The sequence below is a fragment of the Rhizobium oryzihabitans genome (assembly GCF_010669145.1).
Classification (GTDB): Bacteria; Pseudomonadota; Alphaproteobacteria; order Rhizobiales; family Rhizobiaceae; genus Agrobacterium; species Agrobacterium oryzihabitans.
The window spans coordinates 1-113,346 of the sequence record NZ_CP048637.1 but is presented as its reverse complement, the minus strand read 5'-3'; the positions used below and the strand labels follow the sequence as shown (position 1 = coordinate 113,346).

Genomic DNA, 113,346 nt, shown 5'->3' with positions numbered 1-113,346 from the left:
CCAACGAAAACTCACCGACGAGTTTGCATTGGAAGCAGTAAATGCAACGGCGCGTAGCCGGTATATCGGACATAATGCACTCCTAATGGCGTCTAAAAGTAACGCGGTGATCGAACAAGGGGTGAGACGGCCGGCCGGCTTCTAGGCCAATTAGCTGATGCGCACCCAATTCGTTGAGTGGGGGTGCCCTTCAGCGTTCACGTCTCGCCGGGTCCCTGGAAAATCAGAGTGATACCCTCGACAGGATAAAGGCTCTGAAACCGGCAATGGGCTCGACACCAGTCGGCCGCGACCGGGGACAGCCAGGAAATCATTTGCACGATATTTCCATAGTGTTTTGGCAGATCCCAATAAAGCACCGTCTCGTGATGGGCGAGGCGGTTTCTCAGTGTACGGATCGGACTAAGCGATCTGGTGAAGTCCTTGCGACGAAGCCCCTTACCGTCCTCGCGCTTTGCGATGCTCTTCAGTGTCTGCTGCCAGAGTGTCTCGTATTCTTTGCCGAGCATGGCCGTCCAGAACCCGAAGGTGAGCGACGCGACGATCCGCGCAGGGGTGTGGTCCTTCCCCTTGTCGGTGAGGTCGTCGCGGGCTCTGGCCAACATGTCAGCCTGGGTGGCGTTCAACTGGTGCTGTTGCATGTCGAACCACATATCGCCATAGATCTCGGTCATGACCTGGTGGATGCGATTGCGCAGCGCGACCTCCAGCATGTGCAGGGCGAGGTGAAGGCTCTCGCTCAACAAGGCATTGAGGGTGTAGAGGGAGACAGCCCTGTTGCGGTCTCCACCGGCCCATCCCAGATATGTACCGAACCTGTCGGCCGACAGGGTCTCCTCTATGCCGGGGTAGGGTATGGTCTCGTCCATGCTCATGGTGCTCATCTTGAAGTCACAGGGGTTGATTTATCCCCCACCCCCGTCTATATCTTGCTTCGTAAACCCCGGTACCGTCTCTGCCTTAGGCATGCGGCCGGGGTAATCTATTTCTTGGCCGACCCTACTGTTCCTTGGGTCGCTTGCCCTTCGGTGTCTCCACCCGCTTCCTCTCCGCCAGCCTCTTTTTCTTTTCCATGTCAAAGTCCGGCTCCAGGTCCTTGATCTTCTGGATCAGGCCGTCGAGGTGGTAGGTGTTCGCTCCCCAGTCACCTGCAGAGGTCTTATGCTGTACCCGCTGGATCAGGCCGGCCGTTTCCAGCGCCTTCATGTTAGTCTTGATGGAGGTGGGCTTGATGCCAATGCGGTCTGCCAACTGCTGCTTGGTAGGGAAGGGGGGACGATCCGGAGACCAGAAGAGATCGAGCAGGTGGATCAGCAGGCAGAACTGCGTGCTGTTGATGCCAAGGCGGTGCTGCGAGCGGATGAGAATGGTCGGGATCGCGGCGTAGCCGTGACTTTTTACCTTCTTGCCCCAAATTCTCTCGAAGCTGCTTGGGGCAGGACCATCAGGCTTGGTCGGGAAGGCGACGACAGTATTGTCTTGGGTGGTCATAGGAACTCTCGCAAAATTGAACATAGCGAGAATGTGAGGGAAGAAACCGCGTGCTTCAATAGGCGCGACCAAACGGGGTAGGCTATAATTCTACCGCACCTGCCTAACCGTGTTTCGTCTACCTGGCTTATAGCACTGAGAGATTACGCTGTTTAGTGATAATGTTTTGATCCCCACCTGGGTCAGATCGATCGCCTACCGTGGGGCGATGGTCTAGCCCACCTCTCAGGTTTTATTCCAGAAGATGCCGCACTGGCCAAATTCTAGCAAGCTTCCGGCTCCGCCACCAGCGCAATTAAAGGCGAAACGACACCTTCAGCAGAGCCGGGTCGCAAAGAACTTCGCTTGACTGCGACCTCTGATCTAGATTGGCGGAATGGGCAGGCTGGTGTCGAAGACGGCGCCGTAGAGCTCCATCATCGCATCGACCCTGTCCTTGTGGTCGACAAACGGCGAGACGGGTCCCGGGTCGAATTCGCCCGGCGAAATGCGGTCGAAGATTGCGTAACAGATCTCGCCGTTATTGTACCGTGACCGGTAAGCGAGACCATCGAGATCGTTGAATTCCGCATAAAGCGCAAGCGCCAGTGCCCGCGAGGGAGCATAATTATCGACGCTGATTTCGCTGGCGTCGATCTGGTGAAATTGCAGGCCGTCGTCGAACAGCTTGGCAAGGGCAAGAGGCCGCGAGGGGCGCAAAATACTCCAGCCGCGCTCCTCGACGCTGGCACGCCGCAAGATCCGACCGACCGGCCGGCGCAATACGGTCTCGACAAAGGCGCCTTCCAGGTGTTCGGCGGCATAAAGAACCCGATACTCCTGGTCTGGCGCATCGAAGCGGTTCTGAGGGCGGCCCCCGGGAGCCGGTCCAAAGAAGACCGGTCCCCGATTGAGCGCATGCACGCGCACAAGACCGTGGCCGGCCGGAAGCGTGACGGCACGCAGACCGGACACAAAACGCGAGGCAACCACGATTATGCCTCTCCCTCTATTCCCAGATAGGCTTCGGCTGCGGAGACGACGTCATCGACCCTGCCGTCGATCAGCGCAAGTCGCGGCGTCGTGCCAAGATTTGGATCCTGTTCGATCAAGAATTGCAACGCCGACCAGCCACCGGCTGTCTTAAACAGCTTGATGACTTTGGGCAGGCCGTCGATCCAGGTTAAAGACTTTTCAGTACTAACCCATTGCGCCAATGGCAGAACGAGTTCGGTTCCCTGCATGAGAGCAAGTGCCGATCCAGTCTTGGCTCGTTTGTGCAGCGCTTGTCGCGAGATGCCGAGACGATCGGCAGCCGCCGTCAGCGACAACCCGCCTCCGGCCCGCGTCAAAAGATCGGTTTGGACATCGCTCAAGCGCTCCAACGCAGGCGAGGGCGCCTCAAAACCCTCAATCTCGGCAACAAGCCGCGCGTTCAGCTCAAACTGTTGCGTGGCAAGTTCCAAATGAAGGGCAAGTTCGTGGAATGCGCGCGGCCGGTCCACCTGGCATAGCCGCTGGAGTTCCCAGCTTGTCTGTGTCAATTCACTCAACGTCTTGAACGCGTCAAGCGCGAGCTCGGCCGCCCGCCCGGTAGGCTCCCACTCGAACTTCAAGGCCTCGCGAACATCCGCAGATCGGTCGCGGCAACTGATGACCAGATTGTCCATCCAGGAGCGGGCTCGGTTGACGCGAACACGATCGTGGCGCGGCCGGAAATGGCCCATCGATCCCTCAATTAGGGCAGCACTGAGCAGGAATGCTCCCTGATCGATGCGCGAAAAAAAGAACGTAAGGCCATAGATCCCCAGTGTCCTGGTTTCCGACACACTCATGAATTTAAGCGGAAGTGAGTTCGAAAGGTATGATCTGTTATTTTCGTGGTTGAAGGACCCCACAATCGGTATATTGGCCGGCGCAGCCAGGTAGCGATGCATCCCAAGATCCACCGATTGTGGTCCAAGGCCCAAGGTCTGATGAGAAACTTCTCGTCGCAATGCCCGGTGGATCCATTCGGCAACGCGAAGGCCTTCACGATTTGCCGCTATCTCGACGTCCGCCCTTATATCCTCTGGAATGCCGGCGGCGATCTGTGGTTCTGCCATTGCCGTATCTCCGTCCCGACGACGCGGGTCTAGGTTGATGGTTGATAATTATATAGAGCAAGCTGTCAACTCTATCAACCTTCGTCAGTCTGCGCTCGGTATGGCAGCAGCCAGTGCCTGAGTGGATCCATTCGGCAACGCGAAGGCCTTCACGATTTGCCGCTATCTCGACGTCCGCCCTTATATCCTCTGGAATGCCGGCGGCGATCTGTGGTTCTGCCATTGCCGTATCTCCGTCCCGACGACGCGGGTCTAGGTTGATGGTTGATAATTATATAGAGCAAGCTGTCAACTCTATCAACCTTCGTCAGTCTGCGCTCGGTATGGCAGCAGCCAGTGCCTGAGTGGATCCATTCGGCAACGCGAAGGCCTTCACGATTTGCCGCTATCTCGACGTCCGCCCTTATATCCTCTGGAATGCCGGCGGCGATCTGTGGTTCTGCCATTGCCGTATCTCCGTCCCGACGACGCGGGTCTAGGTTGATGGTTGATAATTATATAGAGCAAGCTGTCAACTCTATCAACCTTCGTCAGTCTGCGCTCGGTATGGCAGCAGCCAGTGCCTGAACGGGCAAGAGAAATAGAGGGTGAACAGGGGCGATCAATTAGGGGGTGGAAGTGATTTTCGGTGAGGCCCGAGCGAGCGGAAGAGAGGGAGAGGAGGGAAGGGGGATTTGTGGCGGGTTAGGAGGTTGGAGAGAGGCTCCGGCCGGTCCGCCACGGAGAAACTGACATGGCACAAGCCATCCAGAAAATCACCCTCAGCGCAGCCCGGGATATTCCCTTCAACAAGCTGGTGCTCAGCCAGCAGAACGTCCGCAAGATCAAGGCGGGCGTCTCGATCGAGGATCTGGCGGAAGACATCGCCCATCGCGGGCTGCTGACCAGCCTCAACGTTCGTCCCGAGCTCGACGGCGATGGCAACGAGACCGGCATCTACCGAATCCCCGCCGGCGGGCGCCGATATCGCGCCCTCGAGCGCCTCGTTGCGCAGAAGCGCCTGGCCAAGACGGCAGGCGTTCCCTGCATCGTCAGCAAGGGCGAAACCCTCGAGGTTGAGGACTCACTCGCCGAGAACGTCCAGCGCGTCAGCCTTCATCCGCTCGATCAGTTCCGCGCTTTCCAGACCTTGCGCGAGCAGGGACTTGGTGAGGAAGAGATCGCCGCACGCTTCTTCGTCTCGGTTGCCACCGTGAAGCAGCGCCTGCGGCTGGCTTCCGTCTCGCCGCGGCTTCTCGATCTATATGCCGAAGACGAGATGACGCTCGAACAGATCATGGCCTTCTCGATCACCAACGACCATGTTCGCCAGGAGCAGGTCTGGGATACGGTCTCGCGCTCCCATAGCCGGGAGCCCTATTACATCCGACGCTTGCTGACCGAGACCGCGATCCGCGCCAACGACCGCCGGGCCGTCTATGTCGGCATCGAAGCCTACGAGGCCGCCGGCGGCGTGACCATGCGCGACCTATTCGACCAGGATCAGGGCGGCTGGCTGCAGGATCCGGCGCTGCTTGAACAGCTCGTGATGGAGAAGCTGAAGGCTGATGCCGAGGCGATCCAGATGAGCGAAGGCTGGAAATGGGTCGAAGTGGCCTTCGACTTCCCATATGGCCACACGTCCGGCCTGCGGCGCTTCTACGGCGAGCAGGCGGAGATGACGGAAGAGGAACTGGCTCGCTATGACGCCACCCGTGCCGAATACGACAAGCTCGACGCAGAATATTCGGAGGCAGATGAGTACTCGGAAGTCACCGAACAAAAGCTGGAGGAACTCGGCAGCGAGCTCGACCACCTGAACGACCGCCCATACGTGTTCGATCCGAAGGAGGTCGCCCGCGGCGGTCTCTTCGTTTCGCTCGGCGTCGGTGGCGAGCTTAAGATCGAGCGAGGTTTCGTGCGGCCCGAGGACGAACCGAAGGATGAGACGGATCCCTCAGCTGAAGCCGGCGATGGTGCCGATCATGGCGGTGACCTGGCGGCAAGCGGCTCCGCCGGCGGCGAAAGCACCCAACCGGACGACGAGGACGAAACAATCAAGCCCCTCCCTGATCGCCTTGTCCTCGATCTGACGGCGGCGCGCACCGTTGCCTTGCGCAATGCGCTCGCGAACGATCCTGTCATCGCCTTCATCGCGGTCCTGCATGCCTTCGTCCTGAAGACCTTTTACGTCTACGGCTCGGACTCATGCCTGGAGGTGACGCTGCAGAGCGCCCGCTTCAGCCAGACGCCCGGCCTCGGCGATACGGTCTGGGCGAAGGAGATCGAGCAGCGGCACGAAGGCTGGGGCCAGGATCTGCCCAAGGACCCGAACGATCTCTGGGATTTCCTGGTCAGGCTCGACGAGGTCAGCCGGCAGGCGCTGTTTGCCCATTGCGCCTCGCTGTCGGTCAACGCCGTGGTCGAACCCTGGAATAAGCGCACCCGTGCGATCGCCCACGCAGAGCAATTGGCCCGCTCGATCGGCTTCGACATGGTGGAAGCTGGCTGGACACCGACTGCCGACAACTATCTCGGCCGTGTCACGAAGGCGCGGATCCTGCAGGCGGTCCGGGAAGCCAAGGGTGACCAGGCGGCGGAGCTGATCGGCCATCTCAAGAAGGCCGACATGGCCCGCGAGGCTGAGCGGCTGATGACAGGCTCCGGCTGGCTGCCGGAACCGCTTCGCATGACGAGTGACGAGAGCATCGGCGAAAGCGACGTTGTCGGGGATGATGCGTCAGCCGGATCCGTTGAGGACGAGACCGCCTCGGAACTCACCGGCTTGCCGGCATTCCTGCTCGACGAGCCGGAACGATCGAGCGATGACGCCGGCGATACGGAAAGTGAGACCGGCGGCGAGCATCTCGCCGCTGCCGAATAGGTTCGCGATTAGCACATCAGCCGGACCCGATCGCTGTTGCGGTCGGGTCCTCTTGCAAGCAGCCCGGCCAACGCTCCGGGTTTTTCCGTTTCAGGAGGCACCCATGCCTGACTTTACCATCGAGACTACCTATCATCTGCCGGTCTTCCGGCATCGCACCTACGCAGCTGACACATTGGAGGCGGCGTGCCGTGCTGCCATTGACGACGACAGCTGCGACATCGCCGAGAGAGACTTCGATTCCTCCGATCCAGTTCATATCACCGGCATCTGGGACGGCACACATGCGGCCTATAAAGGTCCGCCGATCCAGATCCCGCAGCAGTTCGACGAACCTGTCCAGCACCGGGCGCGTCATTTCGAGATCCTGCTCGGACTGTTGAAGATGCTATTCGATGACGTCCGCGCGGCCCGCCCAGCGTCGCCCGGATGGCTCGCCCGATCTGCCTGGGCGGTCGCCCGAGGAGAAGCCGTTCTCGCCGGAGAACCGGATCCCGAAGAGCCGGTCGACGCACCTAAGCCTTCCTACGTCCTGGTTAGCCTGAAGGAGGTTGGTGTGCGCGACGCAATCGCGGCAGTGCTCGAGGTGGACCCGAATTTTAGGGGTCTAACACCCGAGGCAGTGACCGACGACGAGGTCCATGCCGCATGCGTTTCCATCGCCACCACGATGGATTTTTCTGATGTGCTCGGAAGCGCCGAATTCCAGGCGGCACTCTCGGCGATCCGTTCGGCGCATTGCCGGCTGGTTTCCGATTAACCCTTCTTCTTACCCAGACATCCCTCAACCTTGCCCAGCCGTTGGGGCTGGCTTTCATCTTATGGAGACAATGCTATGGACACCCTCACTTCCGCCAGTCAAACGGGCGCTTCCGGCTTCAAAGTCGATATTTCGCGCGGTGAACGGATCGGCCGCGTTTCGTCCGAATGGTTTTCGCGCCCCGATGACGAGCGTTTCCTGTCGCTGACCGATCTCTACGACACCGTCCGGTCCCGCGCCGAGCGCGCCCATGCCCGCACCATCGAAAGTGCTGCGATCCGTGTCGAAGCAACGCGCGACAACGCGGAGCGGCTTGAGCTTCTCGTTCCGGGTCAGCGTCAAGCGATCGCGCCGACCCATTGGAGCTACGGCCAGCTCTGCAGCCTGGTTGGCGCCCCCGCCACCTATATGCGGCAACTGCCGGCGCCGCTTGCGGCGATTAACCTGCAGCACGGTCTGCTCAACCACCGTGCCGAGCTGGTCAAGACGCTCGAGATGGACGACGGCCGGCTCGAACTGCGAGCTGTCACCGGACCCGAATACGGCCGCATCTGGGACCATGAACTGGTCTCCGCCGTGATGAAGATCGCCGGCAACGGGATCGGCGACACGATGTGGAAAGTGCCGGGTGTGTTGGATTGGGGGACGATGACGCATAATCCGTTCGTCGATATCACCAAGGATACGACGACCCTTTATGCCAGCGACCGAGACGTGTTCCTGTTTCTGGTGGACGACACCCATCCGATCGAAGCAGGGCGACTGCCGAACGGCGAGCCCGACCTCTATTTCCGCGGCTTCTATGCCTGGAACTCGGAAGTTGGATCGAAAACCCTCGGCATCGCCTCTTTCTATCTCCGGGCGGTCTGCGCCAACCGCAACTTGTGGGGCACGGAAAATTTCGAGGAGATCACCATCCGCCATTCGAAATTTGCCGCCCAACGCTTCGCGCATGAGGCAGCACCCGCGCTGACCAGCTTTGCCAATTCGTCGCCGGCTCCCTTCATCGCCGGCATCAAGGCGGCGCGCGAACGGGTTGTAGCGCGCAAAGATGACGACCGCGAAGCATTTCTTCGCCGGCGCGGCTTCTCGAAAGGCGAGACCGGCAAGGTGATCGAGATGGTGCTGTCGGAGGAGGGGAGGCCGCCGGAATCGATCTTCGATTTCGTGCAGGGCATCACCGCGCTGGCGCGTACCAAGACCAATCAGGACACGCGTCTCGAACTCGAGGGCAAAGCCAAGAAGCTGCTCGAGAGCGCCTCCTGACACGTTCAAGCATGCCGGGCTCAGAACCCGGCCGCGTCGGCAAATCCCATCGTCGTCATCACAGAGCCCGGCCAAGCGCCGGGCCTCATTTTGTCTGGAGAACCCAATGGCTATTCCCGATCATGTCCGCGCGAACTTCGACACGCTGCTGCGCGCCGCGTCCGATGGCAATCTTGCTCTTATCGAATGCCTCGATGCGGCTGCACGCGAGCCACGCTACGTGCTCTGCGCCGTCGGCCACACAGACGGCGAATATGTCTTCACGCCATTCGGCCATCTCGCCGACGGCAATCCTTACGACGCCTATCTGCCGCCCGATCCCGACGATCCAACCGGCTCCATTGCGAGCCCTGCGACCTAACCGCTGACAATCGCCGCGGTTTTACTGGCATTCCCGATCCCTCCTGGCTGCCCGATTTCGCTCTTCCGACCCGTTCGGCAGGACGTCGGGCTGCGCTGTTCTTTCCTCTCTCTTGGAGCATCCTTCGATGAACATCATCTCGCATCCTCAAACCGTCTCTACCTCCTCACGTCCTTCCATTAAAACCCGCGCTGGAGCACTTATGCATGCTGCTGGTCAGATCGCCTCGCTTCTGGAGCAAGGCCAGGTTGTCACCTCAGCCGACTTGCGACAGATCATGACCGAAGTTTTCGGCGGCAGCGACGCTGAAGGCCTCTGGCTCTGGAAGGATGCCTATGAGGCGACCGAGGCCGCTCAAGTCCTATTCCTGCGCAAATTCCGCTCTATCGCCTCCCGAGCCCAGGTGCCTCAATCGGCGCTTGCGATGCTGACGAAAGTGGCGCGGCTCCTGCCGACCCACACGCGTCGATCCGAGGGGAGCCAGGCGCTGCAGCAGTTCTCTACACCGATCCCGCTGGCCTACGCCGCTTCTCGTGCTGCCGGCATCACGCCTGCCGACACAGTTCTCGAACCGTCGGCTGGAACCGGCCTCATGGCGATCTTTGCGGAACTCGCGGGCGCGCGTCTGGCGCTGAACGAATATGCGCTTACTCGCCACTCGTTGTTGCAGCAACTCTTCCCTGGCGTTGCGATATCGCAACACGACGCCGCGCATGTCGACGACTACCTCGAGCGTTCCATCCGACCGAGCGTCGTTCTGATGAACCCGCCCTTCTCGGCTGGCGTCCACGTCGAGGGTCGCGTTGCCGACGCCGCCTGGCGGCATCTGACCTCCGCCTTTGCTCGTCTCGCTCCCGGTGGCCGGCTCGTCGCGATCACTGGCGCGAGCCTTTCTCCGGACAATCCCGCGTGGCGTGACGCCTTCGTTCGGCTGCAGGGACAGGGCACGGTGCTGTTCACCGCAGCGATCGACGGCAGCATCTATGCGCGTCATGGAACGACGATGAAAACGCGCCTCACCGTCATCGACAAGGTCCCGGCGGAGGATCCGGCGCAGCTCGCTCCGCCAAAGGGCACCGCGCGCGATTTGGAAACACTTCTCGGCTGGATCAGTGACCTCCCACAGCGCTCACCGTCGTTCGTACCGAGTTCCATCGGTGCGCTCTCCAACGATATCCGGCGAGCGGGCACGATGCGCCCAGCAGAGGTCACCATGCCCTCGGTCGGCGGACTAACTAAGCCTTCGATAATCGGCCGTTCAATACCCGTCGAAGACGACATCATCGAACTTTCCTACGAGCAGCGAGACGCTCAGCCGAAGGATGAGGCAAGCGCTGCTGACGGCATCTACGAAACCTACCGGCTCCAGTCGATCCACATCCCTGACGCAAAACCGCATCCGGACACGCTGGTCGAGTCTCTCGCGATGGCCTCGGTGGCACCACCAAAGCCAAGCTATCGTCCACATCTGCCGAAGCGCGTCGTCGTCAGCGGCGATCTTTCCGACGCCCAGCTCGAAAGCGTCATCTATGCCGGCGAAGCCCATTCCGGCTATCTCGCCGGGCACTGGAGTGTCGATGCCTCCTTTGACAATCTCAGGGCGGTCGCATCCGACGCAGAGCGTGCCGTTCGTTTTCGCCGCGGTTGGTTTCTTGGCGACGGAACAGGCGCGGGCAAGGGCCGCCAGGCTGCCGGCATTATTCTCGACAACTGGCTGAAGGGTCGCCGTCGGCATGTCTGGATCTCCAAATCTGACAAGCTGATCGAAGACGCGCAGCGCGACTGGAGCGCGTTGGGCCAAGAGAAGCTCCTGGTCACCCCGCTGTCGCGTTTCCGGCAGGGCAAGCCGATCAAGCTGGAAGAAGGCATCCTCTTCACCACCTTTGCCACGCTGCGCACCGATGAGCGCGAGGGCAAGCGGTCACGCGTGCAGCAGATCGTTGACTGGCTCGGCGCCGACTTCGATGGCGTCATCGTCTTCGATGAAGGCCATGCCATGGCCAACGCCGCCGGCGGCAAGACCGAGCGCGGCGACAAGGCGGCGTCGCAACAAGGCAGGGCAGGGCTCCGCCTGCAGCGCGCTCTGCCGGACGCTCGCGTCGTCTACGTCTCGGCGACCGGGGCGTCGGAAGTGGAGTCGCTCGCCTATGCCGAGCGCCTCGGCCTTTGGGGCAGCAGTGACTTTCCCTTTCCGACCCGTTCCGAGTTCATTGCCGCGATCGAGGACGGCGGTGTCGCTGCCATGGAAGTTCTGGCGAGAGACCTCAAGGCCATGGGCCTCTACGCATCGCGCTCGCTCTCCTTTGAGGGTGTCGAATACGAGATTCTCGAACACGAGCTGACCGATGAGCAGGTCCGCATCTACGATTCCTATGCCGAAGCGTTCCAGGTGATCCACAACCATCTCGACGCTGCGATGGAAGCCTCGGGCATCCTTGGGAAATCCGTCACGCTGAACAAAAACGCCAAGGCCGCCGCCCGCTCGGCCTTCGAAAGCTCGAAGCAGCGTTTCTTCAATCATCTTCTGACCTCGATGAAGACGCCGGCCCTTCTCAAAGCGACTGCCACAGACCTGGAGGACGGACATGCCGCCATCGTCCAGCTCGTTTCCACCGGGGCAGCGCTGACCGAGCGCCGGCTGGCGCAGATCCCGACCGACGAATGGGGCGATCTCCAGGTCGACGTGACGCCGCGGGAATATGTCATCGATTACCTGATGCACTCATTCCCGGTGCAGCTGTTCGAGGAGTTTTCCGACGCCGAGGGCAATCTCAGCTCCCGACCCGTTCATGACGCGAACGGCAACCCTGTCATCTGCCGGGAGGCCGAACGGCGCCGCGACGATCTGGTCGAAACCTTGGGCAGCCTGCCGGCGATCCCGACCGCGCTCGACCAGATCGTCCAGCACTTCGGTACCGAGAAGGTGGCCGAGATCACCGGCCGGTCTCGCCGCATTGTCCGCCGCGAGGACAACAGCGCGATCGCCCGCTATGCCGTGCAGAACCGGCCGGGTAGCGCCAATCTCGATGAGGCGCGCGCCTTCATGGACGACGAGAAAGGCATTCTCGTCTTCAGCGACGCCGGCGGAACCGGCAGATCCTACCACGCGGATATCGCCGCAAAAAATCAGCGCCTGCGCCTGCATAACCTTCTGGAAGCCGGATGGCGTGCCGACGTCGCGATCCAGGGCCTCGGGCGCAGCCATCGCACCAACCAGAAACAGCCGCCGCGCTTCCGGATGATCGCCACCAATGTCAAGGCCGAGCGGCGCTTCCTATCGACGATCGCCCGGCGTCTCGACACGCTCGGCGCCATCACACGCGGTCAGCGCCAGACCGGCGGGCAGGGCATGTTCCGGTCCGAGGACAATCTTGAATCCCAATATGCCCGTGATGCGTTGCGGCAGTTCTACGGACTGCTGCATACCGGCAGGATCGAAGGCTGCTCGCTGGAAACGTTCGAAAACATCACCGGCCTGTCGCTGACATCGGAGGAGGGCGGATTGAAGGACGAGCTGCCGCCGATCCAGACTTTCCTCAATCGCATGCTGGCCTTGACCATAGCCATGCAGAACGTGCTGTTCGAGGCTTTCGAGCAGTTGCTGGCCGCTCGCATCGAGGGAGCGATTGCCGCCGGGATCTATGACAAGGGCCTGGAGACGATCACCGCCGACAGTATGACGGTCACCGAACGCCGGCTGATCTACACCCATCCCGTCACCGGCGCGCAGTCGCACTTGCTGACGATCAAACGCCGGGATCGTAATACGCCGATGCGGTTCGAGGAGGTTCAAAGCCTCGTAGAGCAGGATCAACGTGCGAAGCTGATGATCAATGGCAAGTCGGGCCGGCCAGCGGTGATGGTGCCGACCCGGTCGATCATGCTGGACGACGGCTCCATTCAGCCGCGCGTGTCGCTGATCCGGCCGATGGACGAGCTGCGCTTCGAAGTCCGGCAACTTGAAGAGACAAATTGGGAGGAGGCCGACGAACAAGCCTTCGCCCTTGCCTGGAATACTGAGGTCGCAGCGGTGCCGGAATTCTCGACGTCGACGATGCACATCGTCAACGGGTTGTTGCTTCCGATCTGGAAATTGCTGCCGCAGGATTTCTGCCGGGTGCGGCGGCTGCAGACCGACGAAGGCGAGCGGATCGTCGGGCGTGTCATTGCACCGGATCGGCTCGCCGGCCTTTGCCGCAATTTCGGGATCGATCAGAGGCAAGTGCTGAGCGCCGACCAGGCCTGGGCATCGCTTGTCGACGGATCCTCTATCGTCGGGCTTGCCGGCGATATGACGCTGCGCCGCGTGCGCGTCATGAACGAATACCGCGTCGAACTGACTGGCTTCACGGATGGCATGCGCGACTGGTTGCGCTCGGTGGGACTGTTCTCCGAGATGATCAATTGGAAGCTGCGTTTCTTCGTGCCTGTTACAGACGAGGGAGCAGCGATCCTGTCGAAGCTGATTGAGTGTCATCGCCTCGTCGATATCGCGCGCCGGTCATGAGGGAGGTCTGCCATGCTAGCTGCCTCGGATCTGGCGGATCGTCTCGCGCAGGACGCGGAGGCGGTCTGCCGGCACTATCTCTCCGCCGGCCGCCGTGCCGGCAATTACTGGCTCGTCGGCGATGTCGGCAACAGCAAGGGACGGTCCCTTTATGTGCATCTGACCGGTCCCCGCGCCGGCCGATGGACGGATGCGGCGACCGGTCAGTTCGGCGATCTGCTCGACCTCGTCCGCGAGACGTGCGGCCTCGTCGACTTCCGGGACGTTGCCGAGGAGGCGCGTCGGTTCCTCAGCCTGCCTCGACCGGAGCCGGTGTCGTCTCTTAGGACGCGCGTCCATAATTCTGCGACGGTCGAGCGGCCGGCGTCTGAGCGGGCCAGGCGTCTGTTTCGGATGACACAGCCGCTGGCCGGCACATTGGCGGACGCCTATCTCCGCGAGCGCGGTATCCTGAGGGCATCCACCCATGCGGCGCTCGGTTTCCACCCGTCGTGCTACTATCACGACCTGGTCACGGGCCGGACCACTAGTTATCCGGCCCTGATCGCCGCCGTGACTGACTGTGCCGGGGCCATCACCGGCGTGCATCGCAGCTGGCTCGACCCCGAGGGCGACGGCAAGGCGAAGGTCGACGATCCGCGCCGCGCACTTGGCGGGCTCCTCGGGAATGGCGTCCGCTTTGGCTTTCCGGTCAATGCGCCTGTGCCGGTCATGGCGGCAGGCGAGGGGCTCGAGACCATGCTGTCGCTCTCACACGTGATGCCAGGAATGCCGATGGTCGCGGCGCTCACGGCCAATCACCTTGCCGCCTTCAACTTCCCGCCCGGATGCCGGCGCATCTATATCGCCGCGGATGCGGATGCCGCCGGCCGGCATGGGATCGAGGGATTGAGCCGGCGGGCACAGGAAGAGGGGATCCTGCCGCTGGTGCTGTCGCCTGAGCTCGGCGATTTCAATGAGGATCTTCGCGGGCTGGGGCCGGACCGGCTGACCGCATGCCTTAAGACGCAACTCGTCCCGGAAGACGCGATGGCATTCCTGCACTCTTGAAGCCAGGCGCAAAGGCTCAGGGGAGGGCACGACGGCACGGGCAAAGTGCAGTCCAGTGGCCTCATTCCGGATGGGCGCGCGCCCGCGGGCCTGCCGAGAGGCGACCCTTACCACGCGGGCCTCGGGCCTTCAGCGGGTCGGTCCGGTTTCTTCCCCTGCCGGGCCATTTTTGCGCATCGGCGCTTCCGAAAACCGGTTCCCACTTTTCGGGCCGATGCAATGGTCCGTCATTCCTCGCGGATCAAGAAACCCTCCCTCCGCCGCCCGGCGCTTCGCTGGGCCGCTGCACTTCGCTTGCGGTTCCGGCCTCGGCCCGCGTGATCGGGTTCGCCGTCAGGCCGCGAGAGGCGCGGCCCAAACCGACGGAGACCATCATGGACCTGATCCTTCCCCCGACGACACCTTCGAGCCCCACCACACGTCCTCCCCGACCGATCGCTTCATCTACGAGATGCAGGTCTTCGGCTATCGTCCCTTTCAGGACGAGCCCGATCCGCGGCCATTGCCGGAGGAGCCGCAGGTCCAGTCTTCGATCACCACGATCTTCGACGCTTTCGCCGACATGCTCGGCGACACCCGGCTGGAGCCAGACCTCGAAGACCTGTTCTGCTCGATCCCCAATCTCTTCCATCGCGCCGGCGAGCGCATCCAACGCGAACTCGACCGCAACGAGGAGGCGCAGCGCACCGGCCAGCGCGAGCAGGATGGCTCGGAGGTGAAAAGTGTCGAGCTCGAACGCCTCATCGCCGAGGGCATCACGCTCCTGGAACGTAGGAATAGCTTCGAGTTCATGCGCGACTTTAGTGCCGACCTCTACGAGGCGCAGACCGGTTCTTCCTGGCGGCCACGCTCCGGCTCCAAGGTCAACCACGCCAATATGACGGCGGCGATGATCGACAGCCGGGATTTCCTCTCCGCCCGACGTCGCGCCGAAACGGAGGTTCTGATCCCTGCCGGCACCAAGATCGCGTTCGCCGGCGGCATGGACTACAATGATCATGAGCGGATCTGGGCCAAGCTCGATCAGGCGCATGCCAAGCATCCTGATATGGTTTTGCTGCACGGCGGTTCACCAAAAGGTGCCGAACGCATCGCCGCCTGCTGGGCGGAGGCCCGCAAGGTCACGCAGATCACTTTCAAGCCTAACTGGACCAAGCACGCCAAGGCCGCGCCGTTCCGACGCAATGACGAGATGCTGTCGGTCATGCCCGCCGGATTGATCGTCTTTCCCGGAAACGGCATCACCGGTAACCTCGCCGACAAGGCACGTCGCCTCGGCATTCCGGTCTGGCAGGCTTCAGGAGACGGCGCGTGAGCGCCGTTTTTCTTGAAAATATGGAAAACATGGAATATATGGAAGTCCAGCGGAGACCAGCAACGATGAAGCAGTTCACCACAGGCGACCTGAACAAACAGATCGGCGATATTACCGATGCGGCAAGCCGCGAACCGGTCATGCTCACCCGCCACAAGAAGCCTCGCTTTGTGCTGATGAGTTACGAGCACTACGAGCGCATGCGTACGGGCGGCGACCCCCGCCGCGCCTATCATATCTCCGACATGCCCGCCGAGCATGCGGACCTGTTCGACGAAGCGATCGATCGGCTGGCGCGCGGCGAAGGCTACGATGATGAGCCGTGAATTCCGGCCTGGCGAGGTCATCTCCTATCCATATCTCTGGGCCTGGCAGCAGCAGCGCGGCGAGACCGAAGGCCGCAAACAGCGCCCGGTCTGCGTCGTCATCGCCATCCGAAGCGCGTCCGATGGGAATACCCATCTGGCCCTTCTCGCCATCACCACGCAGCCGCCGCAGACGGGTCGGGCCGCTCTGGAAATCCCGGAGATCGAGCGCAAGCGCGCGGGCTTAAGCGATCTGAAGCAGTGCTGGATCATGGCCGACGAATACAATTACGACATCGTCGAACGCTCCTGGTACATCGAGCCGGGCCAGGACATTCTCGGCCGCTTCAGCAAACCCTTCATGGTGAAGATCGCCAGGCTGTTCGCAGAGGCACGCGGCAGATCCGGCCGGGTCAACCGCCTCGATTGAGCGGTGATCGAAACGGTCATCATCCGGCACATCTCCGGCGACTACATCGTCGGCGCCATCCACGTCGGAGGCCGTCTTCACGAGGCAACTCTCCGACTGCCGGGTGTTTTCGGGGCGTGTCGCAAATTCTTTTGGTTAACTAGCTGTTGACCACAACGGTGGAAATTCAGCTCCCGATGTAGCGGAGCGTAGCCATGATTCTGAATGCCATTGCCGAAAAGCTGAAGCGCCAGTCGAAGGACGATTTCAAAGGGCGGCATTTCGAGGCATGGCTGATCGTGCAGGCAGTGACATGGTATCTACGGTATCCGCTCAGCTACAGAGATCTCGAGGAGATGTTCCGCGAGCGCGGCTTCGAGGTCGACCATAGTACAATCAACCGCTGGGTCCTCGCCTATGCACCTGTAATCGAGAAGCGCCTACGCCAGTTTCGCCGACCGCATTGTGGCTCAGTCAGGATTGACGAGACCTACGTCAAGATCCGGGGCAAGTGGCGATACCTGTACCGCGCCATCGACAAGCACGGAAACCCGGTCGACTTCTTGCTCACCGCGAAGCGCGATCTCGACGCCGCCAAGCGCTTCTTCCGTAAGATGCTCAAGGATGAGCCGCTACTATCGCCGGGTAAGATCGGTACAGATGGCGCTAACACGTTTCCTTCAACGATCAAAACAGCCATCGATGACGGGCTCCTGCATCCGAGCCCGGTACATTATGTCACGAAGCACCTCCAGCAAGGCATCGAGAGCGACCACTTCCGGGTCAAGAAGAACATGCCCAAGATCGGCTGCTTCCAGTCATTCAAAACGGCGCGCCGGACGATCGCTGGGTTCGAAGCGATGTTGTGGCTGCGCAAAGGCTTCGGCTTTTCCGGCGACTGGACAATCAACGACCAGAATGACCTGCTCGGGCGCCTCTTCGGACTTCAAAAGGTTAACAAAGCGTGAAAATGCCACCGTTCGCGGGTAGTCTCAGCCTACTGCAAGGTTTGCGACAAGCCCGATGTGCACCTCCGATTATATCGACTGGTCCTCTCGATGTTTCCATCAGCGGCCAGCGGACCTTCCTCTTCCATTCGGTCAAGGCATCGGCAGGTGAGGTGCAGAAAACCCACTCAATGAAAGCATCGGATATGTTAGGATGGTCGTAGAGGAGGGCGGCGATGCCTTTCCGCTCGCTAAACAATATCTCGATCTTCGCTCCCGTCGGGATGTCGTCATCATCAGCCCAGAGTTCCATGGCAACGTATCCGGAATAGGCAGTCAGGTCGGATTCCCGATCGACTTCGGCGACCAGCCGCTGGTCGAGATTATCGTGAATGGATTGCCGCATGCCGAAGAATTGACCATCCTCCAGAAATCTCTTTGGATAGACACCATGATTCTCGAGAATGTAAGGGTGGATATGCATCTTCCTTCTCCTCTCTCCGAACAGTTCAGCGGGTTTAGTCTCCTCATCAATTGGCATCCATCTGGCGATGGCCGCCAGTTATAAAAGGCTGCCTTGCTCCACCGGTTCGCCAGATTTCGAAATGATCGATGATCCATAAGGTTCACGCGACAGGATGATCAGCGCGTCGTTTGGTAGTGGGCGGGCGAGGTGCCTTGCCTCATCCCAAGGCGCCCGCATCCAGACGTCGGTTTCTTCCTTCGTCAGCAGTAGAACAGGCATTGCCTTCTCGTGGATCGGCTTCACGAGATCATTCGGATCGGTCGTCAGGAAACCGTATAGGTCGTCGGTTGTGAGCCCGTCCTTGACTTTGCGAACGCTCTTCCATTGCGGAACGTGGATGCCCGCAAAGAACATCAGCGATTTTGCCTCATCACGTGCAAACCAGGCATTTGGCACATTGCCACCCTCCTGTTTGCTCATCGGGTCCGGTTCGGCAAAGCTTGTGACCGGGACGAGACACCTGTGCTCGACGCCGAACCATCGCGTCCAGTGAGGCAGGTTGAGCTTACGCACATTGGTCACGCCACGATCCGGTTCCATGCGGATGAGCTCATCCATATCGACGGCCTTGCCCTTGGCCCTCAGTTTATCCGCCCTTGCTTCGGCGGCTTTCTTTTGGACGAAGATAGGCGAGGGCAGGCCCCATCGTGCATGAACCAGCTGCTTCTTGCCGTCCGCCGTGTTTCGGATGATCGGCCCCATCTGGTCGGGGTTCATCTGATAGGCCGGCATGAGGTTGATCAGGCTTTCGGCGTCCTGGGCCCACTTTGAGACCCAGTCCCTGTCTTCCATCCGATAAAGGTTGCACATGGCAGCAATTCCTCCGTTGCGACCGAATGCAGTTTTTCCGGTGACTTCCGCCTGCGTATCTAGTCGAGCTTATAAACGTCGGCATTGTCCTACCGTTCCCGCAGGCCGTTGTAGGAAGCGTGGCGGAGTTTATCGTCGCCCGTCCTGCCCTGAACTCGATCTCGGCGATCAGGCAAACGCCTATCCTCTGGTCTCCATCGGCTGCGGATGCGATTGCCCGCTGCGGCTAGCGCCGTGGAGGAACGCCGCATGTCAAGGCGCAGGCGCTATTCCGCAGCCCGTTTAGGTCGCTTGATGCCACCGCATTAGCCGGTCAGTCCCGACATTCTCAACAGAGCTATTCCGATTGCAGCGGAAATCACGGTCAGTGATATACATGCAAACAACCGGTAAACTCTCTCCTTTGACGTCAAGAGGAGATAGACCGAAGCGATTCCCAGAAAGCAAATCGTCGCGAGGGCGCCATAAGCTCGATACTCGCCCGAATAAAGCCATGTCCCCAAAGCCACAAAACCACAAATAACAAAAACAAGTTCGAGCTTTTGCAACGTAACACCCCAAGAAGATCTGAGCGGGATTTTAGGGAATTGATCTCGCAGGTCAACTTTGCCATCGGGCTGCATGCGGCGGGGCTTGATGCATCCGCCTACACGTCCGATGTTCATATGGCCTCAAGCTTAAAAGCTCCCGTATAGGTCGAACGCTGCGGACAGCCATTGATGCAATCAACCGCAGCGACGCGGCATTAAATAGAGCTGGGCTTCGGTATTACGATCGAGCTTTGTCTCGGTGGCTTCGTCATGCAGGCGAGTTCAGCACGAAACCTTAAGAAGATTGTGACGCCGCTCATCTATCCCCGCTATCGCGATCTGGAGCCCGACAAGAGTGGAGTGCGGCAAAAATTCTTGTTATCCCTACAGCCTTGAATCCTTTTCGAATCTTCGGTTTTGCTAATGTTGTGATAATGTTGCTCAACTTTCTGGTGCTTGACTCTTTTATAGCGTCGGAACAAACAATGAACAAATAGCCTGTACGGCATAATGTCGATCCTTTGAACACCACCTTGAAGGGAGCCGTGAACGATGACCGCTGCGCGCCCGAAGGGGTTGTCGGATGTGATCTGTGATTTGCGTGGCCGCATCGCCTCGATGGAGGGCACAGCAGCGAAACGGGCCGGAACGCTCTCTTTCGGTGTGCCCGAGATTGATGCGGTCTTGCCTGGCGGGGGTCTTGCCTATGGAGCCCTGCATGAGTTCGCAGGCGGAGGATCCGGTACGGTCGATGGTGCAGCAGCCGCGCTTTTTGTCGCCGGCATTGCCGCCCGGACCAAAGGCCCCGTCATCTGGTGTCTGACGAGACCGGATCTGTTCTTTCCGGCGCTTGCCCAGGTCGGCCTCCATCCCGACCGCGTCATCTTCGTCGAGTCCGACAAGGAGGAAGACGTGCTGGCCAACATGGAGGAGGGCTTGTCCTTCGGTGGGCTCGGCGCTGTCGTCGGCGAGCTCGTTCGCCTGCCGATGGTCAGCTCCCGCCGCCTGCAACTGGCCGCGGAGCGAACCGGGACCATGGCGCTCGGCGTTCGGCGATGGCGGCGGCAGACGGAGGCGAATGATTTTGGCCAGCCGACGGCGTCAACAACCAGATGGCGGGTCAGTGTGATGCCATCGGAAGAGCTGCCGGTACCGGGGGTGGGCAGGCCTCAATGGTTTCTTGAATTGATGCGCGTGAAAGCGGGTGAGTGTGCTGAGTTTCTCGTGAGGGCGTGTGATGACAAGGGTCGTCTCGATCTATCTTCCGGATCTGCCGACGGATCGTATTCGGCGGGCGGATCCCTCCATTTCGCCTGAACAGCCAATTGCCGTGATCGCAAGAAGCGGGTCGAAGCGATGGGTTTCGGCTGCCGACCTGGCTGCCAGGGCGGCAGGCGTGCATGTCGGCATGCCGGCGGCAAAGGCGCAGTCGCTGTTTCATGGCCTGATGATGGTCGACGCCGATATCGAAGCCGATCGGGTAGCTCTCGAACGCATCACACTGTGGGCACTAACCATCTATTCGCCGATCGTCGCGATTGACGGGATCGACGGCATCGTTATGGACACCGAAGGCGCCGACCACCTGCAGGGCGGCGAGCTGCCAATGGTGACAAAGATCGCCAACCAGTTTCTGGGCAGGAAGCTGACTGCCCGCGTGGCGGTCGCGGACAGCTGGGGTGCATCCCATGCCTGTGCCCGCGCCATCAACCGCGAGACGATCGTCATTCCGCCGGGTGAGACAGTGCGGGCCGTTGAAAAGCTGCCGATATCGCTCCTGCGTCTGCCGGCAAAGATTGTCAGCGATCTCCGCATTCTCGGATTTCAGACGATCGGGGAGCTTGCCAATACCCCGCGCGCGCCGCTGACGTTGCGCTTTGGACCGGAGGTTGGGCGCCGTCTCGATCAGATGCTCTGTCGCATCGCCGAGCCTATCGAGCCGATCCGCACGCCTGAGCTGGTCGAGGTTTCGAAAGCCTTCGCTGAACCGATTGGCGCAGCGGAGACCATCAACAAATATGTCGGCCGCCTTGTCGTGCAATTGGTCGATGAACTCCAAAAGCGGGGGCTCGGCGTGCGTCGGGCTGACCTGATTGTCGAGAAGGTCGATGGCACCAGACAGGCAATCCGCGCCGGAACAGCCAAGCCCGCCCGCGACGTAGCCTGGCTGACGAAACTGTTTCGGGACCGGACGGAAAAGATCGAGCCGGGTTTCGGGATCGAGAGGCTCACCCTTGTTGCGGTTCTGGCCGAGCCATTGGAAGAGGCGCAGAAAGTCTCTGCTCTGGTCGAGGATGACGTCACCGATGTGACGCCACTGATCGACATCTATGGAAACCGCGGCCAGCGGGTCTATCGCGTCGCACCGGTTGCATCCGATGTGCCGGAACGTTCCGTCCGGCGGATCAGTCCCGTTGCTGAACCGATCCCTGTTGCCTGGGTGAGCCATTGGCGCCGTCCAGTCCGGCTTTTGCCACGGCCCGAACTGATCGAGGCGATTGCGCTGATGCCGGACCGCCCGCCGGTCTCGATCGTCTGGCGCGGCAAGCGCCGTAAGGTCAAACGCGCCGACGGCCCGGAACGCATCTTCGGGAGTGGTGGCAGCGCGACGCCGAAATGGACGCGGTGCGGGACTACTTTGTCATCGAGGACGAGGCAGGCGAGCGCCTGTGGGTGTTCCGCTCCGGCGACGGAGTGGATCCCGAGACCGGGTCCCATCGCTGGTTCTGCCACGGGATCTTCGCATGAGCTACGCCGAGCTCCAGGTCACGACCCACTTTTCCTTTCTGCGCGGCGCCTCCTCTGCACAGGAGTTGTTTGAGACCGCGAAACAGCTCGGTATCGACGCAATCGGCGTCGTCGATCGCAATTCGCTTGCCGGAATTGTTCGGGCGCTTGAGGCGTCGCGCGCCACCGGGTTGCGCCTGGTCGTTGGCTGTCGTCTCGATCTGGCGGATGGCATGTCTGTGCTGGTCTATCCGATGGATCGCGCTGCCTATTCGCGCCTGACGCGCCTCATCACGCTGGGAAAATCGCGTGGCGGCAAGAACAACTGTATCCTGCATTGGGACGATATCGTCGCTTACGCCGAGGGCATGATCGGCATTCTGGTACCTGATCTGCCGGATGCCACCTGCGCCTCGCAGCTTCGCAAGATGGCTGAGCTGTTTGGTGATCGCGCTTACGTCTCTCTCTGTTTGCGTCGGCGACCGAACGACCAGTTGCGGCTGCATGAGATTTCCAACATGGCGGCGCGGTTCAAGGTCAGAACCGTCGTCACCAATGATGTGCTGTTTCATGAGCCGGGCCGGCGGCAATTGCAGGACATCGTCACCTGTATCAGGCACAACACCACGATCGACGATGTCGGCTTTGAGCGCGAACGCCACGCCGACCGCTACCTCAAGCCACCGGAGGAAATGGCACGCCTGTTTCCGCGCTACGCGCAAGCACTCGCGCGAACCCTGGAAATCGTGCGTCGCTGCAAATTCTCGCTCGAGGAACTGACCTACCAGTACCCGGAGGAAGCCATCGTGCCGGGCAAGGATGCTCAAGGATCGCTCGAGCATTATGTCTGGGAATGTGCGCCCGATCGTTATCCGGAAGGCCTGCCACCGGATGTTTTAAAGACCGTTCGGCACGAGCTCGATCTCATCCGCACCATGAAATACGCGCCTTACTTCCTGACGGTGTTTTCGATCGTCCGTTTTGCCCGAAGTCAGGGCATTCTCTGCCAGGGCAGGGGATCTGCGGCCAACAGCGCTGTCTGCTATATCCTTGGCATCACCTCGATCGATCCCTCGACCAATGATCTCCTCTTCGAGCGCTTCGTCAGTCAGGAACGCGACGAGCCGCCGGATATCGATGTCGACTTCGAGCATGAACGGCGCGAGGAGGTCATCCAGTGGATCTACAAGACCTATACCAAGGATAAGGCGGCACTCTGCGCAACCGTCACCCGCTACCGGGCCAAGGGCGCAATCCGCGATGTCGGTAAGGCGCTTGGCCTGCCTGAAGATGTCATCAAGGCGCTGTCATCGGGCATGTGGTCCTGGTCGGAAGAAGTTCCCGACCGAAACATCAGGGAACTCAATCTCAACCCCAATGACCGGCGTCTGGCGCTCACCCTGAAACTCGCGCAGCAGTTGATGGGCGCGCCTCGGCATCTGGGTCAGCACCCCGGCGGCTTTGTCCTCACCCATGACCGGCTAGACGATCTCGTGCCGATCGAACCGGCGACGATGAAAGACCGGCAGATCATCGAATGGGACAAGGACGACGTTGAGGCACTGAAGTTCATGAAGGTGGATGTCTTGGCGCTCGGGATGCTCACCTGCATGGCCAAGGCTTTTGATCTCATCCGCGAGCACAAAGGGCAGGATCTTGATCTCTCGAAAATCAGCCAAGAGGATGCGGCGACCTATGCAATGATCCGCAAGGCTGACACGCTCGGCACCTTCCAGATCGAAAGCCGTGCGCAGATGGCGATGCTGCCGCGGTTAAAACCGCGCACGTTCTACGATCTCGTCGTGCAGGTGGCCATCGTGCGGCCGGGCCCAATCCAGGGTGACATGGTGCATCCCTATCTCCGTCGTCGCGAAGGCAAGGAGCCCGTCGAGTATCCGACACCCGAGTTGGAGGCGGTGCTCGGCAAGACGCTGGGCGTGCCGCTGTTTCAAGAGTCAGCGATGCGCGTCGCCATGGTCTGTGCCGGCTTTACCGGTGGTGAGGCCGACCAGCTGCGCAAATCCATGGCGACCTTCAAGTTCACCGGCGGCGTCTCGCGCTTCAAGGACAAGCTGGTGTCAGGCATGGTCAAGAACGGATATTCGTCCGAGTTCGCCGAAAAGACCTTTTCGCAGTTGGAAGGCTTTGGCTCATACGGCTTTCCGGAAAGTCACGCGGCCTCCTTTGCGTTGATTGCCTACGCTTCGAACTACATCAAGTGCCATCATCCCGACGTCTTTTGTGCAGCCCTTCTCAACAGCCAGCCCATGGGATTTTATGCTCCGGCCCAGATCGTCGGAGACGCGATCAAGCATGGCGTCGAGGTGCGGCCGGTCTGCGTCAACCGCTCGCGATGGGACTGCACGCTGGAAAGGATTGGAGGCGGCGATCGTCATGCTGTGCGCCTCGGGTTTCGGCAGGTGAAAGGGCTGGCTGTCGCGGACGCCGCACGTATCGTTGCAGCGCGCATGAACAACCCGTTCGCCTCAGTCGATGACATGTGGCGCCGGTCCAGCGTGCCGACCGAAGCGCTTGTTCAACTGGCAGAGGCCGACGCCTTTCTGCCATCGCTGAAACTCGAACGACGCGATGCGCTCTGGGCGATCAAGGCGCTGCGCGACGAGCCCTTGCCGTTGTTTGCAGCCGCAGCCGAACGCGAGGCGACGGCGATTGCCGAGCAGCAGGAGCCAGAGGTGGCGCTTCGGCAAATGACGGACGGCCATAACGTCATCGAGGACTACAGCCACATCGGGCTCACTTTGCGCCAGCATCCTGTCGCCTTTCTGCGCAAGGACCTGTCGGCACGCAATATCATTTCCTGTGCCGAGGCGATGAATGCCCGTGATGGGCGGTGGGTTTATACCGCTGGACTCGTGCTGGTGCGGCAGAAGCCGGGATCGGCCAAGGGTGTGATGTTCATCACCATCGAGGACGAGACCGGACCGGCCAACGTCGTTGTCTGGCCCACCCTGTTCGAGAAACGCAGGCGCATCGTGCTGGGATCTTCGATGATGGCGATCAACGGACGGATTCAGCGGGAAGGGGAGGTCGTCCATCTCGTCGCCCAGCAACTCTTCGATCTCTCAGGCGATCTGGTTGGACTTGCCGATCGCGATACGGAGTTCAGGTTGCCGGCTGGTCGCGGCGATGAGTTTGCCCACGGGGGCGGCGGGCCGGATTCACGCGATCGGCCGAAACCCGTTGTCCCGCGCGACATATTCACACCGGACCTTCATATCGATACGCTGAAAGTGAAGAGCCGGAATTTTCACTGAAAAATGCTCAAACCGAGCGTGTCGAGGGAGCGCATGCACTGCCAAAACCGCTTCAATCCTCAGGCGTGGCGACTTGGGATGCGGCGGTCATAGCTTTCGGCGTTGCTTTCGGAAAAGGGTGAGCTGGAACTGGAAGTGAAGCGAGGCGCGCTTCTGTCTCCGGCGAGACATGACACCGCAGACCTGACACTGGCCCGATGCCGTACCGGGCAAAGTACGGCCTTATGAGGTCGAAGCCACGCTGGTCGCCTGACTGAAAGTGACGGAAAATCCAGTAGGCGATCAAATCCGCCATCTGAATCAGGCGCGATGCATTCGAATCCAGAAAAAGCGGGACTTCGGCAAAGTTGCGAAGTTGGCCGCTGGCATGCCCGACGTGCTTGAACACATGAGAGAGGGTTTGGATTTTCTCCTCATAATTGCTTTTGTCGAGGATGACCAAGCCGCGCTGGGGGTTCTTTTTCTTGTAAAGCGTCTTCAGATAGCCATCAAAACACGAAGCCACCTCCTCGAAGCTCCGAGCCAGAATATCGTTCGCAGAGAAGAGCTTCTTTTCGATGACGCAGGCGTAGACCTTCAACTGCAATTGCTTGTCTGACAGTAGCGACGAGATATCGACGACGGCTTGAACTCTGTCGTTGGGAGGCACACCTTTCCAGGTACCGTTGCCCGAGCGCATTGGGTTTCCATGGAACTCGATTTCTCGAGGATTGGTTGAGCTAAAGCGCGCCGCTACAGGATCTATCTGGGCTTCCAGCCAATGCGTTTGGCGCTCGAATATACTAAAGCCTGCAAGGACAAAGAAGTCGGAGCTTGGATCATGCGAGTGACCAGACTCGTCGAGATATAGTAGATGCAACGAATCCCCTGAAACGAAAAAGCGGACCGCATGCGGTCCGCTCCAATTCGGTAAGCCGAGTGAAACAATCGTTCAACGCACCGACGGATCAGCGCTCTCGACTATGCTCAATATATATCGGTTGCGTGTCGGCTTTTCAAGAGGCGGCTCCCTATGGCCCACAATCGCGAACGTCCAGCGTTCGCGGCTTCACGTCGTCTGTGATCCGCCTCCAGCAGTCATAGGCATCGACCGTGACCTGATGACCGGAGCGAAAAGAAGGTAGCATCAGGTAATCGAGGGCTACAACAAGATCCGCATCAGCACGATCGTTGTTTGTCGGAGGCTGGTCCATTGAGGCGTCCCAATCCCGCTCTTGATGGATGGCTTCCTATTCCAGCCCCGGATCTCCGTCGATCAACCCACTGACGGGGTCCGCTAGCAAGCTGCGGCCGCTTCGGCTTAAGCCTTCGCGGTGATCGCGACCGGTTCCGGACACTGACGGGAGCCATCGAGCGGGAATGGCCCGCTCGAAAGATGGAGCCTCAGATGAACACCGATCTTTCGCTTGCGCAGACCCACGCCTTCCAGCTCGCCCGCACCCTGATGGTTCCAGTCACGCTGTTCAGGTCCGGCGACGAGTTCGGCGTTCTGCCGAGCGACGAACTCGATGACGAAGACGATCTGGAGATCGTGCATGAATATGAGCCGTTGTGACTTATGGTCATCTCAGGCTCGATCGCGCCGCTTTACAGGGCACCCCCGCTTTCCAACTGCACATAATCAGCTCTTTGAGCCTTCAATCCCCAGCGTAGGGCATCCGAATGAAGGCAACCTGCAATCGCAACTCAGCGAAAAAGGAGAACGCGATTGCCGACCACACTCCACCTCCGTCTTCGAACCGAAGACCCGGACAATATTCTTTCGCCGCTCGCTCGAATGGTCCATGACCAATGCGAGCGCCGAAATTTGGACGTTAGGCGCAAGCGCCAATATACCGCTGTCGTCCTTCACTTTGGCTATTGGCTATTCGAGCGTGGTGTCGCCACGGAAAGCTTCACCACTGAACACATGGAAAGCTTCCTGACGGCTCACGCGAATGGTTGCTCCTGCTCGTGCTTTTGGAAAATGCGTACGGAGGTGGAGGCTATGCGTCGAGCTTTGAACCTCGCCGTCAAAATGAGGGCACTTCGCGAGATCCCGCCGATGAACCTCGCGGCGATAGATCGTGAAGTCCTGGCGTTCGATAAAATGCTCGAAGAAGTTTGGGGCTTGTCTGCGGGTTCACGCCGCAAGCATCGCAATGTTGTTCTGAGGCTTCTGGTCGGCTGTGTGAAAGATGGCCGTGTCGATATAGCCAACCTCAACCACTCGCACATTCGTCAGTTCGTGCTCGGCGAGCAGGGACGGAAACCAGCAACCATCCGTAGCTACTCTGTCTCGATCAGGTGCTATCTTCGATATCGAGCACTCTTAGGCGACGATGTCCGTCGGCTAGTAAAGGCCATACCAGCACCCGCAGTGAAAACGCCGGCCAGACTGCAAACGGGCTTCAGCCCGGCGGAGCTGGAGCGATTGCTGGAAGTCTCTGCAGAAATCGGCCGAACCCGGAAGAGAGTTCATGCCATTATCAGGTGCCTAGCAGACCTCGGGATGCGGTCGATCGAGGTAACCAGCCTGACACTCGACGATATCGATTGGGAAAAAGGTATGATCCGGGTGCGCTCGACCAAGTCGCGCCGGTCCGATCCTATGCCGCTTCCATATGCTACAGGCGAAGCTATCGCCGACTATATCGTGCATGAAAGGCAAGCCACGCAACACAGGGAGGTCTTCGTCCGGCATGTTGCGCCCCTTGGAGAGCCGATCACTCCGCGCTCGGTACAGCGAGCAGTCTATGCGGTCTACGACCGATTGGGCTGGGATTGCACCCGTATCCATATCTTCCGCCATACGATTGCCAGTCGACTGGTCAACGATGCCGTGCCCCTGAAGCAGGTTGCGGACATCATGCGGCATAGGAGCGTGGTGACAACTGCGGGCTACGCCCGCGTCGATCAAAACAGGCTGGCGGCCGTAGCCCTGCCTTGGCCGGGAGCGAGCGCATGACCGGGTCAGCCACTATGCTATCTCGTGCCGAGGCCTACCTCGCACATCGCCGAAGCCTCGGCTTCAAGATGAAAACTTCAGCAAGGCAGATCACCTCCTTTGCACGATATGCCGACGACAGAGGACACGAAGGGGCGCTCTCGTCCGATATCGCGCTCCGCTGGGCGAAGGCCGAAGCGACAATTGCCGACCCCTTCACCTGGGCAAAACGACTGGAGGTGTTGAGGCCATTCGCGGCCTTTCTCGCGGCAGAGGATCGTGAAACCACCTTCCCGGCGACCAATCCTTTTGGGCGGACGAAGCGTCGGCTTGCTCCACATATCTTCGCGAACGAGGAAATCGTGGGCATCATCGCCGAAGCGCATCACATTCGCCGCGTTCAGGCTGCCGGGACGCTCATGATGCCTGCCCTGATCGGCCTGCTGGCCTCGACTGGGCTGCGCATATCGGAAGCGCTCGGCCTACAGATCCGAGATCTGGATCTCGAAGCTGCGCAGATCGTGGTGCGGGAAGCGAAATATGGCCGCCAGCGACTGGTCTCCCTCCATCCAACCGCTGTTGCCGCGCTCGAGATCTTCCTCGATCGACGAAACGCGCTATTCCCATCGAAGCCGGCCGATCCTGTCTTCATGAGCGAGCTGTCCAGCAAGAAGCTGAGCTACATGAACGCCTGGCACGCCTGGTTCCGGATCACCCAGAGATTGGGAATCCGGCCGCGCGGTGGCCATCCCTTCGTGCGTATCCATGACCTTCGGCACAGCTTCATATGCCGTCGGCTTATCCTCTGGCAGGAAAGTGGAACGGAGATCGATGCGGCAATGATGATGCTGTCTACGTATGTCGGCCATGCCAATCTGCTCGATACCTACTGGTATATTGAGGGCGTGCCCGAGCTCATGGCAATTGCAGGCAATCGCTTCGAAGGTGCAGCTATGGTTGGAGGCGACGTTGATGAGTGATACCACACCTTCCTTTCCGACCCTGCTGCAGCGCTTCTTCGTTGATCATCTGCGCCAGCAACGAGCGGTGAGCCCATGCACGGTCGCGGCATATCGCGACACGTTCAAACTGCTGCTGGCCTTCGCTGAGAAGCGGATCGGGAAATCCCCGACGAACCTGACCCTGCCCGACCTCAATGCCGATCTGATCCTGGCCTTTCTGGATCACCTCGAGCGTGATCGGGCCAATAGCGTCAGAAGCCGAAATGCACGGCTGTCCGCAATCCGGGTCTTCCTCAAATATGCCGCGCATGAGGATCTGACTGCGCTGGCGGTGATCGAGCGCAGCCTCGCCGTCCCGCAGAAGCGGCATGACAAGGCAGTTCTCGGCTACCTGGCGCGCGCCGAGGTCGAGGCGATCATCAACGCGCCCGATCCCAAAACATGGGCCGGCAGGCGCGACCGGGCACTGTTTACATTCCTCTATAATACTGGCGCGCGTGTGTCCGAGGCTATCGACCTTCGGATTGGTAGTGTCATTCTGGAGACTGCACCGGTCGTGCACCTGCATGGGAAGGGGCGCAAGCGCCGGAGCGTGCCACTCTGGAATGAGACCGCACGAACGCTGAAGCGATGGATTCAGGATCTTCATGATTGTGGACCGGATGCCTACATCTTTCCCAACAGTTCGGGGACGCGCCTATCCCGCTCCAGTGTGAGGCAGCGCCTCGACCTCGCCGTCGGCGCTGCCGGCGGAGGTGTTCCATCGAACCGCGCAAAGGCGATATCGCCGCATACCTTCCGGCACACCACGGCGATGCACCTGCTGCAGTCCGGCGTCGACCTGACCGTGATCGCGCTTTGGCTCGGACACGAGGACATCAGCACGACGCATATCTACATGGAGGCTGACCTTGCGATGAAGGAAAACGCGCTCAGCCGGCTTCAGCCGGTCAGCCCTACAGGTGTTCGCTACCGGCCGCCCGACAAGTTGATGGCATTCCTTCAAGCGCTTTAAGCTCGTTGCTCCCGGAGTGACGCCCGGGAGCGCATCCTAGCCGGGCGGCTAGGCGCAGCACTTCGACGTCGTGCTAGCTGGCCCGCAGCAGGACGATTTGGCCTGCTCCTCCGCCAGCCAGCGATCCCGTGGCTTGCAGCTTGCTGGTCGAGCGACAAGAGACACCTCGAAGGTGCCGGCGACGAGCCGCGGTGCTGACGCGCAGTAGAGGGCCATCGGCCGCTCTCCGTCGCTGATCTCGAACGTGAGTTTTGCAGTCGGCTCAAGCTGCACATGGTCAGAGACTTTGCGGATGATCGCCGCAAACTTGCCGGCCGGCATATGCGTCCGTTCATCTTCGTCGATATCCCAGAGCTGCACGAAGATCTCTGCCCAGGCTTCCGGGTTGGCGCCGCAATCGAGCGCCGAAAACATCCCGGCCTTGACTTCGGTGACGTGGTAGCCCGCACGGACGGGATTGCCGTCATAGCTGAAAACCAGCGGCGCATCTGGAGCCACGGCGAGGACATCGAGGAGATGGGCGAGACTGATGTCTGTCGAAATTGTCTTGTCGATCGCGTTCATGTGCGTTATCCCTCTATCCAATAGTTCAAGGATTGTTGAAATATGGATGAACGTCAAGCTCTTTCGTCATTCGCGGCGCTGTCCCAGGAGACCCGCCTTGCGATCGTCCGTGCTCTGGTCATTGCGGGCCCGGAGGGATTGGCCGCAGGTGTGATCGCCGAACGCATGGGCGTCTCCGCGACGAACGTCTCCTTCCATTTGAAGGAACTGGAGCGGTCAGGATTGATCTCCCAGCGAAGGGAGTCCCGCTCAATCATCTACAACGCGAGTTACGACGCGCTTGCCGATCTCGTCAAATTCCTGATGGAGGACTGTTGCGCTGGTCATCAGGTGATCAGAGAGAGTGTCGAGCGTGGCGGCGACTGCTGTAGCCCAGCCGGCAAGGATGACGTCGTTGCGTAGTTCCACAATCCCTGCAGGCATTGTCTCGGCTCTCGGCCTGACGCAGATCATCGGTTACGGCACGCTCTACTACAGCTTCAGCATCCTCGCCCCGGCATGGCGGAGGATCTCGGCTTATCGCTGGCAGAGGTATTCGGTGTGTTCTCCGTGTCCCTGTTTATCGGCGGTCTCTCGGCCACCTATATCGGCAAGCAGATGGACCGGATCGGTGCCGCGACGATCATGACGGCAGGGTCAGCGCTCGCGGCATTGACACTTGCCCTTTGCGCCTGGTCGCCCTCAGTCGCAATCTTCGCCATCGCCATCATCCTGCTCGAGGTGTCATCGGGAATGGTGCAGTATCAGGCTGCATTCGCAGCTCTGGTTGAAAGCGATCCCCGCAGCGCTTCCCGCAGCATTACCTATCTTACGCTGATTGGTGGATTAGCCTCGACAATCTTCTGGCCGATCTCGTCAGCACTTACGGGATATCTCTCGTGGCGGGAAATCTATCTCGTCTTTGCGGCGCTGAACCTCTTCCTTTGCATGCCGCTGCACTTCTGGATCCGGAGTCTCGGACAGAATGCTGGCGAAACGACCATCCGGACACGCGAAACGGTGATCGGCGCGATCGCACCTCATGCAAGGCGCCGCGCCATGGTCATCGTCTCGTTTGCCTTCGCGCTCCTCGGCTTTACGCTCGCAGCCATCCTTGCCCATATGGTGCCGATGCTCGGCTCGATCGGGTTGGGGGCAGCCGCCGTCGTTATCGGCTCACTGTTCGGTCCTGCGCAGGTTCTGAGCCGCCTGATCAACATGGTCTTCGGGAAGAACCTGTCGCCGCCGGGACTTGCCGTACTTGCCGCCGTGCTGATCGTCTTCGGCGTCCTGATCCTGCTGGTGACGGGGAACTGGCTGCCGGGTGCGGTCGCCTTCGCCATCTGCCTGGGGCTTGGCTCCGGAATCAACAGCATCGCGCAGGGGAGTTTGCCGCTCTATCTATTCGGATCGGACGGATATGGAGCGATCACAGGCAAGATGGCGGCGGCTCGACTGGCGCTCGGAGCCGGAGCACCTTTCGCGTTCGCGGCGGCCATGGAGAACCTGGGCCTGAGCTTGTCGCTCATTGGAAACGCGTGTCTCGGCGCGGTCAGCATAGCGGCATTCGTTGCGGTGGCAGTATCCTGTCGGCGACCAGCCACCGCAACTGTCCAGAATTACTAGATCGACTTCAGCGAAACCCGCTTCTCCAGCTCGGCTGCGTCTTCCTTCCGCTCGCTGTAGCGATCGGTGAGATAGGACGAAACATCGCGGGTGAGGATAGTGAACTTCACCAGCTCTTCGCAGACGTCCACGACGCGGTCGTAATAGGACGACGGCTTCATTCGTCCTTCGGCATCGAATTCCTGAAACGCCTTGGCGACGGACGACTGGTTGGGGATGGTGATCATTCGCATCCAGCGGCCAAGAATGCGTAATTGATTGACGGCGTTGAAGGACTGACTGCCACCGGATACTTCCATCACCGCCAGCGTCTTGCCTTGCGTCGGCCGGACGGAACCGACCGAGAGCGGGATCCAGTCGATTTGGGACTTCATTATCCCGGTCATGGCACCGTGGCGTTCCGGGCTGATCCAGATGTGGCCTTCAGACCACTGGGTCAGTTCGCGGAGCTCCTGCACCTTGGGGTGGCTCACCGGAGATTCGTCCGGAAGCGGCAACCCGGCGGGATCGAACACGCGAACCTCGCATCCCAGCCGTTCGAGAAGCCGACGAACTTCGAAGGCAAGCAGACGGCTATAGGAAATCTCCCGCAGGGAACCGTAGAGAATCAAGATCCTGGGCTTATGTGTCGAGAACATCGGCCGGAGCGATTCCGGCTCGATGGGCTGAAGAAGCTGGTCGTGCAGTGCGGGGAAGGTATCAGACAATACGCTTTCCTTCCTGATCCAGAACCTGTTCGCCGTCTTCTTTGGTGAACGAACCTTTGAAGGCATCGGTCGGCAGGATGTCGAGTACTACCTCTGACGGGCGGGCAAGCTTGGTGCCGAGCGCCGTGACGACAAATGGTCGATTGATCAGGATCGGGGTCGCGAGCATCGCGTCCAGCAACTGGTCTTCGGTCAGGTCCGGATTGTCGAGACCGAGTTCGGCATAAGGAGTGCCCTTCTCGCGGATCGCGTCACGAACAGTCAGACCGGCGTCCCTAATCATCTTCAAGAGCTGCTCGCGCGACGGCGGGTTCTGAAGGTATTCGATGACAGTAGGCTCGATCCCGGCTGCGCGGATCAGTGCCAACGTGTTGCGAGACGTCCCGCAGGCCGGATTGTGATAGATGGTGGCGTCCATAGTCAGGTCCTTTCGGTGATGGTGTTGCGGGAAACGGCGGGCGATGCCTCGTACCAGCCCTTCGAGCGGTTCACGATCCAGACGACGGAAAGCATCACCGGTACCTCGATCAGCACACCGACCACTGTGGCAAGTGCCGCGCCCGACTGAAACCCGAAGAGGCTGATGGCGGCGGCGACTGCTAGTTCGAAGAAGTTAGAGGCCCCGATAAGTGCCGAGGGACCAGCCACACAATGCTGCTCACCTGAAATCCGATTGAGGATGTAAGCGAGGCCGGAATTGAAATAGACCTGGATCAGGATCGGCACTGCCAGAAGTGCGATGATCGTAGGCTGCGCAATGATCTGCTCGCCCTGGAAGCCAAACAGCAACACCAGCGTCGCCAGTAATGCGACAAGCGACAGCGGCTGAAGCTTGGACAACAGCCGGTCCAACCCGGCGGTGCTCCCGCCGGCCAGCAGGGCACGCCTTAGACCCTGGGAGATCGCGACCGGAATCAGGATGTAGAGGGCCACTGAGATCATGAGGGTGTCCCACGGCACTGTGATCGCAGACAGACCCAGAAGCAGACCCACGATCGGTGCGAAGGCGACAATCATGATAGCGTCGTTGAGTGCGACCTGGGACAGGGTGAAATGAGGTTCGCCCTTCGTCAGGTTGCTCCAGACGAACACCATAGCCGTGCAGGGCGCCGCCGCGAGAATGATCAGGCCCGCAATGTAGGAGTCGATTTGGTCCGCTGGCAGGTATGGCCGGAACAGCCAGCCCACGAACAGCCAGCCCAACAGCGCCATCGAGAACGGCTTGACGGCCCAGTTGATGAACAGCGTCACGCCGATGCCGCGCCAATAGCTACCGACCTTCGACAGTGAGCCGAAGTCGATCTTGAGAAGCATGGGGATGACCATCAGCCAGATCAGCACGGCGACGGGAATGTTCACCTTGGCGATCTCGGCTGCGCCGATCGTCTGGAAAACGCTCGGCATCAGATGGCCAAGCGCGATGCCGACGAGAATGCAGAGGAAAACCCAGACAGTGAGATAGCGTTCAAATACGGACATCAGGCGCTCTTTTCCTGGCTGCTGGTCGACCCTTCCATCTGGCCGATCTGCTTTAGCTTCTGTTCAAGCGCAAGCTTGTCGATCGAAGACAGCGGAAGGCTTAGGAAGGCGCCAATGCGGTTCTTCAGAAAACGGGCGGCCTGTGCGAAAGCTCTCTGGACTTCGATATCCGTTCCCACGACGGCGGCCGGATCCTCGACACCCCAGTGCGCTGTCATCGGATACCCCAACCAGACTGGACACGCTTCGCCAGCCGCGCTGTCGCAGACCGTGAAGATGAAATCCATCTGCGGCGCGCCCGGCTCCGCGAACACATCCCAGTTCTTCGAGGAGAAACCGGTAGACGGATAGCCGAGCGCTTCCAACTCCTTGATCGCATGGGGGTTCACCTCGCCCTTCGGATGGCTCCCCGCGGAGTAGGCTCGAAAGCGACCTTTCCCCTCATGATTCAGGATGGATTCGCCGAGAATAGAACGTGCGGAATTGCCCGTGCACAGGAAGAGCACGTTGTAGATCTTGTCGGTCATGGTCTTGTTCCGTTGTTAGGTCGGGGACCTGTTGAGCTTCATGATGGTCGCAGTCGATGGGCAGATGAAAGAAAGTTGGCGGGTCATGAGCACAGCCGCAGGTACAATGGCCCGCGGCACCTCAGAGAAACCGATGGACGAAAAAAATGGCGCGGCACTCGTCGTCGCGAGATAGATGCCGCCGCTTCCATCGAGACCTCGCAACGTTGCCTCTACGATCGCTCGGCCAAACCCAAGACCGCGATGCGCCGGAAGTACAACAACGGACCGCAGCAGGTAATCGCCTCTGCACCGTTCGAGGCCGGCATAGCCGACAATCTCATCGCCACCCGAAACAGCTTCAAAGAAGGTGCGGCCTCCATCTTCGATATCATCGGTCGGAAGATCTGCGGCCTGCAGCGCTTCGCGGAGACGGGCGTTGCTACCGGGCACTTCGCGTAATGTGATCGCGCTCAACATGGCTTCGCATCCGGAGCGCAGCAGAGCGTCAGCTCCGCGATGAGGGGTGCGCAGAGCTGTGTCGATCCGCCGCAGCAATCCTTCAGCAGAAAAAGTGTCAGGTCGCGCAGACCGTCGAGGTCGGCCCGATAGATGATTGATCGGCTTTGGCGCTCGCTCTTGACCAAACCAGCACGGAAAAGTGTCGCGAGATGTGCCGACATCGTGTTCTGCGGGACATCGAGCAGCCGCGCGAGTTCGCCTGCTGGGATGCCGTCTGGTTCGTGCCGCACGAGTAGACGAAACGTCTCGAGGCGGGTGTTCTGGGCCAAGGCCGAAAGGGCCGCTATTGCGTTGTTGCTTTCCATATATCCAGAATAACGGATGCATTGATAAAGTCAACGCCTTTGGTCGGAGGTGGATTATGCGCAGGTGAGAAGGGGAGATACCCTGCAAAGCAGGACGATCGCGTCTAAGGTGACCATAAGTCACCACGACTCATATTCATGCTTATGCGGAGCTACGCATAAGCATGAATTCCATCCTTGGCCGGCTCATTGAGCCGGCATTTTCCTCTCCTTGATGCCGCTTGCGCGCGGCAGGCGGCAAGGGAAGCTGCGCCGCTGCTGGCAGTTCATCCGGAGCGGAATGCAAATCTGCAGATTGCCAGCCGCGCCCTTGCCCCCTTTGCTCTTCGCGGCCGCCGGAAACGGTCCCGCAAATTGCGGGGGGCACGAATCTGGAGAGAAAGGCGGTGCCAAAAGCGAAAATAATGGAGAAAGAAAAACTGGAAGAACTTCGCGACCGTGTCCGGTGCGCAGCGGTGCTGGAACGGGCCGGTTTTGCCATCGACGTCAAGGAAAGCACCCGCAAGGCAATGAAATACCGGCACGGCGCGGAAATCGTCATCGTCATCCATGAGGGTAGGGGATGGTTCGATCCACTGTCCGACGCGAAAGGCGATGTCTTCGGTCTCGCGGAGCATCTGGATGGCGTCTCCTTCGTCGAGGCGCTGAATCGGGTGACGGATCTTGTCGGCGTCGTCGCCAGGGATCCTGTCTGGTCTCGTCCAGCCGGAAAGCCCGCTCACAGCACCTCCGTCCCCGAACGCTGGGCAATACGACGTAGGCCGTGGCAGGGATCCATGACGTGGCGCTATCTGCGCACCGAGCGGTGCTTGCCGACAACGATCATCCGGGAGGCCATCCAAAGTGGTGTCCTTCGGGAAGGCCCTTATAGCAGCATGTGGGCCGCGCATGTCAATGACGATGGGGTTGTTACTGGCTGGGAGGAGCGCGGTCCCGATTGGCGCGGCTTTTCGGCAGGCGGTTCTAAAATTCTCTTTCGCTTTGGCTCTTCCGACGCCAAGCGTCTTTGCGTCACTGAAGCGGCGATCGACGCCATGAGCCTTGCGGCACTCGAAGGGCTTCGTCAGGGCAGCCTCTATCTCAGCACCGGCGGTGGGTGGGCACCGGCGACAGAATCGGCAATGCGCCAGTTGGCCGCGCGTCCCGGCGCTGTTCTGGTCGCGGCCACCGACGCCAATAGCCAGGGCGAGACCTTTGCCGGCCGCCTTCGTGCCATTGCCGATGAGGTGGGCTGCGATTGGCTGCGGCTGAAGCCGCCGGCCGAGGACTGGAATGACGCGCTGAAAGCGCGGGAAGAGGAAAAGAAGGAAAAGAAAGCGAGGGCGGGAAGAGGAGGCCTGCCGCATGCCCGCCAGCCGCGTCAAGGGTGAAGCTTCGCCCGCTCGATAGCGGCCCTTGACCCGTCCGACGGAGAGGCGGCGTGAGGGGAGGGGTCATGAAGGACTGAAGAGGATGGTGAGCCGGCAGGGCAGCACCGCGCTTCGGTTCGGACAGGGCCAAAGGAGCCGCCAATGAGCACCCCTTCCGCAATCCGTAAAGTCTACCAGGGCATTGCTGACCGCCATCAGATGTTTCGAATGTTCGATCGGCATACACAGCGTCCTCACCGTTTCGACGGTGACGCGAGCACGCTCTATGCAGGCGAGTGGTTCGAAATTACCGAATGTGAACACGACTATATGTTCGAGATCCTACCTCCGCTATGGATCCGGGGTTCGATGTTCGCGATGCGAGAATTTTTGACCGGATCCGTCACATCGGTATTCTTCGCGCTGCGGATCGACGGGGTCATTCGTTTCTTCCATGCCTATTGCGATCTCTCCGACGGTGGGTCGGTGGAAGCCATGCGGCTGGCGATCATCGAGCGGGAGACGCGCCCTGTGCGCGCGATGACGCGGGACGAGCGCCTCGAGCACATCTGGAGCGCCACGGCGGACGCCTATCGCGGCTATTCCGATGAAACCGCGCCGCAATATCTCCCGGGGCAGCGCGTCATCGCTCTCTACACCGCGACTGGGTCTGCCAGGTTGAAGCTTCTCGACGACCTGACCGACGAAGAGATCGCCACCAAACTGCCCGTCCAACTGCGCCATCTTGCCCGTGCGGCAGTCGCAGCGTGAGGAGGCGCTTTCCATGCTTTCGTTTCCGATTGAATCGGTGCGGGCGGTGATCGCTCGCGGTCGCGCCGATGCACAAGCCAATGGCGGCTTTCGCAATCCCCATTATGGCCTTCATCCCGGTCGCGACGAACAAGCGGGCGTCTGGTTGGTCGGCGATCACGGCGTGTATTTGTGCTCGAACGGCAAATTGCCGGACGGAGAGAAGCCGTTTGTCGCTTATGCGCTGGAATGCGATCCCCGCACGAACGACGACTGGTTCGAGGTCAAGCGCAAGACCTTCGGCGGCGATGACGGTGTCGAATTCATCGACGCCGACCAGCTGGAGGCGATGATCGCCGCCACTCCGAATGCCAGGTATCTCGGCATCACCTTCGATGATGACTCGATGGAACTCTTCATCATCGAGTGGTCGTAACGTCCCGGCTCGCAGCGGGATCTTCAACATCAATCAGCGTCCGTTCGCCGCCGAACTCCATCGGCGGAACGATGACGCGCGGCTCTACAAGGAGATTTTATCATGAGCAACGATCCCTTCACGCTCGACATATTCGGCAATACCGCACTCTCATCCGGGCTCGGTTTAGGCGTCACCGCTTTCGGCGAGTTTTCTCCTGCGGCCGCTAATGACGACGATCCGGAACCCACGCCGCCGGCGCCGCCACCTGCCATGCCGGTCGCTTCCACCCCCATCCGGCGCACCGGCCTTCGGGCAAACTTCTATCTTGAGGGTGACCGCGGCCTGCCTTCCTCCTGGAAGGATCGTGCCCGCGCCAACGTTGCGGCGATCCTCGTTGCCAATGATATCTCCAGGCAGGACCGGCCGGCGACGCCAAACGAGCAGGCGGAGCTGATCCGTTTCACCGGCTTCGGCGCCGGCGAGCTGGCCAACGGCGTATTCCGACGGCCGGGTGAAAACGATTTCCGGCAGGGCTGGGATGAGATCGGCTCCTCGCTCGAGACCGCCGTCTCTGAGGCCGATTATGCGTCGCTTGCCCGCTGCACCCAGTATGCCCACTTCACCCCTGAGTTCATCATCCGGGCGATCTGGTCCGGCATCCACAGACTTGGCTGGCGTGGCGGCCGCGTCCTTGAACCGGGCATCGGCACGGGCCTGTTCCCGGCATTGATGCCGAAGACATATCGCGACACCACTTATGTGACCGGGATCGAACTCGATCCGGTCAGCGCCCGCATCGTGAGCTTGCTTCAGCCTAAGGCACGCATCATCAGCGGCGACTTCGTTCGCACCGATCTGACGCCGATCTACGATCTCGCGATTGGCAATCCCCCATTCTCGGATCGTATTGTCCGCTCTGATCGCGCCTATCGTTCGCTCGGCCTTCGTCTGCACGACTATTTCATCGCCCGGTCGATCGACCTCTTGAAGCCCGGGGCGCTGGCAGCTTTCGTCACCTCGCATGGCACGATGGACAAGGCCGATCAGACCGCGCGGGCGCATATCGCCAAGTCCGCCGACCTGGTCGCGGCCATTCGCCTGCCTGAAGGCAGCTTCCGCGGAGGCGCCGGCACCGATGTCGTTGTGGACATCCTGTTCTTCCGCAAGCGGAAAGCCGGTGAACCCGGAGGCGACCAGACCTGGCTTGACGTTGAGGAGGTTCGCCCGGCGACGGATGACGAGGGCGCGATCCGCGTCAACAGGTGGTTCACCCGCCATCCCGGCTTCGTTCTCGGTGGCCACGCGCTGACGTCAGGACCGTTCGGCGAAAACCTACACGTGCCGACCTCGGGATGAAGAGGATCTTGAGGCCGCCCTTGCCGCAACGATCGATCTCCTGCCGGCCGATCTCTATGACGGCGAGCCGACGCAGGTCGATATCGATCTGGAGGACGAACTTGGGGAGATCATTGATCTCCAGCCGAGAGACAGCGGTATCCGAGAGGGCAGCTTCTTCCTCGACCGATCGAAGGGCCTGATGCAGATGCTCGATGGGGCGGCCGTACCTGTCACCATGCGCAAGGGTCGCTCGGGCGATGGGATTTCTGAGAAGCATATCCGGATCATCACCAAGCTGATCCCGATCCGTGACGCCGTGCGCGAGGTGCTGAAGGCCCAGGAAACCGACCGGCCATGGCGCGATCTTCAGGTCCGCCTACGCATTGCCTGGTCAAGCTTCGTGCGCGACTTCGGGCCGATCAACCATACGACCGTCTCGATCCAGGAGGATGTGGAGACGGGCGAGGTCAAGGAGACTCATCGCCAGCCGAATCTCGCACCCTTCCGCGACGATCCCGATTGCTGGCTCGTCGCATCGATCGAGGACTATGATCTGGAGACCGACACGGCCAAGCCAGGTCCGATTTTTTCCGAACGTGTGATTGCTCCGCCCGCGGCGCCGACTATCGCTTCGCCTGCAGACGCGCTCGCCGTCGTGCTGAACGAGCGTGGCTGCGTCGATATTGATCACATCGCGGAGCTGCTCCATAGTGATCCCGCGACTGTGGTCGATGAGCTGGGTGATGAAGTATTTCGCGATCCTGCCGATGGATCCTGGCAGACGGCCGATGCCTATCTCTCCGGGGCCGTCCGCACCAAGCTCGCCGCAGCGCAAGCAGCGGCCGAGCTCGACCCGGCCTATGAGCGCAACGTGCGGGCGCTTCAGGATGTGCAGCCGGCCGATCTGCGACCGTCGGACATCACCGCCCGTCTCGGTGCACCCTGGATCCCGGCGGCCGATGTCGTCGCCTTCATCAAGGAGACGATGGAAGCCGATATCCGAATCCACCATATGCCGGAACTCGGATCCTGGACGGTGGAGGCCCGTCAGCTTGGTTATTCGGCCGCCGGCACGTCGGAGTGGGGCACCAGCCGCCGCCATGCCGGGGAATTGCTCGCCGATGCTCTCAACAGCCGCGTGCCGCAGATCTTCGACGTGTTCAAGGATGCCGACGGCGAGCGCCGGGTTCTCAATGTCGTCGATACCGAGGCCGCCCGCGACAAGCTGCAAAGGATCAAGCAGGCGTTCCAGGACTGGGTCTGGACCGATCCAGATCGCACCGACCGGCTGGCCCGCGATTACAACGACCGTTTCAACAATATCGCGCCGCGTAAATTCGACGGCTCACATCTGAAGCTACCCGGCGCCTCAGGCGCCTTTGTTCTTTATGGGCACCAGAAACGCGGCATCTGGCGGATCATCGCCGATGGCTCGACCTATCTCGCCCATGCCGTCGGCGCCGGGAAAACGATGACGATGGCGGCTGCGATCATGGAGCAACGCCGTCTCGGCCTGATCGCCAAGGCGATGCTGGTCGTGCCGGGCCATTGCCTGGCCCAGGCCGCACGCGAGTTCCTGGCGCTTTATCCGAACGCGCGCATTCTGGTCGCCGATGAGACGAACTTCACCAAGGACAAGCGGGCCCGCTTCCTGTCGCGGGCGGCGACCGCCACCTGGGATGCGATCATCATCACCCATTCGGCGTTCCGGTTCATCGCCGTGCCCTCGGCCTTCGAACAACAGATGATCCAGGACGAATTGCAGCTGTACGAGGATCTGCTGACCAAGGTCGATAGCGAAGACCGCGTCTCGCGCAAGCGGCTCGAGCGGTTGAAGGAGGGACTGCAGGAGCGGCTCGAAGGCCTCGCCACTCGCAAGGACGATCTTCTCACCATCTCCGAGATCGGTATAGATCAGATCGTCGTTGACGAGGCGCAGGAATTCCGCGAAGCTATCCTTCGCCACCAACATGTCGACGCTGAAGGGCATCGATCCGAACGGCTCGCAGCGCGCCTGGGATCTCTATGTGAAGTCCCGTTACATCGAGACCAAGAACCCCGGCCGGGCGTTGGTGCTGGCGTCTGGAACGCCGATCACCAACACACTTGGCGAGATGTTTTCCATCCAGCGCCTGCTCGGCCATGAAGCACTTGCCGAGCGAGGACTGCACGAGTTCGATGCCTGGGCATCCTGCTTTGGCGATACGACGACCGAACTCGAAATCCAGCCATCGGGTAAATACAAGCCCGTCAGCCGCTTCGCTTCCTTCGTCAACGTCCCCGAGCTGATCGCCATGTTCCGCTCGTTCGCGGATGTGGTGATGCCAGAGGATCTCCGGCAATATGTGAAGGTGCCTGATATCTCGACAGGGCGTCGGCAGATCCTGACCGCCAAGCCGACGGCGCTGTTCAAGACCTATCAGCAGATGCTCGACGCGCGCATCAAGGCGATCGAACAGAGGGAGGGACCGGCCAAGCCGGGCGACGACATCCTGCTCTCGGTCATCACCGATGGGCGCCATGCGGCCATCGATCTTCGTTTCGTCATGCCGGCCGCGGAGAACGAGGAAAACAATAAGCTCAATCTGCTCGTCCGCAATGCATACCGGATCTGGAAGGAGACTGGAGAAGCCATCTACCGTCGCCCGGACGGTAAGGACTTTGAGCTGCCGGGCGCCGCGCAGATGATCTTTTCCGATCTCGGCACGATCAATGTCGAAAAATCGCGCGGCTTCTCGGCCTATCGCTTCATTCGTGACGAGCTCATCCGGCTTGGCGTGCCTGCATCCCAGATCGCCTTCATGCAGGATCACAAAAAAACCGAGGCCAAGCAGCGGCTGTTCGGCGATGTCCGAGCCGGCAAGGTTCGCTTCCTGATCGGCTCGTCGGAGACAATGGGCACTGGCGTTAATGCCCAGCTTCGGCTCAAGGCGCTGCACCATCTCGATGTGCCGTGGTTGCCTTCGCAGATCGAACAGCGCGAGGGACGTATCGTCCGCCAGGGCAACCAGCATGAGGAGGTCGATATCTACGCCTATGCCACGGAAGGCTCGCTGGACGCCTCCATGTGGCAGAACAATGAGCGCAAGGCGCGATTCATCGCTGCCGCCCTCTCCGGCGACCCCTCGATCCGGCGCCTGGAGGATGTCAGCGAAGGGGCGGCTAACCAGTTCGCCATGGCCAAGGCGATCGCTTCCGGCGATGAGCGGCTGATGCAGAAGGCCGGACTGGAAGCTGACATCGCGCGGCTCGAGCGGCTGCGCGCTGCCCACGAAGACGATCAGTATGCCGTTCGTCGGCAGATGCGTGATGCCGAGCGTGAGATCGAGATATCGACCCGGCGGATCGATGAGATCGGCCAGGATATCGAACGGCTGCTTCCGACGTCAGGCGAAAGCTTCGTCATGACCGTGGCGGGCAAGCCATATACGGAGCGCAAGGAAGCTGGGCGAGCGCTGATGAAGGAAATCCTCACTCTGGTTCAGCTACAGCAACAGGGGGAGATCCACATCGCGAGGATAGGTGGGTTCGATCTCGTTTGTTCCGCAGAGAGTTCGGCCGTGGGGACAATTACCACTACCAGACGCTGCTCCAGCGCACGGGCGCCGACTACGAGATCGAGTTGCCGGTAACTGTCACGCCGCTCGGAGCGATTTCGCGCCTCGAACATTCCCTCGACGGGTTCGACGACGAGCGGGAACGTTATCGCCAGCGGCTGGAAGAATATCGACGCCGGCTGACCTCCTATCAATCACGGCAGGGCGGGGAGTTCGCGTTCGCCGATGAGCTGGTCGACAAGCGCCGGAAGCTCCGAGAAGTCGAGGAAGCGCTCGCGAACTCCCTGCTCGACGGCGCGGACACCGTAAGGACGGCCGCTTAGCCGGTCTGTTGACGCAACTCCTCGACGAGCTCCGGGTGACGGTCAAGGAGACGCAGCAACTGACTGGTCGGCCCGCTCGGCTCGACCAGTCCGCGTTCGTACTTGTCGAAGGCGTTCTCACCGACCTTGAGAATGCCTCCTGCCTCCCGCTGCGACAGGTTCAGTTTCTGTCGCACGCGCCGGATCGTGGTAGGTGAGGGAATACCCTCGACCTCTTCCTTAAGCGCGCGCAGCGCCGCATCCGTCACCTCCATGTCGTCGCCGACATGCACGCCGTCGTCGCCGTTTTCCGGATAATAACCGGGAAGATCGACCGTCCTGCTCTTGCCCTTATAGGTCACAACGAACGGGCGAACGTCACGGCGCAGGACCTCGCTGGTCTCCGGAGAGACCATTGTGTCGGGCAGTATCTTTTCCGCAGATGCCATCCTATTTCTCCTTGAACGACATGACCCGGAATTCGGTGATCACGTCCGCCTGGAACTTTACATAGAGCACCATGTCTTCGTCCGGCACGGGAACATGGTAGACGTCCTGCCAGACGCGATGATCGGCATTGGTCGTCATCGACTTGTAAAACATGCGCCGGTCGATCCCTCCGATCGTTGAAACGATGGCAGAGCGATCATAGCCGAGAGACGCTGCGTCACGAAGGGCCGTTGTCGTGATCGCCAAAGCCTGCACGGATCCGAATGCAGCCTTGATTGCTTCGAGATCGTATGTCGGCCGCATTTTTTCCATTCCTCAATATGCCACCTTAATGGTGGCAATTCAAGATGAGCAAAAGAGGGAAGGGAGGAAAAGGAAAACCCCTCTCGCAGACCGGCCTACGCGGCGACGCTTCGCTCAACCGCCCCCTGCGCAACCCTGCCGTCGTTCTCGCAAGGCTTTGCCCCGCTCGCCCTGACAGCCAGGGCCGCTCGGGCGCAGTTGCGCCGGTGTGCCCGCCCTGCGGTCCGGGAGATGTCTTCGGAAAGAACTGAAGGCATGAAGGACCGGTGAGGTGCCGGTTCCGATATCACGGAAGGAAAAAATCCAATGCAGATCCTCAAGCTTGATCCCCGTGCTCTGAAGGACAATCCCGACGACACCCGCCGCTCGAAATCGTCTCCGCAATCCGATGCGCTGCTGCTGGCGACGGTAAAGGCTGTCGGCATCATCCAGCCTCCGGTCGTCTCGCCGGAAGTCGATGGCGGCAATGGCTATATCATCCAGGCCGGACACCGCCGCGTGAAGCAGGCGATCGTGGCCGGGCTCGAGGAAATCACGGTTCTTGTCGTTGAAGCGGCCAACGACAATGGCGCCATGCGTTCGATGGTGGAGAACATCGCCCGTGAGCCGCTTAATCCTGTCGATCAATGGCGCGGCATCGAGCGCCTCGTTGCACTCGGCTGGACCGAGGAAGCGATCGGCGTCGCGCTCGCATTGCCGGTCCGCCAGATCAGGAAGCTCAGGCTTCTCGCCAATGTGTTGCCCGCCATGCTAGATCAGATGGGGCTGGGCGACATGCCGAACGAGCAGCAGCTCCGGACCATTGCCGCAGCCTCGCTCGACGAGCAGAAAGAGGTCTGGAAGGCCAATAAGCCCAAGAAGTCCGAGCGGGCCGACTGGTACAATATTGCGCGTGCGCTCTCCAAGACCCGCATGTTCGCCAGGGATGCGAGCTTCGGGGACGATCTCGCACAAGCCTATGGGATCGAATGGGTCGAGGACCTGTTCGCGCCTGCCGATCAGGACAGCCGCTATACGACCAATGTCGAAGCATTCCTTGGCGCCCAGCAGGAATGGATGACATCGAACTTGCCGAAGAAGGGCACGATCGTCGACGTCAACAACTGGGGCCAGCCGGAACTGCCGAAGAAGGCGGAGCGCGTCTACGGCAAGCCGTCGAAGTCCGATCATGTCGCCATGTATCTCGACCGGGACGGCAAGGTGCAGTCGGTCGCTTATCGGATGCCCGAGGAGAAGAAGAGGGCGAAGGGCAATTCGTCTAGGGGCTCTGTGGTCATTTCTACATTAATACACGCTAAGGGCATTTTGCAGGTGACGGGAAACACATGATTTCCGCTCACCGTGATCGCGGGGCAAACTGGCCACGCAATAGGGCCATTTTTTGCGCGACAAACCCTGTCGGAATGTTAGGCTGTGCGGCAACACCTGATTTGAGGTTTGTCGCACATGTTGATCGGTTACATGCGGGTATCGAGTAGTGACGAGCGCCAGTCGGTTGCCTTGCAGCGCGATGCCCTGCTCGCGGCCGGGGTCGATGAGCGCCATCTCCATCAGGATCGCGCTTCCGGAGCGCGTGATGACCGGCCGGGTCTGAAGGCATGCCTCGGCGAATTGCGCGAAGGCGATGTCCTGGTCGTCTGGAAGATAGATCGGTTAGGCCGGTCACTCTCCCACTTGATCCGTATCGTCGAGGATTTGAAGGAACGTGGTGTCGCCTTCCGATCTCTCACGGAGGCGATCGACACCACGAATTCGCACGGCGCGTTTCTGTTCAACCTGTTCGGCTCGCTTGCAGAATACGAGAGAGTGCTGATCACCGAGCGGGTCAATGCCGGCCTGGCGGCGGCTCGCCGACGTGGCCGTAAGGGCGGGAGACCTCCAACGATCGATGCGGAAAAGGTCGAGCAGGTTCTAGCTGCTTTGGAAGCTGGCGCCAGCAAGGCGTCCGTGTGCCGGACGTTCAAGGTGGCGCGCTCGACCTTGATCGACACGTTGAAGCGGACTGGATGGACAGGCCCCGGCAAGACCGGCACGCCCGAAACCGTAGTTTGACGAGTGACCGTGGCTGATGGCGTTTCTCGATGAGCAATCGCGTGCCGTTTTATTCGAACCACCCGAAGCTTATGAAGATGCGCAAGCGCGCTATGCACTGACTTCCGAGGATATTGTCTTCGTCAAGGAACATCGCCGGTCGCATAATCGGCTTGGCTTTGCGATCCAACTCGCACTGGTGCGTGATCTGGGCCGTCTGCTGCGAATAGGCGAAGTTCCACCTCAGGCGGTTGTCTCTGTTGTCGCCGACCAGCTGGGCATCGACCCTGCAGTGTTCGAGTTCTACGCCCAGCGCGACGAAACGCGCCGGGAACACGCGCGCGAGATCGTCTCTGCACTGGAGCTTCAGCCTGTCCGGACGAGTGACTATCGCGAGTTGATAACGGCGGCGGCACGCGAGGCGGCGGCCACTGAACAAGGTGCGCCGATCGCCAAGGCCGTGATCGAAGCCTTGAAGGAACGAAAGTTGCTCGTTCCTATGCCGGAGCTGCTGATCCGTCTGGCACTGGCCGGCCGGGCGGCGGCGCGTCGACAAGCCTATCGCGAATTGATCCGGGATCTGGAGCAGCCTTCGATCGAGGCGCTTGATCAGCTCCTCGCTGAGCGGGCCGGCGATCGGAGCCACCTTGGCTGGATTGCGGAAGCACCTGAAGGGGCGAAGCTGAAGAACCTCAAAGGCTTGATCGCCCGCCTCGAGGTATTGCGCTCAGCCGCCATTCCCGACGACCGTCGCAAGACGATCCATGCCAATCGCTACGGCATCATCGCCAGGGATGCACGCATTCTGCATGCCCGGGAGATACGACGCCTGACATCCGAACGTCGCTACGCCACGCTGGCCGCCTTCGTCATCGAGAGACAGGCGTCGATCACCGACCTGACGATCGACATGTTCTGCAAAATGATTGGGAGCAACCGCCGCAAGGCCGAGATCAGCCGCACGGAACGCCGGCTAAAAGAGGCCGAGGTTCTTGATGGGGTGGCGCTTGAGCATCTCAAGCTCGGCGAGGCGCTTCTGGCCGCTCGTGCGAGCAAAACCGATCTTGCATCGGCGATCGCAGCCTCCCTCGGCTGGGACGGATTGGTCGCCAGCATGGCGGCAGCCAGATCTGTCGTCCACCCTGATCGCAGTAACGAATTCGACGAGCTCATCAAGCGGCACAAATCGTTGCGCAAGCTGGGCAGACTGATGTTCCGCACGTTCTCGTTCCGGTCGTTTCGTGCTGATGATCCGATCCTTGTAGCAGTGGACCATCTGCGCGCGCTCTATGGCGGCCGGAAATTGCCGGCGCAGGTGCCGCTCGCCTTTCTGACCCGCAAATGGCGACGCTGCGTGCGCCCGAACAGTGCCGATATCGACCTGCGCGCCTGGGAAGTGGCGGTCCTCGTTCACCTGCGAGAGCGTCTGAGGGCCGGTGACATCTGGGTCGAAGGCAGCCGGGCATGGCGCAGTTTCGAGGATTATCTTCTGCCTCGGCCGATCTTCGAGCTGATGCGCGCCGAGGGGCGGCTCGGGCTCGCACTCCCCGACAGCTTTGCCGAATGGCGAGCAGAACGGACCGCCACGCTCGATGCGAAGCTGAAAGAGCTGGCAAAGGCGGCGGCTGCCAATGCTATTCCGGATGCAGCGATTTCCGACAAGGGCCTGTCGCTCTCGCCGATCCGCGAGGAGGAGCGCGACAGCATCGTCGCGCTCAGCCGCCGACTATATGTTCTGGTGCCACGGATCAGGATCACCAGCCTGCTTGCCGAGGTGCAAAGCTGGACCAAATTCCTCGACAGCTTCACGCATTATCGTACCGGTGAGACGGCAAACGACGAGGCAGCGCTGATGGCAGCGATCCTTGCCGACGCCACCAATGCCGGAGCCGAACGTATGGCGGAAAGCTCACGCGGCGTCACGATCCACCAGATGATGCTGATGGTGGACAGGCATATGCGATCGGAAACCTACGCCACGGCGACCGCCGTGCTGGTCGATGCGCAGCAGGCCCATCCCTTTGCCGCGATCTGGGGTGACGGCCATATCTCCTCCTCGGACGGACAGTTCTTTCCGGCTGGCGGGCGTGGCGAAGCCAGCCTCGACTACAATGCAAAATACGGCAAGCGACCGGGGGCGTCGATCTATGGCTTCCTGTCCAACCGTTTTGCTTCCTTCTTCTCCCGCATGATCCAGGCATCCGAGGGCGAAGCCCCTACGTTCTCGACGGCCTCCTTCACAACGAAAGCTCCGTCGAAATCTATGAGCACGCAACCGATACCGCTGGCGCCACCGAAACGACGTTCTCCATGTTCCACGCCTTTGGCTACAGGCTCATTCCCCGTATCCGCAATCTCGGCAATCGCAGGCTCTTTGTCATTGATCGCGATCCGGCTTACGAACCGCTCGACGCGCTGATCGCTGGAACCGTCAACATGGATGTCGTCGAGCACCACTGGGATGAGGTCTTGCGGCTGAAGGCTTCGATCGCTGCAGGTTTGGTGCCGCCTTCCGTCATCCTCAAGAAGCTGGCAGCGTCGCCGCGACAAAACCGGCTGAACCAGGCCCTGCGCGAAATGGGCCGGATAGAACGCTCGATCTTCATCTGCGACTGGCTGCTCGATACGAAACTGCGCCGCAGATCGCATGCGATCCTCAACAAGGGTGAAAGCCGTCATGCTCTCGCACGCGCCATCTTCCTCCACCAGCTCGGCGAATTGCGCAACCGCGTCGCCGAAACCATGGCTTACCGCGCGTCCGGTCTTAACCTCGTCGTCAACGCCATCATCCTGTGGAACACTGTCTATCTCAGCCGTGCTGTCGATTATATCAGCAGTCAGGGTATTATCATTCCGGACGAGCTGCTCTCCCAGGTCGCACCACTACCATGGGCGCATATCGCGCTCACCGGCGACTACCTCTGGAACGAAATTGACCGACCCCTCGAACGCTTCAGGCCAATCCGGGCTAACCGCTTCAATCCAAACAACTTCAAATTCCCTTAGCGTGTATTAATGTAGAAATGCCCACGGAGCCCCTACAGGGGCGGAACACGCTGTCCACAAATTATCTTGACAGGCTTATGAACAGAGGCGATATTTTGGACAGCCTATTCGGACAAAATTGCCCTCATGCCGCGCACCTTTGCCTATGTCCGCGTCTCCACGACAGGACAGACCACCGAAAACCAGCTTCAGGAAATCGGAGTCGCCGGCTTCCAGGTCGAACCGCGCCGGATTGTCACCGAGACGGTTTCCGGCAGCACCGCCATCGCGCAGCGCCGCGGCTTTTCCCGGCTCATGGACAAGCTGGAGTCCGGCGACATTCTGATCGTGACAAAGCTCGACCGCCTCGGCCGTGATGCGATCGACGTCAGCACCACCGTCAGGACGCTGGCCGAAATGGGTGTGCGCGTCTATTGCCTCGCGCTCGGCGGAGCCGACCTCACCAGCTCGTCCGGCACTATGACCATGAACGTGCTCAATGCCGTTGCGCAGTTCGAGCGGGATTTGCTGATCGAGCGGACACAATCCGGTCTCAAGCGCGCCAAGTCGGAAGGCAAGACCCTCGGCCGGCCCTTCACGCTCAACGATGAACAGAAGCAGGGTGTCCGCAACGATCTCGCGATGGGCATGAGCGTTTCGGCGATCGCCAGAAAATTCGCGACCAGCCGGCAGACCATTATGCGGGTTCGCGACGAGGGTTCACGCTCCGTTCGACCTTAGCGCAGGATTTTGAACAGACCTTGTTCCGACCCCATCTTGGAGAGGGCAGGGCACATCAATTCGGCAGGTGGATATCTCCGCGATCTCACGCGCCGAGCGCGGGCAGGGGAGTTCGGGCTGGGACCGATGCTAATGTCACTGATGCGTGCCAATGCGAACGGCGATCGGAAAACGGGGTGATGGGTTATACGAGGTACCAGGTAGAGGCATGATCGTACGGCAGTGGCGCCGCATTTCATACAGCACTCGTTCCACGGTTTATAGCTGGCGCGCCCTCCCATGAGAGAGCATCACCGAACTAGAGCAGCCTGGCTGCTCTGCCACTCCGTCTCGTTGCGCTATTGTAGTATTCGGATGCTTGCTGAACCGATCGATGCCGGGATTGCTCCATGGCTTCTGGAAGCGGAATGCCGCGATTGGCTGCCTCGGTCAGGTAGCCGGAGCGCAGGCCATGGGCGGAAAACTCCGCCGGGTCCAGCCCTGCCATGAAGGCGCGCTGCTTGACGATATCGTTGATGGCTTTCGGATCCAGCGCGCGCTTTGAGACATTGCCCCAGCGATCGATCGCCCGGAACACACTGCCGCTTTCGATCCTGCCGGCCTCGAGCCAGCCATTCAGCGCATCGACGGGCCGGCCGGTGAGGTAGACAACCTCTTCGTTGTCGGCGCCGCTGGTCTTGGTGCGGCTGAGTTGAATGGACAGCGAGGGCAGGGGAGCTGATCCTTCAACCGGGATAGGTGCTTCCATGACCAACTGCTCCTTACGCAGCCCCGCCACTTCGCTGCGGCGCCTCCCACCGGAGGCAAAGGCAACCATCAGGATCGCCTTGTCCCTGACATCGCGCAGGCTGCCGGCCCGGCAGGTGCCAATCAGCTTCGACAGGACATCGCCTGTCACGGCCTTGACGCTCTTGCGCCGCTTCGGGCGTGGCGTTGCACGCACCGCCAGCCGGATGGCCGACTTGAGGGCAGGGGAGGTGAAGGCACCTTGCAGTCCGCGCCATTTGGTCAGCGTCGACCAGGTTGCCAGACGTCGGCGCACGGTGTCGGGTGCATGGGGGCCTGAAGAACGGAGAAACCCTTGGAGGCGAAGCTTGTCCTCGACCTCGGCCGGCATGCCATGATCCGGATCCGTCAGACGCTTTTCCGGATCCCAGAGGTGATGAGCGACAAACTTCAGCAGCAGCGCTTCCGGCGCGGGCCAGGCGAGTGATCGTCCTGATGCCGCCAGCGACCAGGCCTGCAGGTAGGCGAGATCGGAGGTGAGCGCGCGCAGTGTATTTGCGCCCATGCCTTCGTTGACGAGATGACGGAGCGTCTCGACATCCTGGTCCGTCAGGAGCTCAGCCAATTCGTCACGGCGTTCCATTGGGAGTACGGCAGCGATGGTATCGAGTTCTTCCACACGTCGCGTAACCACATCGTCGGTCGATTTGGATGTTAGTGGCTTTCGCGTCATCGTATTCCGTCACTTTCAGGAGCACATTTGCAAAAGTTCCGGAAAGCCCGTATATTCCGGAACAAAGGAGATCTGCCATGACGTCGATTGTGACAGCAGCTGCGGTTTCGAAGAATTTCGGCGCCTACCAGGATGCGGCCGTGCGAGAGCCGGTCATCATCACCAAGAACGGCCGGCCGCGTACAGTGCTCATGGCCTATGAAGATTATCTGCGCCTCGCCAAGCGCGATCGGCGGGTCGATCTGACGGCTGCGATCACTGACGACGAGCTTGCGGCGATCGAGGCTTCGACGATGGAGCCGGGCCTGGATCATCTCAATGCCGAACTGCTGATGGACAAGAATGCTGCCGACTGAACCGAAGGTCGGCTGGGTCTTTCGCTATTCCTATCTCTGGCATTGGCAGCATCTGGACGGACGGGAAGAGGGTGACAAGGACCGCCCCGCTCTGGTGCTGGCCATTGTTGCGACGCTTGAGGACGGGACGCCTGCAGTACGTGTCCTGCCGATCACGCATTCCCCACCGTCCGATCCCGACGAAGCCATCGAAATCCCGCCGGCCACCAAGCGCCGCCTGGGTCTCGACGACGAACGGTCGTGGATCGTGTTGACTGAAAGCAATCGTTTCGTCTGGCCGGGGCCCGACGTTCGGCCTGTCGATAGCGAGAGCGGGTATCACGGGCCGCTACCTCCGGCACTCTTTGAAGAGGTGAAGCGCCGGTTCGTTGAGCTCGCGAGAAGCCAGCGGCACAAGGCGACCATGCGCAGCGATTGAGCTGCTCTTCATCCTGTTGTTCGTCATCAAGATCTACGCATCCCGCTGTGATCTTCGCCGTGATTTGGCACGACTTTACGCCTTCAACAGTGCGAAATCAATCACCACCGATAAGGGTTACTTATCGGAGGTCATAGACCATCGGCATAGCTGTGAGGAGTACAGAACGCTATTGCGGATATAGCTTTCGCTTAACAAATCATTTACCATAAATTCAATGTCTTACGATCTCGCCAAATTGCCCATCCACAGCCTGCTGCGGCCGATCTCCGAGGCCGCTGTTGCTCTTGCCCGTCTCGACGAGCGCATTGCCCGCTCCCCCGTCGGCGAGGGCTTTCTCGAGCGGTCGCATTTCCTCGACGCGCATGCCTCGCTCTGGGTCGACGGTGAACTCGTTCATCTCGAAGACCTCGTCCTGCATGACGCGCTCCGGGATATCCGTGCTCCCACCCATGAACTCACCATTGCCCGCGACATCCTGAAAACTCGCCGTCGCATCGCCGCCCATCCCCCCGCCTGGGCCCTCTCTGATCAAGGCCTCGCCTCCCTCCGCGGCCGGTCGTGGGCCGGAGCATCATTGGGTGGAGACAGGGAGGGGGTGCGGGATGGCAGTGTTGAGGTGAGCGACGCTCCGGCCGAGATAGGGGATGCGGAAGATCCCGAGATTGATGGTCTGGGTGATGCGTTTGCAGCGATCGATGCAGTACTCGCCCGATCCGGGGTCGCGATCGAAGAGGCGAAGAAGCCGGGGAGCGCCAAAAACGCTCCGGAAAAGGATCCGTTCGTTTATGACCTCGACTGGGATGAGGACGAGCGGCTGGAGGAGTGGCGGGCCGTGCTCGCGCGTGCCCAGGACTTGCCGCCGGTCCTGCAGGCAATCGTGGCGCTGGATGCCTGGAACCAGATCGCTGTCCTCCAGCATGCGCCTTGGCTCGGGCGTTTGCTCGCCGCCTCGGTCCTGCGCGAGGGCGGCGTTACCACTGGCGGTCATCACGCAGCGATCAATCTCGGGCTCAAGGCCATTCCGGTCGAGCGGCGCCGGCATCGTGACCGTGAGACGCGGTTGCTGGCGATAGCAAGGGCGCTGACAATCTCCGCCGAGACGGGGCTCAAGGAGCATGACCGGTTGGTGCTGGCGCGGCAGATGATGATGCGCAAGCTGGAGGGACGGCGAACGTCGTCCAGGCTGCCGGAGCTGGTCGAGTTGGTCATGGCGCGGCCGTTGATCTCGGCCGGGATGGTGGCGAAGACGCTTGAGGTCACGCCTCAAGGAGCGAGGCGCATCGTGCAGGAGCTCGGTCTTCGCGAGATGACGGGCAGGGGAAGGTTTCGGGCGTGGGGGATTTTATGAGTTCTGACCGGCAGACATAAAAAGGTTATGCTAACTTCGGGGCGGGGCCGCTAGACCGTCACTTAGTTCCGCGGAACGGTATAGTAAGGGATTGGTTGTTAACCTTGGGGGAATTGCGTTGCAAATTGCGCTGCAGCTGATAGTCCAAAAGCAGAACGAAACGGCAGATTACGATGACCACCGCTCGCCACATTGTGACTCTTCTGAAAAGCCACATCGCCGGCGATGAGGACCGTTTCCTGTCGACGGCTCTCCAGTTGGCCGCCCATGAGGCGCGGCAGGGGCATGGTAAGCTGGCGCAGGAGGTTAAAGATCTCGTTGATACAGCAAAGACGCGCCAGCCGAGCATGCGCCGGGCGGGCGGGGCGATCGTACTTGTGCAGCCGAAGGGTGAACTCGCCGGTCTGCTGAGTGCCCGTTACCCCGACATCCGCCTAACAGACATGGTTCTGGCACAACCCCTTCGCCAACGTCTCGATCGTATTTTAGCCGAGCAGCGGCAGCAGGCGAGCCTCCAAAGCCACGGACTTCAGCCGCGCCGCAAGATCTTGCTCGTCGGTCCGCCGGGCGCCGGCAAGACGATGACGGCGAGCGCCTTGGCGGGAGAACTGCATCTTCCCTTGTTCACCATTCTCTTGGACGGCCTCATCACAAAGTTTATGGCGAGACCGCGTCGAAGTTGCGCTTGGTTTTCGATGCCATGACCGCGACCCGCGGCGTGTATCTCTTTGATGAGTTTGATGCGATCGGAGCGAAGAGGGGAGACCGGCAGGACGTCGGAGAAATCCGGCGTGTGCTCAATTCCTTCCTTCAATTCGTAGAACAGGATGAAAGCCAGGCCTTAATCGTCGCTGCGACGAACCATCCCGAACTACTGGACCGGGCGCTTTTGCGTCGTTTCGACGACGTTATCGAATACACGCTTCCGGATGTGTCACTCATCGAAGCGATCCTTCGTAACAGGCTTGATCGCTTCGCAACACCCGAACTGTCGTGGGTAGATGTCGCGAACGCGGCACACGGCCTTTCGCCGGCAGATATTACTCGTGTGGCTGACGACGCCGCCAAGTCCGTCATTCTGGATAATTCGGGCACGGTCACTGCTGCAAGCATATTTGACGCGCTTGCCGAGCGCCGCTTGGCTGCCCAAGCTATGGATGCGAGCAACAGGCCATAATGGCAACCGGACCACGCGATCGCCCGCATTTCCTGCTGAGAGATAACGGCGCGGCAGAGCCATACCGGCGCCCAAACCGGAAAATTGACCCACCGGCGCTACCTCAACGCAATAGGCAGGCTCATGCCCAGGCGCTGGCGTTGGCAGTCGGAGGAGCTGTCGCGGCGGCAGAGCAGCAGCTTGCCGAAACCGGGGTAACAGCCTTTGAGACGCGCGGTTTCTATCTCGAGTTCGATCTTCCTGCCTCCGAGGGGCCGCAATCGACCAGCTCGCGAACAGACAACAAAAAATGGAGGTTGTCGCAGTCCGCGAGCCGGAAGGCGACGGCGGTATCGTCAAGGCCTCGGTATTTGTGCCCGAGCGTGCAAAAAACTACTTCCTAAACAAGATTGAGCAGTATCGATCGACGGACACCGACAAAGGGCGTCCTCGAAATGAGCCTCTAATTTCAAGGATCGAAACCGCACAGCTGGCATCCGCGCGTTCTCTCTTCACGGATGACGCAGCGCTGTTTCCACCCGACCAGCAACTCGCGGTGTGGTGGGAAATCTGGTTGCGCGAAGGCAGGCGTGAGAAGTTTGAAGCCATAGCGGCCGCTTTGGAAATAGAGCTGCGCCAGCACGCCATCCGGTTCCCCGAGCGCGAAGTCGTCTTGGCGTTGGCAAGCACCGTGACCATGGATCGCGTCGTTGCTCGCAGCGATACCATCGCTGAGTTGCGCCGGGCAAAAGATACGCCAGCGTTTTTCACAGGTCTTGGAGGTGCAGAACAAAGAGCTTGGACAGACGATCTCGCTGGTCGCGTTCAGGTCTCGCAGACTGCCGGTGACGTTGCTATATGCCTTTTGGACAGCGGGGTCCGCCGCACTCATCCTTTGATCGAGCCGGTGTTGTCGATCGATGATTGGCATACGATCAATCCGGCTTGGGGCGCCGACGACACGCCAGCTTGGCAGGGTCACGGCACGCGAATGGCCGGAGTAGCACTTTATAACGATCTGATTGATCCGCTTGCTTCTGAGGACGCTGTCGAACTGCAATATCGGCTGGAAAGTGTTAGAATTCTGCCACCTGGCGACGCGGATGAAAACCGACCTGATCTCTACGGCGCGATTACCGGTGAGGCGATTGCTCGAGCCGAGATTCAGGCGCCGCACAGAAGTCGGGTCGTAGCGACTGCTATAACAAGCACGGCTCCTTCGCGGGGCGAGCCTCATCCTGGTCTGCTTCGATCGACCAACTCTGCTTCGAGACGGATGCGCAGCGGTTGATCCTGATAGCTGCTGGAAACATACGGGTTGACTTAAGCCCTGCGGATCACCTGGTTCGCAACGATATCGAACCGCTAGATGATCCAGCGCAAGCTTGGAACGCAATCACCGTCGGGGCTTTCACCAACAAAGTTGACGTTATCGATGCGCCTTTTGCCGGCTACGCCCGATCGCGCCCGCTGGAGAACTGTCTCCGGCGAGCAGGACCTCCGTCACCTGGGATCGTCAGTGGCCGGTCAAGCCGGACATCGTCATGGAGGGCGGGAACCTGGCGCATGACGGCGTCAATCCTGGTGAGCCGATTGATGACCTGCGCATTCTGACGACGCACTTCCGGCCCGAAAACCGCTACTTCTCTACGATTGGCGACACCAGTTCCGCAACCGCGCAAGCTGCCAAGCTCGCGGCAGAGATCATGGTCAGCCGGCCGGGGCTCTGGCCCGAGACTGTCCGTGCTTTATTGGTTCATTCTGCCGAATGGACACCTGCGATGGCCGCCCGCGTCACGGCCTGCCACGGCAACAAAACGCAATTGCAATCGATTTTGCGCCGCTACGGTTACGGCGTGCCAAATCTCGGCAGAGCGCTGCTTTCCGCCAATAACGATCTGACTTTGATGATCGAGGACGACATTCGACCCTTCCAGCGAGAAGGGAGCGGATCAGTCAAAATGAGAGATATGAAGCTTCATCTGCTTCCTTGGCCGAAGGACAATCTGCTGGCCTTGGGCGCTGAGCCTGTCGAGGTCCGGGTCACGCTGTCCTATTTCATCGAGCCGAACCCCGGCGAGCGAGGCTGGACTAGGCGTCACAGATACGCTTCTCACGGATTGCGCTTCCAGATGAAAACAGCCACGGAATCCGTCGACGAGTTCCGTGCCCGCATCAACCAGGCTGCCCGAAACGAGGAAGAAGGTACACCCGTCAACGTCGGCGAAAGCTGGTTATTGGGTACATTCCGCGACAGCGGATCGCTGCATTCGGATTTCTGGCGGGAACGGCGGCTGATCTTGCCGAGCGTGACGCCATCGGTATTTATCCAGTTGGCGGTTGGTGGAAGGAAAAGCCGTATCTGGACCGATACAACGAGAAGGCGCGCTATTCGCTGATCGTGACCATTCGCGCGCCTGGTGCCGCGGTTGATCTTTATGCGGCGGTCGAGACGATTCTGAAGACAGAGATCGTCGCACAGGTGTAGGATTCCTTTGATTAATTGGCGGCCGGCCACAATAGGCCCGCACTCCTTCCGATTTGGTGCGAGACTTGTCCAAGTGTTTGGACGAGATGGTCGGTAGGCTCTGGTGATAATAGGGGCGATGGTTCGTATCCCTTCAAGGCGTTTAAATCTAACGGCCCAAGGCGGCAGTGTGGCGATCAATGGTTTAAGTGCGGACTCGCGCGCTGGATGCTATCGGTCGCGGTTTCCGGATTTTTGCCGGCGGTTCTCTAAATTGCGTGTTGGCGTCAAGCGTCTTCCCAACGCCGAATCGGCGGTGTCTGGATTCCGCCCATGCAGTCATTGATGACGTCATCTACTTTGTAAGAACAAACACTCCGCCGATTTCAGAACGTTTGTATTCGTCTTACAAATAGTATACCCCCTATAATATATGAAATGGAGTTTAGGCTATGAGTTCATCTCAAGGGCATGCGCACGACCATCCCCATCCGCACGATCACAGCCATGGTCGTGCGCTCAACGCCGCCCATGAACATTTCTTCCTTGGCGACAACCACCTGCGGAACGAACGCCGCACGTGGCTAGTGATTGGTATCACCGCCACCATGATGGTGGTGGAGATCGTCGCCGGAAACATGTTCGGGTCTATGGCTTTGACGGCAGATGGCTGGCATATGTCCACGCACGCTGCGGCCATGCTCATCGCGGCATTGGCCTATCTCTATGCTCGCAAGCACGCCAGCAACCGCCGCTTCTCATTCGGCACTGGCAAGCTCGGCGACCTTGCAGGATTCGCCAGCGCCGTGATCCTGGCGCTAATCGCGGTGCTTATCGGCTGGGAAAGTTTTCTGCGCTTCCAGTCGCCTGTAGCGATCAATTTCAGGGAAGCCATCATCGTGGCGGTGGTCGGATTGATCGTAAACCTTGTCTGCGCATGGCTCCTCAAGGATGATCACCATCACGGAAACGATCATGGCCATGCTCACGGACACGGGCACAATGCAGGCCAGGATCAGAACCTTCGCGCCGCCTACATCCACGTACTGGCTGATGCGCTGACCTCCGTTCTGGCGATCGGCGCGCTGGTTCTCGGAAGCCTCTATGACTGGCTCTGGCTTGATCCAGCTATTGGTATCGTCGGCGCTATTGTGATCGCTCGCTGGTCCTGGGATTAATCCGAGATACGGGCGGCGTCCTGCTCGACTACGTTCCTGAAGGCGAAGACCTCCCCGAGGAAATACAGGAAATCCTCGTCAAGGAAGGCGCGGAAATCGTCGATCTCCACATCTGGCAACTCGGGCCCGGCCACCACGGAGCCATCGTTTCTATCGTCGTCAATGATCCGCATGCGCCGTCCTACTACCGCGCAAAGCTTGCGGCCATTCACGATCTGTCGCATGTGACGGTGGAGGTCGAAACCCGCGCGGCTTGACAAAAACGTCTATACCGAAGGAGCATTCCTATGAGCCATACCATCCGCGAAAAGCAAAAGCTGATCAACCGCGTACGTCGTATTCGCGGGCAGATGGAAGGTGTCGAGCGGATGCTTGAGGAGGAAAAGGGTTGCGTCGAAGTCATGCAAACGATCGCGGGTGCGCGTGGTGCCATCAACGGTCTAATGGGCGAAGTCATCGAAGATCATATCCGCATGCACTTGGCCGCCGAAAGTCTGAGTCAGAAAGAGCGTGAAGAAGGCGCGGCCGAACTGATCGATGTCATTCGCGCTTATCTCAAATAAGGTTCATGATGAATAATAAGTCGCCTTGCACCGATCTGTGCCGCTTCGATCCGCGCAATAAATGGTGCTTGGGCTGCGGCCGGACGGCGGATGAAATCAAGGCGTGGCGCAAAATGTCGCCCTATCACCGGACAAATTTGTCGACTGAATTGAAACGCCGCATGAAGCGATTAAAGGATGGCGAGGACGGCGCTGCGACCGCATCCGCTTGCTTGTAGAATTTTACAACTAACAAAGGCCGGTTATTGCGCAAACCAGCCGAACGCGGACGTCCATCATTGATCTTTTCGATTGATGTCGATCAATTTTTGTTTGTGATCAAAGCATAGTGTGGGGCTTGTGGTCTCCTAAACATGGCTGCGCCATGGAGGACGAGTGATGCTCGGATACAAGGTCTCGGCTCAACGGATAGATCCTAGGGAGAGTGTGGCACGCACCGAGACTGCCGAGGTCAGGCTTGCCACGGGACTGTCCGGCGCTGCCGATGCCTTCAATCCGGCCGAACTTCTGCTCGCGTCCATCGCTGCCTGTATGATCAAGGGCATTGAGCGCGTCATTCCTCCCTCGCTTTCTCTATTGATGGTGTCGAGGTGGTCCTTCACGCCGTTCGACAGGATGATCCGCCGCTTATCGTTTCGGTCAAGTACCAACTCGTGGTCGATACCGATGAGACTGACCAACGGCTTGAACTTTTACACAAGAATGTCCGCAAATACGGCACAATCTCCAACACCGTCCCTCTTGCAGCCCGCTTAGATGGTGTAATCTGGAGGAAGTCATGAGGGCCTTCATCGCGAAACGCATCTCGTTTCCCGGATCGGGTGGCTGCGAGCCGCCGTTCTCGGTGCAAATGACGGTATCGTATCCACTGCGAGCTTAATCGTCGGCGTTGCAGCCTCCGCGGCGGGCAGCTCGGAGATCTTGATCGCCGGCGTCGCCGGCCTCGTGGCTGGTGCGATGTCGATGGCGGCTGGAGAATATGTCTCGGTCAGCTCGCAGGCGGATACCGAACAGGCTGATCTCGCCCGCGAACGGCTTGAGCTTGACGGCCAGCCCGATCTTGAGCGCGAGGAACTCGCACAGCTTTACACCAGGCGCGGCGTCGAGATTGATCTGGCCCGACAGGTAGCAGTGCAACTAATGCAGAAGGATGCGCTTGAGGCGCATGCCCGCGAAGAACTTGGCATCTCCGAAATCACTACCGCCCGACCGATCGTTGCCGCGCTGACGTCGGCTCTGACGTTCGCGGTTGGCGCGATAATGCCACTCGCAATGGTATGGGTGGCGCCACCGAACCAACTGGTGATGCTGGTCTCTGTAGCCTCGCTTATGTTCCTCGCCCTGCTCGGCGCGATTGGTGCCAAGGCAGGCGGTGCAAATGTGCTGAGGGCCACGGTACGCGTAACCTTCTGGGGCGCCTTTGCGATGGCGCTGACAGCAGGCATAGGCGCCTTGGTGGGAACAGCCGTCTAGGTGTGCGGAATATTGATCAAGTGTTACTGTGTGGTCCTCACACCGGCGGATTAATCGGCAGGAGCCGATTTATATGGAGGAAGAACATGACCTACACTCTCGATAAGACGACCAACGGAATACCATTTGATCAGGTGGTCGCAGCCACGAAGGCGGCTCTCGCGAGCAACGGGTTCGGTGTCCTCACTGAAATCGACGTACGAGCGACCATGAATAAGAAACTCGACGTCGATATACCGGACTATCTCATCCTGGGTGCGTGCAACCCGAAGATGGCCCTCGAGGCGATGAAGATCGAGCCGAAGGTCGGCGCGATGCTGCCTTGCAACGTGATCGTACGATCGCTGGAGGGGGCGCCATCATGGTCAGCGCCATCGACCCGTGGCCTCGATGCAGGCTATCGAAAACCAGCAACTGAAGACGGTCGCGGCGCACGTGCGGTCTTTGCTTGAACAGGCGATTGCGAGCGTCTGAGGACGTTGGTGGTCAATACGGTCGCCGTTGACAAGGCAAGCATGCGATGCTCCCCTAACATTCGTCAGCGACTCGAATAGCGAGGAGCAAATAGGCCCGAATGAAACGCCTGAACTGCGGGAAAAACTGGGCGTTGAAGATGACGGAACCGAACTTGAGCCACTGCCGGGTTAGACAAGCACGCGTCGGTTCATCAGCGAAAGCCGAATCGTCTCGATAGGATTGGCGATACCCTTCAGCAGAAGTGAGCCTCTAGCCGAAACGTTGAACTCGTGCCCTGCCGCCACCTCGAAAAATTCACTGGAGGCCACGATTTCACCTGGTAGTGCCGCAGCACACAGTCGCGCGGTAACGTTGACGGGCGAACCGAGGATCGTTGCATCCTTGCGAATTTCGGTTCCGATCACGGCCTCTATCACAGTGCCGTCGTGCAGTCCTATGCCGATCCCTCTGGGCAAATTCGCCCGTGAGACACTTGTCAGAATTGCCTCCGACGCCCTGAGGGCGTTTGTCTTTCTTTCTGATCCTTCGAACCAGGCGACAAGCCCGTCACCCACGAGGCGATCAATATCGCCGCCGTGTTCGAGGATGGCCGCGAAGCTGTGGCTTGCAACCTCAGACACAAGGGCAGCGGCTTCTTCGGCGCTCGCCTGTTCGACAAAACTGGAGAAGTCTCTGATATCGAGGACCAGGATGGACGCAGCCAGGCGCTCGGCGCTCGAGCGCCCGGAACTAACGCGCTTCTCAGTGCTGTCGGAAACAAAATGTGCGAGCGACTTTCGCGCCTCATTCAGGGCGTTTGTGCGTGTGTCGATTTCATTTTGTGCCCGTGAGACGAAATACGTGGAGAGGCAAAGTGCTCCTATTAGAGGCACGCCAAGGATAACGATCCAAATAATCGTATCGTTGTCGAGAAGTTTTTCGCGGGCGGATGCCTTTTCGGAAGTGGCGATGTAGACCGACATAGACCCTGTCATACCTGGCGCCCTGCTGAGCACGGTCCAATGCACAGGGGGCCCATCTTCTTCGAGAAAGACTGTCTGTCCGTCAGATATTTCGGGGATGCGACTTATCGTTGAGGCCATGCACGATGTGTCGTTGGTTGCCGCCAGTACCTTGCCGTCTTCGGTAAAAGCAACTGCGCAGAGCAAGTCAAGCTCCTTCGCTTCCGTTTCGATAGCCTGTCTTGTCTGGTCAGCGTCGCTGACTTTTCCTCCACTTCCGATCTCCGAGTGTCTGGCTTTCCCCAAGATCGGCGCGAACAGCGCGGCATGGAGCGAAGCCGTTTGTGCACTATAGGCACGTTCGACACTAACAGACAGAGCGTTTGAGACGGCAATAAGTAGGCCGGAAATCGTCAGGAAGAAAATCGGTAGTACGAACAGGTTATAGTTCCGTCTTAACGGATAGGGGCGCGCCAGAATCTCATTATCCAATGTTTGCCACCTTCGTTTCTTTTCGTCATTTCATTCGTGGATTCGATCTTCACGAAGACTGATCTTACGATTCTGAGTTCGAATTTATATTGCCGTCACTATAAATCTTTGTAACCTGAGTGTCGGTCCGGAAAGAAGTTGCGTAATCTGAGTCGGTTATGATTCCCTGGCTTTGAGATGATTCTTTTCGGGCAAGGCAGCGATGTGGACGACAGCGAACCGTGGAAAATACAAGCGCGATGGATTGCGCTATCCGAGTGATCTGACGGATGCGGAATGGGCTCTGGTGGAGCCGTTGATCCCTCCAGCCAAGCGTGGCGGGCGCCGACGTGAGGTCAATGTTCGCGAGGTCGTCAACGGCCTGCTGTATGTGCTGAGCACGGGCTGCCAGTGGCGCGCCGTTCCGAAAGACCTGCCGGCCAAGAGCACGTTGTTCGACTATTTCGACCTTTGGAACTGGGACGGCACACTCGGCCGTCTTCACGATGAACTCTATGTGAAATGCCGCGAGGCGATGGATCGTGAGGCCAGTCCCACCGCCTGCATCATCGATAGCCAGAGCGTTAAAAGCGCCGAAAAAGGGGATCTGCATCGACCCGAGCGGGTATGATGCGGGCAAGAAGATCAAGGGCAAGAAGCGCCACATCCTCGTCGATACGGTAGGGCTGCTGCTTCATGCCCTGGTTCACCCGGCCGACATCCAGGATCGTGACGGTGGCGTGCTGGTCTTGAAGACGCTGTTTGGGAGGTACCCGTTCCTGAAAAGGCTGTTCGCCGATGGCGGCTATCAGGGACCTGTCTTTGCCAAGGGCAGAAGAAGGCCATGCCGGGCCTTGCGACCGAAATCGTCAAGCGCTCCGATACTGCCAAAGGCTTCGAGGTCTTGCCGAGACGTTGGGTGGTTGAGAGGACCTTCGCGTGGCTGGGACGTTGCCGCAGGCTGGCCAAGGACTTCGAAAACATGTCACGCAACGCACTCGCCTTCCTCAAATTGGCATCCATTCGCCTCATGCTGAGAAGGCTCTGTTCAAACTGAATAACTTTCCGGACCGACTCTAAGTACTCGTGCATGACCGATAGCGAACAAGTACCGTGAGGGAAAGGTGAAAAGCACCCCGACAAGGGAGTGAAATAGAACCTGAAACCGGATGCCTACAAACAGTCGGAGCCCGCAAGGGTGACGGCGTACCTTTTGTATAATGGGTCAACGACTTAGTGTAACTAGCAAGCTTAAGCCGGTAGGTGTAGGCGCAGCGAAAGCGAGTCTGAATAGGGCGATTGAGTTAGTTGCATTAGACCCGAAACCGAGTGATCTAGCCATGAGCAGGCTGAAGGTTGGGTAACACCAACTGGAGGGCCGAACCCATAACTGTTGCAATAGTTCGGGATGACTTGTGGCTAGGGGTGAAAGGCCAATCAAACTCGGAAATAGCTGGTTCTCCGCGAAATCTATTTAGGTAGAGCGTCGACCGAATACCCTCGGGGTAGAGCACTGGATGGGCTATGGGGACTCACCGTCTTACTGATCCTAACCAAACTCCGAATACCGAGGAGTACTAGTCGGCAGACACACGGCGGGTGCTAACGTCCGTCGTGAAAAGGGCAACAACCCTGACCTCCAGCTAAGGTCCCCAAGTCATGGCTAAGTGGGAAAGGATGTGAGGATCCCAAAACAACCAGGATGTTGGCTTAGAAGCAGCCATCATTTAAAGAAAGCGTAACAGCTCACTGGTCTAAATAAGGGTCTTTGCGCCGAAAATGTAACGGGGCTAAAGCCATGCACCGAAGCTGAGGATTTGCAGCAATGCAAGTGGTAGCGGAGCGTTCCGTAAGTCTGTGAAGGCGGACCCGTGAGGGCTGCTGGAGATATCGGAAGTGCGAATGTTGACATGAGTAACGATAAAGGGAGTGAGAGACTCCCTCGCCGAAAGACCAAGGGTTCCTGCTTAAAGTTAATCTGAGCAGGGTTAGCCGGCCCTAAGACGAGGCGGACACGCGTAGTCGATGGGAACCACGTTAATATTCGTGGGCCTGGTGGTAGTGACGGATCTCGTGTGTTGTTCAACCTTATTGGATTGGTTGGGCGGCGAAGAGGTTCCAGGAAATAGCTCCACCGTATAGACCGTACCCGAAACCGACACAGGTGGTCAGGTAGAGTATACCAAGGCGCTTGAGAGAACTATGTTGAAGGAACTCGGCAAATTGCACGCGTAACTTCGGAAGAAGCGTGACCCTTTTGTACGCAAGTATGATGGGGTGGCACAGACCAGGGGTAGCGACTGTTTATCAAAAACACAGGGCTCTGCGAAGTAGCAATACGACGTATAGGGTCTGACGCCTGCCCGGTGCTGGAAGGTTAAAGGGAGGGGTGCAAGCTCTGAACTGAAGCCCCAGTAAACGGCGGCCGTAACTATAACGGTCCTAAGGTAGCGAAATTCCTTGTCGGGTAAGTTCCGACCTGCACGAATGGCGTAACGACTTCCCGCTGTCTCCAACATAGACTCAGTGAAATTGAATTCCCCGTGAAGATGCGGGTTCCTGCGGTCAGACGGAAAGACCCGTGCACCTTTACTATAGCTTTACACTGGCATTCGCCAAGGCATGTGTAGGATAGGTGGTAGGCTTTGAAGCAGGGACGCCAGTTTCTGTGGAGCCATCCTTGAAATACCACCCTTATCGTCATGGATGTCTAACCGCGGTCCGTTATCCGGATCCGGGACCGTGTATGGTGGGTAGTTTGACTGGGGCGGTCGCCTCCGAAAGAGTAACGGAGGCGCGCGATGGTGGGCTCAGACCGGTCGGAAATCGGTCGTCGAGTGCAATGGCATAAGCCGCCTGACTGCGAGACTGACAAGTCGAGCAGAGACGAAAGTCGGTCATAGTGATCCGGTGGTCCCGCGTGGAAGGGCCATCGCTCAACGGATAAAAGGTACGCCGGGGATAACAGGCTGATGACCCCAAGAGTCCATATCGACGGGGTTGTTTGGCACCTCGATGTCGGCTCATCGCATCCTGGGGCTGGAGCAGGTCCCAAGGGTTTGGCTGTTCGCCAATTAAAGCGGTACGTGAGCTGGGTTCAGAACGTCGTGAGACAGTTCGGTCCCTATCTGCCGTGGGTGTAGGAATATTGACAGGATCTGTCCCTAGTACGAGAGGACCGGGATGGACATATCTCTGGTGGACCTGTTGTCCTGCCAAGGGCATAGCAGGGTAGCTATATATGGAATGGATAACCGCTGAAGGCATCTAAGCGGGAAACCAACCTGAAAACGAGTATTCCCTTGAGAGCCGTGGAAGACGACCACGTTGATAGGCCGGGTGTGGAAGCGCAGCAATGTGTGAAGCTTACCGGTACTAATAGCTCGATTGGCTTGATCGTTCTCATTGTTCATGCTCATCGGCGCAGCATAGCTGCACTGATGATGCTGATCTTCTGTCCTGACGCGCCAAAGCGCTCCGGACGGGCCGCGCCATCAGGCGCGACGGCCTCTGGCCTTGCGGAGATTCGCTCCGAAACGCCAGGCCAAAGATCAAAGACGTGTTCACAAAATTAAGACAAACGAAGGCTCGAGCCTTCTACCAGCTTCTCAAAAGATTGCCCTTAGCCGACCTGGTGGTCATGGCGGGGTGGCTGCACCCGTTCCCATTCCGAACACGGCCGTGAAACGCCCCAGCGCCAATGGTACTTCGTCTCAAGACGCGGGAGAGTAGGTCGCTGCCAGGTCTGCTAAAGGCAATCAAATCTTCTCATAACAAGCCTCGGCCCAAGCCGAAATCGGGCCGCCCTCAAAGCGGCCCTTTTGCAATGCATAAACAATAACGCGGGGTGGAGCAGCCCGGTAGCTCGTCAGGCTCATAACCTGAAGGCCGCAGGTTCAAATCCTGCCCCGCAACCAAGTTTCTTAAAGACTATCAAGACTTTAATCGGCCTCCTTCGGGAGGCTGAAGTCGTTTTTGGACCTAGCACACAGTCAGCACAAACACACCCCACCCGTTTGACGGGAGGCTTGATGGTGTGATTCCCTCTTCCCATATCGAGCAATAAGCGAAATGGGAGGGCAGCATGCCAAGCCATGAAATCCTCGGAGGATTGGTGCAGATTTACCGGCGCGGGGCCGCGTCTGGCATTGCTCTACGTCCATAAAGGGCCGTCAGTATCGTGTGAGCACCAAGGAAACCGGCTTGGAGCAGGCCAAGGCTTTTGCAGAAGACTGGCTTCTCGGTTTGCGCGGGAAATCGGCGGCGGGTATTTTGAAGACCGAAACCACCTTCGCGGAAGCCGCCAAGAAGTTCGAGCAGGAATATGCGGCCATCACCGAGGGGGAGCGCAGCCCCAAATGGGTGGAGGGTCACAGCATCCGCCTGCGGCTCCATCTGGTGCCGTTCTTCGGCAAGATGGGCGTCTCGGAAATCAATGCCGGTACAGTTCAGGATTATCGCGTGCAGCGCATTGCCACGTCCACGACGGGGAGGGCACCGGCACGCAGCACCTTGCATGACGAGGTGGGCACGCTCCGGCAGGTCCTGAAAACCGCCATTCGCCATAAATGGCTCCAGCATCTTCCCGACCTGTCGCCGCCGTATAAGACGCAGGGGAAGATTGTTCACCGGCCATGGTTCAGCCCCGCCGAGTACAAGCAAGCTTGACCTGCCACTGAAGTTTCATCCGGCTGCGATTAGAGCGTCGGCGTTTTTTTGATAAGCCAAATGGCGGGGTGGGAGCAACCGGCGGAAACGCGGAGCTTCCACATTGCGTAGCGTTGGAGCCGGTTGCGGCGATGATCCCGGCATAGTCCGCTGGGGTCTGGTATCCGAGCGATGAGTGCGGCCGGAAATTGTTGTAGTCGCCGGCCCATTCCGCAATGGCGCTGCGAGCATGATCGAGACCGAAGAACAGGCTCTCGTTGAGCAGCTCGTCGCGCATGCGGCCGTTGAAGCTCTCGACATAGCCATTTTGCATCGGTCTTCCCGGCGCGATGTAGTGCCACTCGACCTTGTGATCCTTCGACCAAGCAAGGATGGCATTCGAGGTCAGTTCGGTCCCGTTGTCTGAAACAATCATGCCGGGCTTGCCCCTTCGCTCGACAAGCGTCGTCAGTTCCCTCGCGACACGGCGACCAGAGATAGATGTGTCCGGGATCGCCGCCAGGCATTCGCGTGTGACATCGTCGACCACATTGAGGATGCGAAAGCGTTTGCCGCAGGCGAACTGATCGTGGACGAAATCCAGCGACCAGCGAGCATTCGCTTTTGCTTCGACGAGGATCGGCGCACGCGTGCCAACAGCACGACGCCTGGCTTTGCGTTTGCGCACGCAGAGACCTTCCTCGCGATAGAGCCGATAGATGCGATTGACACCGGACGGTTCCCCATCGCGCCGAAGCAGAATGAACAGCCGTCGGTAGCCAAACCGCCGTCGCTCATTGGCCAGATCGCGTAGCTTCGCTCGCAACTCGACCTCCGGCGGTCGAGAGGATCGATAACGGATCGTCTTTCGGTCGGCACATACAATCTGGCAGGCCCGCCGTTCCGAAAGCCCCATCGTGACCTTCAGATGCGCGACAGCGTCACGCTTGGCGGCAGGCCCTACCATTTTTTTGAGAGAAGTTCGCGGAGTGCGGCTGTATCCAGCATCTGTTCGGCGAGCAGCTTCTTCAGCTTGGCGTTCTCATCCTCCAGCGCCTTCAGGCGCTTGGCCTCAGATACCTCCATGCCGCCGTATTTAGCTTTCCAGTTATAAAAGGTCGCTTCGGAAATCCCGTGCCTACGGCAAAGATCGCCCGCTTTCGCTCCGGCCTCCTGCTCCTTCAGCACCGCAATGATCTGCTCTTCCGTAAATCGCTGCTTCTTCATAAGTCCGTCCTCAATGGGCCGGACTCTAATCCATTCTGGAGGAAGTTCTCAGTGGCAGGTCAATGGCGTTCGAGGTCAGCTCCGTTCCGTTGTCCGAGACGATCATGCAGGGGTAACCGGTTGTGAGCGCGATGCGATCCAGTTCCCGGCCGACACGCTCGCCGGATAGCGAGTTGTCGACCACGGTGGCAAGGCACTCGCGGCTGAATTCGTCGAGGACATACAGGATACGGAAGCGCCTGCCGTCGACCAGCGCAACCGAGACGAAGTCCATGCTCCAGCGCTGGTTCGGGCCCTGCGGGATTGCCATCGGCGCTCGTGTTCCCAGGGCTCGTTTGCGGCCACGCGCTTGCGCCCTGTTAAGGGTCAATATTCGGCGCCGGTTGACACTCAGGACTTTCCCGAAACTGGGGCGAAGTTGGATCTCATGCCGGTTGTCGCCATCTCTTTGCATTTGGCTCTGCACATTGTATAAAATGTGCACCTGCGTGAAGCAGGAATGCCGCGTGGCGACTGTTAGCAAGAGCTTGAAGCACAAGACGATGTCGACCGCAGCTGCCGAGGAAATCCGAAGCCGGATCCTTGAGGGCGTTTTTCCGCCGGGGCGTCAGTTGCGTCAGGAGGAATTGGCGCAGGAATTCGGAATCAGTCGCATACCCATCCGCGAGGCCCTGCTCTTGCTCGAAAGCGAGGGGATCGTGCGCATCCAGCCCCATCGCGGCGCCGTGGTCGTAGAGCTAAGTGCAGAGGAGGTCGAAGAACTCTTCAACATGCGCATCCTTTTCGAGCCGTTTTTACTCGAAAGGTCGGCGCCGCATCTCGCACCCGCGGATTTCGAGAAGCTAGATAAAATCCTTGACCGTTACGAAACGTCGATCGATAAGCTGGATATCGACCGCTGGAACGATCTGAACTCCGAATTCCACATGCTGCTTTATACCCATGCGCGGAGCCCACGTATAACCAGTACAGTCCAGAACCTCCTCGGCGAATGCGACCGGCACACGCGAATTCAGCTCTCCAACATTACTGGCGATCGGGCGCGGGCCGTCCGCGAACACAAGGAACTCGTAAGGCTCTGCCGGGAACGGCGTTTTGCAGAGGCGGCCGATTTCATGCGCATGCATATCGATCGTATCCGGGTTGGCCTAATGGCGCTTCTCCATCTCGACCAGACTGACGCAACAGAAGCAACTGTGGGTGAACAGTAAAAGGGGCCGACGTCGCAGGCGGCGTCGGCCGGTTTTCGCTCTCAGGCGCGGCCCACCGTGAACAGATGTTCGAGCTTGTCGACCTCCACCTCGATACCGAGACCGGGACCGGTCGGCGCGGAGCCGAAGCCGTTTGACGAGCGTGGAAGATAGCTGGCAACGTGGCCGTCCGTCCAGTCGTTGAAGAACGGAGTCATCAGCAGCGATTCCGGCCGGGTCGTTGCCGCCACATGGCTGGTCGCGGCCGTGATGATGTCGCCGCCCCACATGTCCTCCACCGAGACCGCCATGTTCAGTTCCTGTAGCAGGTCGCGGGCTTTGATCGTGTTAGTGAGGCCGCCAAGCTTGCCGAATTTGAGGTTCACCGATACAGCGTTGGCCTCATACTTGGCGCGATAGATTTCGTCGTGGTTGACGATCGACTCGTCGAGAACGAGTGGAAGCGCTGATCCACGATGCGCGAGGATGCAATCGGCCGTCGAGCGGCAGGGTTGCTCGACATAGACTGCGAGGCCGGCCATGCCTTGGAGTGCGAGCTTCGCTGACGCAAGCGACCAGCCGCCGTTGGAATCGGCCACGATGATCGTCTCGGAATCGCCAGCTTCCACGCTGGCGCGGGTCCGCGCAATATCATCCATGGGGTTGTTGCCGACCTTGAGCTGGAAGCGATTGATGCCGGCGGCCCGCCGTTCGCGAATGAACTCGCCCATGGATTCAGGCGCGGCCAGCGGCACTGCCTCGTAGATTGGAAAGCGGTCGTTGAGTACGCCGCCGATCAGCGCCGAGATCGGCCGGCCGAGCGATTTGCCAAGAATATCCCAGCAAGCGATGTCGATCGGGCTCTTGGCGAATTCCTGCCCCATCAACGTGCCGGCCATGATGCGGTTGACCATTCCGATATTGGTTGGATCTGTACCGATCAGCGCCTCCGAGAGGTCCTTCAGCGCGATCCGAATGCCATCTGGAAAGGTCGGCAGGTAGATCTTGCCGAGTGTCGTGATCTCGCCCCAGCCTTCGAGACCCTGGTCGGTGCGGATGCGGATGACCGTGCCGTCTTCCGTGGCCGCGACACGGTCTCCAGACATGACGTATGTTCCGTGGGCATAGCCGACGGTATACTTGTAGATGTCCACCCCGGTGATTTTCATGGTCTTTCCTTAAGATTGGCGGCTGCGTCTTGCGCAAGCAGTTGCATCAGAATGTCATATTGGGTGCCGGAGATGCGGACTCCGTCGCGCGTTGTGCGCGCCCTGGCGGCGAAGCGCCGTGACGAGGGTAGTCGGGCGCCCTGAGCTGGAATCGCCTCAAGCAGCCGTTCGGCGCTTTTGAAATGCCTGTCGCGTTCCGTGCCCATGAACATGTCGGGCGACAGTGCGATGATCAGTTCACCATGGCAGGGGCGCCGCCGTCGCCATCATCGAAAGCCTGGGATTGCGGGCTTGTCATATCTCCGACCAGCGGGCCTGCGAGAAGCTCGATCATGGTTGAAAGCGCTGAACCCTTGTGGCCGCCGAATGTCATCTGCGCGCCGGCCATGGCCTCAATCGGGTCGTTGGTCGGATTTCCCTGCCGATCGAGAGCCCAGCCATAGGGAATCGGCTGATTGCGCTGGCGATGAAGTTCGATCTCGCCGCGCGCGACGACGCTGGTCGCGAAGTCGAAGATGTAGGGCAGGTGTCCCGGCCGAGGCCAGCCGAAGGCGAGTGGATTGGTGCCGAACAGCGGCGTCCGGCCGCCGTTTGGCGCGACCCAACTGTGGCTCGGCGTCATGGCGAGCGATACGAGGCCCCGCTCGGCGAGAGCCTCGACCTCCGGCCAGAGTGCGGTGAAATGAAAGCAGCGATTGATCGCCATGGCGGCAACGCCGTGGCTCCGAGCTCTTTCCGTCAAGGCGTCGATCCCCATCGTGAAGGCAAGCGAGGAGAAGCCCATATCGGCATCGACCCTGACGATGGCGGATTGATCTGATTGGATTTTCGGCTTGGCAGCAACATTGACCTTGCCGGCGGCGATGGTCCGCACCAGCCCGGCGAGGCGATAAGTGCCATGTGACGCGCATTCGTCACGTTCAGCGGCGGTGATGACGTCTGCCAGCGCATCGGCATGCGGTTCCGTGAGCCCGTGTCTGACGAGGATGCGCGTGGCCAGGGCTTGGATTTCCTGCAGACTCAGAACGCGGTGTCCTGGGGCTTCCTCTGCCGCGGGCTGGCCTTTGGAGGAGAGGGAGGATGGGCTTATCGCCGTCATTTCGAAACTACCACTGCAATCGGACTTCAGTTGCGCGACCTGCCGGAGGTTCGCACGCCGCTGTGCGCGAGATTTTCGACGAGCTCGTCAGAAATCTGTTGCGCAGGCGATGTGTAGTATGCGAAAGCGAAACGCAAGAGCCGCTTTTCCGAAGGTCGTGCGGAGGCAGGATCTGAAGACGTGCTCGGCAGCTCGCCTTCAGCCCGGCGCTCCATGGCGCCGGCAATAATCAGGGAACCGAAAGAGGGAAGTGATGGAGAATTTTACGGATTTGAAAATAGGGCGGCGTGGCTTTCTGGCGGCGGCTGCGGCAGGAACGGCAGCGCTCGCAGCGCCCGCCTTCATTCGCGATGCGCGTGCAGCATCGGAAATTACGATCATTACCTGGGAAACATATCACGAGGACGCATGGATCGCGGAATGGAGCAAGGCGACCGGCGTCAAGGTCAATGTCGTTCGTGCCGGCTCCAATGACGAGATTTTTGCCCAGACCCAGTCGGGCGCGATCCAGGCCGACGTACTCTATTTCGAGTCGGGTTCCATTCCGCGCTTCAAGGAAGCTGGCCTCATTGTGCCGATTGACGCTTCCAAGCTCCCCAATGCGGTCAACATAACGCCCGGCCTCAAATATCAGGAACGCAACACGGTCGATGGCGATCTCTATGGTGTACCCTATAGTTGGGGAACGCAGCCGTTGATGTTCAACGCGGATGTCGTCACCGAAGGCACCGACAGCTGGGCCGCGCTCTGGGACGAAAAGCATGCCGGCAAAGTCAATCTGTTCGATGATGCCTATATCACCTTCCCGATGATCGCGCTGCAGGCTGGCGTTGCGGATCCCTTCAATCTTTCGGACGAAGACTTCGCCAGGTGCGCCCAAGTGCTCGCCGCCCTTCGTCCACAGGTCCGTACCATCGCGCGCGGCTTCAACGACGCCGCGGCGATCTATGCGGCCGGTGACGCGGTCATCGGTTACTGCAATAACGTTTCCATCGTCTTTAATCTCCAGCGCAAGGGTATGAACTTCAAGTACACCTTCCCAAGGAAGGTACGCCGACCTGGATCGACAATGCGGTTTTGACCCCGCATGGCGATCGTCCGGAAGTCTATCAGTTCCTCAACGACAACCTGACGCTGGAATGGCAGTCCCGCTTCATCTCCTTGTCACTCAACAACGGCGTACTGACCGACGAGGGCGCCAGACAGGGTGGTGTGAAGGACGATATCCTCGCCAAGACCAACATCATCGATCAGAATCAGCCCAGTTTCTGGGAGAAGATGGTTTTCTTCAAGGCGCCTGAAAGCGTCGATCGTCGCGTCCAGATGTGGAACGACTTCAAGGCTGGAACCCTCTAGTTTCCGGGTGGGGTAACTGACATGCCTGCACGTAACGATGCAATCATCCGGTTCGAGAATGTCGTCAAGCGCTATCCCGGAGCTGCGACTCCAGCGCTTGAGATCGATGAATTTTCAATCGAGCGAGGTGAGTTTTTCTCGATCCTCGGGCCCAGCGGTTCGGGCAAGACGACCGCGCTGCGCCTCATCGCTGGCTTCGAGCAGGCCGATTCCGGCCGCATCTTTCTCGATGGCCAGGATGTAACCGACGTTCCGCCGCACCGGCGGAACGTCAATACCGTGTTCCAGTCCTATGCGCTGTTCCCGCATATGACGTTGCGGCAGAATGTCGAATATCCATTGAGGATGGCAGGGGTCGACAAGGCCGAGCGCAGTCGACGTGTCGCCGAGGCGCTGGAAATGGTGGCGATGGACAAGATGGCGGAGCGCCTGCCGCATCAAGTCAGTGGCGGCCAGCGCCAGCGCGTGGCTCTGGCCCGTGCCTTTGTTGGCCGCCCCAGGGTGCTTTTGCTCGACGAGCCGCTGTCCGCGCTCGATCTCAATCTGCGGCAGCAGATGCAGCATGTGCTGGTCGACCTGCAGCGTAAGATCGGCATTACCTTCATCTATGTTACCCATGACCAGAGCGAGGCGTTGTCGATGTCGAACCGCGTCGCCATAGTCAATGCCGGCAGCATTCAACAGCTCGACAGTCCAGGCGAGATCTATTATGCGCCCAACAGTCGCTTCGTCGCCCAGTTCATTGGCAAGTCCAACCTGATCGCCGCAGAGGCGGCGGGTTCGGCGGATTCCTCGGTGGTCTCGGTGTGTGGCGAAAGCTTCGGCATGGCGGCGGTCCGCCGACCCGGCGCGATAAGCCTTGGCCTGCGGTTCGAGGCGCTGACCATAACTCCCGCCGATCGGCCGTGCCCCGAAGGTGTCGCGCTTAAAGGCCATGTCTCCGACGTTCTGTTTCTTGGCCATACTTGCGAGGTGAAGGTCCGTTGCCGCGACCAGGATTTCATCGCCTTTGCGCCGGCGCGGCGTGGTGCAATCCTTGAGCATGGCCAGCCGGTTTGGCTGTCCTTCAAGCCGGAAGACTGTGTGGTGCTTGATGACTGACGTCGCCCTTGCATCGCGCGCAAACCCGAACACTGGGAGCGCTGTCCCAGCCGTGCTGTGCGGCATTCTCGCGCGAATGTCGCTTTATGCCTGGCTTGCCCTGCTCGTGGTCCTGCCGAATATCCTGCTGATCGGCGTCAGCCTGCTCACCTCGAAGAACGGCGTGACCAATTTCGATCTGACGCTGCAGAATTTTGCGCGCGCGTGGGAATCGTCAGGCGTCTGGGTTCTGCTCTGGCGGACAGTGGCGACCGCCCTGCTGGCCACGGCGATTGCTACGCTGATCGCCTATCCGATGGCCTATTACGCAGCGCGCATTCTTGAGCGCGGCCGGTTCCTGTCGGTCATGCTGGTCGTCATCCCGCTCTGGATCAGCCTGCTGATGCGTGTTTTCGCCTGGCGGGTGATCCTCGGCGAGAGCGGCGTGCTCAACGCCTTCCTGTTGCGGATGGGTCTGATCTCGGAGCCGAGTTCGGCGCTGCTCTACAATTCCTTCGCCGTCTTCCTCACCTTCGTATATGTCTCAATCCCCTTCATCTTCGTCGCTGCATATTCAGCGATCGACCGCATTCCGCCCAGCCTGACGGAGGCGGCCAACGATTGCGGCGCAAGCGGCTTCAGGGCTTTCTTCACCGTCGTATGGCCGCTGTCGCGTCCCGGCACTTCGGTGGGCGTGGCGCTCGCCTTCCTCATGGCGGTCGGCGACTACATCACGCCGTCGATGGTCGGCGGACTGGATGGGACGATGCTCGGAATGGTCATCGCCTCGCAGTTCGGCATTGTCGGCAACTGGCCCTATGGCGCGGCGCTCGCATTGATGCTGCTTGTGACGGTCGCCGTCGTTCTCGCCATCATGTTCAGGACAGCGCGCGTGCCCGGTATCCTGACCGGCGAGACGGGTGGGATGCTGTCAGTACCGGCAGGCGCCAGGAGTGCCGGCAACATTTTGTTCCGTTGGCTCGCCTTTGCGCTGTTCTGTCTGCCCTATCTTTTTCTCTATGCGCCACTCGCAATCATCGCGATATTCTCTTTCAACGACGCGACGGTGCAGGTGTTCCCGCTAAGCGGCATGACGTTCCGCTGGTATCAGGAGGTACTGAGCAACACAGCGCTGCTTGCGGCGCTCAACCGGTCGCTCTATGTCGGGCTTCTGGTTCTGTTGATCTCGATCGCCGCCGGAACGGGATTTGCTATCCTGCTCGCCTATGCAAGGCTTTCCTTCGGGAAGCTTTCGGAGCAATTGCTGACGCTGCCGGTCGCCATGCCGGGTGTAGTGCTAGGCATCACGCTTGTGCTTGCTTTCCAGTTGCTTCGCATCCCGACAGGTATTCCGCGCGTCGTGCTCGGGCATTCCACATTCGTCATGCCGGTCATCATGCTGACGGTACTCAGCCGGCTCAGACGGCTGGATCCTGCCTTGGTCGAAGCATCGTCCGATCTCGGCGCGTCCTACGCCAAAACGGTTTGGCATGTCGTGTTGCCACTGGTGCGCGGCTCGATCATCGGTGGGGCGTTGCTCGGTTTCACGCTGTCGGTGGACGAGGTGGTGGTCTCGCTCTTCCTGACCGGAACGCAGCCGACGCTGCCGGTCTGGGTGTGGAACCAGATGCGGTTCGGCTTCACTCCCTCCGTCAATGCCATATTCGTCTGCATCGGTATCGGATCGATCATGCTCACCCTCATTGCGCGCCGCTTCCTCGACGCCAAGGGCACCTGACCGCGCTGAATCATCAAGAAGAAAGGAACAAGCATGTCGTCCACCGCTCAAGAGCTCGCCCGGCTGGCCGAAACCATTAGACCGGAAACGAAGGCGTTCATCGATGGCCGCTTTGTCGATTCCGCCAGCGGCAAGTCCTTCGATACAATCAACCCGGCCACCGGCAAGGTCGTTGCCTCGGTCGCCGAAACCGACCGTGAGGACGTGGATCGCGCCGTTGCGGCTGCACGCTCCGCCTTCAACAAGGGCAGTTGGCGCAATCTCGCTCCGCGCGATCGCAAAGTCGCCTTGCTGCGGCTTGCCGATCTGGTCGAGAAGCATCAGGAAGAGTTCGCCGTCCTCGAATGCCTCGACACAGGCAAGCCTGTCCTCGATGCGCTCAATGCCGACGTGCCGGACGCGATTGCCACGCTGCGCTGGCATGCCGAGGCGATAGACAAGATTTATGACGCCGTTTCGCCCACCTCCGCCGATATCGTCTCGATGGTGGTTCGCGAGCCCATCGGCGTCGTCGGCGCTGTCATCCCCTGGAACTTCCCCCTCGCGATTACCGCGGTGAAGATCGGTCCGGTGCTTGCTGGCGGCAACTCCATCGTGATCAAGCCGGCCGAGCAGACGCCGCTCACGGCCCTCAGGCTTGCCGCCCTTGCGGCAGAGGCCGGCATCCCCGATGGTGTGATAAATGTCCTGCCAGGCTATGGCGAGACATCCGGACAGGCGCTCGGCCGCCATCGCGACGTCGATTGCCTGAGCTTCACAGGTTCGACGGAAGTGGGTGGCTATTTCCTCAAATATGCCGCTGAATCCAATCTCAAGCGCGTGCTGCTGGAACTGGGGGCAAGAGCCCTGTCATCGTCATGGACGATATCGACGATCTAGGTCCTGTCGTGGAACAGATCGCTCTTGGCATCCTGTTCTCCCAGGGCGAGAACTGCAGTGCAGGCTCTCGGCTGCTGGTTCATGCCGGCATGAAGGACCGTCTGCTCGAAGCCGTCATCGAGAATTTCAAGACGTGGAAGGTTGGCGATCCCTTTGCTGAAGACACCAAGATGGGCGCCATGATCGAGCAGAAGCACATGGAGCGGGTGTTGGGCTATATCGAGGCCGGCAAGCGCGAGGGCGCGTTGGTCGCGCTCGGTGGCAACCGTATCCTCGAACAGACCGGCGGCTACTTCATCGAGCCGACCGTGTTCGATGGCGTCGCCAACAGCATGACCATTGCCCAGGAGGAAATTTTCGGCCCCGTGCTGTCGACCATCACGTTCAATGACGTCGAGGAAGCGGTCGCGATCGCGAACGACACGAAATATGGTCTGGCCGCGCAGCTCTATACCAACAATCTGCACATCGCCCATAAGGTCTCCCGCGCCATCCGCGCCGGAACGGTCTCGGTCAACTGCTTCTCGGAAGGCGATCAGGCCGTGCCATTCGGCGGTTACAAGCAGTCGGGCTTTGGCGGGCGCGAAAAATCCATGCTGGCGCATGACCAGTATCTCCAGTTCAAGACGATCTGGATGCAATTGAGGTAGGCAATGACGGATATGGGGAAGAACTCAAACTACGACTATATCGTCGTCGGCGCGGGGTCGGCCGGCTGCGTGGTCGCCAACCGCCTGACCGAGGACGGCACGCGCAGCGTGCTGCTGCTCGAGGCGGGACCACGCGACGGCTCGATCATCATGCGGATGCCGGCGGCACTGGGCCTGCCACTCGAAAGCACGAAGTACAACTGGGCCTACAAGAGCGAGCCCGAGCCCGGACTGAATGGGCGAATAAGCGACCAGCATCGCGGCCGGGTGCTGGGCGGCTCGTCATCTATCAACGGCATGGTTTTCGTGCGGGGCAACCCGCTCGATTACGAAGGTTGGGCGGCGAGGGGATTGCCGAAGTGGTCCTATGCGCATGTCCTGCCTTACTTCAAGAAGATGGAAACCTTCGAGAAGGGCGGTAACGAATACCGTGGTGCGACTGGCCCGCTGCATGTGCACCAATGCCGTGCCGAAAACCCGCTCTACGAGGCCTTTCTTGCTGCAGGGCAGGATTTCGGCCTGCCGCTCAGCACCGACCAAAACGGCTTCCAGCAGGAGGGCGTCAACCGCGCCCAAGCCTCGGTTCGCAACGGCGTCCGCGAGAGCACGGCAGTTGCCTATCTGCGTCCGGCCGAGGGGCGGCGCAATCTCGCCATCGTGACCGGTGCGACCGTGACGCGGCTGATCATGGATGGCAGCACAATACAGGGTGTCGAATACGAGATTGGCGGTGTCGTGAAAAAGGCGATGGCCGGAAAGGAAGTTGTGCTGAGCGCCGGTGCGTTCGATACTCCCAAGATACTGATGCTCTCCGGCATCGGCGATACCGATACGCTCAAGGCGCATGACATCGCGTGCAGGGTCCATCTACCCGGTGTTGGCCGGGATCTCCAGGACCATGTCGCCGTGGCTATCCAGTATACGACAACCAAGTCGGTGTCGCCGACAAAACAGCTCTCGAAATTGGGGCGGCCTTTCGTCGGGTTGCGCTGGCTGTTGACCAAGGCCGGGCTCGGCGCGAGCAACTATTTCGAAGTCGGAGCATTTTTCCGTGGCAATGACACGGTGTCCTATCCGAACATTGAGCACGAATTCCTCCCGATGATCGGCGAATTCTATCGTGGCGAGGCGAGGGTGCTCGACGGCTTTCAGTATTTCACCAGTGTCATGCGTCCCAAGAGCCGCGGTCGCGTCTCGCTCCGCTCTGCCGATCCGAAGGCCGCCCCGAAAATCGAGATCGGCTTCTTGACCGAGGATGCCGATCTCAACGAGATGATCGAGGGTGTGAAAAAGACACGCGAGATCATCCGCCAGAAGTCGTGGGATCCGCTTCGCGGACGGGAGGTCACGCCCAGCGCTGACATTTCTTCCGACAAGGATCTTGCTGCCTGGATTCGTCAGAATGCCGGAACCGCTTACCACCCCGTCGCGACCTGCCGGATGGGCAACGACGAGATGGCTGTGACCGATCAAGACGGCTGCGTACACGGCGTGAGCGGGTTGCGCATCGCCGATGCGTCACTGATGCCGGCGCTGACGACGGGCAATACCAATGCGCCAACGATCATGATCGGCGAGAAGATCGCCGACGCCATTCTCGGCCGGCAACTGCCGCCGCAGAACTCCTCCTTTTATACCGGCCGGCATTGAAGCCGGCCGCCGTGTGAGTTCCACGAGCTCGCGATAAAGGGGACTGACGATTTCAAGGGCGTCCAGTCGCATGAAATCCTGCGCGATGACTTTAGCATGTTTTCCTTTTTGCGGCTCGGGCCGGAATCGAATGGTCTCCATACGCTTGTTGTATTGCGGTGATATACTCAATCCATCCGGTCATTCGCGCGTTATCGTCCGGAACGCCTCCGCCAACCTCCTGACAGCCACCTCGATCTCGGCCGGCGTGTAGGCGGCAAAGCCCATCAGGAAGCCGGCTTGCGGATCGTTGGCAGCATGGAGCGCCGACAGGCCGAGGATGTCGATCCCCACTCGTCGCGCGGCATCGATGGCCGCGCGCTCGGATAGATCGGCGGTCAGGACGCACGGCATCTGCAGGCCGCCGGCCGGAATGCGCGGCTCGATGAAATCCGCCAGGTGTCTGCCCACTTGGCCGGCCAGCACGTCGAGGCGTTCGGCATAGATGCCGCGCATGCTGCGGACGTGCGCGCCGAAATGCCCGCCTTCCATGAAGCGGGCAAGCGTCAATTGCGCCATGGGCGCCGTATGTCCATCCAGCAATGTGCGTGCGACGGTCATCGGCTTCACAAGCTGCGGCGGCAGCACGACATAACCGATCCGCAGACCCGGAAACAGCGACTTGGTGAAGGTGCCGATATAGATCGTCCGGTCGTGCGGATCGAGACCCTGCACGCAGGCCGTCGGCTTGCCGGCATAATGGAATTCGCTGTCGTAATCGTCCTCCATGATCCAGGCCTGATGCCGGGCCGCCCATTCGATCAGGGCAAGACGGCGCTCGAGCGCCAGCGTCGTGCCGGTGGGGAACTGGTGGGAAGGCGTCAGGTAGACCGCCCTTGCCGGCGGCGCGGCCATGATCTGCTCGACTATGAGAGGTCGCCGCCAGGCATCAGTGTCGGTCCGGAAAGAAGTTGCGTAATCTGAGTCGGTTATGATTCCCTGGCTTTGAGATGATTCTTTTCGGGCAAGGCAGCGATGTGGACGACAGCGAACCGTGGAAAATACAAGCGCGATGGATTGCGCTATCCGAGTGATCTGACGGATGCGGAATGGGCTCTGGTGGAGCCGTTGATCCCTCCAGCCAAGCGTGGCGGGCGCCGACGTGAGGTCAATGTTCGCGAGGTCGTCAACGGCCTGCTGTATGTGCTGAGCACGGGCTGCCAGTGGCGCGCCGTTCCGAAAGACCTGCCGGCCAAGAGCACGTTGTTCGACTATTTCGACCTTTGGAACTGGGACGGCACACTCGGCCGTCTTCACGATGAACTCTATGTGAAATGCCGCGAGGCGATGGATCGTGAGGCCAGTCCCACCGCCTGCATCATCGATAGCCAGAGCGTTAAAAGCGCCGAAAAAGGGGGATCTGCATCGACCCGAGCGGGTATGATGCGGGCAAGAAGATCAAGGGCAAGAAGCGCCACATCCTCGTCGATACGGTAGGGCTGCTGCTTCATGCCCTGGTTCACCCGGCCGACATCCAGGATCGTGACGGTGGCGTGCTGGTCTTGAAGACGCTGTTTGGGAGGTACCCGTTCCTGAAAAGGCTGTTCGCCGATGGCGGCTATCAGGGACCTGTCTTTGCCAAGGGCAGAAGAAGGCCATGCCGGGCCTTGCGACCGAAATCGTCAAGCGCTCCGATACTGCCAAAGGCTTCGAGGTCTTGCCGAGACGTTGGGTGGTTGAGAGGACCTTCGCGTGGCTGGGACGTTGCCGCAGGCTGGCCAAGGACTTCGAAAACATGTCACGCAACGCACTCGCCTTCCTCAAATTGGCATCCATTCGCCTCATGCTGAGAAGGCTCTGTTCAAACTGAATAACTTTCCGGACCGACTCTTAGAAAGCAGGCACGCTGATGCGGGCGGCGAACATCCTCCATCTCGGCATAAAGGAACTGCGCGGCCTTTTGCGCGATCCGGTGCTTCTGGTGCTGATTGTCTACGCTTTCACGGCTGCGATCTACACGGCCTCCAAGGCGATGCCGGAAACGCTCAACCGGGCGCCGATCGCCATCGTTGACGAGGACCGCTCGGCCGTGTCGACGCGTATCGCCAGCGCCTTCTATCCGCCATATTTCCTGGCGCCGTCGCTCATTTCAATTGAGGAAATGGACAGCCGCATGGATGCCGGCCTCGACACGTTCGCTCTCGACATTCCGCCGAATTTTCAGCGCGATCTCCTCGCCGGCCGCGCGCCGACCCTCCAGCTCAACATAGATGCGACACGCATGTCGCAAGCCTTCACCGGCGGGGGATATGTGCAGTCGATCGTCTCTGGCGAGGTCGGCGAATTCCTAGCCGGCCATCGTGCGCAAACCGTCCTGCCGGTCGCCCTTGATCTGCGCGCCCGGTTCAACCCCGAGCTCAACAAGGGATGGTTCGGCGCGATCAGCGACGTCATCACCTCGATCACCATGCTGTCGATCGTGCTGACTGGTGCTGCGCTCATCCGCGAGCGAGAGCACGGCACCATCGAGCACCTCCTGGTCATGCCGGTGACCGCGTTCGAGATCATGATGAGCAAGGTCCTGGCGATGAGCCTTGTGGTTCTGACGGCCGCCACTTTTTCCCTTGTGTTTGTGGTTGAAGGTTTGCTTGCCGTGCCGGTCAACGGCTCGATAATCCTATTCCTGGCCGGCGCCGCGCTCGACATCTTCGCCATGACCTGCCTCGGCATCTTCCTTGCCACCATAGCCGGCTCAATGCCGCAATTCGGACTATTGCTGATGATGGTGCTGATGCCGTTGCAACTGCTATCTGGCGGCGTCACCCCTCGCGAAAGCATGCCGGAGGTCATCCAGTTCATCATGCTTGCTGCACCCAACACGCATTTTGTCATGTTAGCGCAGTCCGTTCTCTTTCGGGGGCAGGACTCGATGTGGTTTGGCCGCAGCTCCTGGCGATGCTCATCATCGGAGTGGCGCTGTTCGTCTTCTCGCTTAGCCAGTTCCGGCGCTATCTTCGAGAGTGAGTTCTTCCTGAACCGCGGCGTCTCTCGGTTCATGGGGTGGCGACGTCATTGCCTATGGAGGGCCATCGCGCGCGACTAACGCCAACTACCTGCCGTGCCGTCGTCATCAATGGCGGTTTTGCCAGGTGGCGAAGGCGAAAGCCGCTCATCGCGATCGATGGTCACTGCGCTTCAGGATTATTTCGCGATTCCCGCCGCGCCGGAAGATACACTGTACTGATCCACCCTTTTGATCATGATCAATGTCAGTGGCGCCCGACGACATGTAAATTCGATCTTCTAGCATCAAAGTTCGAGCGGCCACCATGGCGAGATATTCCTCCAAGCATCTGGAGCAGCGCGAAGCGAAGTATAGGCAAATCCTCGTCCACCAACAGCAGCAGCTGCAAACGCGTCTGGCAAAGATTGAGGATGATTTTTAACAGCCTCGGAACCGAGACGACGATGATCGTGCCGTAGAACGCAACAACGACGAGGTGCTAGAGGAGCTGGCAAAGACCGGGCAAAAGGAGCTTTTGCCATAGAAGCCGCCCTTGATCGGATGAAAGAGGGCGCCTTCGGTTTATGCGTCAAGTGCGGCCGCGCGATAAGTGATGAACGGATTGATGTCGTCCCGCACACGCCGTTTTGTCAGGCTTGCGCGCGTTCGCTCCAACTTCGCTAGAGCATTCATCGCCTCGTCATTGGCAATTCCGGTGTGTGGGTGCCGAACCTCTGTTGGTTAGGCTGAAAGTAGATCTAGGATAGAATCCCCTGTTGACGGCTCGATCCATCGAGGTACGAATCGGAATTCGGTCGGGACCGATGAAAAATTGCGGGTGATGACAGCCAGGTCAATGGTTATCCACCGGAGCGGACAACATTCGAGATAGCTTCCAGCACTTCCAGCATTCGCGGCAGATAATTCGTGACCGTACTGGTGCGGCTCGAAGGTGCAGAGGGCGCCGGATCACGGTTGTAGAAGCATGAGTGAGTGGCGTGTCTTTCGCGCCCCAAACCATGCTGAATGATTTCAAGAGGCGGATGAGGTGGGATCACTGCATGAATGACCCTTATGAGACACTCGGTGTAGCTCGTACTGCGACCGACAAGGAAATCAGGGACGCGTTTAAGAAACTAGCACGCAAGTTTCACCCTGATCTGCATCCGGACGACAAGACGGCTGAGGATAGATTCAAGGCGATCTCGGCGGCAAACGACCTGCTCAAGGACAAGGACAAGCGTCGGCGGTTCGATGCAGGCGAGATAGATGCCAGTGGTGCGGAAAAAGCCCAGCAGCGCTACTACCGCGATTTCGCCGATGGATCACACCGCGGCTCCCACGCAGCGCAGGATGGCTTTGCCAGCAATGATGATCTGGAGGATTTCCTGGCGCGCGCTTTTGGCGGGGGCGCGCAGCGGGCACAGGGCACATTCCGGGCGCGAGGACAGGATGTGAGTTATGTACTGCCAGTTAGCTTCATGAACGCGGTCAATGGCGCCGTTCGCACCATCACATTGCCCGAAGGAAAGACGCTGAGTGTGTCGATCCCGGAGGGCGCAGCCGACCGGCAGATGTTACGGCTGAAAGGCCAAGGCATGCCCGGCTTTGGCGGCGGGCCGGCAGGTGACGCCTTTGTTGAATTGCATATCGAACCGCACCCGTTCTTCCATCGCAAGGATGACAATATCCATGTAGACGTACCCGTCACGCTAAAAGAAGCGACACTTGGCGCACGAATCACCGTGCCGACGATCAATGGCCCGGTCTCGATGAAGATTCCGAAAGGCGCAAACACCGGTCAGACGCTGCGACTGCGTGACAAGGGAGTTCTCGACCGCAAATCCGGCAATCGCGGACATCAGCTCATCACCCTGAAAGTCGTACTGCCTGCTGGCGAGGAGCCCGAGTTGGCAAAATTTCTGGAGAGTTGGCAGCCGAAGAACGTGGATGAGCCCCGCAAGGAGATGCTGAAATGATGCGCGTTGATGAAATTGTCGAGCAGATAAGTGATCTTCAGCGAAACGATCTCGACGCGTGGATCCGGGAGGCATTGATCTCGCCCCAGGAAGATGGCGGAGATTTGGTGTTTTCGGAGATGGAATACGCACGTATCCGGCTGATCTGCACCCTGCATTATGATTTGGAGGTCAACGCAGATTCTCTCCCGATCGTAGTCTCCTTGGTCGATCAGCTCCACCAGGCGCGCCAACGCCTGTTGAAACTGACAGCTGCTGTGGTCACACAGGATAAGTCGGTGCAGGCGGCAATTCTTGAGGCATTTGAGCTAAGCAATACTGATGAACAGAGTTAGTTGCCGTGGCTGCTTAATCGAGGCTCCCCCTCACAGTTCCATAAAATAGGCGTTATGCCACGCGTGCGATGTCGCTTGGATGATTTCGTGCTCGTAGCCACGCTGACAAGCGATCCCTTAAACAACGACTTGGGAGGAAATCTTCCGGCGCCCGTGCAGCACGCGGATGATTTCGACTGCGCTGCCAGTGAGCCGGTAAAGAGTTAGATACTCGCCTGAGACCAGATGCCGAATACCCGGGGCAATGTCGTCGCGCGCCATTCCCGAGTACGGATGTCGTGCGAGATGCTGCCAGCGCGCCTCAATTGCATCGAGAACTCGATCAGCTGCGACTATGTTTTCAACGGCAATGTAGGACCATATTTCGATCAGGTCCTCATCGGCACGATCCGTGCGGACAATAGAAAGCACATTTAGCTTTCGCGTTGTGAAGATTCAAAGCGACGGCGCGCGGCAGCTTTCACCTCTGCCATCGTAGACCGCGAACTCGGACCGCTGTCGATGCCTTCATGAACAAGCGCTCGCAGATCCTCGACTGTATAACCAAGCAAATCCCGTCTTTCCTTCCACTCACGCACGGCGTCGCGGATGGCTTCGCTAGTCGACGCATATTCGCCAGCATCGACCGCGCTTCGCACAAATCCCGCCATCTCAGGCGTCAATGCAATGGTAATCTTTTCAACCGTCGTCATCGTAAAAGCCTTTTTCTCTTCACGTCCATGGTATGCGATTAGCGTACCGGAGGCAAGATGCCGATATGTCCAGCTCGGGCAACTACTTGATTCTCTTCCGCGTCGGCTTGCCGGCCGAGGTGGCCCGCGGTTCGAATCTCATCAAGGCGCTAAATTTGGAGTTGTGATATTCCAATAGTCCTGCGGCTTTAGCCGCTACCAACCTTCCCGACAGCAACTGACTGATTGAACTAGCAGCCTTGCCGTGCGGAGAGAACCGTGACCCAGAAGCAGAGCCCCGCGCGGTGCCGGGCTCTGCCTACAACGCTTTTATGGGCTCGCGTGTCCCAGGTCTTTCGCGATGCGAAGGAATTCCTGAAACTGCTCCTCCGGCACAAAGGACCCGCCGGTCGTCCAAACGACATGTGTTGCTCGGGCGAGGTGCTCATCAACCCGCCGCCGCCTACAGAACTCTTTACCCTGAGCATGCCGGACAATGAAATCCGGACCGGCGAAGCCTGCAGCGGCGGACGGTTCGAGGCGTAGGTTCTGGCTCTCGTGCGCTTTCAAAAGCCACTTGAACAGTGAGGCGTCGTCGACGGTGAACACGCCTGCCAACATCTCCCGCATGACGGCGGCGACGAAGGCAGACATGCGGGCGACTGCCATGCCATCCGCCTCCGTCCGGTTTGTGAGGCCGACATCATACACGGAGACAAGCTCCTCGGAGCCGCTCAGGAGATGAACGAGGGCACAAGGCGATTGAACCGGCTCCACGAAGAAGCAATGCACATTGTCTCCGAAGACCGTCTTGGCGCCGTATGCTACGCCGCCCGGCGCGCCGCCGATTCCGCACGGCAGGTAGAGAAACAGGGGATGCTCAGCATCGACCTTGACGCCATTGGCCTGTAGCTGCTCGGCAAGCTCTAGCGCCGCGACGCTGTAGCCGAGGAAAAGGTGCCTGGATTGCTCATCGTCGACGAAATAGATCGTCGGATCGCGCTCCGCGACGATACGGGCATTTTCGACGGCTGTCGTATAGTCGGCCGAGTGCTTGATAACCTCTACCCCGAGCCGTTGCAGCCGCTCCACCTTCCAGGGCTTGGCGTCGGAGGACATGTGAACCGTCGCGCTAAAACCGAGGGCGCGAGCAGCAACCCCGACACTGAGTCCGAGATTGCCGGTGCTGCCGACAGCGATGGTGTGGCGCGAGAAGAACGCTCTCGCGTCGGCTTCGGCGAGGCGGCGGATGTCCTCTCCGTCCTGCAGGAGACCTTCCCGTATCGCGAGTTGTTCGGCGAGGAGGAAGACCTCGTAGACGCCGCCGCGTGCCTTGATCGAGCCGGCAACGGGAAGGGCGTTGTCTGCCTTCACAAAGATGGTGCCGAAATCAGCGCTGTCATAGCCGAGTGCGTCACGCATCTCGTCCAGCAGGACAAGATCGGAGCGGATTTCGCCCTTTGCAGGTTTCAGTTCAGGAAAACAGGCCTCGAGTAGGGAAGCCAGCCTCCGCCAGTTAGCATGTGCCTCGTCTATATCCGACGGCCGTACGGGAAGCGAGGCGTCCCCAATCGCATTGTCCTTATAGTTCGGGTTGATCCAGAGCGTCGGGCGGGCTGCAAGCAAATCGGCTCGGGATGGATTGTCGGGTAGTTGGATAGCCATGTTGTGATCCTGTCTGGGGAGGGGAGGCTGTGCATATCCCGGTTGATTGGGTCAGGCGTATCGCGCGACTGCAAGGTCCCTGGCGTCGATCTCGGGCGCCTTGCCGGAGACGAGGTCGGCGACGACGCGGGCGGAGCCCGAGCTCATGGTCCAGCCGAGCGTGCCGTGGCCAGTGTTGAGGAAGAGGCCGGTGACCTTGGTCGGGCCGATGACTGGCGTGCCATCCGGCGTCATCGGTCGAAGGCCCGACCAGAAGCTTGCCTTCGACACATCACCACCCGGGAAGAGGTCGGTGACGGAGTGCTGCAGGGTCAGGCGGCGGCGCTCGCCGAGATCGTTGGTGTAGCCGGAGATTTCCGCCATGCCGCCGACGCGGATGCGGTCGCCGAGGCGCGTGATGGCGATCTTGTATGTCTCGTCCATCACGGTGGATTCCGGTGCGCGCGAGGCGTCGGTGATTGGGATGGTCAGCGAATAGCCTTTGACCGGATAGACCGGCAGGCGAATGCCGTGCGGGCGTACCAGGAGCGGCGAGAAGCTGCCGAGCGCGACGACAACGGCATCGGCATCGAGCGTGCCATGGGCGGTGACGACGCCGCGGATGCGGCCGCCTTCCACATCCAGGCCGCGGATGATGCTACCGAATCTAAAGGTGACGCCGAGCGCCGCGGCCTTTGTGGCCAGCACATTGGAGAATTTGAAGCAGTCGCCCGTCTCGTCCTTCGGCGTCAGGAGGCCGCCGCCAATCTTCTCGCGCACGTGCTTCAGTGCGGGTTCGACGCGGATGCAGCCCTCGGGATCGAGCACTTCGTAGGGAATGCCGTCGGCGGCGAGCGCCTTGACGTCCTTGGCGGAGGCATCGAGCTGAGCCTCGGTGCGGAAAAGTTGCAGCGTCCCCTGCATGCGCTCGTCATAGGCAATACCCGTCTCTTCGCGCAGCGCCGCCAGCGAAATGCGGCTGTAATCGGCAAGGCGCAGCATGCGGCTTTTGTTGAGCGCATAGCGGGCGGAGGTGCAGTTGCGCAGCATCTGCGTCATCCAGGACAGCATCGCCATGTCGACCTTGGGCCGCAGGATCAGCGGCGCGTGCTGCATGAACAGCCATTTCATCGCCTTCACGGGAATGCCAGGCGCGGCCCAGGGCGAGCAATAGCCGAAGGAGACCTCGCCGGCATTGGCGAAGCTCGTTTCCAGCGCCGGGCCGGGCTGGCGATCGACGACCGTGACCTCATGCCCCGCTTTGGCAAGCTGGTAGGCGGAGGTGACGCCGATGATGCCGGCGCCGAGAACGATAACTTTCATGGTTTACCCGAGATTCTGCCGAGACCCGACACGAGTGTTCAACCCATCCGTTCGGATACGAAAGAGCCGGGAGAGGGCGGAAAGACGATGGTCTTGTTGCCATTGATGAACACGCGGCCATGGATATGGGCGTGAATGGCACGGGCGAGCACCTGGCTTTCGACATCGCGGCCTAGGCTGACGTAGTCGTCCGCCGACTGCGCATGTGTCACGCGCACGATGTCCTGTTCGATGATCGGGCCTTCGTCGAGGTCGGCGGTCACATAGTGCGAGGTCGCGCCGATCAGCTTCACGCCGCGCTCGAAAGCCTGCTTATAGGGGTGCGCACCCTTGAAGGACGGCAGGAAAGAGTGGTGGATGTTGATGATGCGGCCGGACATCTTCCTGCACATCTCGTCGGAGAGAACCTGCATGTAGCGGGCGAGCACGATGAGTTCTGCGCCTGTCTCCTCGACGATGCGCATCTGCTCGGCTTCGGCTTCCGGCTTATTCTCCTTCGTCACCTTGATGTGGTGGAAGGGGATGTCGTGATTCACCACGACCTTCTGGTAGTCGAAATGATTGGAGACGACGCCGACGATGTCGATCGGCAGCGCGCCGATCTTCCAGCGGTAGAGCAGGTCGTTGAGGCAATGGCCGAAGCGCGAGACCATGAGGATCACCTTGCGTTTGGCCGTCTCGTCGAAGAATTCCTCCTCCGCCTCGTAAGTCGCCGCGATCTCGGCGAAGCCCTCGCGCAGGTGCTCCAGCGTGCGGCCTTCCTCGGACTGGAAGCTGACGCGCATGAAATAGCGGCCGGTGCTCTTGTCGTCGAACTGGGCGCTGTCGGAAATGTTGCAGCCATTGGTGGACAGGTAGGTCGCGATTGCGGCGGTCACGCCCCGGATGGAGGGGCAGGCGACGCGCAGGGCGTAACGATTGGGAAGAGCGGACATTGGCGATCCCTTCGGGTCGGTCAGTCGATATGGACGGAGTGCTGGCGGCGGAAGGCCGTGAGCGTATTGGCGAGGAGGCAGGCGATGGTCATGGGGCCGACGCCGCCCGGAACCGGCGTGATGGCACCAGCGTGGCGGGCCTCCTCGAAGGCGACGTCGCCGACGATGCGCGACTTGCCGTCGATCTCCACGCGGTTGATGCCGACGTCGAGGACCACCGCCCCAGGCTTGATCCAGTCACCGCGCACGAGACCGGGCCGACCGACCGCGACGACGAGGATATCGGCAGTGCGGCAAAGCTCCGGCGTGTTCCTCGTGCGCGAATGGGCGACGGTCACCGTGCAGTTTTCCGAAAGCAGCAGTTGCGCCATCGGCTTGCCGACAATGTTGGATTTGCCGATCACCACGGCATGGAGGCCGGAGAGGTTTTCGCCGAGCCGGTCCTTCAGCAGCATGAGGCAGCCGAGCGGCGTGCAGGGCACCAATGCCGGCTGGCTGGTCGAAAGGCGCCCGGCATTGGAGATATGGAAGCCGTCGACATCTTTGTCGGGATTGATGCCTTGGATGACGGCGTTGGCATCGAGATGGACGGGCAGCGGCAGTTGCACGAGAATGCCGTGCACGGCGGGATCGACATTCAGCCGGTCGATCAGCGCCATCAGCTCGTCCTGCGTCGTGTCGGCCGCAAGCTCGTGCTTGAAGGAATTCATGCCGGCGGCGACCGTCTGGCGGTGCTTCGAGCCCACATAGACGGCACTGGCGGGATCTGCGCCGACAAGGACGACGGCAAGGCCCGGCACGGTGCCGGTCGCCTCTTTCAGCCGGGCAACGTCCTTGGCGACGTTTTCGAGCAAGCCGGCCGCGAACTTCTTGCCGTCGATGATCGCGCCGTCCGTGATTCTATCCATTCCCATGATATTCCCCTTTTGCGTCACTCGATGCCCGCTTAGGGGCCTGGAAGGCGCACTATGCAGGAGGGTGCGCCTTCGCTTCGTGGGAAGTCTTCGCCTAGTGCGCGTAGACCGGGAAGGTCGCCGTCAGCTTGGCCACCGTCGCCTTCGCGCCTTCGACGACATCATCCGCCTTGCCGGCCGCTTCCGCCTCTATGAGGTCGGCGATGGCGTTGCCCAGCGCCTTGAATTCGGCTTCCTTCAGGCCGCGCGTCGTCGCCGCCGACGTGCCGAGACGCATGCCGACCCATTCGGCGGGACGCGGGCTGTCGCCCGGGATCGGGTTCTTGTTCGAGGTGATGTTGGCGCGGGCGAGCACGTCTTCGACCTGCTTGCCGTTAAGGCCCTTGCTGGAGAGATCGAGCAGGACGATATGCGTGTCCGTGCCGCCCGAAACGATGCGCACGCCGCGGTCCGCCAGCGTTTCGGCCAGCACCCTGGCATTCGCCTTCACCTGATGCGCATAGGTCTTGAAATCGTCGCGCAGCGCCTCGCCGAGGCAGATCGCCTTGGCTGCAAGCACGTTGCTGTGCAGCGAGCCCTGCACGCCGGGGAAGACGGCGGCCTGCAGCTTCTTGAACCATTCCTCGTTGTTGGTGAGGATGAGGCCGCCGCGCGGGCCGCGAAGCGTCTTCGTGGTCGTGCAGGTGACGATATCCGCATGCGGGAAGGGGGAGGGATGGGCCCCGCCGGCGACCAGCCCGGCGATATGCGCCATGTCGACCATGAAATAGGCGCCGACCTTCTTTGCGATCTTCGCCATGCGCTCGAAGTCGAGTTCACGCGGATAGGCCGAGCCGCCGGTGATCAGGAGCTTCGGGCGAACCTCTTCCGCGATGCGCTCCATCTCGTCGTAGTCGATGACTTCGTTCTGCGAGTTGACATTGTAGTTGTGCGCCTCGAACCAGCGGCCCGAAAGGTTGCCCTTCATGCCGTGAGACAGGTGGCCGCCGGCGGCGAGGTCGAGCGACAGGACCTTTTCGCCCGGCTTCATCAGCAGGAAGAAGACGGCAAGGTTTGCCTGCGTGCCGGAATGCGGCTGGACGTTGGCATAGGCACAGCCGAAGAGTTCCTTGGCGCGGTCGATGGCCGCCTGCTCGACGACATCAACGAACTGGCCGCCGCCATGGAAACGGTTGCCAGGATAGCCTTCGAGCGTCTTGTTGGTCATCTCGTGGCCGAGTGCGTCGAGAACGGCGCGGCTGACGATGTTTTCCGAGGCGATCAGCTCGATCTGGTTCTGCTGGCGGGCGCGTTCGTTCTCGAGCGCCTGAGCGACGATCGGGTCGAATTCGTGCACCGGCGAATTGAAGTGGGCGTTTGTCTGTTCGGTCATGACCTGTCTCCGCGGAAGGGTATGAGGGCTTGGAGAAAGGCTAGCGACGGCTTCGATCCAGAAAAAGTTAATAATATTTGCATGTACGTTCTGATTTGCTAATCATTTGTTGTCAGCTTGAGGAGGAGATTATGGATCTTGCCCGCCTGCGCGCCCTGCGCGAACTTTCGATCCGCAAGACCATGGCGGCAGTCGCCGAGGCGCTCTACGTCTCGCCGTCGGCGGTTTCGCAACAAATCGCTTTGCTCGAACAGGAGGTGGGCATCGCGCTTATTGAGCGTCGTGGCCGGGGTGTTGAGCTTACGCCGGCCGGCAAACAGCTCGTGGAGCGTGCAGAGCGCATTCTTATCGAGCTGGAATCGGCGCGCGCCGACATTGCGGAACTGAAGAAGGTGATTGCCGGTGAGCTACGTGTGGCGGCGTTCCCATCGGTCGCATCGGCCGTGGTGGCTGGCGCTATTCATGAACTCCACCGTGCACATCCACACCTCACGGTGCAGTTCGATGAACTGGAACCCGCAGAAAGCCTGGCGGCGCTTCGCAGCTGGCAAACGGATATTGCGATCATCGACGATCTGAACGTTCCTGCGGGCGCCATCGACCCCAATATCGAGACAATCCCTCTGATGGAGGATGTCTTCAACGTGATGGTCTCGCAGACCCACGCCCTGGCAGAGCAGCCGACCGTTATGTTGCACCAACTGCGCGACGAGCGTTGGGCGCTCGATACGGCCTCTTCCGCCTATAACCGCATGATTACCGATGCGTGTCAGGAGGCTGGTTTTACGCCGAACATCGTTGCACGGTGCAAGGGGTTCGAGGTGACGATCGCACTTATACGCGACGGTTATGCAATATCGATCTTGCCCGGCCTGCGGGCGAGCTATGACCTGGAAGATGTCTGGGTCTGCAAACTCGAGCCGGAGATTCGCCGCAAGATCTCGCTGGCTTTCCGCAAAGGGGAGAAGCGCAGCCCTGCAGTGCAAGCGTTCATCAAAGAGGTAAACGGCAGGATCGGCACACATTATCGCCTGCCGATGGCAAATGCCGGGCTGCAGAGCGCGGCAGATATCCCTGGAGTCTGATAGTCGTGATAACGAAACAGTTTTGCTAAAGAGTTACTACAGGAAAATTAAGTAGACCTGAACATAGCGCATTCCTATCGTCCCCCTGTCGATTGATAAGGGTTCGCAACAAGTACCGATGCGAACTTAGGCCAATGGCGGGAACATCAGCTACAGAACGGCAAGAGCCGCTGTTGCCCTATCGCCCAAATCAGCTCTCGGCATGAGAACCGGGCTCTGCATCCGCTTGCAGGGGTCGGAACAAGATCTGTTCAAAATCCTGCGCTAAGGTCGAACGAACGGTGAACGTCACGCCGCTCGGAGGATTCGGCCGGGAAGCCGCAGGGGCCTGAAGCCTTCGGGCAACTGTTGTTCGGTGTCCCAGGAATAGATGCCGGTGAGATTTATGTGCTCCCAGCTGAGCGGTGAGATGTGCCTCAGCAGCTCGTCGGGAATATGCCGACCCCGCTGGCGCAAGTGTGCCGTCGCGCGACTGAGATAGACGGTGTTCCAATGAACGATGGCGCTGACCACGAGGTTTAGCCCCGAAGCACGGAACGCCTGGCTGTCAAAGGATCGATCCCGTATTTCGCCGCGCTCGTGGAAGAAGACAGCGCGTTTGAGCTTGTGGGCGGCTTCGCCCTTGTTGAGCCCGGCCTGGCAGCGCCGGCGCAAGGCCGGGTTTGAATACCATTCGATCATGAACAAGGTACGCTCAATACGGCCGAGCTCGCGCAAGGCTTTGGCGAGATCACTGGACTTTGACGATGAGCACCACTTCAGGATGGTCGATGGTGCAACGGTTCGTGTCGTGATCGATACGCCAAGACGCAAGAACTCGTCCCAATGCTCCAGGATGAGATCGGAATTGATCGGCACACCAATGTGTTTAGCCAGCTCCGGATAGGCATCCGCTTTCTCAAACGTATGGAATTTCCGGTCCTTGAGATTACGCATGCGAGGCGAGAAGCGCCTGTTGACGATGGGGAAAAGCCCGAAGAGCTGATCGCTGACACCGCCGGTGTCGGTGAACAGTTCCTCGATGTCGAGGATCGTGTCGTGGTCGAATAGGCCATCGAGCACATAGACGGCCTCGCTCTCGGTCGGGCTGATCGGCAGGATGCTGTAATAGCCGTATTGGTCAGAAAGCCCGCTGTAAAATTTCGATCCCGGTTCGCTGCCATAATGCAGGTTGATGTCACTGCGCTTGGCGGCCCTGTCGCTGGCGCGGAAGAATTGCCCATCAGACGACGCGGTCGTTCCGTCGCCCCAAATTTGCGAATGCGGATGCCGCGTGTGGGCATCGGTGACGCACGCCTGCGCGGCCCGATAGGTTTCCGAGCGGGCGTGGAAGCTGCGCATCCAGCCGATCTGGTGGGCGCTGATACCCTTGGAGGCTCCCGCCATACGCTTCGGGCCGAGATTGGTGCCATCCGCCAAAACGCCGGCCAGCATAGCGGCGATGTTTTGCGGCGCATCTCCCGTCCGGACATGGGTAAACTGGTCGGCAAATCCGGTCCATTCATGCACTTCCCTGAGAAGGTCCGGCACCTCGACCAGCGGATACATTTCCGTGATTTCGGCGTTGAGAGCTTCCGCCGCGGCGGGAACGTCGCTTGCATGTGGCGTCACGATCAGTGTGCCGTCTTCCATTCTGACGCCATCGAGCTTCCCGAAACGGGCTCGCCAAGCCAACCGTTTGAGGTTGACATCCATCATCTGGCGAACTTCCGCGAGCCAAGCCGCACCGTCGCTCGGGACACCGAGGCCGAGTTCATTTTCCTCCTTCAGGGCGACAAAGGCCGGCTTCGGCATGAGATGTTCGTCTATCGGCCGGAATGACCGGCTACCCTCGACCCAGACGTCTCGCGAATTCAGTCGGTCTCGCAAATGCGTAAGCGTCGCGATTTCGTAAAGCCGCCGATCCGGTTTTCCATCCTCGAAGATCAACTTTTTCTCGGTCGCTCCCAGATGGCCGACGGGCACGCGATCCGGCAAGATGCGACGCCCTTCCACATAAAGCATTTTCAGAGTCGCGATCGCCGCGAGCAGCGGATCGTGTCGGCGACGCGAGTGGAACGTGAACGCCTGAAGGAAGGCTCCTGCGAACTTGCGGATATTCCCATGTTGCTCAGCGGCCAGCACCAAAGGCGAAGCGTCGCTGCTTTCCACCATCGCCTCGAGACCAGGCTTGATCTGCAGCAGCCTATGCCAACCGACTTTCCGATTTACCATCTCGATCGCGTCTTCGTCGGCATCATTGGCGGCCTGCAGCGCCAAAATCGTATCAAGGAATAGTCGCAGTGCCTTGGATGTTTCCACGCGGGTGTTCATGTGGCGCTGCTTTTTCCGGTTGTTGACCTGAGAGAACAGCCGGCCCATCAGCTTGATGAACATCATCACCGCGTCGTCGGTAAGCTTCTGGCCGACTTTAATGACCTGCGCAACGATTGTCGCGCGGCGACGGTTGGCGCTGAAGTCACTGGCAAGCCAGGCTGGCGTTGCCTCCCCCTCACGGATCATCTGGTCCCATCTCCCGGAAGGAATGCGAGCCTGTAAACGGGGATCAATCCCCAGCGAGCGCACGAAGGCGATACGCTCCGTCAAGCCGACCAGGTTCCCCGCTCCCGGTGCGTCTGGAGCAGAACGCAGCCAATGATAGCGCGTCTGTCCGATCGCCGGATCAACGCCTAACAGGGCATCTAGGGTTTCGAGCTTTTCCGAATCGAGATCCGAGATCAGCGCGCGCTCAGCGCGACGGCGTGCAATGGCACGCGCTGCCAAGCCCATGCGTTCCATCATGTTCACCGCCGGCAGGAGAACCCGGCGCTCCCGGTACGCGGTAATGATCGCTTTTGCGATCGGCGCTCCCTTATCTGTTGTTGAGGCGGCCTCGATGGCTGCCAGCAACGCCGCACGACGATCATCTGCGGCCGGTGTCCTCATTTCCAGATAACCGAGCAGATGCGCGACGTGGTTCATGCGCGTCTCTTCACGACGGGCATACCACTCGAATGAAGCAGGGTCGGCGCCGATTTGCTCAGCAACATAGTGGAGCATCGCCTTTGGGAGTGCTTCGTTGGCCATGAGCGCGCGGCCGGGATAGCGCATCAGGCAGAGCTGCACCGCAAAGCCAAGCCGATTATGCTCGCGTCGGCGAATCTCGATTTCAAGTCGATCGGCCGGCGATAGGGAATAATGGCGGATCAGGCTGTCTTCGTCGGTTGGAACGTCGAAAAGCTCCTGTCGATCCTGAGGCTTGAGAAGGGTCCGCCGGGCCACCGTTTTACTCCTTACAACATACGCTGGTGGCCAATCCTCTGTACGGAAACGGTCGATTTCGTACAGGGGCAAAACAGCCTGTCCACAAATTATCTTGACATGCTTTTGAACAGGCGGGATATTTCGGACATCCTATTCGGACGAAATTCGACCTATGCCACGCACCTTTGCCTATGTCCGCGTCTCCACGATCGGGCAAACCACCGAAAACCAGATTCAGGAAATCGAAGCCGCCGGCTTTCAGGTCGAGCCGCGCCGGATCGTCACCGAGACGATTTCCGGCAGCACCGCCATTGCGCAGCGCCGCGGCTTTTCCCGGCTTATGGACAAGCTGGAGTCCGGCGACGTTCTAATCGTGACTAAGCTTGATCGCCTCGGCCGCGATGCGATCGACGTCAGCACCACGGTTAAGGCTCTGGCCGAAATGGGCGTGCGCGTCTATTGCCTTGCGCTCGGCGGCGCAGATCTCACCAGCTCGGCCGGCACGATGACCATGACCGTGCTCAACGCCGTCGCCCAGTTCGAGCGCGATTTGCTGATCGAGCGGACGCAATCCGGTCTCAAGCGCGCCAAATCGGAAGGAAAGGCCCTCGGCCGCCCCTCGACGCTCAGCGACAAACAGAAGCAGGATGTGCGCGACGATCTCGCAACTGGGATGAGCGTTTCAGCGATCGCCAGGAAATTCATGACCAGTCGTCAAACCATTATGCGGGTTCGAGACGAGGGTTCACGATCCGTTCGACCTTAGCGCAGGATTTTGAACAGATCTTGTTCCGACCCCTTGCAGGGCGCTCGCGATATTCACAGGGGAACGCAATGAAAATGATCAAGCTTCTCACGGCCGGCGCATTTGCTGGTCTCGCTCTTACCGCAGGTCACGCATCGGCCTCCGTCCTCGATACGGTGAAGGAACGCGGTACGCTGAACTGCGGCACGGACAACACGGCGCCCGGCTTCGGTTACCTCAACACGACGACCGGCCAGATGGAAGGTCTCGACGTCGATTTCTGCCGCGCCGTCGCGGCCGCCGTTCTCGGCGATGCCTCGAAGGTCAAGTTCGTCACCGTCACGGACAAGAGCCGCTTCGACGCAGTGCTCACCAACCAGGTCGACGTCGTCTTCGCGCACACGACCATCAAGCCGGCGCGCGAATCCTCGATCGCCATCGATTTCCTGCCGATCAACTTCTACGATGGCACGGGCATCATGGTGAAGACGGATTCCGGCGTCAAGGAATTCGCCGATCTCGACGGCGCCACCTTCTGCACGACGCAGGGCTCCGTGACCGAGACGGTCCTAACCAGCGCCTTCAAGGCACGCGGCTGGGAAGGCTCTAAGGTTCTGACCTACGAAAACCTCGAAAAGCTTTTCGCCGCCCTCAATTCCGGCCGCTGCAACGCGATGAGCACCGACAAGTCCGCGCTCGCCGCCTGGGCCGGCAATTCGCCGAAGCCCGACGACTACCTAATCCTGCCCGACACGCTCGACAAGTCGCCCTTCGGCGGCTTCGTCGCGGCGAACGATTCCAAGTGGCGCAACGCGCTGCGCTGGATCACCTACGGTCTCTTCCAGGCTGAAGAATCCGAGATTACCCAGGCAAATCTCGAGGAGAAGCTGAAGAGCGAAGATCCCTTCGTCCAGAAGTTCCTCGGCGTCGGCGGCGGCTATGGCAAGGACTTCGGCCTTCCGGACGACTTCGTCGCGCAGGCGATCAAGGCTACCGGCAACTACGGCGAGATCTACGACCGTAACCTCGGGCCGAACACCAAGATGTTCCTCGACCGCAAGGGCACGCCGAACGCCCAGTGGTCGCAGGGTGGCTCGATCTACTCGCCGCTCTGGAACTGATCTTCCCCATGACCGGACCGGGGCGGCACGCCGCCCCAGTCCCTTCCTCGGTTCTGGTATCTCGACATGACTGTGCACCAAGCGAACGCGCCCGGAAATGCGGCTGACGATGACGTTCTGGCCCGCCGCCGGCGCAACCGGATACGGTACGACGCCACCCAGTTCGCCATCATCGCGGCTGCTGTCGTCCTGGTGGTCCTCTTTGCCTATGCGGTAAAGGAAGGGCTTGCCCGTCACGGGATCAAATTCAGCTTCTCGTTCCTCTGGGATGCCGCCGGCTTCGACATCAGCGAAGGCAAGACCTTCGTCTTCGACGGCGGCTTCTGGCCGGCCTTCACGGATTTCACGTCGGACCGCCTGATCGCGCAGGCCTTCGTCGCAGGCATATTCAACACGATCAAGGTCGCCGTCCTCGCCATCGTGCTCAGCACCGTGCTCGGTACGATGCTCGGCGTCGGCCGGCTCTCGACGAACTGGGTGGTGCGCAATCTCTCCTTCTGGTGCGTGGAGTTCGTGCGCAACACGCCGCTCCTGATCCAGCTCGTCTTCTGGTACTTCGCCGTTGTCCTGCATTTCCCGCCGATCGCCGCCGCCGCCAAGTTCTATGGCGTCGTGATCAGCCAGCAGGGCCTCTATTTCCCCGTGCCCACCTGGCAGGGAGGGGATTCGACGCTCGCCATCGGAACCGCGACCGCATTCTGGGTTGCGCTCCTCGGCCTGATTTTCGACCGCCACAAGTCTGTCCGCTGGATCTGCGCCGGCGCGGTAGTCTTGCTTGCCGGCATCATGTTCTCGACCGGCATCCTGGGCCTCGACGTGCCCGTCGCCTCGAAGTTCCAGGCGCGCGGCGGCTCGAGCATGAGCCCTGAAATGGCCGCGCTCCTCCTCGCCATCGTCGTCAACAGTGCTTCCTACATCGCGGAGATCGTGCGCGGCGCCATCGACGCGTTGCCGAAGGGGCAATGGGAGGCCGCGGCCTCGCTCAGCCTGACAAGCCGGGACGCGGTCAACGATATCATCCTGCCGCAGGTTTTCCGCGTCGTGCTGCCGTCCTTCGGCAACCAGTATATCAGCCTGGCGAAGAACACGGCGCTGGGCATCGCCATCGGCTATCCCGAACTCTTCAACATCTACGGCACCATTGCCAACCAGACCGGTCACAGCCTCGAAGGCATCGTGATCGTGATGATGTCCTATCTGATCCTCAGCTGGGCCATAAGCGCCGCCGTCGGCTGGGCCGACCGCCGCATGACCAAACGTGGAGCCTCGCGATGATCGCCAATTCCCTGAAATGGTCGCGGTACAACCTGTTCGGCAAACCGTTCGACGCCCTTCTGTCTCTTACGGTCATCCCCGGTGTTCTCTGGCTCATCTGGCAGATCGTCCGCTGGGCATTGACGGTAGCGCAATGGGATATCATTCCGCGGAGCCAGCGCGTGCTCATGATCGGTATCTTCCCAGCCGATCAGGCATGGCGCGCTTGGGTCGCGATCATGATCGTCGCTGCCATGGTTGGTGCGGGGCTCGGATGCGTGTTCGCATTCAGGAAATATCACGCTGTCGCTACGTTTTCGCAGTTGAGGACTGCACACGCTTGAACCACGGCCATACCTTCATCCCTCGTGTCGTTCATTATGTTCGCGAATCCGGTTTCACGGTCGCTTCTCGCAATGACCGCTTCGAAATGCTCCGGCTGAAGAATGAACGGCTCTGCTGCAAACTGCTGCGGCTTTTTGGGCAGCAAACCGGCGCTGTTAAGGGCTTCCATCGCGCGGGCGCTCAAAGGGCTGACTTGAGCCTGATCGACTGCTGCCAAGCTGTTCTCGTAGGGAACGAAAGCCCCGCCGATACCTACATTCCACGTCTCGATGACATCCAGCCATGAAATAGGAAGGATAAAGACGCCTCCCTGCGGAAAGCGATCTAGGATGACGTTGAGATGCGCCAGTTGCGGCGGCGTTGCACCTGGCTCCCAACAAAGGGCAATGCGACGGGTTGACTTGTAGTGATCGAGATAACCCGCGTCCTTTGCATCGGTTTTCTGCCAAGGAGCTTCGAAAGCAACGAGCGGGAAGGGGAGCTTCAGGAGGTCTATGTGCGCTTGCGATACGTGCAGCGGATCAAGCAGCTCTGCGCAGTTGGGCAGGATAAATTTCACTGATCTGCGAAGCATATCGCTGACGATGCGGATCGCGTTGATGGACTGAACAAAATGCGGGGGGAGACGCTGTACGACCTCTTTCATGCTCTCAATCGCATGGGCGCTATAGTTCAGCGCCGTAAAGTTCTCGCCTGTCTCCATTTCTAGTCTCCTTGCCCGTAGATCACTTCCAGAAGACCACGGGCATCCGCGTCTTCAATTGCTTTCAAAGCCGCCGCATGTCCGGCGACATTTTCACGTTCTCGTGCGAAGCGCGCTTCAACATCGCGCTTGAGAGTTTGGATCAGCTCGTGCTTCTCGGCGGTAGGAAAGACGGCATAGTGCTCAGCGGCCGCGAAGGCGACGTGCGGGATCGTAAACTCGTCAAGCGTCGGTTCATCTACATGATCCGAAGGCATGGGATCAGACCTTCACAACATATTCGGGCTTGATGGGAATGCCTGTTTCCATATTGACGCAGCAAGGCGGGATGGGGATCATGCGGCCATCAGCCAGATGGCGAATATGACCTCTTCGCCAGTGTGGTTTGACGGTCCAGCCGCCCTCTCCCTTCCGGTTTTGTGATGCCTGTTGGCTGGCGCGAACATCGATCACGATCATTGGGCCAATAGGCGGCTTTTTCTTCTGCAAGCGCTGCTTGTTCAAGCGCGCCGGGGCAGGCTCTTCCCGGCGGATGGCTTGCGGAGTGGCAAGGGCGCCGATCAGCGCCGCTGACACACCAAAGCCCGTGTCCACGAGCAGTTGCGTCGAATCGTTGTCGGCGTGGCTGACAAGGACGTGCTTGTGATCGCCGCAAACTCTCTGTCCGACTTGATTCAGGAAGACCAAGCCATTGCGGCGATGATTTTCGAACATGACGCGCACGGAAAGCGAGACGAGCTTTCCATCGATAGGGCTCATATTTTTCTCACAGAGAGCCGCCATATGGACGTGCTCATCGAGCACCTTCTGCACCCACGAGACCCAAAAAACATCGTGAGGGATAGGAGCAACTTCCGCGTCCCATAGCTCGTTGGCAAAGTCTATGAATGTTTGGAGGGTATCGTCTTTGGGGTCTGCATCGAGAAAGCTGAAGGTAAATTCGGCGGCGCTGGCGGCGCACGCCTCAACATGCCGGGCCATCTCATCGATCTCATTGGCCTTCCATGGCTCCATTGAGCGGTAGTGGCCGGATTTCAGGTGTTCGAGGGCTGTGTGCAATCGCATTGATGGATCTCCGGTTTACGACTGACACCATTGGTTTCGATCACGGTATCCTCCGCGATAGGCATGGCCGAGGCCGAGCTTGATCATCTGGTCTGCAATGTCTCCATGCTGCGTCATCACCTGCGTCAACACGCGGCCATAGCGATCTTCGCCTTGATCTCGGTATTGGATGCCGGGCGTGCTCATGAGACGCTGAAGCTGTTGGGTAGCGCGATCCGCAAGCGCTCGCTCCTGACCGCAACGAGCGCCTTCGCCAGCTTCTGGTGCGTCATAACCGACGATCCGGTACTTAATGCCGTCCCGCCAGAACGTGTCTCCATCGACGATGCAGGTTATCCGCTTGCCCGTAGTGCAGATCGGCCATTGATCCTGTGCTGTTGCGGGTAATGAGGTGGTGAGTGCTGCGAGAGCAGCGATTCCAGCTCTGATATGCAATTCTTGCTCCCTTCAATTGTCCTCAGCTTCGCGCTCTTCGGCTGCTGCCTCGATCTTTTTCGCCAACTGTTTTTTTACCCGGCGTGTCGCGCCGGCATCTTTTTGATCGGGAGGTAGTATTTCATGTAGGAAGAGGCCGTTTCGATATCCTTCTCAGTGTGGCCGAGCGCTTCTGCGAAGAATGCGGCTTTCGTCTTCGACTTAGGCCGGAAAAACTGGTCCGCGATTTCCGCGTACAGTGCGCGAACGTTATGCGCCTTGATTTTCTTGGCTTCGATCACGTTCGGCGTGTCTTCGAGCGAGACTTTTGGCCAGAGTTTTTCGAGGATTTCGTCACGGACGGCGGGAAGGATGCACTTGGGGTTCGGAGCGCGCAGCAAGTCTGCTTTGAATTCGTCGCTCGTCATCTCGCGCCATATCTGGCCACTTTCACTGTAGCGGAGCACCATCCAAGCAAAAATGACATCTCGCGCTTTTGTCAGCACGGGGATCGGAAACGACTGGTCGAATTGCGTCCCCTCGTTTCCACGAGTCTTTGCCTGTCCGGAGAATAGGACGCGCCACGTCTCGTAGCCACGGCCACGGGTATGTTCTGTGTTCGTGGTCGGGTCTGCCATAATCGGCAGGGGCGAGAAGACGCCTTGGCAGAAGATTTCGAAAGGGCGACGGCCGGTCAGGATACCGAGAGCCACGCCGATCTCGACGGCGCGTGTTCTCGATATATCAGAGGCCGTTTCACGAGCTGCTTGTTCCAAGGCGCTCCAAGAGGCGTCTGTGGCCGGAATAAGCTCCTTTGCGCGATCTAGGATATCCTGCCAGTGTGGCATAGGCACCAAGTCGCGGTGTTGCTCAACAATTGCATCTCGATATTGGATGGATCGGGCCTTTTGGGCATCTTCGGGTGGTCTGACGATGGAAAGCGTTAGTTCATCATCCAGTCCGCGTCTGCGAAGCTCGTTGCGATAGGCGGCGGTTGTCGTCAGAACGGTGTTGCTCTTGAGGGTTTGCAGCATTTCGTCCAGCTCCGACTTCCAGAGCTTCCCGAGGCCGCGCTTATAGACGGCGCTGGCCTGCTTTTCGGTCTTGCCCTCTGCGAGCGAACGATCGTGCTCTTCTTTGAGCGTTTGAGCTGCTGTGCCAAACAGATCAATACTATCGGCGCGGGTCGCCTTGCGCCCGCCAGCGCCGCGAGATTCAACCGTGCGGAGTGGATCGTCAGAGCGGTCGAGGACCTTAACGAAGTGCAGCGCCGGGTGATTGTCACCGTAGGCTTCACGAATTGCATTGCGGTAGCGCGAGGCATAGATGTTGCGCGTCGATACGGACTTGTCCGCAAACGTCTCCATTCCTTTTCCCAAAGGTCGGCGTAATCATCGGCGTCGGCTGTCAGGTTTGCAACAAATGTTGCAATGGCATCCTTGACCACCGGGCGACGGCCGGTCTTTGCACGCTGCTGTTCGTCGGCGTCGGTCTTCTTCGCGTTCATTGAACTTTCTCATTTCCTTGATGTGCGGTGATCATTGGCGAAGGCTTCATGAAGCCGCTCACTGCGGTTCGCTTTCATCGCTGACTGTGAAAACCACCGTTTCACCTTCGATAGTGTACGGCACCTTTTTGCTAAGGAGCTGATCGGCCGCGATTTCCGGCAGATTGTAGGTTTCCACGATGACCTTGCGCAGTTGGGGCCTGTCGTCTTCGAAATGATATCCATTAATCGCCCATGCGACGATTCCGGGCGTGTGAACGGCGGGGCTTGATCCGAGACGGTAGGTTGCCATTTGCGATCTCCTTGGATGACTATGGAGGCAGAATAAAATAAAAATATATGGTCGGCAACATAAAAAGTAAAAATAACGACTGTTTATTTTATTAAATTGAGGGAGCAAAGCCCGATTATGCCCTTGTAGCGCGTAGCGTCACATGCTACATAGGAGTATGATAATCGGCTTTCGACACAAGGGGCTTGAGACCCTTTACAAAACCGGCTCTGCCCGTGGGGTTCAAGCTGCTCATGCGCCGAAGCTGTCCCGTATCCTTGCTGCCTTAAATGCAGCGGCATCGCCTGCCGAACTGAACCAACCAGCCTACAAGCTACACCCCTTGAAAGGGACGCTGAAGGGGCATTGGTCGATATGGGTAAATGGCAACTGGAGGGTTACTTTCCGGTTTGTCGGAGCTGACGTGGAGTTGGTCGATTACGTGGATTATCATTGAAGGAGACATACAGTGATGAAGAACCATCCCCATCCGGGCGAGCTGCTTCGCGAGGATGTTTTGGTGCCTCTCGGCATTGAGGTGACTGACGCGGCGCAGCGCCTTGGAATTGCCCGGTCTACGCTCTCTCGGATCATCAACGGGAAGGCTGGCATTAGTCCTGATCTGGCGATCCGGCTTGAACGTGCTGGCGTCAGCACCGCACGGTTTTGGATGAATTTGCAGTTGAACTACGAACTGTCCAAGGCCGAAGCGCGGGATCAGCCGGAAGTGAGGCCATTGCAGTCGGCAGCGGCTTGAAAATCGGAATCGTTCGTTCATTGGATTTGGCACGCCCAAACGTTACCAGTCTTTGCAGGATATCGAGGGAACCAAGATGAACGTCGTTTTTGCAGCAATAAGCGCCAGCCTCTTTTTGGCAATGCCTGCGATGGCTCAAAAGAGCGAAGTGAAACGCTCTCAACCATTTCAGGCGCAGGAGCGTTGCGAGACCAGATTGCAGGGACCGGAGCAGGAGCTATGCGAGGTGGCACAAAAGGCGACCCATGCGCCTAGCGGAAACCAAGAGAGCAGCGGAAGACAATAAGGGCACAGCCAGGTCATCGGGGCCTAGCTGCAAGCGTACCAGCGTCCCGCGCCATCTCTTCTGCTGTACCCCATGCGTCTTCCCGGTCTTGAGTGTAGTATGCGATTGCCTCTGCCCTTTCACGCGAAAGGTTGGGGCGAGAGATGCGATATTCGCCCTCCCGCTTACTGATTGTCAGGCCGAGGGCGCGCACCGCGCCAAACAGGGCCTTGTCGTTTCGTGTGGGAACGTTGAGAGCATCGGCGATAATTTTGGCTACAGTCACCATGTGCATTCGATCTCCGGTTAGAATTCGTATGTTCGAGTGCCGTCCGGCAGCTCGCAGGCGATTTCCACGTGCAAGCTTTCGATCTCGTCCGTCTCGTAGTATTCGTCACGCCACTTGATCGCCGCTCCGTAGCTCTCAGCCGTGTGCACGTCGCATTCGCGCTCGTAGCCTGCGTTTTCCACCACAGTGTATCGCTTCTTCATATCAGCGTCCTTTCGGTGATGCTGCGGGCATCGAGGGGATCGTGCCGTAGGTGTACGTATCCAGCTTCTGGTTGGCGTGCTCGCGCTCGGCCTTGCGGATATCGCGACCATATCTGAGCGGATCAAAGTAGAACTCGATCTCAAGGCCAAGATCGCCATATGTGGCGACGTAGAACCGGGGCATTTCTACCCGGCGCTGTTTAGGCATTTTGTCATCTCATCGTTTCCTTGTGGCTGATTTGAAGGTGTGTTCGACGGTGATTTTGAGGAAGAGGGGGATGGAGATTTCGAGGGCGATTTTGGTAGAGCCGTTGGGTTTGAGCTTTGCGAGGATACGGGCGAAGGAAGCCTTGAGGCGTCGGCCGGTTGCGCGGCAGAACTGGAACGTCTGGAACATTTGCGGACCTTTCGTTAGGCATCAGCGCCATGTGAAGACTATAGGCTTGAGGCCGCAGGCGGTCAACATAAAAAGTAAAAATAACTGAAAATAATTTTACGAAATAGGCGATTAAGGGGCTTGCGTTTAGTAAAAATATCAGGCATATTGAGACCATGAAGAGCGGGAAAGCGGGTTCCACCATGACGACGACGAGAAAAGTAAAAAAAAGCGAGAAAAGTAAAAATAATTGTTGACCTGAGCGCAGAAAACGGCCATAGTAGGATTGGAAAAGGCTCCGATATTGGCTGAACGCGCAAGAAAAGTAAAAAAATCGCGATATGGGCGATAAAAAGTAAAAATAATGCTTGCGATTAGTAAAAATAGCTGGTAATATAGTAAAATTATGCGGGTGAAAGGACACAGGCGGCGCGTTTAATATAAAACTACACCGGTGTAGTTTTATATTAAACGCGCCGCCTGTGTCCCTTTCACCCGCATAATTTTACTATATTACCAGCTATTTTTACTAATCGCAAGCATTATTTTTACTTTTTATCGCCCATATCGCGATTTTTTTACTTTTCTTGCGCGTTCAGCCAATATCGGAGCCTTTTCCAATCCTACTATGGCCGTTTTCTGCGCTCAGGTCAACAATTATTTTTACTTTTCTCGCTTTTTTTACTTTTCTCGTCGTCGTCATGGTGGAACCGCTTTCCCGCTCTTCATGGTCTCAATATGCCTGATATTTTTACTAAACGCAAGCCCCTTAATCGCCTATTTCGTAAAATTATTTTCAGTTATTTTTACTTTTTATGTTGACCGCCTGCGGCCTCAAGCCTATAGTCTTCACATGGCGCTGATGCCTAACGAAAGGTCCGCAAATGTTCCAGACGTTCCAGTTCTGCCGCGCAACCGGCCGACGCCTCAAGGCTTCCTTCGCCGTATCCTCGCAAAGCTCAAACCCAACGGCTCTACCAAAATCGCCCTCGAAATCTCCATCCCCCTCTTCCTCAAAATCACCGTCGAACACACCTTCAAATCAGCCACAAGGAAACGATGAGATGACAAAATGCCTAAACAGCGCCGGGGTAGAAATGCCCCGGTTCTACGTCGCCACATATGGCGATCTTGGCCTTGAGATCGAGTTCTACTTTGATCCGCTCAGATATGGTCGCGATATCCGCAAGGCCGAGCGCGAGCACGCCAACCAGAAGCTGGATACGTACACCTACGGCACGATCCCTCGATGCCCGCAGCATCACCGAAAGGACGCTGATATGAAGAAGCGATACACTGTGGTGGAAAACGCAGGCTACGAGCGCGAATGCGACGTGCACACGGCTGAGAGCTACGGAGCGGCGATCAAGTGGCGTGACGAATACTACGAGACGGACGAGATCGAAAGCTTGCACGTGGAAATCGCCTGCGAGCTGCCGGACGGCACTCGAACATACGAATTCTAACCGGAGATCGAATGCACATGGTGACTGTAGCCAAAATTATCGCCGATGCTCTCAACGTTCCCACACGAAACGACAAGGCCCTGTTTGGCGCGGTGCGCGCCCTCGGCCTGACAATCAGTAAGCGGGAGGGCGAATATCGCATCTCTCGCCCCAACCTTTCGCGTGAAAGGGCAGAGGCAATCGCATACTACACTCAAGACCGGGAAGACGCATGGGGTACAGCAGAAGAGATGGCGCGGGACGCTGGTACGCTTGGCAGCTAGGCCCGATGACCTGGCTGTGCCCTTATTGTCTTCCGCTGCTCTCTTGGTTTCCGCTAGGCGCATGGGTCGCCTTTTGTGCCACCTCGCATAGCTCCTGCTCCGGTCCCTGCAATCTGGTCTCGCAACGCTCCTGCGCCTGAAATGGTTGAGAGCGTTTCACTTCGCTCTTTTGAGCCATCGCAGGCATTGCCAAAAAGAGGCTGGCGCTTATTGCTGCAAAAACGACGTTCATCTTGGTTCCCTCGATATCCTGCAAAGACTGGTAACGTTTGGGCGTGCCAAATCCAATGAACGAACGATTCCGATTTTCAAGCCGCTGCCGACTGCAATGGCCTCACTTCCGGCTGATCCCGCGCTTCGGCCTTGGACAGTTCGTAGTTCAACTGCAAATTCATCCAAAACCGTGCGGTGCTGACGCCAGCACGTTCAAGCCGGATCGCCAGATCAGGACTAATGCCAGCCTTCCCGTTGATGATCCGAGAGAGCGTAGACCGGGCAATTCCAAGGCGCTGCGCCGCGTCAGTCACCTCAATGCCGAGAGGCACCAAAACATCCTCGCGAAGCAGCTCGCCCGGATGGGGATGGTTCTTCATCACTGTATGTCTCCTTCAATGATAATCCACGTAATCGACCAACTCCACGTCAGCTCCGACAAACCGGAAAGTAACCTCCAGTTGCCATTTACCCATATCGACCAATGCCCCTTCAGCGTCCCTTTCAAGGGGTGTAGCTTGTAGGCTGGTTGGTTCAGTTCGGCAGGCGATGCCGCTGCATTTAAGGCAGCAAGGATACGGGACAGCTTCGGCGCATGAGCAGCTTGAACCCCACGGGCAGAGCCGGTTTTGTAAAGGGTCTCAAGCCCTTGTGTCGAAAGCCGATTATCATACTCCTATGTAGCATGTGACGCTACGCGCTACAAGGGCATAATCGGGCTTTGCTCCCTCAATTTAATAAAATAAACAGTCGTTATTTTTACTTTTTATGTTGCCGACCATATATTTTTATTTTATTCTGCCTCCATAGTCATCCAAGGAGATCGCAAATGGCAACCTACCGTCTCGGATCAAGCCCCGCCGTTCACACGCCCGGAATCGTCGCATGGGCGATTAATGGATATCATTTCGAAGACGACAGGCCCAACTGCGCAAGGTCATCGTGGAAAACCTACAATCTGCCGGAAATCGCGGCCGATCAGCTCCTTAGCAAAAAGGTGCCGTACACTATCGAAGGTGAAACGGTGGTTTTCACAGTCAGCGATGAAAGCGAACCGCAGTGAGCGGCTTCATGAAGCCTTCGCCAATGATCACCGCACATCAAGGAAATGAGAAAGTTCAATGAACGCGAAGAAGACCGACGCCGACGAACAGCAGCGTGCAAAGACCGGCCGTCGCCCGGTGGTCAAGGATGCCATTGCAACATTTGTTGCAAACCTGACAGCCGACGCCGATGATTACGCCGACCTTTGGGAAAAGGAATGGGAGACGTTTGCGGACAAGTCCGTATCGACGCGCAACATCTATGCCTCGCGCTACCGCAATGCAATTCGTGAAGCCTACGGTGACAATCACCCGGCGCTGCACTTCGTTAAGGTCCTCGACCGCTCTGACGATCCACTCCGCACGGTTGAAATCTCGCGGCGCTGGCGGGCGCAAGGCGACCCGCGCCGATAGTATTGATCTGTTTGGCACAGCAGCTCAAACGCTCAAAGAAGAGCACGATCGTTCGCTCGCAGAGGGCAAGACCGAAAAGCAGGCCAGCGCCGTCTATAAGCGCGGCCTCGGGAAGCTCTGGAAGTCGGAGCTGGACGAAATGCTGCAAACCCTCAAGAGCAACACCGTTCTGACGACAACCGCCGCCTATCGCAACGAGCTTCGCAGACGCGGACTGGATGATGAACTAACGCTTTCCATCGTCAGACCACCGAAGATGCCCAAAAGGCCCGATCCATCCAATATCGAGATGCAATTGTTGAGCAACACCGCGACTTGGTGCCTATGCCACACTGGCAGGATATCCTAGATCGCGCAAAGGAGCTTATTCCGGCCACAGACGCCTCTTGGAGCGCCTTGGAACAAGCAGCTCGTGAAAACGGCCTCTGATATATCGAGAACACGCGCCGTCGAGATCGGCGTGGCTCTCGGTATCCTGACCGGCCGTCGCCCTTTCGAAATCTTCTGCCAAGGCGTCTTCTCGCCCCTGCCGATTATGGCAGACCCGACCACGAACACAGAACATACCCGTGGCCGTGGCTACGAGACGTGGCGCGTCCTATTCTCCGGACAGGCAAAGACTCGTGGAAACGAGGGACGCAATTCGACCAGTCGTTTCCGATCCCCGTGCTGACAAAAGCGCGAGATGTCATTTTTGCTTGGATGGTGCTCCGCTACAGTGAAAGTGGCCAGATATGGCGCGAGATGACGAGCGACGAATTCAAAGCAGACTTGCTGCGCGCTCCGAACCCCAAGTGCATCCTTCCCGCCGTCCGTGACGAAATCCTCGAAAAACTCTGCCAAAAGTCTCGCTCGAAGACACGCCGAACGTGATCGAAGCCAAGAAAATCAAGGCGCATAACGTTCGCGCACTGTACGCGGAAATCGCGGACCAGTTTTTCCGGCCTAAGTCGAAGACGAAAGCCGCATTCTTCGCAGAAGCGCTCGGCCACACTGAGAAGGATATCGAAACGGCCTCTTCCTACATGAAATACTACCTCCCGATCAAAAAGATGCGGCGCGACACGCCGGGTAAAAAAACAGTTGGCGAAAAAGATCGAGGCAGCAGCCGAAGAGCGCGAAGCTGAGGACAATTGAAGGGAGCAAGAATTGCATATCAGAGCTGGAATCGCTGCTCTCGCAGCACTCACCACCTCATTACCCGCAACAGCACAGGATCAATGGCCGATCTGCACTACGGGCAAGCGGATAACCTGCATCGTCGATGGAGACACGTTCTGGCGGGACGGCATTAAGTACCGGATCGTCGGTTATGACGCACCAGAAGCTGGCGAAGGCGCTCGTTGCGTCAGGAGCGAGCGCTTGCGGATCGCGCTACCCAACAGCTTCAGCGTCTCATGAGCACGCCCGGCATCCAATACCGAGATCAAGCGAAGATCGCTATGGCGCGTGTTGACGCAGGTGATGACGCAGCATGGAGACATTGCAGACCAGATGATCAAGCTCGGCCTCGGCCATGCCTATCGCGGAGGATACCGTGATCGAAACCAATGGTGTCAGTCGTAAACCGGAGATCCATCAATGCGATTGCACACAGCCTCGAACACCTGAAATCCGCCACTACCGCTCAATGGAGCCATGGAAGGCCAATGAGATCGATGAGATGGCCGGCATGTTGAGGCGTGCGCCGCCAGCGCCGCCGAATTTACCTTCAGCTTTCTCGATGCAGACCCCAAAGACGATACCCTCCAAACATTCATAGACTTTGCCAACGAGCTATGGACGCGGAAGTTGCTCCTATCCCTCACGATGTTTTTTGGTCTCGTGGGTGCAGAAGGTGCTCGATGAGCACGTCCATATGGCGGCTCTCTGTGAGAAAAATATGAGCCCTATCGATGGAAAGCTCGTCTCGCTTTCCGTGCGCGTCATGTTCGAAAATCATCGCCGCAATGGCTTGGTCTTCCTGAATCAAGTCGGACAGAGAGTTTGCGGCGATCACAAGCACGTCCTTGTCAGCCACGCCGACAACGATTCGACGCAACTGCTCGTGGACACGGGCTTTGGTGTGTCAGCGGCGCTGATCGGCGCCCTTGCCACTCCGCAAGCCATCCGCCGGGAAGAGCCTGCCCCGGCGCGCTTGAACAAGCAGCGCTTGCAGAAGAAAAAGCCGCCTATTGGCCAATGATCGTGATCGATGTTCGCGCCAGCCAACAGGCATCACAAAACCGGAAGGGAGAGGGCGGCTGGACCGTCAAACCACACTGGCGAAGAGGTCATATTCGCCATCTGGCTGATGGCCGATGATCCCCATCCCGCTTGCTGCGTCAATATGGAAACAGGCATTCCCATCAAGCCGAATATGTTGTGAAGGTCTGATCCCATGCCTTCGGATCATGTAGATGAACCGACGCTTGACGAGTTTACGATCCCGCACGTCGCCTTCGCGGCCGCTGAGCACTATGCCGTCTTTCCTACCGCCGAGAAGCACGAGCTGATCCAAACTCTCAAGCGCGATGTTGAAGCGCGCTTCGCACGAGAACGTGAAAATGTCGCCGGACATGCGGCGGCTTTGAAAGCAATTGAAGACGCGGATGCCCGTGGTCTTCTGGAAGTGATCTACGGGCAAGGAGACTAGAAATGGAGACAGGCGAGAACTTTACGGCGCTGAACTATAGCGCCCATGCGATTGAGAGCATGAAAGAGGTCGTACAGCGTCTCCCCCGCATTTTGTTCAGTCCATCAACGCGATCCGCATCGTCAGCGATATGCTTCGCAGATCAGTGAAATTTATCCTGCCCAACTGCGCAGAGCTGCTTGATCCGCTGCACGTATCGCAAGCGCACATAGACCTCCTGAAGCTCCCCTTCCCGCTCGTTGCTTTCGAAGCTCCTTGGCAGAAAACCGATGCAAAGACGCGGGTTATCTCGATCACTACAAGTCAACCGTCGCATTGCCCTTTGTTGGGAGCCAGGTGCAACGCCGCCGCAACTGGCGCATCTCAACGTCATCCTAGATCGCTTTCCGCAGGGAGGCGTCTTTATCCTTCCTATTTCATGGCTGGATGTCATCGAGACGTGGAATGTAGGTATCGGCGGGGCTTTCGTTCCCTACGAGAACAGCTTGCAGCAGTCGATCAGGCTCAAGTCAGCCCTTTGAGCGCCCGCGCGATGGAAGCCCTTAACAGCGCCGGTTTGCTGCCCAAAAAAGCCGCAGCAGTTTGCAGCAGAGCCGTTCATTCTTCAGCCGGAGCATTTCGAAGCGGTCATTGCGAGAAGCGACCGTGAAACCGGATTCGCGAACATAATGAACGACACGAGGATGAAGGTATGGCCGTGTTCAAGCGTGTGCAGTCCTCAACTGCGAAAACGTAGCGACAGCGTGATATTTCCTGAATGCGAACACGCATCCGAGCCCGCACCAACCATGCAGCGACGATCATGATCGCGACCCAAGCGCGCCATGCCTGATCGGCTGGGAAGATACCGATCATGAGCACGCGCTGGCTCCGCGGAATGATATCCCATTGCGCTACCGTCAATGCCCAGCGGACGATCTGCCAGATGAGCCAGAGAACACCGGGGATGACCGTAAGAGACAGAAGGGCGTCGAACGGTTTGCCGAACAGGTTGTACCGCGACCATTTCAGGAATTGGCGATCATCGCGAGCTCCACGTTTGGTCATGCGGCGGTCGGCCCAGCCGACGGCGGCGCTTATGGCCCAGCTGAGGATCAGATAGGACATCATCACGATCACGATGCCTTCGAGGCTGTGACCGGTCTGGTTGGCAATGGTGCCGTAATGTTGAAGAGTTCGGGATAGCCGATGGCGATGCCCAGCGCCGTGTTCTTCGCCAGGCTGATATACTGGTTGCCGAAGGACGGCAGCACGACGCGGAAAACCTGCGCAGGATGATATCGTTGACCGCGTCCCGGCTTGTCAGGCTGAGCGAGGCCGCGCCTCCCATTGCCCCTTCGGCAACGCGTCGATGGCGCCGCGCACGATCTCCGCGATGTAGGAAGCACTGTTGACGACGATGGCGAGGAGGAGCGCGCCATTTCAGGCTCATGCTCGAGCCGCCGCGCGCCTGGAACTTCGAGGCGACGGCACGTCGAGGCCCAGGATGCCGGTCGAGAACATGATGCCGGCAAGCAAGACTACCGCGCCGGCGCAGATCCAGCGGACAGACTTGTGCGGTCGAAAATCAGGCCGAGGAGCGCAACCCAGAATGCGGTCGCGGTTCCGATGGCGAGCGTCGAATCCCCTCCCTGCCAGGTGGGCACGGGAAAATAGAGGCCCTGCTGGCTGATCACGACGCCATAGAACTTGGCGCGGCGGCGATCGGCGGGAAATGCAGGACAACGGCGAAGTACCAGAAGACGAGCTGGATCAGGAGCGGCGTGTTGCGCACGAACTCCACGCACCAGAAGGAGAGATTGCGCACCACCCAGTTCGTCGAGAGCCGGCCGACGCCGAGCATCGTACCGAGCACGGTGCTGAGCACGATGGCGAGGACGGCGACCTTGATCGTGTGAATATGCCTGCGACGAAGGCCTGCGCGATCAGGCGGTCCGACGTGAAATCCGTGAAGGCCGGCCAGAAGCGCCGTCGAAGACGAAGGTCTTCCTTCGCTGATGTCGAAGCCGGCGGCATCCCAGAGGAACGAGAAGCTGAATTTGATCCCGTGACGGGCAAGCCCTTCCTTTACCGCATAGGCAAAGAGGACCACCAGGACGACAGCAGCCGCGATGATGCGAACTGGGTGGCGTCGTACCGTATCCGGTTGCGCCGCGGCGGCCAGAACGTCATCGTCAGCCGCATTCCGGGCGCGTTCGCTTGGTGCACAGTCATGTCGAGATACCAGAACCGAGGAAGGACTGGGGCGGCGTGCCGCCCCGGTCCGGTCATGGGGGAAGATCAGTTCCAGAGCGGCGAGTAGATCGAGCCACCCTGCGACCACTGGGCGTTCGGCGTGCCCTTGCGGTCGAGGAACATCTTGGTGTTCGGCCCGAGGTTACGGTCGTAGATCTCGCCGTAGTTGCCGGTAGCCTTGATCGCCCTGCGCGACGAAGTCGTCCGGAAGGCCGAAGTCCTTGCCATAGCCGCCGCCGACG

General features: G+C 59.3%; 100 protein-coding genes, 1 tRNA gene, 2 rRNA genes and 22 pseudogenes (1 of these 125 only partly in view). 77 read left to right on the top strand and 48 right to left on the bottom strand.

Features of this window, described 5'->3' with window-relative positions; genetic code table 11:
* The 5 genes from G3A56_RS26225 to G3A56_RS29130 form a co-directional block, all read right to left on the bottom strand.
* A protein-coding gene (locus tag G3A56_RS26225; RefSeq protein WP_082186274.1) for an HNH endonuclease crosses the window boundary here: on the bottom strand, positions 1 to 73 show its 5' portion. It extends 1,217 nt beyond the left edge of the window; 73 of the gene's 1,290 nt are visible here — the first part of the coding sequence; the start codon lies at positions 71 to 73; the stop codon falls past the left edge of the window.
* 124 nt (positions 74 to 197) lie between these two features.
* Positions 198 to 869, bottom strand: coding sequence for an Abi family protein (locus G3A56_RS26220; protein ID WP_343044304.1), 672 nt, complete (start codon positions 867 to 869; stop codon positions 198 to 200).
* A gap of 130 nt (positions 870 to 999) precedes the next feature.
* Positions 1,000 to 1,491 carry a helix-turn-helix domain-containing protein gene (locus G3A56_RS26215; protein WP_082186276.1) on the bottom strand — a complete coding sequence of 164 codons (492 nt, stop codon included), beginning with the start codon at positions 1,489 to 1,491 and terminating at the stop codon, positions 1,000 to 1,002.
* 363 nt (positions 1,492 to 1,854) lie between these two features.
* A complete protein-coding gene (locus G3A56_RS26210) occupies positions 1,855 to 2,463 on the bottom strand; it encodes an RES family NAD+ phosphorylase (RefSeq protein ID WP_246231457.1) in 609 nt (202 codons plus the stop codon).
* Positions 2,464 to 2,465: 2 nt separating this feature from the next.
* Positions 2,466 to 3,575 (bottom strand): hypothetical protein, encoded by a 1,110-nt coding sequence (locus G3A56_RS29130; RefSeq protein WP_246231456.1) that lies wholly within the window; start codon positions 3,573 to 3,575, stop codon positions 2,466 to 2,468.
* A 733-nt stretch (positions 3,576 to 4,308) separates the two neighbouring features.
* Between G3A56_RS29130 and G3A56_RS26200 the strand changes: the two genes are divergently transcribed.
* The 11 genes from G3A56_RS26200 to G3A56_RS26150 all read left to right on the top strand — a co-directional run bounded on the left by G3A56_RS26200 (position 4,309) and on the right by G3A56_RS26150 (position 17,926).
* Positions 4,309 to 6,438 (top strand): ParB/RepB/Spo0J family partition protein, encoded by a 2,130-nt coding sequence (locus G3A56_RS26200; protein WP_164056918.1) that lies wholly within the window; start codon positions 4,309 to 4,311, stop codon positions 6,436 to 6,438.
* A 103-nt stretch (positions 6,439 to 6,541) separates the two neighbouring features.
* A complete protein-coding gene (locus tag G3A56_RS26195) occupies positions 6,542 to 7,198 on the top strand; it encodes a hypothetical protein (protein ID WP_164056917.1) in 657 nt (218 codons plus the stop codon).
* Between the two features lie 75 nt (positions 7,199 to 7,273).
* Positions 7,274 to 8,464 (top strand): DUF932 domain-containing protein, encoded by a 1,191-nt coding sequence (locus G3A56_RS26190; RefSeq protein WP_082186219.1) that lies wholly within the window; start codon positions 7,274 to 7,276, stop codon positions 8,462 to 8,464.
* A 106-nt stretch (positions 8,465 to 8,570) separates the two neighbouring features.
* A complete protein-coding gene (locus G3A56_RS26185; RefSeq protein WP_082186220.1) occupies positions 8,571 to 8,825 on the top strand; it encodes a DUF6117 family protein in 255 nt (84 codons plus the stop codon).
* Between the two features lie 127 nt (positions 8,826 to 8,952).
* Entirely contained in the window at positions 8,953 to 13,332 is a 4,380-nt protein-coding gene (locus tag G3A56_RS26180; protein WP_082186221.1) for a strawberry notch-like NTP hydrolase domain-containing protein, read from the top strand.
* A gap of 12 nt (positions 13,333 to 13,344) precedes the next feature.
* Positions 13,345 to 14,382: a DUF7146 domain-containing protein gene (locus tag G3A56_RS26175; RefSeq protein WP_082186222.1), complete on the top strand. Its 1,038-nt coding sequence runs from the start codon at positions 13,345 to 13,347 to the stop codon at positions 14,380 to 14,382.
* Positions 14,383 to 14,551: 169 nt separating this feature from the next.
* Positions 14,552 to 15,697 carry a DUF2493 domain-containing protein gene (locus tag G3A56_RS26170; protein WP_246231455.1) on the top strand — a complete coding sequence of 382 codons (1,146 nt, stop codon included), beginning with the start codon at positions 14,552 to 14,554 and terminating at the stop codon, positions 15,695 to 15,697.
* A 65-nt stretch (positions 15,698 to 15,762) separates the two neighbouring features.
* Complete coding sequence (locus tag G3A56_RS26165; protein WP_082186325.1) at positions 15,763 to 16,023, top strand: type II toxin-antitoxin system Phd/YefM family antitoxin; 261 nt, start codon at positions 15,763 to 15,765, stop codon at positions 16,021 to 16,023.
* Positions 16,013 to 16,432, top strand: coding sequence for a hypothetical protein (locus G3A56_RS26160; protein ID WP_082186326.1), 420 nt, complete (start codon positions 16,013 to 16,015; stop codon positions 16,430 to 16,432). The genes G3A56_RS26165 and G3A56_RS26160 overlap by 11 nt, the downstream gene beginning before the upstream one ends.
* Before the next feature lie 194 nt (positions 16,433 to 16,626).
* Positions 16,627 to 17,379, top strand: coding sequence for an IS6 family transposase (locus tag G3A56_RS26155; protein ID WP_035228067.1), 753 nt, complete (start codon positions 16,627 to 16,629; stop codon positions 17,377 to 17,379).
* Between the two features lie 193 nt (positions 17,380 to 17,572).
* Positions 17,573 to 17,926 (top strand): hypothetical protein, encoded by a 354-nt coding sequence (locus tag G3A56_RS26150; protein WP_164056916.1) that lies wholly within the window; start codon positions 17,573 to 17,575, stop codon positions 17,924 to 17,926.
* On the opposite strand, the gene G3A56_RS26145 is transcribed toward G3A56_RS26150, so the two are convergent.
* Positions 17,921 to 18,694, bottom strand: a complete 774-nt coding sequence (locus tag G3A56_RS26145; RefSeq protein WP_052821206.1) for an SOS response-associated peptidase family protein — start codon at positions 18,692 to 18,694, stop codon at positions 17,921 to 17,923. The two genes, G3A56_RS26150 and G3A56_RS26145, sit on opposite strands and share 6 nt — an antisense overlap.
* A gap of 305 nt (positions 18,695 to 18,999) precedes the next feature.
* Positions 19,000 to 19,359, bottom strand: coding sequence for a hypothetical protein (locus G3A56_RS26140; protein ID WP_052821205.1), 360 nt, complete (start codon positions 19,357 to 19,359; stop codon positions 19,000 to 19,002).
* Between the two features lie 417 nt (positions 19,360 to 19,776).
* Between G3A56_RS26140 and G3A56_RS26135 the strand changes: the two genes are divergently transcribed.
* The 3 genes and pseudogenes from G3A56_RS26135 to G3A56_RS26125 all read left to right on the top strand — a co-directional run bounded on the left by G3A56_RS26135 (position 19,777) and on the right by G3A56_RS26125 (position 25,226).
* A complete protein-coding gene (locus G3A56_RS26135) occupies positions 19,777 to 20,541 on the top strand; it encodes an ImuA family protein (RefSeq protein ID WP_052821204.1) in 765 nt (254 codons plus the stop codon).
* Positions 20,462 to 21,972: pseudogene (locus G3A56_RS26130) on the top strand (Y-family DNA polymerase). Before G3A56_RS26135 ends, G3A56_RS26130 begins: the two are co-directional and overlap by 80 nt.
* A complete protein-coding gene (locus G3A56_RS26125) occupies positions 21,969 to 25,226 on the top strand; it encodes an error-prone DNA polymerase (protein WP_052821202.1) in 3,258 nt (1,085 codons plus the stop codon). The pseudogene G3A56_RS26130 and the gene G3A56_RS26125 overlap by 4 nt, the downstream one beginning before the upstream one ends.
* Positions 25,227 to 25,278: 52 nt before the next feature.
* Here the strand turns inward: G3A56_RS26125 and G3A56_RS26120 are convergent, their stop codons facing one another.
* Positions 25,279 to 26,085, bottom strand: coding sequence for a DUF3800 domain-containing protein (locus G3A56_RS26120; RefSeq protein WP_052821211.1), 807 nt, complete (start codon positions 26,083 to 26,085; stop codon positions 25,279 to 25,281).
* 528 nt (positions 26,086 to 26,613) lie between these two features.
* Between G3A56_RS26120 and G3A56_RS28490 the strand changes: the two genes are divergently transcribed.
* The 4 genes from G3A56_RS28490 (at position 26,614) to G3A56_RS26105 (ending at position 30,129) form a co-directional block, all read left to right on the top strand.
* The gene (locus tag G3A56_RS28490) at positions 26,614 to 26,781 is read left to right on the top strand and encodes a hypothetical protein (RefSeq protein WP_052821201.1); all 168 of its coding nucleotides are present in this window, start codon (positions 26,614 to 26,616) and stop codon (positions 26,779 to 26,781) included.
* Positions 26,782 to 26,934: 153 nt separating this feature from the next.
* Positions 26,935 to 28,173, top strand: coding sequence for a tyrosine-type recombinase/integrase (locus tag G3A56_RS26115; protein WP_052821200.1), 1,239 nt, complete (start codon positions 26,935 to 26,937; stop codon positions 28,171 to 28,173).
* Positions 28,170 to 29,132, top strand: a complete 963-nt coding sequence (locus tag G3A56_RS26110; RefSeq protein WP_082179067.1) for a tyrosine-type recombinase/integrase — start codon at positions 28,170 to 28,172, stop codon at positions 29,130 to 29,132. Before G3A56_RS26115 ends, G3A56_RS26110 begins: the two co-directional genes overlap by 4 nt.
* Positions 29,125 to 30,129, top strand: coding sequence for a site-specific integrase (locus tag G3A56_RS26105; protein WP_164056915.1), 1,005 nt, complete (start codon positions 29,125 to 29,127; stop codon positions 30,127 to 30,129). The genes G3A56_RS26110 and G3A56_RS26105 overlap by 8 nt, the downstream gene beginning before the upstream one ends.
* Positions 30,130 to 30,177: 48 nt before the next feature.
* Here G3A56_RS26105 and G3A56_RS26100 read toward each other — a convergent pair whose 3' ends face one another.
* Positions 30,178 to 30,693, bottom strand: coding sequence for a DUF6428 family protein (locus G3A56_RS26100; protein WP_052821197.1), 516 nt, complete (start codon positions 30,691 to 30,693; stop codon positions 30,178 to 30,180).
* Between the two features lie 42 nt (positions 30,694 to 30,735).
* Between G3A56_RS26100 and G3A56_RS26095 the strand changes: the two genes are divergently transcribed.
* Both G3A56_RS26095 and arsK read left to right on the top strand, forming a co-directional pair.
* Positions 30,736 to 31,095 (top strand): ArsR/SmtB family transcription factor, encoded by a 360-nt coding sequence (locus tag G3A56_RS26095; RefSeq protein ID WP_052821196.1) that lies wholly within the window; start codon positions 30,736 to 30,738, stop codon positions 31,093 to 31,095.
* Positions 31,079 to 32,298: pseudogene (arsK, locus tag G3A56_RS26090) on the top strand (arsenite efflux MFS transporter ArsK). Before G3A56_RS26095 ends, arsK begins: the two are co-directional and overlap by 17 nt.
* Here arsK and arsH read toward each other — a convergent pair.
* The 6 genes from arsH to G3A56_RS26060 are packed head-to-tail and all read right to left on the bottom strand — an operon-like array spanning position 32,295 to position 35,817.
* The gene (gene arsH, locus G3A56_RS26085) at positions 32,295 to 33,071 is read right to left on the bottom strand and encodes an arsenical resistance protein ArsH (RefSeq protein WP_082179066.1); all 777 of its coding nucleotides are present in this window, start codon (positions 33,069 to 33,071) and stop codon (positions 32,295 to 32,297) included. The pseudogene arsK and the gene arsH sit on opposite strands and share 4 nt — an antisense overlap.
* Positions 32,998 to 33,423 carry an arsenate reductase (glutaredoxin) gene (gene arsC, locus G3A56_RS26080; RefSeq protein WP_052821194.1) on the bottom strand — a complete coding sequence of 142 codons (426 nt, stop codon included), beginning with the start codon at positions 33,421 to 33,423 and terminating at the stop codon, positions 32,998 to 33,000. The genes arsH and arsC overlap by 74 nt, the downstream gene beginning before the upstream one ends.
* A gap of 2 nt (positions 33,424 to 33,425) precedes the next feature.
* Positions 33,426 to 34,484 carry an ACR3 family arsenite efflux transporter gene (arsB, locus tag G3A56_RS26075; protein ID WP_052821193.1) on the bottom strand — a complete coding sequence of 353 codons (1,059 nt, stop codon included), beginning with the start codon at positions 34,482 to 34,484 and terminating at the stop codon, positions 33,426 to 33,428.
* Complete coding sequence (locus tag G3A56_RS26070; RefSeq protein ID WP_052821192.1) at positions 34,484 to 35,011, bottom strand: arsenate reductase ArsC; 528 nt, start codon at positions 35,009 to 35,011, stop codon at positions 34,484 to 34,486. The genes arsB and G3A56_RS26070 overlap by 1 nt, the downstream gene beginning before the upstream one ends.
* 15 nt (positions 35,012 to 35,026) lie before the next feature.
* Positions 35,027 to 35,470, bottom strand: a complete 444-nt coding sequence (arsN2, locus tag G3A56_RS26065; protein ID WP_052821191.1) for an arsenic resistance N-acetyltransferase ArsN2 — start codon at positions 35,468 to 35,470, stop codon at positions 35,027 to 35,029.
* Positions 35,464 to 35,817 (bottom strand): ArsR/SmtB family transcription factor, encoded by a 354-nt coding sequence (locus tag G3A56_RS26060; RefSeq protein WP_052821190.1) that lies wholly within the window; start codon positions 35,815 to 35,817, stop codon positions 35,464 to 35,466. The genes arsN2 and G3A56_RS26060 overlap by 7 nt, the downstream gene beginning before the upstream one ends.
* Positions 35,818 to 36,221: 404 nt before the next feature.
* Between G3A56_RS26060 and G3A56_RS26055 the strand changes: the two genes are divergently transcribed.
* The 4 genes and pseudogenes from G3A56_RS26055 (at position 36,222) to G3A56_RS26040 (ending at position 43,552) form a co-directional block, all read left to right on the top strand.
* Positions 36,222 to 37,187 (top strand): DUF3991 and toprim domain-containing protein, encoded by a 966-nt coding sequence (locus G3A56_RS26055; protein ID WP_164056914.1) that lies wholly within the window; start codon positions 36,222 to 36,224, stop codon positions 37,185 to 37,187.
* Positions 37,188 to 37,328: 141 nt separating this feature from the next.
* Complete coding sequence (locus tag G3A56_RS26050; protein ID WP_164056913.1) at positions 37,329 to 37,937, top strand: DUF1419 domain-containing protein; 609 nt, start codon at positions 37,329 to 37,331, stop codon at positions 37,935 to 37,937.
* Positions 37,938 to 37,950: 13 nt separating this feature from the next.
* Positions 37,951 to 38,352: a DUF3085 domain-containing protein gene (locus G3A56_RS26045; protein WP_164056912.1), complete on the top strand. Its 402-nt coding sequence runs from the start codon at positions 37,951 to 37,953 to the stop codon at positions 38,350 to 38,352.
* A 102-nt stretch (positions 38,353 to 38,454) separates the two neighbouring features.
* A pseudogene (locus G3A56_RS26040) lies at positions 38,455 to 43,552 on the top strand (DEAD/DEAH box helicase family protein).
* On the opposite strand, the gene G3A56_RS26035 reads toward G3A56_RS26040, so the two are convergent.
* On the bottom strand, positions 43,549 to 43,980 hold the full coding sequence (locus G3A56_RS26035) for a type II toxin-antitoxin system MqsA family antitoxin (protein ID WP_164056911.1): 432 nt from the start codon (positions 43,978 to 43,980) through the stop codon (positions 43,549 to 43,551). The pseudogene G3A56_RS26040 and the gene G3A56_RS26035 sit on opposite strands and share 4 nt — an antisense overlap.
* A 1-nt stretch (position 43,981) precedes the next feature.
* Positions 43,982 to 44,293 (bottom strand): type II toxin-antitoxin system MqsR family toxin, encoded by a 312-nt coding sequence (locus G3A56_RS26030; protein WP_164056910.1) that lies wholly within the window; start codon positions 44,291 to 44,293, stop codon positions 43,982 to 43,984.
* Positions 44,294 to 44,590: 297 nt separating this feature from the next.
* Between G3A56_RS26030 and G3A56_RS26025 the strand changes: the two are divergent.
* The 5 genes and pseudogenes from G3A56_RS26025 to repC form a co-directional block, all read left to right on the top strand.
* A pseudogene (locus G3A56_RS26025) lies at positions 44,591 to 45,544 on the top strand (ParB N-terminal domain-containing protein); the annotation flags it as partial.
* Positions 45,545 to 45,730: 186 nt separating this feature from the next.
* Positions 45,731 to 46,336: a recombinase family protein gene (locus G3A56_RS26020; protein ID WP_003501158.1), complete on the top strand. Its 606-nt coding sequence runs from the start codon at positions 45,731 to 45,733 to the stop codon at positions 46,334 to 46,336.
* A 16-nt stretch (positions 46,337 to 46,352) separates the two neighbouring features.
* Positions 46,353 to 49,321, top strand: a pseudogene (locus tag G3A56_RS26015) (Tn3 family transposase).
* A 126-nt stretch (positions 49,322 to 49,447) separates the two neighbouring features.
* On the top strand, positions 49,448 to 50,041 hold the full coding sequence (locus G3A56_RS26010; protein WP_164056909.1) for a recombinase family protein: 594 nt from the start codon (positions 49,448 to 49,450) through the stop codon (positions 50,039 to 50,041).
* Between the two features lie 33 nt (positions 50,042 to 50,074).
* Positions 50,075 to 50,221, top strand: a pseudogene (gene repC / locus G3A56_RS26005) (replication initiation protein RepC); the annotation flags it as partial.
* 118 nt (positions 50,222 to 50,339) lie between these two features.
* On the opposite strand, the gene G3A56_RS26000 reads toward repC, so the two are convergent.
* Positions 50,340 to 51,500 carry a site-specific integrase gene (locus tag G3A56_RS26000; RefSeq protein ID WP_162750716.1) on the bottom strand — a complete coding sequence of 387 codons (1,161 nt, stop codon included), beginning with the start codon at positions 51,498 to 51,500 and terminating at the stop codon, positions 50,340 to 50,342.
* A gap of 77 nt (positions 51,501 to 51,577) precedes the next feature.
* Here G3A56_RS26000 and G3A56_RS25995 point away from each other — a divergent pair, with 77 nt between their 5' ends.
* The 11 genes and pseudogenes from G3A56_RS25995 to G3A56_RS25950 all read left to right on the top strand — a co-directional run bounded on the left by G3A56_RS25995 (position 51,578) and on the right by G3A56_RS25950 (position 60,914).
* A complete protein-coding gene (locus G3A56_RS25995; RefSeq protein ID WP_125271659.1) occupies positions 51,578 to 51,856 on the top strand; it encodes a type II toxin-antitoxin system Phd/YefM family antitoxin in 279 nt (92 codons plus the stop codon).
* Complete coding sequence (locus G3A56_RS25990) at positions 51,843 to 52,274, top strand: type II toxin-antitoxin system PemK/MazF family toxin (RefSeq protein ID WP_164056908.1); 432 nt, start codon at positions 51,843 to 51,845, stop codon at positions 52,272 to 52,274. The genes G3A56_RS25995 and G3A56_RS25990 overlap by 14 nt, the downstream gene beginning before the upstream one ends.
* Positions 52,275 to 52,482: 208 nt before the next feature.
* Complete coding sequence (locus G3A56_RS25985; RefSeq protein WP_165909441.1) at positions 52,483 to 53,625, top strand: RHE_PE00001 family protein; 1,143 nt, start codon at positions 52,483 to 52,485, stop codon at positions 53,623 to 53,625.
* 173 nt (positions 53,626 to 53,798) lie between these two features.
* Positions 53,799 to 54,802, top strand: a pseudogene (locus tag G3A56_RS25980) (AAA family ATPase).
* A gap of 289 nt (positions 54,803 to 55,091) precedes the next feature.
* Positions 55,092 to 57,180 (top strand): annotated as a pseudogene (locus tag G3A56_RS25975) (S8 family peptidase).
* A 520-nt stretch (positions 57,181 to 57,700) separates the two neighbouring features.
* A pseudogene (gene dmeF, locus G3A56_RS25970) lies at positions 57,701 to 58,683 on the top strand (CDF family Co(II)/Ni(II) efflux transporter DmeF).
* Positions 58,684 to 58,713: 30 nt separating this feature from the next.
* Entirely contained in the window at positions 58,714 to 58,989 is a 276-nt protein-coding gene (locus G3A56_RS25965; protein ID WP_052820499.1) for a metal/formaldehyde-sensitive transcriptional repressor, read from the top strand.
* Between the two features lie 5 nt (positions 58,990 to 58,994).
* The gene (locus G3A56_RS25960) at positions 58,995 to 59,207 is read left to right on the top strand and encodes a DUF1289 domain-containing protein (protein ID WP_165909439.1); all 213 of its coding nucleotides are present in this window, start codon (positions 58,995 to 58,997) and stop codon (positions 59,205 to 59,207) included.
* 160 nt (positions 59,208 to 59,367) lie between these two features.
* Positions 59,368 to 59,771 (top strand): annotated as a pseudogene (locus G3A56_RS29120) (OsmC family protein).
* A gap of 34 nt (positions 59,772 to 59,805) precedes the next feature.
* Entirely contained in the window at positions 59,806 to 60,462 is a 657-nt protein-coding gene (locus G3A56_RS25955) for a VIT1/CCC1 transporter family protein (protein ID WP_164056969.1), read from the top strand.
* A gap of 86 nt (positions 60,463 to 60,548) precedes the next feature.
* Positions 60,549 to 60,914, top strand: a complete 366-nt coding sequence (locus G3A56_RS25950; protein WP_425503390.1) for a DUF302 domain-containing protein — start codon at positions 60,549 to 60,551, stop codon at positions 60,912 to 60,914.
* 192 nt (positions 60,915 to 61,106) lie between these two features.
* Here the strand turns inward: G3A56_RS25950 and G3A56_RS25945 are convergent, their stop codons facing one another.
* Entirely contained in the window at positions 61,107 to 62,372 is a 1,266-nt protein-coding gene (locus G3A56_RS25945; RefSeq protein WP_130519695.1) for an adenylate/guanylate cyclase domain-containing protein, read from the bottom strand.
* Between the two features lie 202 nt (positions 62,373 to 62,574).
* Here G3A56_RS25945 and G3A56_RS25940 point away from each other — a divergent pair.
* The 5 genes and pseudogenes from G3A56_RS25940 (at position 62,575) to G3A56_RS25920 (ending at position 67,019) form a co-directional block, all read left to right on the top strand.
* Positions 62,575 to 63,408 (top strand): annotated as a pseudogene (locus G3A56_RS25940) (IS5 family transposase).
* A 23S ribosomal RNA gene (locus tag G3A56_RS25935) occupies positions 63,398 to 65,751 on the top strand. Before G3A56_RS25940 ends, G3A56_RS25935 begins: the two are co-directional and overlap by 11 nt.
* Before the next feature lie 230 nt (positions 65,752 to 65,981).
* A 5S ribosomal RNA gene (gene rrf / locus G3A56_RS25930) occupies positions 65,982 to 66,096 on the top strand.
* Between the two features lie 96 nt (positions 66,097 to 66,192).
* Positions 66,193 to 66,268: transfer RNA gene (locus G3A56_RS25925), tRNA-Met, on the top strand.
* A gap of 286 nt (positions 66,269 to 66,554) precedes the next feature.
* On the top strand, positions 66,555 to 67,019 hold the full coding sequence (locus G3A56_RS25920) for a hypothetical protein (protein ID WP_210255084.1): 465 nt from the start codon (positions 66,555 to 66,557) through the stop codon (positions 67,017 to 67,019).
* Between the two features lie 15 nt (positions 67,020 to 67,034).
* Here the strand turns inward: G3A56_RS25920 and G3A56_RS25915 are convergent.
* Positions 67,035 to 68,225: pseudogene (locus G3A56_RS25915) on the bottom strand (IS3 family transposase).
* A 61-nt stretch (positions 68,226 to 68,286) separates the two neighbouring features.
* Positions 68,287 to 68,571 (bottom strand): annotated as a pseudogene (locus G3A56_RS25910) (DDE-type integrase/transposase/recombinase); the annotation flags it as partial.
* Positions 68,572 to 68,752: 181 nt separating this feature from the next.
* On the opposite strand from G3A56_RS25910, the gene G3A56_RS25905 reads away from it, so the two are divergent.
* A complete protein-coding gene (locus G3A56_RS25905; protein ID WP_246231454.1) occupies positions 68,753 to 69,436 on the top strand; it encodes a GntR family transcriptional regulator in 684 nt (227 codons plus the stop codon).
* Positions 69,437 to 69,477: 41 nt separating this feature from the next.
* On the opposite strand, the gene G3A56_RS25900 is transcribed toward G3A56_RS25905, so the two are convergent.
* Positions 69,478 to 70,584 carry a mandelate racemase/muconate lactonizing enzyme family protein gene (locus G3A56_RS25900; protein WP_130521225.1) on the bottom strand — a complete coding sequence of 369 codons (1,107 nt, stop codon included), beginning with the start codon at positions 70,582 to 70,584 and terminating at the stop codon, positions 69,478 to 69,480.
* Positions 70,581 to 71,608, bottom strand: a pseudogene (locus tag G3A56_RS25895) (Ldh family oxidoreductase). The gene G3A56_RS25900 and the pseudogene G3A56_RS25895 overlap by 4 nt, the downstream one beginning before the upstream one ends.
* A 328-nt stretch (positions 71,609 to 71,936) precedes the next feature.
* On the opposite strand from G3A56_RS25895, the gene G3A56_RS25890 reads away from it, so the two are divergent.
* From G3A56_RS25890 to G3A56_RS25870, 6 genes and pseudogenes are all read left to right on the top strand, one after another.
* The gene (locus tag G3A56_RS25890) at positions 71,937 to 72,764 is read left to right on the top strand and encodes an extracellular solute-binding protein (protein WP_246231453.1); all 828 of its coding nucleotides are present in this window, start codon (positions 71,937 to 71,939) and stop codon (positions 72,762 to 72,764) included.
* Entirely contained in the window at positions 72,761 to 73,039 is a 279-nt protein-coding gene (locus G3A56_RS29115; RefSeq protein ID WP_246231452.1) for a hypothetical protein, read from the top strand. The genes G3A56_RS25890 and G3A56_RS29115 overlap by 4 nt, the downstream gene beginning before the upstream one ends.
* 21 nt (positions 73,040 to 73,060) lie before the next feature.
* Positions 73,061 to 74,140: an ABC transporter ATP-binding protein gene (locus tag G3A56_RS25885; protein ID WP_130521231.1), complete on the top strand. Its 1,080-nt coding sequence runs from the start codon at positions 73,061 to 73,063 to the stop codon at positions 74,138 to 74,140.
* Positions 74,133 to 75,857 carry an ABC transporter permease subunit gene (locus G3A56_RS25880; protein WP_164056907.1) on the top strand — a complete coding sequence of 575 codons (1,725 nt, stop codon included), beginning with the start codon at positions 74,133 to 74,135 and terminating at the stop codon, positions 75,855 to 75,857. The genes G3A56_RS25885 and G3A56_RS25880 overlap by 8 nt, the downstream gene beginning before the upstream one ends.
* Positions 75,858 to 75,890: 33 nt before the next feature.
* Positions 75,891 to 77,386, top strand: a pseudogene (locus G3A56_RS25875) (aldehyde dehydrogenase).
* 12 nt (positions 77,387 to 77,398) lie between these two features.
* Positions 77,399 to 79,036 carry a choline dehydrogenase gene (locus G3A56_RS25870; protein WP_130521238.1) on the top strand — a complete coding sequence of 546 codons (1,638 nt, stop codon included), beginning with the start codon at positions 77,399 to 77,401 and terminating at the stop codon, positions 79,034 to 79,036.
* Positions 79,037 to 79,216: 180 nt separating this feature from the next.
* Here the strand turns inward: G3A56_RS25870 and G3A56_RS25865 are convergent.
* Positions 79,217 to 79,927: pseudogene (locus tag G3A56_RS25865) on the bottom strand (aminotransferase-like domain-containing protein); the annotation flags it as partial.
* Between the two features lie 123 nt (positions 79,928 to 80,050).
* Here G3A56_RS25865 and G3A56_RS25860 point away from each other — a divergent pair.
* From G3A56_RS25860 to G3A56_RS25840, 5 genes and pseudogenes are all read left to right on the top strand, one after another.
* A pseudogene (locus tag G3A56_RS25860) lies at positions 80,051 to 80,885 on the top strand (IS5 family transposase).
* A 39-nt stretch (positions 80,886 to 80,924) separates the two neighbouring features.
* Positions 80,925 to 82,039, top strand: a pseudogene (locus G3A56_RS25855) (ABC transporter permease).
* A 305-nt stretch (positions 82,040 to 82,344) separates the two neighbouring features.
* Positions 82,345 to 82,703: pseudogene (locus tag G3A56_RS25850) on the top strand (TraR/DksA family transcriptional regulator).
* A gap of 377 nt (positions 82,704 to 83,080) precedes the next feature.
* Entirely contained in the window at positions 83,081 to 83,998 is a 918-nt protein-coding gene (locus G3A56_RS25845) for a DnaJ C-terminal domain-containing protein (RefSeq protein WP_130521242.1), read from the top strand.
* Entirely contained in the window at positions 83,995 to 84,333 is a 339-nt protein-coding gene (locus tag G3A56_RS25840; protein ID WP_130521244.1) for a chaperone modulator CbpM, read from the top strand. The genes G3A56_RS25845 and G3A56_RS25840 overlap by 4 nt, the downstream gene beginning before the upstream one ends.
* Positions 84,334 to 84,450: 117 nt before the next feature.
* Here the strand turns inward: G3A56_RS25840 and G3A56_RS25835 are convergent, their stop codons facing one another.
* The 7 genes from G3A56_RS25835 to G3A56_RS25805 all read right to left on the bottom strand — a co-directional run bounded on the left by G3A56_RS25835 (position 84,451) and on the right by G3A56_RS25805 (position 91,192).
* Entirely contained in the window at positions 84,451 to 84,744 is a 294-nt protein-coding gene (locus tag G3A56_RS25835; RefSeq protein ID WP_130521246.1) for a type II toxin-antitoxin system RelE/ParE family toxin, read from the bottom strand.
* 2 nt (positions 84,745 to 84,746) lie between these two features.
* The gene (locus tag G3A56_RS25830) at positions 84,747 to 85,025 is read right to left on the bottom strand and encodes a type II toxin-antitoxin system ParD family antitoxin (RefSeq protein WP_130521248.1); all 279 of its coding nucleotides are present in this window, start codon (positions 85,023 to 85,025) and stop codon (positions 84,747 to 84,749) included.
* A gap of 309 nt (positions 85,026 to 85,334) precedes the next feature.
* Positions 85,335 to 86,669 (bottom strand): D-serine ammonia-lyase, encoded by a 1,335-nt coding sequence (gene dsdA, locus G3A56_RS25825; protein ID WP_130521250.1) that lies wholly within the window; start codon positions 86,667 to 86,669, stop codon positions 85,335 to 85,337.
* A 51-nt stretch (positions 86,670 to 86,720) separates the two neighbouring features.
* Positions 86,721 to 87,971: a D-amino acid dehydrogenase gene (locus tag G3A56_RS25820; protein WP_130521252.1), complete on the bottom strand. Its 1,251-nt coding sequence runs from the start codon at positions 87,969 to 87,971 to the stop codon at positions 86,721 to 86,723.
* Positions 87,972 to 88,009: 38 nt separating this feature from the next.
* A complete protein-coding gene (gene purU, locus G3A56_RS25815; protein WP_130521253.1) occupies positions 88,010 to 88,906 on the bottom strand; it encodes a formyltetrahydrofolate deformylase in 897 nt (298 codons plus the stop codon).
* Between the two features lie 20 nt (positions 88,907 to 88,926).
* Positions 88,927 to 89,820: a bifunctional methylenetetrahydrofolate dehydrogenase/methenyltetrahydrofolate cyclohydrolase FolD gene (folD, locus tag G3A56_RS25810; protein ID WP_130521255.1), complete on the bottom strand. Its 894-nt coding sequence runs from the start codon at positions 89,818 to 89,820 to the stop codon at positions 88,927 to 88,929.
* Between the two features lie 94 nt (positions 89,821 to 89,914).
* Entirely contained in the window at positions 89,915 to 91,192 is a 1,278-nt protein-coding gene (locus G3A56_RS25805; RefSeq protein WP_130521257.1) for a serine hydroxymethyltransferase, read from the bottom strand.
* Positions 91,193 to 91,323: 131 nt separating this feature from the next.
* On the opposite strand from G3A56_RS25805, the gene G3A56_RS25800 reads away from it, so the two are divergent.
* Positions 91,324 to 92,277: a LysR family transcriptional regulator gene (locus tag G3A56_RS25800; RefSeq protein ID WP_130521259.1), complete on the top strand. Its 954-nt coding sequence runs from the start codon at positions 91,324 to 91,326 to the stop codon at positions 92,275 to 92,277.
* 288 nt (positions 92,278 to 92,565) lie between these two features.
* On the opposite strand, the gene G3A56_RS25795 is transcribed toward G3A56_RS25800, so the two are convergent.
* A complete protein-coding gene (locus tag G3A56_RS25795) occupies positions 92,566 to 95,538 on the bottom strand; it encodes a Tn3 family transposase (RefSeq protein WP_130521458.1) in 2,973 nt (990 codons plus the stop codon).
* Between the two features lie 154 nt (positions 95,539 to 95,692).
* Between G3A56_RS25795 and G3A56_RS25790 the strand changes: the two genes are divergently transcribed.
* The 4 genes from G3A56_RS25790 (at position 95,693) to G3A56_RS25775 (ending at position 98,984) form a co-directional block, all read left to right on the top strand.
* Complete coding sequence (locus G3A56_RS25790; RefSeq protein WP_130521456.1) at positions 95,693 to 96,286, top strand: recombinase family protein; 594 nt, start codon at positions 95,693 to 95,695, stop codon at positions 96,284 to 96,286.
* Between the two features lie 68 nt (positions 96,287 to 96,354).
* Positions 96,355 to 97,386, top strand: coding sequence for a transporter substrate-binding domain-containing protein (locus G3A56_RS25785; protein ID WP_130521524.1), 1,032 nt, complete (start codon positions 96,355 to 96,357; stop codon positions 97,384 to 97,386).
* A gap of 66 nt (positions 97,387 to 97,452) precedes the next feature.
* Positions 97,453 to 98,661, top strand: coding sequence for an ABC transporter permease subunit (locus G3A56_RS25780; RefSeq protein WP_130521522.1), 1,209 nt, complete (start codon positions 97,453 to 97,455; stop codon positions 98,659 to 98,661).
* Positions 98,658 to 98,984 carry a hypothetical protein gene (locus G3A56_RS25775; protein WP_245462439.1) on the top strand — a complete coding sequence of 109 codons (327 nt, stop codon included), beginning with the start codon at positions 98,658 to 98,660 and terminating at the stop codon, positions 98,982 to 98,984. Before G3A56_RS25780 ends, G3A56_RS25775 begins: the two co-directional genes overlap by 4 nt.
* Here the strand turns inward: G3A56_RS25775 and G3A56_RS25770 are convergent.
* The 6 genes from G3A56_RS25770 to G3A56_RS25745 form a co-directional block, all read right to left on the bottom strand.
* Positions 98,939 to 99,688 carry a hypothetical protein gene (locus G3A56_RS25770; RefSeq protein WP_164056906.1) on the bottom strand — a complete coding sequence of 250 codons (750 nt, stop codon included), beginning with the start codon at positions 99,686 to 99,688 and terminating at the stop codon, positions 98,939 to 98,941. The two genes, G3A56_RS25775 and G3A56_RS25770, sit on opposite strands and share 46 nt — an antisense overlap.
* A gap of 2 nt (positions 99,689 to 99,690) precedes the next feature.
* A complete protein-coding gene (locus G3A56_RS25765) occupies positions 99,691 to 99,945 on the bottom strand; it encodes a hypothetical protein (RefSeq protein WP_130519815.1) in 255 nt (84 codons plus the stop codon).
* 4 nt (positions 99,946 to 99,949) lie between these two features.
* The gene (locus G3A56_RS25760; protein WP_130519817.1) at positions 99,950 to 100,753 is read right to left on the bottom strand and encodes an AcrVA2 family anti-CRISPR protein; all 804 of its coding nucleotides are present in this window, start codon (positions 100,751 to 100,753) and stop codon (positions 99,950 to 99,952) included.
* A gap of 15 nt (positions 100,754 to 100,768) precedes the next feature.
* A complete protein-coding gene (locus G3A56_RS29710) occupies positions 100,769 to 101,188 on the bottom strand; it encodes a thermonuclease family protein (RefSeq protein WP_130519819.1) in 420 nt (139 codons plus the stop codon).
* A 74-nt stretch (positions 101,189 to 101,262) separates the two neighbouring features.
* Entirely contained in the window at positions 101,263 to 102,534 is a 1,272-nt protein-coding gene (locus G3A56_RS25750) for a protelomerase family protein (RefSeq protein WP_164056905.1), read from the bottom strand.
* A gap of 198 nt (positions 102,535 to 102,732) precedes the next feature.
* Positions 102,733 to 102,966 carry a hypothetical protein gene (locus G3A56_RS25745; protein WP_130521491.1) on the bottom strand — a complete coding sequence of 78 codons (234 nt, stop codon included), beginning with the start codon at positions 102,964 to 102,966 and terminating at the stop codon, positions 102,733 to 102,735.
* Between the two features lie 157 nt (positions 102,967 to 103,123).
* Between G3A56_RS25745 and G3A56_RS25740 the strand changes: the two genes are divergently transcribed.
* From G3A56_RS25740 to G3A56_RS25730, 3 genes are all read left to right on the top strand, one after another.
* Positions 103,124 to 103,402, top strand: coding sequence for a type II toxin-antitoxin system RelE/ParE family toxin (locus G3A56_RS25740; protein ID WP_130521493.1), 279 nt, complete (start codon positions 103,124 to 103,126; stop codon positions 103,400 to 103,402).
* Between the two features lie 12 nt (positions 103,403 to 103,414).
* A complete protein-coding gene (locus tag G3A56_RS25735; protein ID WP_130521495.1) occupies positions 103,415 to 103,702 on the top strand; it encodes a HigA family addiction module antitoxin in 288 nt (95 codons plus the stop codon).
* A gap of 76 nt (positions 103,703 to 103,778) precedes the next feature.
* Entirely contained in the window at positions 103,779 to 103,988 is a 210-nt protein-coding gene (locus G3A56_RS25730) for a hypothetical protein (RefSeq protein WP_164056900.1), read from the top strand.
* 13 nt (positions 103,989 to 104,001) lie between these two features.
* Here G3A56_RS25730 and G3A56_RS25725 read toward each other — a convergent pair whose 3' ends face one another.
* From G3A56_RS25725 to G3A56_RS25715, 3 genes are read right to left on the bottom strand one after another with little or no spacing between them, the layout of a single operon-like run.
* Entirely contained in the window at positions 104,002 to 104,256 is a 255-nt protein-coding gene (locus tag G3A56_RS25725) for a hypothetical protein (RefSeq protein ID WP_164056904.1), read from the bottom strand.
* Between the two features lie 17 nt (positions 104,257 to 104,273).
* Positions 104,274 to 104,459, bottom strand: a complete 186-nt coding sequence (locus G3A56_RS25720) for a hypothetical protein (RefSeq protein ID WP_130521499.1) — start codon at positions 104,457 to 104,459, stop codon at positions 104,274 to 104,276.
* Between the two features lies 1 nt (position 104,460).
* Positions 104,461 to 104,667 (bottom strand): hypothetical protein, encoded by a 207-nt coding sequence (locus G3A56_RS25715; RefSeq protein ID WP_164056903.1) that lies wholly within the window; start codon positions 104,665 to 104,667, stop codon positions 104,461 to 104,463.
* 796 nt (positions 104,668 to 105,463) lie between these two features.
* On the opposite strand from G3A56_RS25715, the gene G3A56_RS25710 reads away from it, so the two are divergent.
* From G3A56_RS25710 to G3A56_RS25700, 3 genes are read left to right on the top strand one after another with little or no spacing between them, the layout of a single operon-like run.
* Positions 105,464 to 105,898, top strand: coding sequence for a hypothetical protein (locus tag G3A56_RS25710; RefSeq protein WP_164056902.1), 435 nt, complete (start codon positions 105,464 to 105,466; stop codon positions 105,896 to 105,898).
* Between the two features lies 1 nt (position 105,899).
* Positions 105,900 to 106,301 carry a hypothetical protein gene (locus tag G3A56_RS25705; RefSeq protein WP_164056901.1) on the top strand — a complete coding sequence of 134 codons (402 nt, stop codon included), beginning with the start codon at positions 105,900 to 105,902 and terminating at the stop codon, positions 106,299 to 106,301.
* A 17-nt stretch (positions 106,302 to 106,318) separates the two neighbouring features.
* Positions 106,319 to 106,564: a hypothetical protein gene (locus G3A56_RS25700; RefSeq protein ID WP_130521497.1), complete on the top strand. Its 246-nt coding sequence runs from the start codon at positions 106,319 to 106,321 to the stop codon at positions 106,562 to 106,564.
* Between the two features lie 22 nt (positions 106,565 to 106,586).
* On the opposite strand, the gene G3A56_RS25695 is transcribed toward G3A56_RS25700, so the two are convergent.
* From G3A56_RS25695 to G3A56_RS25685, 3 genes and pseudogenes are all read right to left on the bottom strand, one after another.
* Positions 106,587 to 106,796 carry a hypothetical protein gene (locus G3A56_RS25695; RefSeq protein ID WP_164056900.1) on the bottom strand — a complete coding sequence of 70 codons (210 nt, stop codon included), beginning with the start codon at positions 106,794 to 106,796 and terminating at the stop codon, positions 106,587 to 106,589.
* A 76-nt stretch (positions 106,797 to 106,872) separates the two neighbouring features.
* On the bottom strand, positions 106,873 to 107,160 hold the full coding sequence (locus G3A56_RS25690; protein WP_130521495.1) for a HigA family addiction module antitoxin: 288 nt from the start codon (positions 107,158 to 107,160) through the stop codon (positions 106,873 to 106,875).
* 12 nt (positions 107,161 to 107,172) lie between these two features.
* A pseudogene (locus G3A56_RS25685) lies at positions 107,173 to 107,449 on the bottom strand (type II toxin-antitoxin system RelE/ParE family toxin).
* Positions 107,450 to 107,606: 157 nt separating this feature from the next.
* Here G3A56_RS25685 and G3A56_RS25680 point away from each other — a divergent pair.
* The 9 genes and pseudogenes from G3A56_RS25680 (at position 107,607) to G3A56_RS25645 (ending at position 111,390) form a co-directional block, all read left to right on the top strand.
* Positions 107,607 to 107,840 carry a hypothetical protein gene (locus tag G3A56_RS25680; protein WP_164056899.1) on the top strand — a complete coding sequence of 78 codons (234 nt, stop codon included), beginning with the start codon at positions 107,607 to 107,609 and terminating at the stop codon, positions 107,838 to 107,840.
* A 58-nt stretch (positions 107,841 to 107,898) separates the two neighbouring features.
* A complete protein-coding gene (locus G3A56_RS25675; protein ID WP_164056898.1) occupies positions 107,899 to 108,234 on the top strand; it encodes a hypothetical protein in 336 nt (111 codons plus the stop codon).
* A complete protein-coding gene (locus tag G3A56_RS25670; protein ID WP_164056897.1) occupies positions 108,188 to 108,583 on the top strand; it encodes a hypothetical protein in 396 nt (131 codons plus the stop codon). Before G3A56_RS25675 ends, G3A56_RS25670 begins: the two co-directional genes overlap by 47 nt.
* Positions 108,584 to 108,646: 63 nt before the next feature.
* Positions 108,647 to 109,107 (top strand): annotated as a pseudogene (locus tag G3A56_RS29705) (protelomerase family protein).
* Entirely contained in the window at positions 109,071 to 109,361 is a 291-nt protein-coding gene (locus tag G3A56_RS25660; protein ID WP_425503397.1) for a protelomerase family protein, read from the top strand. Before G3A56_RS29705 ends, G3A56_RS25660 begins: the two are co-directional and overlap by 37 nt.
* 701 nt (positions 109,362 to 110,062) lie before the next feature.
* The gene (locus G3A56_RS25655; RefSeq protein WP_164056894.1) at positions 110,063 to 110,419 is read left to right on the top strand and encodes a hypothetical protein; all 357 of its coding nucleotides are present in this window, start codon (positions 110,063 to 110,065) and stop codon (positions 110,417 to 110,419) included.
* Positions 110,416 to 110,538, top strand: coding sequence for an AcrVA2 family anti-CRISPR protein (locus tag G3A56_RS29795; RefSeq protein WP_484573242.1), 123 nt, complete (start codon positions 110,416 to 110,418; stop codon positions 110,536 to 110,538). Before G3A56_RS25655 ends, G3A56_RS29795 begins: the two co-directional genes overlap by 4 nt.
* Before the next feature lie 76 nt (positions 110,539 to 110,614).
* Positions 110,615 to 110,869, top strand: coding sequence for a hypothetical protein (locus tag G3A56_RS25650; protein ID WP_130519815.1), 255 nt, complete (start codon positions 110,615 to 110,617; stop codon positions 110,867 to 110,869).
* A gap of 269 nt (positions 110,870 to 111,138) precedes the next feature.
* A complete protein-coding gene (locus tag G3A56_RS25645; protein WP_164056893.1) occupies positions 111,139 to 111,390 on the top strand; it encodes a hypothetical protein in 252 nt (83 codons plus the stop codon).
* 106 nt (positions 111,391 to 111,496) lie between these two features.
* Here G3A56_RS25645 and G3A56_RS29105 read toward each other — a convergent pair whose 3' ends face one another.
* From G3A56_RS29105 to G3A56_RS25625, 4 genes and pseudogenes are all read right to left on the bottom strand, one after another.
* Positions 111,497 to 111,988: a hypothetical protein gene (locus G3A56_RS29105; protein ID WP_246231451.1), complete on the bottom strand. Its 492-nt coding sequence runs from the start codon at positions 111,986 to 111,988 to the stop codon at positions 111,497 to 111,499.
* Positions 111,985 to 112,122, bottom strand: a complete 138-nt coding sequence (locus G3A56_RS29100) for a hypothetical protein (protein WP_164056892.1) — start codon at positions 112,120 to 112,122, stop codon at positions 111,985 to 111,987. Before G3A56_RS29100 ends, G3A56_RS29105 begins: the two co-directional genes overlap by 4 nt.
* 419 nt (positions 112,123 to 112,541) lie before the next feature.
* Positions 112,542 to 113,192, bottom strand: coding sequence for an ABC transporter permease subunit (locus G3A56_RS29095; RefSeq protein WP_164056891.1), 651 nt, complete (start codon positions 113,190 to 113,192; stop codon positions 112,542 to 112,544).
* A pseudogene (locus G3A56_RS25625) lies at positions 113,150 to 113,346 on the bottom strand (amino acid ABC transporter substrate-binding protein); the annotation flags it as partial. The gene G3A56_RS29095 and the pseudogene G3A56_RS25625, both read right to left, overlap by 43 nt.

What these genes read in the sequence shown, in the direction of transcription:
- G3A56_RS26220 (WP_343044304.1), bottom strand. Translation starts at nt 869, where the DNA reads ATGGACGAGACCATACCCTACCCCGGCATAGAGGAGACCCTGTCGGCC.
- G3A56_RS26215 (WP_082186276.1), bottom strand. Translation starts at nt 1,491, where the DNA reads ATGACCACCCAAGACAATACTGTCGTCGCCTTCCCGACCAAGCCTGAT.
- G3A56_RS29130 (WP_246231456.1), bottom strand. Translation starts at nt 3,575, where the DNA reads ATGGCAGAACCACAGATCGCCGCCGGCATTCCAGAGGATATAAGGGCG.
- G3A56_RS26200 (WP_164056918.1), top strand. Translation starts at nt 4,309, where the DNA reads ATGGCACAAGCCATCCAGAAAATCACCCTCAGCGCAGCCCGGGATATT.
- G3A56_RS26195 (WP_164056917.1), top strand. Translation starts at nt 6,542, where the DNA reads ATGCCTGACTTTACCATCGAGACTACCTATCATCTGCCGGTCTTCCGG.
- G3A56_RS26190 (WP_082186219.1), top strand. Translation starts at nt 7,274, where the DNA reads ATGGACACCCTCACTTCCGCCAGTCAAACGGGCGCTTCCGGCTTCAAA.
- G3A56_RS26185 (WP_082186220.1), top strand. Translation starts at nt 8,571, where the DNA reads ATGGCTATTCCCGATCATGTCCGCGCGAACTTCGACACGCTGCTGCGC.
- G3A56_RS26180 (WP_082186221.1), top strand. Translation starts at nt 8,953, where the DNA reads ATGAACATCATCTCGCATCCTCAAACCGTCTCTACCTCCTCACGTCCT.
- G3A56_RS26175 (WP_082186222.1), top strand. Translation starts at nt 13,345, where the DNA reads ATGCTAGCTGCCTCGGATCTGGCGGATCGTCTCGCGCAGGACGCGGAG.
- G3A56_RS26165 (WP_082186325.1), top strand. Translation starts at nt 15,763, where the DNA reads ATGAAGCAGTTCACCACAGGCGACCTGAACAAACAGATCGGCGATATT.
- G3A56_RS26160 (WP_082186326.1), top strand. Translation starts at nt 16,013, where the DNA reads ATGAGCCGTGAATTCCGGCCTGGCGAGGTCATCTCCTATCCATATCTC.
- G3A56_RS26155 (WP_035228067.1), top strand. Translation starts at nt 16,627, where the DNA reads ATGATTCTGAATGCCATTGCCGAAAAGCTGAAGCGCCAGTCGAAGGAC.
- G3A56_RS26150 (WP_164056916.1), top strand. Translation starts at nt 17,573, where the DNA reads ATGGTCGTAGAGGAGGGCGGCGATGCCTTTCCGCTCGCTAAACAATAT.
- G3A56_RS26145 (WP_052821206.1), bottom strand. Translation starts at nt 18,694, where the DNA reads ATGTGCAACCTTTATCGGATGGAAGACAGGGACTGGGTCTCAAAGTGG.
- G3A56_RS26140 (WP_052821205.1), bottom strand. Translation starts at nt 19,359, where the DNA reads ATGAACATCGGACGTGTAGGCGGATGCATCAAGCCCCGCCGCATGCAG.
- G3A56_RS26135 (WP_052821204.1), top strand. Translation starts at nt 19,777, where the DNA reads ATGACCGCTGCGCGCCCGAAGGGGTTGTCGGATGTGATCTGTGATTTG.
- G3A56_RS26125 (WP_052821202.1), top strand. Translation starts at nt 21,969, where the DNA reads ATGAGCTACGCCGAGCTCCAGGTCACGACCCACTTTTCCTTTCTGCGC.
- G3A56_RS28490 (WP_052821201.1), top strand. Translation starts at nt 26,614, where the DNA reads ATGAACACCGATCTTTCGCTTGCGCAGACCCACGCCTTCCAGCTCGCC.
- G3A56_RS26110 (WP_082179067.1), top strand. Translation starts at nt 28,170, where the DNA reads ATGACCGGGTCAGCCACTATGCTATCTCGTGCCGAGGCCTACCTCGCA.
- G3A56_RS26105 (WP_164056915.1), top strand. Translation starts at nt 29,125, where the DNA reads ATGAGTGATACCACACCTTCCTTTCCGACCCTGCTGCAGCGCTTCTTC.
- G3A56_RS26100 (WP_052821197.1), bottom strand. Translation starts at nt 30,693, where the DNA reads ATGAACGCGATCGACAAGACAATTTCGACAGACATCAGTCTCGCCCAT.
- G3A56_RS26095 (WP_052821196.1), top strand. Translation starts at nt 30,736, where the DNA reads ATGGATGAACGTCAAGCTCTTTCGTCATTCGCGGCGCTGTCCCAGGAG.
- arsH (WP_082179066.1), bottom strand. Translation starts at nt 33,071, where the DNA reads ATGCCTTCAAAGGTTCGTTCACCAAAGAAGACGGCGAACAGGTTCTGG.
- arsC (WP_052821194.1), bottom strand. Translation starts at nt 33,423, where the DNA reads ATGGACGCCACCATCTATCACAATCCGGCCTGCGGGACGTCTCGCAAC.
- arsB (WP_052821193.1), bottom strand. Translation starts at nt 34,484, where the DNA reads ATGTCCGTATTTGAACGCTATCTCACTGTCTGGGTTTTCCTCTGCATT.
- G3A56_RS26070 (WP_052821192.1), bottom strand. Translation starts at nt 35,011, where the DNA reads ATGACCGACAAGATCTACAACGTGCTCTTCCTGTGCACGGGCAATTCC.
- arsN2 (WP_052821191.1), bottom strand. Translation starts at nt 35,470, where the DNA reads ATGTTGAGCGCGATCACATTACGCGAAGTGCCCGGTAGCAACGCCCGT.
- G3A56_RS26060 (WP_052821190.1), bottom strand. Translation starts at nt 35,817, where the DNA reads ATGGAAAGCAACAACGCAATAGCGGCCCTTTCGGCCTTGGCCCAGAAC.
- G3A56_RS26055 (WP_164056914.1), top strand. Translation starts at nt 36,222, where the DNA reads ATGGAGAAAGAAAAACTGGAAGAACTTCGCGACCGTGTCCGGTGCGCA.
- G3A56_RS26050 (WP_164056913.1), top strand. Translation starts at nt 37,329, where the DNA reads ATGAGCACCCCTTCCGCAATCCGTAAAGTCTACCAGGGCATTGCTGAC.
- G3A56_RS26045 (WP_164056912.1), top strand. Translation starts at nt 37,951, where the DNA reads ATGCTTTCGTTTCCGATTGAATCGGTGCGGGCGGTGATCGCTCGCGGT.
- G3A56_RS26035 (WP_164056911.1), bottom strand. Translation starts at nt 43,980, where the DNA reads ATGGCATCTGCGGAAAAGATACTGCCCGACACAATGGTCTCTCCGGAG.
- G3A56_RS26030 (WP_164056910.1), bottom strand. Translation starts at nt 44,293, where the DNA reads ATGGAAAAAATGCGGCCGACATACGATCTCGAAGCAATCAAGGCTGCA.
- G3A56_RS26020 (WP_003501158.1), top strand. Translation starts at nt 45,731, where the DNA reads ATGTTGATCGGTTACATGCGGGTATCGAGTAGTGACGAGCGCCAGTCG.
- G3A56_RS26010 (WP_164056909.1), top strand. Translation starts at nt 49,448, where the DNA reads ATGCCGCGCACCTTTGCCTATGTCCGCGTCTCCACGACAGGACAGACC.
- G3A56_RS26000 (WP_162750716.1), bottom strand. Translation starts at nt 51,500, where the DNA reads ATGACGCGAAAGCCACTAACATCCAAATCGACCGACGATGTGGTTACG.
- G3A56_RS25995 (WP_125271659.1), top strand. Translation starts at nt 51,578, where the DNA reads ATGACGTCGATTGTGACAGCAGCTGCGGTTTCGAAGAATTTCGGCGCC.
- G3A56_RS25990 (WP_164056908.1), top strand. Translation starts at nt 51,843, where the DNA reads ATGCTGCCGACTGAACCGAAGGTCGGCTGGGTCTTTCGCTATTCCTAT.
- G3A56_RS25965 (WP_052820499.1), top strand. Translation starts at nt 58,714, where the DNA reads ATGAGCCATACCATCCGCGAAAAGCAAAAGCTGATCAACCGCGTACGT.
- G3A56_RS25960 (WP_165909439.1), top strand. Translation starts at nt 58,995, where the DNA reads ATGATGAATAATAAGTCGCCTTGCACCGATCTGTGCCGCTTCGATCCG.
- G3A56_RS25950 (WP_425503390.1), top strand. Translation starts at nt 60,549, where the DNA reads ATGACCTACACTCTCGATAAGACGACCAACGGAATACCATTTGATCAG.
- G3A56_RS25900 (WP_130521225.1), bottom strand. Translation starts at nt 70,584, where the DNA reads ATGAAAATCACCGGGGTGGACATCTACAAGTATACCGTCGGCTATGCC.
- G3A56_RS25890 (WP_246231453.1), top strand. Translation starts at nt 71,937, where the DNA reads ATGGAGAATTTTACGGATTTGAAAATAGGGCGGCGTGGCTTTCTGGCG.
- G3A56_RS25885 (WP_130521231.1), top strand. Translation starts at nt 73,061, where the DNA reads ATGCCTGCACGTAACGATGCAATCATCCGGTTCGAGAATGTCGTCAAG.
- G3A56_RS25880 (WP_164056907.1), top strand. Translation starts at nt 74,133, where the DNA reads ATGACTGACGTCGCCCTTGCATCGCGCGCAAACCCGAACACTGGGAGC.
- G3A56_RS25870 (WP_130521238.1), top strand. Translation starts at nt 77,399, where the DNA reads ATGGGGAAGAACTCAAACTACGACTATATCGTCGTCGGCGCGGGGTCG.
- G3A56_RS25845 (WP_130521242.1), top strand. Translation starts at nt 83,081, where the DNA reads ATGAATGACCCTTATGAGACACTCGGTGTAGCTCGTACTGCGACCGAC.
- G3A56_RS25840 (WP_130521244.1), top strand. Translation starts at nt 83,995, where the DNA reads ATGATGCGCGTTGATGAAATTGTCGAGCAGATAAGTGATCTTCAGCGA.
- G3A56_RS25830 (WP_130521248.1), bottom strand. Translation starts at nt 85,025, where the DNA reads ATGACGACGGTTGAAAAGATTACCATTGCATTGACGCCTGAGATGGCG.
- dsdA (WP_130521250.1), bottom strand. Translation starts at nt 86,669, where the DNA reads ATGGCTATCCAACTACCCGACAATCCATCCCGAGCCGATTTGCTTGCA.
- G3A56_RS25820 (WP_130521252.1), bottom strand. Translation starts at nt 87,971, where the DNA reads ATGAAAGTTATCGTTCTCGGCGCCGGCATCATCGGCGTCACCTCCGCC.
- purU (WP_130521253.1), bottom strand. Translation starts at nt 88,906, where the DNA reads ATGTCCGCTCTTCCCAATCGTTACGCCCTGCGCGTCGCCTGCCCCTCC.
- folD (WP_130521255.1), bottom strand. Translation starts at nt 89,820, where the DNA reads ATGGGAATGGATAGAATCACGGACGGCGCGATCATCGACGGCAAGAAG.
- G3A56_RS25805 (WP_130521257.1), bottom strand. Translation starts at nt 91,192, where the DNA reads ATGACCGAACAGACAAACGCCCACTTCAATTCGCCGGTGCACGAATTC.
- G3A56_RS25800 (WP_130521259.1), top strand. Translation starts at nt 91,324, where the DNA reads ATGGATCTTGCCCGCCTGCGCGCCCTGCGCGAACTTTCGATCCGCAAG.
- G3A56_RS25790 (WP_130521456.1), top strand. Translation starts at nt 95,693, where the DNA reads ATGCCACGCACCTTTGCCTATGTCCGCGTCTCCACGATCGGGCAAACC.
- G3A56_RS25785 (WP_130521524.1), top strand. Translation starts at nt 96,355, where the DNA reads ATGAAAATGATCAAGCTTCTCACGGCCGGCGCATTTGCTGGTCTCGCT.
- G3A56_RS25780 (WP_130521522.1), top strand. Translation starts at nt 97,453, where the DNA reads ATGACTGTGCACCAAGCGAACGCGCCCGGAAATGCGGCTGACGATGAC.
- G3A56_RS25775 (WP_245462439.1), top strand. Translation starts at nt 98,658, where the DNA reads ATGATCGCCAATTCCCTGAAATGGTCGCGGTACAACCTGTTCGGCAAA.
- G3A56_RS25770 (WP_164056906.1), bottom strand. Translation starts at nt 99,688, where the DNA reads ATGGAGACAGGCGAGAACTTTACGGCGCTGAACTATAGCGCCCATGCG.
- G3A56_RS25765 (WP_130519815.1), bottom strand. Translation starts at nt 99,945, where the DNA reads ATGCCTTCGGATCATGTAGATGAACCGACGCTTGACGAGTTTACGATC.
- G3A56_RS25760 (WP_130519817.1), bottom strand. Translation starts at nt 100,753, where the DNA reads ATGCGATTGCACACAGCCCTCGAACACCTGAAATCCGGCCACTACCGC.
- G3A56_RS25750 (WP_164056905.1), bottom strand. Translation starts at nt 102,534, where the DNA reads ATGGAGACGTTTGCGGACAAGTCCGTATCGACGCGCAACATCTATGCC.
- G3A56_RS25745 (WP_130521491.1), bottom strand. Translation starts at nt 102,966, where the DNA reads ATGGCAACCTACCGTCTCGGATCAAGCCCCGCCGTTCACACGCCCGGA.
- G3A56_RS25740 (WP_130521493.1), top strand. Translation starts at nt 103,124, where the DNA reads ATGATAATCGGCTTTCGACACAAGGGGCTTGAGACCCTTTACAAAACC.
- G3A56_RS25730 (WP_164056900.1), top strand. Translation starts at nt 103,779, where the DNA reads ATGAACGTCGTTTTTGCAGCAATAAGCGCCAGCCTCTTTTTGGCAATG.
- G3A56_RS25725 (WP_164056904.1), bottom strand. Translation starts at nt 104,256, where the DNA reads ATGGTGACTGTAGCCAAAATTATCGCCGATGCTCTCAACGTTCCCACA.
- G3A56_RS25720 (WP_130521499.1), bottom strand. Translation starts at nt 104,459, where the DNA reads ATGAAGAAGCGATACACTGTGGTGGAAAACGCAGGCTACGAGCGCGAA.
- G3A56_RS25715 (WP_164056903.1), bottom strand. Translation starts at nt 104,667, where the DNA reads ATGCCTAAACAGCGCCGGGTAGAAATGCCCCGGTTCTACGTCGCCACA.
- G3A56_RS25710 (WP_164056902.1), top strand. Translation starts at nt 105,464, where the DNA reads ATGGCCGTTTTCTGCGCTCAGGTCAACAATTATTTTTACTTTTCTCGC.
- G3A56_RS25705 (WP_164056901.1), top strand. Translation starts at nt 105,900, where the DNA reads ATGACAAAATGCCTAAACAGCGCCGGGGTAGAAATGCCCCGGTTCTAC.
- G3A56_RS25700 (WP_130521497.1), top strand. Translation starts at nt 106,319, where the DNA reads ATGGTGACTGTAGCCAAAATTATCGCCGATGCTCTCAACGTTCCCACA.
- G3A56_RS25695 (WP_164056900.1), bottom strand. Translation starts at nt 106,796, where the DNA reads ATGAACGTCGTTTTTGCAGCAATAAGCGCCAGCCTCTTTTTGGCAATG.
- G3A56_RS25680 (WP_164056899.1), top strand. Translation starts at nt 107,607, where the DNA reads ATGGCAACCTACCGTCTCGGATCAAGCCCCGCCGTTCACACGCCCGGA.
- G3A56_RS25675 (WP_164056898.1), top strand. Translation starts at nt 107,899, where the DNA reads ATGAACGCGAAGAAGACCGACGCCGACGAACAGCAGCGTGCAAAGACC.
- G3A56_RS29795 (WP_484573242.1), top strand. Translation starts at nt 110,416, where the DNA reads ATGATCGTGATCGATGTTCGCGCCAGCCAACAGGCATCACAAAACCGG.
- G3A56_RS25650 (WP_130519815.1), top strand. Translation starts at nt 110,615, where the DNA reads ATGCCTTCGGATCATGTAGATGAACCGACGCTTGACGAGTTTACGATC.
- G3A56_RS25645 (WP_164056893.1), top strand. Translation starts at nt 111,139, where the DNA reads ATGCAAAGACGCGGGTTATCTCGATCACTACAAGTCAACCGTCGCATT.